At 38.9% G+C, this 115,343-nt stretch carries 111 protein-coding genes, 1 tRNA gene and 2 pseudogenes (1 of these 114 only partly in view); 61 read left to right on the top strand and 53 right to left on the bottom strand.

Going from position 1 to position 115,343, the window contains the following annotated elements; genetic code table 11:
* Window positions 1-36: 36 nt before the first annotated feature.
* From F3J02_RS03490 to F3J02_RS03475, 4 genes are all read right to left on the bottom strand, one after another.
* On the bottom strand, window positions 37-1,071 hold the full coding sequence (locus F3J02_RS03490; RefSeq protein WP_167247658.1) for a fimbrial protein: 1,035 nt from the start codon (window positions 1,069-1,071) through the stop codon (window positions 37-39).
* Window positions 1,068-3,641, bottom strand: a complete 2,574-nt coding sequence (locus F3J02_RS03485) for a fimbria/pilus outer membrane usher protein (protein ID WP_171525993.1) — start codon at window positions 3,639-3,641, stop codon at window positions 1,068-1,070. The genes F3J02_RS03490 and F3J02_RS03485 overlap by 4 nt, the downstream gene beginning before the upstream one ends.
* 66 nt (window positions 3,642-3,707) lie before the next feature.
* Complete coding sequence (locus F3J02_RS03480) at window positions 3,708-4,439, bottom strand: molecular chaperone (RefSeq protein WP_167247656.1); 732 nt, start codon at window positions 4,437-4,439, stop codon at window positions 3,708-3,710.
* Window positions 4,440-4,519: 80 nt separating this feature from the next.
* Window positions 4,520-5,053: a fimbrial protein gene (locus tag F3J02_RS03475; protein WP_167247654.1), complete on the bottom strand. Its 534-nt coding sequence runs from the start codon at window positions 5,051-5,053 to the stop codon at window positions 4,520-4,522.
* Between the two features lie 489 nt (window positions 5,054-5,542).
* On the opposite strand from F3J02_RS03475, the gene F3J02_RS03470 reads away from it, so the two are divergent.
* The gene (locus tag F3J02_RS03470) at window positions 5,543-5,890 is read left to right on the top strand and encodes a hypothetical protein (protein ID WP_167247652.1); all 348 of its coding nucleotides are present in this window, start codon (window positions 5,543-5,545) and stop codon (window positions 5,888-5,890) included.
* A gap of 132 nt (window positions 5,891-6,022) precedes the next feature.
* Complete coding sequence (locus tag F3J02_RS03465; RefSeq protein ID WP_167247650.1) at window positions 6,023-6,235, top strand: hypothetical protein; 213 nt, start codon at window positions 6,023-6,025, stop codon at window positions 6,233-6,235.
* Window positions 6,236-6,279: 44 nt separating this feature from the next.
* Here F3J02_RS03465 and bioB read toward each other — a convergent pair whose 3' ends face one another.
* Together bioB and queG are read right to left on the bottom strand one after the other, a co-directional pair.
* Window positions 6,280-7,269: a biotin synthase BioB gene (gene bioB / locus F3J02_RS03460; RefSeq protein ID WP_167247648.1), complete on the bottom strand. Its 990-nt coding sequence runs from the start codon at window positions 7,267-7,269 to the stop codon at window positions 6,280-6,282.
* 91 nt (window positions 7,270-7,360) lie between these two features.
* Window positions 7,361-8,485, bottom strand: coding sequence for a tRNA epoxyqueuosine(34) reductase QueG (gene queG, locus F3J02_RS03455; protein ID WP_167247646.1), 1,125 nt, complete (start codon window positions 8,483-8,485; stop codon window positions 7,361-7,363).
* Window positions 8,486-8,509: 24 nt separating this feature from the next.
* Between queG and F3J02_RS03450 the strand changes: the two genes are divergently transcribed.
* Window positions 8,510-10,003, top strand: coding sequence for an NAD(P)H-hydrate dehydratase (locus F3J02_RS03450; protein WP_167247644.1), 1,494 nt, complete (start codon window positions 8,510-8,512; stop codon window positions 10,001-10,003).
* Here F3J02_RS03450 and ruvC read toward each other — a convergent pair.
* Complete coding sequence (ruvC, locus tag F3J02_RS03445; RefSeq protein WP_167247642.1) at window positions 10,000-10,545, bottom strand: crossover junction endodeoxyribonuclease RuvC; 546 nt, start codon at window positions 10,543-10,545, stop codon at window positions 10,000-10,002. The genes F3J02_RS03450 and ruvC overlap by 4 nt on opposite strands.
* Before the next feature lie 297 nt (window positions 10,546-10,842).
* Between ruvC and F3J02_RS03440 the strand changes: the two genes are divergently transcribed.
* The 9 genes from F3J02_RS03440 (at window position 10,843) to F3J02_RS03405 (ending at window position 16,025) form a co-directional block, all read left to right on the top strand.
* Window positions 10,843-10,919, top strand: a tRNA-Met gene (locus F3J02_RS03440).
* A gap of 181 nt (window positions 10,920-11,100) precedes the next feature.
* Window positions 11,101-11,334 carry a transposase gene (locus F3J02_RS03435; RefSeq protein ID WP_167247640.1) on the top strand — a complete coding sequence of 78 codons (234 nt, stop codon included), beginning with the start codon at window positions 11,101-11,103 and terminating at the stop codon, window positions 11,332-11,334.
* 110 nt (window positions 11,335-11,444) lie between these two features.
* Window positions 11,445-11,654: a cold-shock protein gene (locus F3J02_RS03430; RefSeq protein WP_004653101.1), complete on the top strand. Its 210-nt coding sequence runs from the start codon at window positions 11,445-11,447 to the stop codon at window positions 11,652-11,654.
* Window positions 11,655-12,113: 459 nt separating this feature from the next.
* A complete protein-coding gene (locus F3J02_RS03425; protein ID WP_004807774.1) occupies window positions 12,114-12,326 on the top strand; it encodes a cold-shock protein in 213 nt (70 codons plus the stop codon).
* Window positions 12,327-12,551: 225 nt separating this feature from the next.
* Window positions 12,552-12,683 (top strand): hypothetical protein, encoded by a 132-nt coding sequence (locus F3J02_RS18655; protein WP_266096155.1) that lies wholly within the window; start codon window positions 12,552-12,554, stop codon window positions 12,681-12,683.
* Between the two features lie 257 nt (window positions 12,684-12,940).
* On the top strand, window positions 12,941-14,359 hold the full coding sequence (locus F3J02_RS03420; protein WP_167247638.1) for an NAD(P)/FAD-dependent oxidoreductase: 1,419 nt from the start codon (window positions 12,941-12,943) through the stop codon (window positions 14,357-14,359).
* A gap of 165 nt (window positions 14,360-14,524) precedes the next feature.
* The gene (locus F3J02_RS03415; RefSeq protein ID WP_167247636.1) at window positions 14,525-14,686 is read left to right on the top strand and encodes a hypothetical protein; all 162 of its coding nucleotides are present in this window, start codon (window positions 14,525-14,527) and stop codon (window positions 14,684-14,686) included.
* A 156-nt stretch (window positions 14,687-14,842) separates the two neighbouring features.
* Window positions 14,843-15,277 carry an I78 family peptidase inhibitor gene (locus F3J02_RS03410; RefSeq protein ID WP_167247634.1) on the top strand — a complete coding sequence of 145 codons (435 nt, stop codon included), beginning with the start codon at window positions 14,843-14,845 and terminating at the stop codon, window positions 15,275-15,277.
* Between the two features lie 187 nt (window positions 15,278-15,464).
* A complete protein-coding gene (locus tag F3J02_RS03405; RefSeq protein ID WP_167247632.1) occupies window positions 15,465-16,025 on the top strand; it encodes an FxsA family protein in 561 nt (186 codons plus the stop codon).
* A 44-nt stretch (window positions 16,026-16,069) separates the two neighbouring features.
* On the opposite strand, the gene F3J02_RS03400 is transcribed toward F3J02_RS03405, so the two are convergent.
* On the bottom strand, window positions 16,070-16,252 hold the full coding sequence (locus tag F3J02_RS03400) for a hypothetical protein (protein WP_167247631.1): 183 nt from the start codon (window positions 16,250-16,252) through the stop codon (window positions 16,070-16,072).
* Between the two features lie 243 nt (window positions 16,253-16,495).
* Here F3J02_RS03400 and F3J02_RS03395 point away from each other — a divergent pair, with 243 nt between their 5' ends.
* Entirely contained in the window at window positions 16,496-16,753 is a 258-nt protein-coding gene (locus F3J02_RS03395) for a hypothetical protein (RefSeq protein ID WP_167247629.1), read from the top strand.
* A 58-nt stretch (window positions 16,754-16,811) separates the two neighbouring features.
* On the opposite strand, the gene metK is transcribed toward F3J02_RS03395, so the two are convergent.
* Entirely contained in the window at window positions 16,812-17,978 is a 1,167-nt protein-coding gene (gene metK / locus F3J02_RS03390; protein WP_005211901.1) for a methionine adenosyltransferase, read from the bottom strand.
* A gap of 384 nt (window positions 17,979-18,362) precedes the next feature.
* Between metK and tkt the strand changes: the two genes are divergently transcribed.
* Entirely contained in the window at window positions 18,363-20,351 is a 1,989-nt protein-coding gene (gene tkt / locus F3J02_RS03385; RefSeq protein WP_167247627.1) for a transketolase, read from the top strand.
* Window positions 20,352-20,491: 140 nt separating this feature from the next.
* Window positions 20,492-21,124 (top strand): hypothetical protein, encoded by a 633-nt coding sequence (locus tag F3J02_RS03380; RefSeq protein WP_167247625.1) that lies wholly within the window; start codon window positions 20,492-20,494, stop codon window positions 21,122-21,124.
* A 37-nt stretch (window positions 21,125-21,161) separates the two neighbouring features.
* On the opposite strand, the gene F3J02_RS03375 is transcribed toward F3J02_RS03380, so the two are convergent.
* The gene (locus F3J02_RS03375) at window positions 21,162-21,572 is read right to left on the bottom strand and encodes an OsmC family protein (protein ID WP_167247623.1); all 411 of its coding nucleotides are present in this window, start codon (window positions 21,570-21,572) and stop codon (window positions 21,162-21,164) included.
* A 227-nt stretch (window positions 21,573-21,799) separates the two neighbouring features.
* Here F3J02_RS03375 and F3J02_RS03370 point away from each other — a divergent pair, with 227 nt between their 5' ends.
* Complete coding sequence (locus tag F3J02_RS03370) at window positions 21,800-22,378, top strand: YceI family protein (protein WP_005189293.1); 579 nt, start codon at window positions 21,800-21,802, stop codon at window positions 22,376-22,378.
* Between the two features lie 124 nt (window positions 22,379-22,502).
* On the opposite strand, the gene F3J02_RS03365 is transcribed toward F3J02_RS03370, so the two are convergent.
* Window positions 22,503-23,180, bottom strand: coding sequence for a LexA family protein (locus F3J02_RS03365; RefSeq protein WP_167247621.1), 678 nt, complete (start codon window positions 23,178-23,180; stop codon window positions 22,503-22,505).
* Window positions 23,181-23,314: 134 nt separating this feature from the next.
* Here F3J02_RS03365 and F3J02_RS03360 point away from each other — a divergent pair, with 134 nt between their 5' ends.
* The 5 genes from F3J02_RS03360 to F3J02_RS03340 all read left to right on the top strand — a co-directional run bounded on the left by F3J02_RS03360 (window position 23,315) and on the right by F3J02_RS03340 (window position 26,967).
* Window positions 23,315-23,722: a hypothetical protein gene (locus F3J02_RS03360; protein WP_167247619.1), complete on the top strand. Its 408-nt coding sequence runs from the start codon at window positions 23,315-23,317 to the stop codon at window positions 23,720-23,722.
* A 60-nt stretch (window positions 23,723-23,782) separates the two neighbouring features.
* Entirely contained in the window at window positions 23,783-24,334 is a 552-nt protein-coding gene (locus F3J02_RS03355) for a hypothetical protein (protein WP_167247617.1), read from the top strand.
* Window positions 24,335-25,083: 749 nt separating this feature from the next.
* Window positions 25,084-25,824: a hypothetical protein gene (locus F3J02_RS03350; RefSeq protein WP_167247615.1), complete on the top strand. Its 741-nt coding sequence runs from the start codon at window positions 25,084-25,086 to the stop codon at window positions 25,822-25,824.
* Window positions 25,825-25,962: 138 nt separating this feature from the next.
* Complete coding sequence (locus F3J02_RS03345; RefSeq protein WP_167247613.1) at window positions 25,963-26,358, top strand: hypothetical protein; 396 nt, start codon at window positions 25,963-25,965, stop codon at window positions 26,356-26,358.
* A gap of 57 nt (window positions 26,359-26,415) precedes the next feature.
* Complete coding sequence (locus tag F3J02_RS03340; RefSeq protein ID WP_167247611.1) at window positions 26,416-26,967, top strand: hypothetical protein; 552 nt, start codon at window positions 26,416-26,418, stop codon at window positions 26,965-26,967.
* A gap of 63 nt (window positions 26,968-27,030) precedes the next feature.
* Here the strand turns inward: F3J02_RS03340 and F3J02_RS03335 are convergent, their stop codons facing one another.
* The 3 genes from F3J02_RS03335 to F3J02_RS03325 all read right to left on the bottom strand — a co-directional run bounded on the left by F3J02_RS03335 (window position 27,031) and on the right by F3J02_RS03325 (window position 29,232).
* A complete protein-coding gene (locus tag F3J02_RS03335; protein WP_167247609.1) occupies window positions 27,031-28,098 on the bottom strand; it encodes a bifunctional HD family hydrolase/N-acetyltransferase in 1,068 nt (355 codons plus the stop codon).
* A gap of 111 nt (window positions 28,099-28,209) precedes the next feature.
* Window positions 28,210-28,467 (bottom strand): YjhX family toxin, encoded by a 258-nt coding sequence (locus F3J02_RS03330; RefSeq protein WP_005189278.1) that lies wholly within the window; start codon window positions 28,465-28,467, stop codon window positions 28,210-28,212.
* Between the two features lie 231 nt (window positions 28,468-28,698).
* Window positions 28,699-29,232, bottom strand: a complete 534-nt coding sequence (locus F3J02_RS03325; protein ID WP_004807701.1) for a lecithin retinol acyltransferase family protein — start codon at window positions 29,230-29,232, stop codon at window positions 28,699-28,701.
* 166 nt (window positions 29,233-29,398) lie between these two features.
* Between F3J02_RS03325 and F3J02_RS03320 the strand changes: the two genes are divergently transcribed.
* Window positions 29,399-30,136 (top strand): phosphodiester glycosidase family protein, encoded by a 738-nt coding sequence (locus F3J02_RS03320; RefSeq protein WP_167247863.1) that lies wholly within the window; start codon window positions 29,399-29,401, stop codon window positions 30,134-30,136.
* Between the two features lie 50 nt (window positions 30,137-30,186).
* Here F3J02_RS03320 and F3J02_RS03315 read toward each other — a convergent pair whose 3' ends face one another.
* The 4 genes from F3J02_RS03315 to putA all read right to left on the bottom strand — a co-directional run bounded on the left by F3J02_RS03315 (window position 30,187) and on the right by putA (window position 36,199).
* On the bottom strand, window positions 30,187-30,414 hold the full coding sequence (locus F3J02_RS03315) for a hypothetical protein (RefSeq protein WP_004653128.1): 228 nt from the start codon (window positions 30,412-30,414) through the stop codon (window positions 30,187-30,189).
* A gap of 249 nt (window positions 30,415-30,663) precedes the next feature.
* The gene (gene trmA, locus F3J02_RS03310) at window positions 30,664-31,749 is read right to left on the bottom strand and encodes a tRNA (uridine(54)-C5)-methyltransferase TrmA (protein ID WP_167247607.1); all 1,086 of its coding nucleotides are present in this window, start codon (window positions 31,747-31,749) and stop codon (window positions 30,664-30,666) included.
* Window positions 31,750-31,830: 81 nt separating this feature from the next.
* Window positions 31,831-32,313: a GrpB family protein gene (locus tag F3J02_RS03305; RefSeq protein WP_167247605.1), complete on the bottom strand. Its 483-nt coding sequence runs from the start codon at window positions 32,311-32,313 to the stop codon at window positions 31,831-31,833.
* Between the two features lie 124 nt (window positions 32,314-32,437).
* Window positions 32,438-36,199 (bottom strand): trifunctional transcriptional regulator/proline dehydrogenase/L-glutamate gamma-semialdehyde dehydrogenase, encoded by a 3,762-nt coding sequence (gene putA, locus F3J02_RS03300; RefSeq protein WP_167247603.1) that lies wholly within the window; start codon window positions 36,197-36,199, stop codon window positions 32,438-32,440.
* 120 nt (window positions 36,200-36,319) lie between these two features.
* On the opposite strand from putA, the gene F3J02_RS03295 reads away from it, so the two are divergent.
* Window positions 36,320-36,811 carry an Lrp/AsnC ligand binding domain-containing protein gene (locus tag F3J02_RS03295; protein WP_167247601.1) on the top strand — a complete coding sequence of 164 codons (492 nt, stop codon included), beginning with the start codon at window positions 36,320-36,322 and terminating at the stop codon, window positions 36,809-36,811.
* A gap of 44 nt (window positions 36,812-36,855) precedes the next feature.
* On the opposite strand, the gene putP is transcribed toward F3J02_RS03295, so the two are convergent.
* On the bottom strand, window positions 36,856-38,352 hold the full coding sequence (putP, locus tag F3J02_RS03290; RefSeq protein WP_167247599.1) for a sodium/proline symporter PutP: 1,497 nt from the start codon (window positions 38,350-38,352) through the stop codon (window positions 36,856-36,858).
* Between the two features lie 480 nt (window positions 38,353-38,832).
* Between putP and aspA the strand changes: the two genes are divergently transcribed.
* The gene (gene aspA, locus F3J02_RS03285) at window positions 38,833-40,275 is read left to right on the top strand and encodes an aspartate ammonia-lyase (protein WP_167247598.1); all 1,443 of its coding nucleotides are present in this window, start codon (window positions 38,833-38,835) and stop codon (window positions 40,273-40,275) included.
* Between the two features lie 262 nt (window positions 40,276-40,537).
* A complete protein-coding gene (locus F3J02_RS03280) occupies window positions 40,538-41,695 on the top strand; it encodes a lytic polysaccharide monooxygenase (RefSeq protein WP_167247596.1) in 1,158 nt (385 codons plus the stop codon).
* An 89-nt stretch (window positions 41,696-41,784) separates the two neighbouring features.
* Here F3J02_RS03280 and gcvH read toward each other — a convergent pair whose 3' ends face one another.
* From gcvH to F3J02_RS03260, 4 genes are all read right to left on the bottom strand, one after another.
* Complete coding sequence (gene gcvH, locus F3J02_RS03275; RefSeq protein ID WP_005211933.1) at window positions 41,785-42,159, bottom strand: glycine cleavage system protein GcvH; 375 nt, start codon at window positions 42,157-42,159, stop codon at window positions 41,785-41,787.
* Window positions 42,160-42,239: 80 nt separating this feature from the next.
* Entirely contained in the window at window positions 42,240-43,265 is a 1,026-nt protein-coding gene (locus F3J02_RS03270; RefSeq protein ID WP_167247594.1) for an AraC family transcriptional regulator, read from the bottom strand.
* A gap of 128 nt (window positions 43,266-43,393) precedes the next feature.
* Window positions 43,394-43,834 (bottom strand): MaoC family dehydratase, encoded by a 441-nt coding sequence (locus tag F3J02_RS03265; protein WP_004807678.1) that lies wholly within the window; start codon window positions 43,832-43,834, stop codon window positions 43,394-43,396.
* Complete coding sequence (locus F3J02_RS03260; protein WP_167247592.1) at window positions 43,834-45,681, bottom strand: ABC transporter ATP-binding protein; 1,848 nt, start codon at window positions 45,679-45,681, stop codon at window positions 43,834-43,836. The genes F3J02_RS03265 and F3J02_RS03260 overlap by 1 nt, the downstream gene beginning before the upstream one ends.
* Before the next feature lie 279 nt (window positions 45,682-45,960).
* Here F3J02_RS03260 and F3J02_RS03255 point away from each other — a divergent pair, with 279 nt between their 5' ends.
* Together F3J02_RS03255 and F3J02_RS03250 are read left to right on the top strand one after the other, a co-directional pair.
* Entirely contained in the window at window positions 45,961-46,143 is a 183-nt protein-coding gene (locus F3J02_RS03255) for a hypothetical protein (protein ID WP_228284317.1), read from the top strand.
* 218 nt (window positions 46,144-46,361) lie between these two features.
* Window positions 46,362-46,724, top strand: coding sequence for a hypothetical protein (locus F3J02_RS03250; RefSeq protein WP_167247862.1), 363 nt, complete (start codon window positions 46,362-46,364; stop codon window positions 46,722-46,724).
* 125 nt (window positions 46,725-46,849) lie between these two features.
* Here F3J02_RS03250 and F3J02_RS03245 read toward each other — a convergent pair whose 3' ends face one another.
* Both F3J02_RS03245 and gltS read right to left on the bottom strand, forming a co-directional pair.
* Complete coding sequence (locus tag F3J02_RS03245; RefSeq protein WP_167247590.1) at window positions 46,850-47,797, bottom strand: metal-dependent hydrolase; 948 nt, start codon at window positions 47,795-47,797, stop codon at window positions 46,850-46,852.
* Window positions 47,798-48,030: 233 nt separating this feature from the next.
* Window positions 48,031-49,260, bottom strand: a complete 1,230-nt coding sequence (gltS, locus tag F3J02_RS03240; protein ID WP_167247588.1) for a sodium/glutamate symporter — start codon at window positions 49,258-49,260, stop codon at window positions 48,031-48,033.
* Window positions 49,261-49,786: 526 nt separating this feature from the next.
* On the opposite strand from gltS, the gene F3J02_RS03235 reads away from it, so the two are divergent.
* The 9 genes from F3J02_RS03235 (at window position 49,787) to F3J02_RS18550 (ending at window position 55,882) form a co-directional block, all read left to right on the top strand.
* A complete protein-coding gene (locus tag F3J02_RS03235; RefSeq protein ID WP_167247586.1) occupies window positions 49,787-50,104 on the top strand; it encodes a hypothetical protein in 318 nt (105 codons plus the stop codon).
* 154 nt (window positions 50,105-50,258) lie between these two features.
* Window positions 50,259-50,453: a hypothetical protein gene (locus tag F3J02_RS03230; protein WP_167247584.1), complete on the top strand. Its 195-nt coding sequence runs from the start codon at window positions 50,259-50,261 to the stop codon at window positions 50,451-50,453.
* 94 nt (window positions 50,454-50,547) lie between these two features.
* Window positions 50,548-50,853 (top strand): hypothetical protein, encoded by a 306-nt coding sequence (locus F3J02_RS03225; protein ID WP_167247583.1) that lies wholly within the window; start codon window positions 50,548-50,550, stop codon window positions 50,851-50,853.
* Between the two features lie 168 nt (window positions 50,854-51,021).
* Window positions 51,022-51,675 (top strand): hypothetical protein, encoded by a 654-nt coding sequence (locus F3J02_RS03220; RefSeq protein ID WP_167247581.1) that lies wholly within the window; start codon window positions 51,022-51,024, stop codon window positions 51,673-51,675.
* A 182-nt stretch (window positions 51,676-51,857) separates the two neighbouring features.
* Window positions 51,858-53,729: a phage capsid protein gene (locus F3J02_RS03215; RefSeq protein WP_216076263.1), complete on the top strand. Its 1,872-nt coding sequence runs from the start codon at window positions 51,858-51,860 to the stop codon at window positions 53,727-53,729.
* Window positions 53,730-53,979: 250 nt separating this feature from the next.
* Window positions 53,980-54,312 carry a hypothetical protein gene (locus F3J02_RS03210; RefSeq protein WP_167247579.1) on the top strand — a complete coding sequence of 111 codons (333 nt, stop codon included), beginning with the start codon at window positions 53,980-53,982 and terminating at the stop codon, window positions 54,310-54,312.
* Between the two features lie 168 nt (window positions 54,313-54,480).
* A complete protein-coding gene (gene lptA / locus F3J02_RS03205) occupies window positions 54,481-54,993 on the top strand; it encodes a lipopolysaccharide transport periplasmic protein LptA (RefSeq protein WP_167247577.1) in 513 nt (170 codons plus the stop codon).
* A 164-nt stretch (window positions 54,994-55,157) separates the two neighbouring features.
* On the top strand, window positions 55,158-55,439 hold the full coding sequence (locus F3J02_RS03200; protein WP_167247576.1) for a hypothetical protein: 282 nt from the start codon (window positions 55,158-55,160) through the stop codon (window positions 55,437-55,439).
* A gap of 188 nt (window positions 55,440-55,627) precedes the next feature.
* Window positions 55,628-55,882 carry a hypothetical protein gene (locus tag F3J02_RS18550; RefSeq protein WP_228284316.1) on the top strand — a complete coding sequence of 85 codons (255 nt, stop codon included), beginning with the start codon at window positions 55,628-55,630 and terminating at the stop codon, window positions 55,880-55,882.
* A gap of 37 nt (window positions 55,883-55,919) precedes the next feature.
* Here the strand turns inward: F3J02_RS18550 and F3J02_RS03195 are convergent, their stop codons facing one another.
* The 10 genes from F3J02_RS03195 to F3J02_RS03150 all read right to left on the bottom strand — a co-directional run bounded on the left by F3J02_RS03195 (window position 55,920) and on the right by F3J02_RS03150 (window position 66,587).
* Complete coding sequence (locus F3J02_RS03195) at window positions 55,920-57,161, bottom strand: mechanosensitive ion channel family protein (protein ID WP_167247575.1); 1,242 nt, start codon at window positions 57,159-57,161, stop codon at window positions 55,920-55,922.
* 120 nt (window positions 57,162-57,281) lie between these two features.
* The gene (locus F3J02_RS03190; RefSeq protein ID WP_167247574.1) at window positions 57,282-57,821 is read right to left on the bottom strand and encodes a DUF2058 domain-containing protein; all 540 of its coding nucleotides are present in this window, start codon (window positions 57,819-57,821) and stop codon (window positions 57,282-57,284) included.
* 3 nt (window positions 57,822-57,824) lie between these two features.
* Window positions 57,825-58,505, bottom strand: coding sequence for a YoaK family protein (locus tag F3J02_RS03185; RefSeq protein WP_167247573.1), 681 nt, complete (start codon window positions 58,503-58,505; stop codon window positions 57,825-57,827).
* 6 nt (window positions 58,506-58,511) lie between these two features.
* On the bottom strand, window positions 58,512-59,714 hold the full coding sequence (gene sstT, locus F3J02_RS03180) for a serine/threonine transporter SstT (RefSeq protein WP_167247572.1): 1,203 nt from the start codon (window positions 59,712-59,714) through the stop codon (window positions 58,512-58,514).
* 197 nt (window positions 59,715-59,911) lie between these two features.
* On the bottom strand, window positions 59,912-61,612 hold the full coding sequence (locus F3J02_RS03175; RefSeq protein ID WP_167247571.1) for a SulP family inorganic anion transporter: 1,701 nt from the start codon (window positions 61,610-61,612) through the stop codon (window positions 59,912-59,914).
* 81 nt (window positions 61,613-61,693) lie between these two features.
* On the bottom strand, window positions 61,694-62,005 hold the full coding sequence (locus F3J02_RS03170; protein WP_167247570.1) for an ArsR/SmtB family transcription factor: 312 nt from the start codon (window positions 62,003-62,005) through the stop codon (window positions 61,694-61,696).
* A 560-nt stretch (window positions 62,006-62,565) separates the two neighbouring features.
* A complete protein-coding gene (locus F3J02_RS03165) occupies window positions 62,566-63,132 on the bottom strand; it encodes a TetR/AcrR family transcriptional regulator (protein WP_167247569.1) in 567 nt (188 codons plus the stop codon).
* A gap of 485 nt (window positions 63,133-63,617) precedes the next feature.
* Entirely contained in the window at window positions 63,618-64,124 is a 507-nt protein-coding gene (locus tag F3J02_RS03160) for a hypothetical protein (protein WP_167247568.1), read from the bottom strand.
* A 36-nt stretch (window positions 64,125-64,160) separates the two neighbouring features.
* Window positions 64,161-65,216, bottom strand: coding sequence for a linear amide C-N hydrolase (locus F3J02_RS03155; protein WP_167247567.1), 1,056 nt, complete (start codon window positions 65,214-65,216; stop codon window positions 64,161-64,163).
* 210 nt (window positions 65,217-65,426) lie between these two features.
* Window positions 65,427-66,587, bottom strand: coding sequence for a cupin domain-containing protein (locus F3J02_RS03150; protein WP_167247566.1), 1,161 nt, complete (start codon window positions 66,585-66,587; stop codon window positions 65,427-65,429).
* Window positions 66,588-66,789: 202 nt separating this feature from the next.
* Here F3J02_RS03150 and dnaX point away from each other — a divergent pair, with 202 nt between their 5' ends.
* Window positions 66,790-68,769 carry a DNA polymerase III subunit gamma/tau gene (dnaX, locus tag F3J02_RS03145; protein ID WP_167247565.1) on the top strand — a complete coding sequence of 660 codons (1,980 nt, stop codon included), beginning with the start codon at window positions 66,790-66,792 and terminating at the stop codon, window positions 68,767-68,769.
* A gap of 41 nt (window positions 68,770-68,810) precedes the next feature.
* On the opposite strand, the gene F3J02_RS03140 is transcribed toward dnaX, so the two are convergent.
* Window positions 68,811-69,251: an acyl-CoA thioesterase gene (locus tag F3J02_RS03140; protein ID WP_167247564.1), complete on the bottom strand. Its 441-nt coding sequence runs from the start codon at window positions 69,249-69,251 to the stop codon at window positions 68,811-68,813.
* Complete coding sequence (locus F3J02_RS03135; protein ID WP_167247563.1) at window positions 69,248-70,408, bottom strand: iron-containing alcohol dehydrogenase; 1,161 nt, start codon at window positions 70,406-70,408, stop codon at window positions 69,248-69,250. Before F3J02_RS03135 ends, F3J02_RS03140 begins: the two co-directional genes overlap by 4 nt.
* A 652-nt stretch (window positions 70,409-71,060) precedes the next feature.
* Here F3J02_RS03135 and F3J02_RS03130 point away from each other — a divergent pair.
* The 4 genes and pseudogenes from F3J02_RS03130 to F3J02_RS03115 form a co-directional block, all read left to right on the top strand.
* Window positions 71,061-71,261, top strand: coding sequence for a hypothetical protein (locus tag F3J02_RS03130; protein WP_167247561.1), 201 nt, complete (start codon window positions 71,061-71,063; stop codon window positions 71,259-71,261).
* Window positions 71,262-71,491: 230 nt separating this feature from the next.
* Window positions 71,492-71,953, top strand: a complete 462-nt coding sequence (locus F3J02_RS03125; RefSeq protein ID WP_167247560.1) for a hypothetical protein — start codon at window positions 71,492-71,494, stop codon at window positions 71,951-71,953.
* Window positions 71,954-72,310: 357 nt separating this feature from the next.
* Window positions 72,311-73,168: a class A beta-lactamase gene (gene bla, locus F3J02_RS03120; RefSeq protein ID WP_167247860.1), complete on the top strand. Its 858-nt coding sequence runs from the start codon at window positions 72,311-72,313 to the stop codon at window positions 73,166-73,168.
* A gap of 137 nt (window positions 73,169-73,305) precedes the next feature.
* A pseudogene (locus tag F3J02_RS03115) lies at window positions 73,306-73,660 on the top strand (TonB-dependent siderophore receptor); the annotation flags it as partial.
* 53 nt (window positions 73,661-73,713) lie between these two features.
* Here F3J02_RS03115 and F3J02_RS03110 read toward each other — a convergent pair.
* Both F3J02_RS03110 and F3J02_RS03105 read right to left on the bottom strand, forming a co-directional pair.
* Window positions 73,714-75,120 (bottom strand): molybdenum cofactor biosysnthesis protein MoeA, encoded by a 1,407-nt coding sequence (locus F3J02_RS03110; RefSeq protein WP_167247558.1) that lies wholly within the window; start codon window positions 75,118-75,120, stop codon window positions 73,714-73,716.
* Window positions 75,121-75,344: 224 nt separating this feature from the next.
* Window positions 75,345-75,482 (bottom strand): annotated as a pseudogene (locus F3J02_RS03105) (deoxyribonuclease); the annotation flags it as partial.
* 673 nt (window positions 75,483-76,155) lie between these two features.
* Here F3J02_RS03105 and F3J02_RS03100 point away from each other — a divergent pair.
* The 8 genes from F3J02_RS03100 to F3J02_RS03065 all read left to right on the top strand — a co-directional run bounded on the left by F3J02_RS03100 (window position 76,156) and on the right by F3J02_RS03065 (window position 83,231).
* Window positions 76,156-77,103 (top strand): bifunctional helix-turn-helix transcriptional regulator/GNAT family N-acetyltransferase, encoded by a 948-nt coding sequence (locus F3J02_RS03100; RefSeq protein ID WP_167247556.1) that lies wholly within the window; start codon window positions 76,156-76,158, stop codon window positions 77,101-77,103.
* A 364-nt stretch (window positions 77,104-77,467) separates the two neighbouring features.
* Window positions 77,468-77,974, top strand: coding sequence for a low molecular weight protein-tyrosine-phosphatase (locus tag F3J02_RS03095; RefSeq protein WP_167247554.1), 507 nt, complete (start codon window positions 77,468-77,470; stop codon window positions 77,972-77,974).
* A 16-nt stretch (window positions 77,975-77,990) separates the two neighbouring features.
* Window positions 77,991-79,025, top strand: a complete 1,035-nt coding sequence (murB, locus tag F3J02_RS03090; RefSeq protein WP_167247552.1) for a UDP-N-acetylmuramate dehydrogenase — start codon at window positions 77,991-77,993, stop codon at window positions 79,023-79,025.
* An 8-nt stretch (window positions 79,026-79,033) separates the two neighbouring features.
* On the top strand, window positions 79,034-80,170 hold the full coding sequence (locus F3J02_RS03085; RefSeq protein ID WP_167247550.1) for a YdcF family protein: 1,137 nt from the start codon (window positions 79,034-79,036) through the stop codon (window positions 80,168-80,170).
* Complete coding sequence (locus F3J02_RS03080; protein ID WP_167247548.1) at window positions 80,170-81,198, top strand: alpha/beta hydrolase; 1,029 nt, start codon at window positions 80,170-80,172, stop codon at window positions 81,196-81,198. The genes F3J02_RS03085 and F3J02_RS03080 overlap by 1 nt, the downstream gene beginning before the upstream one ends.
* A gap of 84 nt (window positions 81,199-81,282) precedes the next feature.
* Window positions 81,283-81,801, top strand: a complete 519-nt coding sequence (locus F3J02_RS03075; protein ID WP_167247546.1) for a DUF4124 domain-containing protein — start codon at window positions 81,283-81,285, stop codon at window positions 81,799-81,801.
* A gap of 48 nt (window positions 81,802-81,849) precedes the next feature.
* Window positions 81,850-82,578, top strand: coding sequence for a hypothetical protein (locus F3J02_RS03070; protein ID WP_167247544.1), 729 nt, complete (start codon window positions 81,850-81,852; stop codon window positions 82,576-82,578).
* A gap of 71 nt (window positions 82,579-82,649) precedes the next feature.
* Window positions 82,650-83,231: a hypothetical protein gene (locus F3J02_RS03065; protein WP_416224639.1), complete on the top strand. Its 582-nt coding sequence runs from the start codon at window positions 82,650-82,652 to the stop codon at window positions 83,229-83,231.
* Between the two features lie 51 nt (window positions 83,232-83,282).
* On the opposite strand, the gene F3J02_RS03060 is transcribed toward F3J02_RS03065, so the two are convergent.
* Together F3J02_RS03060 and F3J02_RS18495 are read right to left on the bottom strand one after the other, a co-directional pair.
* Window positions 83,283-84,953: an FMN-binding glutamate synthase family protein gene (locus tag F3J02_RS03060; RefSeq protein ID WP_167247540.1), complete on the bottom strand. Its 1,671-nt coding sequence runs from the start codon at window positions 84,951-84,953 to the stop codon at window positions 83,283-83,285.
* Between the two features lie 109 nt (window positions 84,954-85,062).
* Window positions 85,063-85,296: a hypothetical protein gene (locus F3J02_RS18495; protein ID WP_004653215.1), complete on the bottom strand. Its 234-nt coding sequence runs from the start codon at window positions 85,294-85,296 to the stop codon at window positions 85,063-85,065.
* A 467-nt stretch (window positions 85,297-85,763) separates the two neighbouring features.
* Here F3J02_RS18495 and hppD point away from each other — a divergent pair, with 467 nt between their 5' ends.
* Window positions 85,764-86,819 (top strand): 4-hydroxyphenylpyruvate dioxygenase, encoded by a 1,056-nt coding sequence (gene hppD, locus F3J02_RS03050; RefSeq protein ID WP_005189102.1) that lies wholly within the window; start codon window positions 85,764-85,766, stop codon window positions 86,817-86,819.
* Between the two features lie 68 nt (window positions 86,820-86,887).
* On the opposite strand, the gene F3J02_RS03045 is transcribed toward hppD, so the two are convergent.
* The 4 genes from F3J02_RS03045 to fahA all read right to left on the bottom strand — a co-directional run bounded on the left by F3J02_RS03045 (window position 86,888) and on the right by fahA (window position 90,441).
* Complete coding sequence (locus F3J02_RS03045; RefSeq protein ID WP_167247538.1) at window positions 86,888-87,667, bottom strand: IclR family transcriptional regulator; 780 nt, start codon at window positions 87,665-87,667, stop codon at window positions 86,888-86,890.
* Between the two features lie 282 nt (window positions 87,668-87,949).
* The gene (locus F3J02_RS03040) at window positions 87,950-88,498 is read right to left on the bottom strand and encodes a VOC family protein (protein ID WP_167247536.1); all 549 of its coding nucleotides are present in this window, start codon (window positions 88,496-88,498) and stop codon (window positions 87,950-87,952) included.
* A 19-nt stretch (window positions 88,499-88,517) separates the two neighbouring features.
* Entirely contained in the window at window positions 88,518-89,150 is a 633-nt protein-coding gene (maiA, locus tag F3J02_RS03035; protein WP_151716421.1) for a maleylacetoacetate isomerase, read from the bottom strand.
* Window positions 89,137-90,441 (bottom strand): fumarylacetoacetase, encoded by a 1,305-nt coding sequence (fahA, locus tag F3J02_RS03030; RefSeq protein WP_167247534.1) that lies wholly within the window; start codon window positions 90,439-90,441, stop codon window positions 89,137-89,139. The genes maiA and fahA overlap by 14 nt, the downstream gene beginning before the upstream one ends.
* Window positions 90,442-90,797: 356 nt before the next feature.
* Between fahA and F3J02_RS03025 the strand changes: the two genes are divergently transcribed.
* The gene (locus F3J02_RS03025; protein WP_167247532.1) at window positions 90,798-92,186 is read left to right on the top strand and encodes an amino acid permease; all 1,389 of its coding nucleotides are present in this window, start codon (window positions 90,798-90,800) and stop codon (window positions 92,184-92,186) included.
* A 171-nt stretch (window positions 92,187-92,357) separates the two neighbouring features.
* Window positions 92,358-93,530 (top strand): MFS transporter, encoded by a 1,173-nt coding sequence (locus F3J02_RS03020; protein ID WP_216076262.1) that lies wholly within the window; start codon window positions 92,358-92,360, stop codon window positions 93,528-93,530.
* A 1-nt stretch (window position 93,531) separates the two neighbouring features.
* Here F3J02_RS03020 and F3J02_RS03015 read toward each other — a convergent pair whose 3' ends face one another.
* On the bottom strand, window positions 93,532-95,022 hold the full coding sequence (locus F3J02_RS03015) for an amidase (RefSeq protein ID WP_167247531.1): 1,491 nt from the start codon (window positions 95,020-95,022) through the stop codon (window positions 93,532-93,534).
* Window positions 95,023-95,226: 204 nt separating this feature from the next.
* Here F3J02_RS03015 and F3J02_RS03010 point away from each other — a divergent pair, with 204 nt between their 5' ends.
* Window positions 95,227-95,706, top strand: a complete 480-nt coding sequence (locus F3J02_RS03010; protein WP_167247529.1) for a hypothetical protein — start codon at window positions 95,227-95,229, stop codon at window positions 95,704-95,706.
* Between the two features lie 52 nt (window positions 95,707-95,758).
* Here F3J02_RS03010 and accC read toward each other — a convergent pair whose 3' ends face one another.
* From accC to F3J02_RS02985, 5 genes are all read right to left on the bottom strand, one after another.
* Window positions 95,759-97,123, bottom strand: coding sequence for an acetyl-CoA carboxylase biotin carboxylase subunit (gene accC, locus F3J02_RS03005; protein WP_167247527.1), 1,365 nt, complete (start codon window positions 97,121-97,123; stop codon window positions 95,759-95,761).
* 17 nt (window positions 97,124-97,140) lie between these two features.
* A complete protein-coding gene (gene accB, locus F3J02_RS03000) occupies window positions 97,141-97,560 on the bottom strand; it encodes an acetyl-CoA carboxylase biotin carboxyl carrier protein (protein WP_167247525.1) in 420 nt (139 codons plus the stop codon).
* Window positions 97,561-97,586: 26 nt separating this feature from the next.
* Window positions 97,587-98,036 carry a type II 3-dehydroquinate dehydratase gene (aroQ, locus tag F3J02_RS02995; protein WP_167247523.1) on the bottom strand — a complete coding sequence of 150 codons (450 nt, stop codon included), beginning with the start codon at window positions 98,034-98,036 and terminating at the stop codon, window positions 97,587-97,589.
* A 724-nt stretch (window positions 98,037-98,760) separates the two neighbouring features.
* Window positions 98,761-99,795 (bottom strand): ABC transporter substrate-binding protein, encoded by a 1,035-nt coding sequence (locus F3J02_RS02990; RefSeq protein ID WP_167247521.1) that lies wholly within the window; start codon window positions 99,793-99,795, stop codon window positions 98,761-98,763.
* Complete coding sequence (locus F3J02_RS02985; protein ID WP_004807526.1) at window positions 99,796-100,386, bottom strand: ANTAR domain-containing response regulator; 591 nt, start codon at window positions 100,384-100,386, stop codon at window positions 99,796-99,798.
* 532 nt (window positions 100,387-100,918) lie between these two features.
* Here F3J02_RS02985 and F3J02_RS02980 point away from each other — a divergent pair.
* The 5 genes from F3J02_RS02980 to mobA all read left to right on the top strand — a co-directional run bounded on the left by F3J02_RS02980 (window position 100,919) and on the right by mobA (window position 110,065).
* A complete protein-coding gene (locus F3J02_RS02980) occupies window positions 100,919-102,271 on the top strand; it encodes an MFS transporter (protein ID WP_416224635.1) in 1,353 nt (450 codons plus the stop codon).
* A gap of 28 nt (window positions 102,272-102,299) precedes the next feature.
* Window positions 102,300-104,846, top strand: coding sequence for a nitrite reductase large subunit NirB (nirB, locus tag F3J02_RS02975; protein ID WP_167247517.1), 2,547 nt, complete (start codon window positions 102,300-102,302; stop codon window positions 104,844-104,846).
* 11 nt (window positions 104,847-104,857) lie between these two features.
* A complete protein-coding gene (gene nirD / locus F3J02_RS02970; RefSeq protein ID WP_167247515.1) occupies window positions 104,858-106,477 on the top strand; it encodes a nitrite reductase small subunit NirD in 1,620 nt (539 codons plus the stop codon).
* Between the two features lie 184 nt (window positions 106,478-106,661).
* Window positions 106,662-109,442 carry a nitrate reductase gene (locus tag F3J02_RS02965; RefSeq protein ID WP_167247513.1) on the top strand — a complete coding sequence of 927 codons (2,781 nt, stop codon included), beginning with the start codon at window positions 106,662-106,664 and terminating at the stop codon, window positions 109,440-109,442.
* Window positions 109,439-110,065 carry a molybdenum cofactor guanylyltransferase gene (mobA, locus tag F3J02_RS02960; protein ID WP_167247512.1) on the top strand — a complete coding sequence of 209 codons (627 nt, stop codon included), beginning with the start codon at window positions 109,439-109,441 and terminating at the stop codon, window positions 110,063-110,065. Before F3J02_RS02965 ends, mobA begins: the two co-directional genes overlap by 4 nt.
* On the opposite strand, the gene F3J02_RS02955 is transcribed toward mobA, so the two are convergent.
* On the bottom strand, window positions 110,062-111,219 hold the full coding sequence (locus tag F3J02_RS02955; protein ID WP_167247510.1) for a YbfB/YjiJ family MFS transporter: 1,158 nt from the start codon (window positions 111,217-111,219) through the stop codon (window positions 110,062-110,064). The genes mobA and F3J02_RS02955 overlap by 4 nt on opposite strands.
* A gap of 247 nt (window positions 111,220-111,466) precedes the next feature.
* Here F3J02_RS02955 and F3J02_RS02950 point away from each other — a divergent pair, with 247 nt between their 5' ends.
* Window positions 111,467-112,345, top strand: a complete 879-nt coding sequence (locus F3J02_RS02950; RefSeq protein WP_167247858.1) for a LysR family transcriptional regulator — start codon at window positions 111,467-111,469, stop codon at window positions 112,343-112,345.
* Window positions 112,346-112,418: 73 nt separating this feature from the next.
* Here F3J02_RS02950 and dsdA read toward each other — a convergent pair whose 3' ends face one another.
* Window positions 112,419-113,744 (bottom strand): D-serine ammonia-lyase, encoded by a 1,326-nt coding sequence (dsdA, locus tag F3J02_RS02945; RefSeq protein ID WP_167247508.1) that lies wholly within the window; start codon window positions 113,742-113,744, stop codon window positions 112,419-112,421.
* A gap of 326 nt (window positions 113,745-114,070) precedes the next feature.
* On the opposite strand from dsdA, the gene F3J02_RS02940 reads away from it, so the two are divergent.
* Together F3J02_RS02940 and F3J02_RS02935 are read left to right on the top strand one after the other, a co-directional pair.
* The gene (locus F3J02_RS02940; protein ID WP_167247506.1) at window positions 114,071-114,949 is read left to right on the top strand and encodes a MaoC family dehydratase; all 879 of its coding nucleotides are present in this window, start codon (window positions 114,071-114,073) and stop codon (window positions 114,947-114,949) included.
* Between the two features lie 18 nt (window positions 114,950-114,967).
* Window positions 114,968-115,343, top strand: the 5' end (the start) of a protein-coding gene (locus F3J02_RS02935; RefSeq protein WP_167247504.1) for a molybdopterin-dependent oxidoreductase. The gene runs 1,904 nt beyond the window's last position; 376 of the gene's 2,280 nt are visible here — the first part of the coding sequence; it begins with the start codon at window positions 114,968-114,970; its stop codon lies beyond the right edge, outside the window.

Genomic DNA, 115,343 nt, shown 5'->3' with positions numbered 1-115,343 from the left:
AAGACCTCTCGTTTGGGAAGAGGTCCTATAAAAAGTTTAATCGTATTGAATGGTCACGGTTGCCATTGCACGAACAGTACCTGCCGTTACATTGGTTGCTGTTTGATAATAACGAGCAGACAACGGAATATTATATTGTACTGTTTGATTTGAGTTCACTGTACCCACTTGTAACTTGTCTCCTTTGCGAATAGGTTTATTCTGACTTTGATACTTCCAGAATAATTGAACACCTACACCATTGGCTCTAGTTGAACTTGGTGCTGTATTGGCCATAACTTCGCTATTGTTACCATCTTGAGGGAAGTCAAAATCTAAACTAATTAAGTTTTTTTCTTCATAACCTGTTGGATTGATTCCACCATTGCATAAGATGTTTAAATCAAAGCTTTGTTCACCTTGGGTTGAACCAACACCAGTAAAACCCGATTTCATTACTGTTGGAAGTTGCACAACTTTATTGATATTGCCTTGTAACTCGCAAGATGAAGAGGCAATGGTAATTGCATTTGCTAGTACATGACTCGTTAGAATGGGGCGAGATGGGTAATTTGTTAAATAATAACTGCTGTATTGACCTGGAACTAAGGCACCAGAACCAGTTTGCTCTGCTGTTTTTACAATTTCGACAACAAAATAACCTGAATCGAGTGAGTAATTAGTACCATTCCAGTAAGGTCCACCAGTAATATTTCTTGAATATGGATAATATCCTGAAAAATTTGAATTATTCTGTGCTTCACGATATAAACGGATGCCGATACCGGGAATATTAGTTGAATAAATATTATTACCCAGTGAGCTTACTGGATAACTCTGGATTAAATCTGCTTTTACGGTCCCAGAAGAGTTCCGACTACAGTTAATTGTTGAATTATTGGGATCAATTGCGAAGGTCGCTTTACGTAAAACCTTCCCAACTTCATCTGAGGGTCTAACTACAACACGCCCTACAGCCATACTAATCACTTTTGTTGTAAAACCTGCTGTAGGGGCACAAGCTGCATTGGCTTCACTATAAACACCGAGACCCGCGGTAAGCAAAACACTGTTTAAGAGTAATTTTTTCATTTGCATACTGCCTCAGACATGATCATGCTTTGCTGGTCGTTAGAAATTTGTGCTGTAACATCATAACTGAAGTGGCACTGTTCATTGGCTTCATCTCCCCATTTTACATACAAATCACCTTTTGGCTCTTGAGTACGTAAATACACCATGCTGCCTTGCGCCACGATACCAACTGATTCATCCTTAGTATTAAAGACTTGTGCAGCAAATGGTAAGCTTTCACCTGTTGCTGTTTTGGTGTTGATGTAGATGGCATAACCTTTCTTGGTCGAGAAATCAACTTTTGCAATCGCACCAGCAAAAGGCGCAATACGTTGGCTGGTTTCTTCCAATTCAACATTGGTCGACATTTCTTGCGGGTCAAGTGTGATGTCATTTAAACGGTATGGTGTTACATAAGGAATCACAGCATAGCCAGACTTATTCACACTGAGGCCAACGGTGTTGTTGACTTTGGCACCTGCCGCATCTGGTGCATACACCAGTACCATAGTTTGCCCTTGTTCTGGGCCAAACAAAATGCCTTCTGAATGAGCAACAACGCTACCGCTGACACTAAGCATCGCTTGTTGATAGGAATCAGCGATACTATAAGAACCACCAACTGTGGCAAAGTTTGTACGATAACGGCTGTTAACGTTAAAGCTTGGGTTCTGTCTATCTTGATGAGATACCGAAGCACCGTAGTTGAAACGATCACCTACCATACCACTCATACCAACGGTGCGACTGTTTTCAGAAGCGGTAGCATTAACATTGACAGAGCTCTTTCTGAAATTCATTGGGAAAGAAAGTGTCATCAAATATTCAGTATCGCGTGTCTGATTGCTTGAACCGTATTCGATCTGACGATTGGTTGCAGAAAGACCATAGGTTAAGCCATGATAGTTATTGCTATAACCCACTTGGTATTGACGACTCGTCTCATTACGATTCCAGTAATCATTCCAAGAACCCACCATATAAATATTACCCCAACCTTCAGGTAAACCTTGGTTCAAGGTAATTTGGAATTCACTACGTTGCTTGCCTACAGCAAAGGTATTTACACCTTTATCTTCAAGATCACGAATGAGCAGGGCATCACGTAATCTATAATAATTTTCAGTCGAATAACGGTATGCTGCTAAAGTTAAGTTGGTATTAGTCGGTGAAATCAGTTTGCTATAACTTAGACGGAAACTTTGCCCAGACTGTGAACCTTGCTTATCAAAGTCAGTATTTGATTGGGTAATATCGAATGATACGGCACCAATAGGTGTTGCAACAGCAGCACCTAGTAACAAGGCACTGTAGTCTTCAGACAATTGAAAACCTGTATAACCCGTCAAATAGTTATTCAGACCGCGTTGGTATTTACCTTGCGTTACCCAAGGTGTTAAATCAATATCACGGTCGCGGAATTCACCCGCTGTGACTGAGTAACGGCTGAGTCCAGGACGTAGCATTTGCACAACAGATGCATAAGGAACAGCAAGCTTCTGAATTTCACCATTTGATTCAATAATCGAAACTTCAAGCTCTCCACCAAAACCTGTAGGGTAGAGATCATTAATTTCAAAGCTACCTGGTGCAACTGTAGTTTGATAAATCAACTGACCTTGTTGACGAACTTCTACTTTAGCATTGGTTTTTGCATTACCGCGAATACGTGGTGCATAGCCGAGCATACTATTTGGTAGCATGCGATCATCGCTAGAAAAATCTAAACCACGGTAACCGAATGAGTCAAATAACTCACCGTTGGTAAAGCTATCACCTAAGGTCAAAACTCCGCGATACTGAGGAAAAGCACGCTGTAAGTAAGTACTTGTAGACTCGTAGCTCGATTTCTTTTTGTTATTCGGGTTTAGCTCGCTTTGAGCACCATCTTGCCATTGCCACTGACCGTTGTGACGCAGTTGCCAACCTGCAATGTTTGCACCAGCAGTAATTGCCATAAAGGCATTGGTAGTTTCTTTATTGTCATTTAAGCTGTTAAAGGTTTTATAGGCACTACCGCTATATGATAAAAATCCAGCATTGACACCACGATCCCAAATACTTGGATCAACATAGCCTTGCGCATTTTTTTGTAATGCAATTTGTGGAATCGAAATATCGACACGCAGGCGTGAGGTATCAAAATCATAAAATGCATTTTCGATCCATTCTTCGATTTTGTAACAACTATTCGGTGCGGCAGATTCTGTGCGATTAATTAGAACTTCTTGTTTTACGCCATATTCAAGTAATGAGCTTGAGGTGAAACAGGTAAAGGCATTTTGGTTCTGTTCTGCTGAACGAAACATCATTCTTCTTTTGCCAAACCAGTTGCCATTGATATAAACGTCAACGTTATATTCCCCAGGCAAAACGGGGTTCCCATATTTAAAACGAGAGATATCTACTTTTTGTGCGTCACCGATTAAAAAAACAGAGTCGAATTCTGCTTCCATAGGTGCAGCTTTTTCTGCTGTCTGTTCTACTGCGTAAACAGCCATAGGCATCGTGATTGTTACTACCCCAGATGTAAGGTAATAACAGATACGACGCTTCAAGAATTTAGCTGTTGCATTTTTCTTTGACATAATCGGTTCGCCTATTCAATGATAGGTACAAAATCATTTATTGATTGGAAATAAATTTGTTTGTTATTAAAGCTTGATCTGATGTTCGATACGACCACCGTAATCGTTTATGCTCACATAGCTAAGCTTTTCAGTACCCCCAGTTTTCAATTGGATTTTGTCCTCTGAAAAAGGTGAGAGCATTAGACCTTTCGATAGAAGGTCAACTGGCTTTCCTGCATTTTGTTGGTACACCGCAGTCATAGTGACGTAAAATGGCGTAGGATTTTTTACAATTAGAGTTTGTCCGCTTTTTGCCCATTGTAATTTTTCACCAGCGAGATTCGCATCAGCTTTAATGCTGGCTGGACGATAGAAAAACTTAATACGTGAACGGATTGCAAGTTGTAAAAAATTATCAGGAATAGCATCTTTACTGTTTGCAGTTGGTCTTGGCGGAATATCCAAAACATTCAACCAAAAAACAGTTTCTTGTTTTTGATTTAATTGAGCCGCATTGGGTAATGCAGTAATACGGAGAGATTGGCTCTTCGTTGGGTCAACACGCGAAATAGGTGGCGTAATCATAAATGGAACTTTAGACTGGTCGGGTGTACTTTTAGCATCACCTTCATCAATCCACGCTTGAACAAGCGAAGGCTTAGAACCATTGTTACTGACTTGCAAAGTCACTTCACGAGCATCAGATGGATAAATAACGCGAGTACCATGCAAAATAATTTCTGCATGAGTATGACTTGCGATTAAAGCCGACGACATCGTTAAACCAAGCAAAAAATTGTAACCGTTCAGTGCCATTTAAATTTTCTCTATGATTGCGTGAAGTGTACAACTGCGAATTTCTAGAAGCCTAGAAATTCGCATAGTTTATCAATGGATTATTGATAAATAATAGTGTACTGAATAGAAGTGTTTACTTCACCAGCAGTAGATGCGCCAGTTGCGTAGTATTCAGCATAGTAGTTAAGGTCAGCAGTACCGCCATCTACAACGTCTACCCATTGAGAGTTAGGTTGAGCACCGTTGCTACCTGCTGAACGTACTGGAATAAATTGGTTGTTGCTACCTAACAATTGAACATCAACGTTTTTAGCACCACCAGCGTTTTGATTAAGTAAACGGCCAGTATTGAAATCAACAGTAGCACCTGGTTCGAAGTAAGTTGCAACTTTACCTTCTGAACAGTTTGCTAGTTTGATTTGGAATGGAGTACGACCAGCAACATCACCTGCGTTAGCAAGAGTTTGTTTAGAAACAGTTGGAAGTGTTACTGTAAAGTCTTTACCAGCTGGAGTCACGATGTCACAAGTTTTGTCTGTTACTAGACCATTAATTGTAATCGTTCCGTCAGCAGCTTGAGCATTAGCAATACCTACAACTGAAAGAGCAGCGATCAAAGCAAGTTTTTTCATAATAATTTCTCGAACACATCGGCTAAAAGTTTGAATTAAAATTACTTCTCAGTTGGATTTTTGCGCTGAACAAGTAATGTGCGAAATATATATCACTAGGTTTTTGAAATGCAAACTGCATCACATTTTTGTGGTGTGCTATGATCTAAAATTCCGATCATAAATAAGTTGTTGATATAAGGTATTTTTATTTTTAGTAAAAACAGCTTTTTTAGCTTGTTTGTTTAATATTGCTTAAGACTGATTGTTTTTTCCTTTCATAAAAAAGGTCTATTTGATCATTTTTTGATCAAAAAATGAAGGAATCTAGATTTTTTTGTGATCTGTATTGCAAAATTAAAAAAATAATTTAGATGAATAATCAAGTTTTTAGAGTGATTATTAAGTTTATTAACAAAAAGCTCAAAGTTCTTTTAAGAATCTTTTAAGGTTTAATCCTTAGTTTTTTAGTCATGATTAGATGAAAAAAACACCGTAAAGGAGCTTTCAATGAACATGCTTTATACCCACAAACCAAACTACTATTTCTTCGCTCACAAGTTTGTTTTATTCCTAGAAAGTTATTTAAAAAGCCATGCTACGGAACAGCAAACAAGCTTTAATCTGCAGACGATCTATGATTTATTCAGCCATGATCGTGCCTCTAGTACAACCAATTTAGAAGGTATTTTAAATATTGCAGATGAATATGTGCTTGAAACAGATGAGGGGCAGCAGTCATTGATTCAGTCTTATCATGTCCATCTAGATAACCATGTATTGACTTTAGAATTTAATGCCAAAGCTGTAGCAAGCTTAAAGGCAGGTCAAAGTATTTTGAGTCCACAAGCGGCTTAAGTAATTAAAAACGTATTTCAAGTTAATACACTTAGTGAGTAATGTCCTTTACTAAGTGTTTTTTTAACAAGCTGCACGAACCTGATCTATCCGCTATGATTGAAAGATCAAGTGAAGATATAACATAGTGCTATGAATAAGGACTTTAAATCAGAAACATATACTGTTGATGAGCGTATTGCTGATACGATTGCATGGTTAATGCAACATCAAGATATTTTTGATTCATTTCATTTTGATGTGCATAGTCAAGAATTGTCAGTCACGCATGCAGCAGGTGTTGACATCATCCGTGTTGGAATGTTTTTAAATGCTAAATATGGCATTTTGGTGACATCAATTTAATCATATCTAAAAAAAGCCTTGTCAAATGACAAGGCTTTTTTTGTTTATGCACTCATGGCATCTACTGATAGTTCGGCAATGCTTGGCTTAGGTTTTTCTGCGGTTAAACCTAATTTAGCAAATAGAACTTGATCTTTACCTTCACCCGCATTCGGTGTTGTAAGTAGTTTTTCCCCAGAGAAGAGTGAGTTTGCACCGGCCATAAATGCAAGCGCTTGGTCAGAATCACTTAATGATTCACGACCAGCCGAAAGGCGAATATAACTATGCGGCATGATGATACGTGCTACAGCAATGGTACGGATCCACTCAGTAACATCAAGTTTTTCAACATCAGCCAAAGGTGTGCCTTCAATTGGAACCAGCATGTTAATTGGCACGGATTCTGGATGTACTGGCATGGTCGCAAGCTCATGTAATAGACCAATACGGTCATTACGGCTTTCACCTAAGCCAACAATACCGCCACTACAAACTTTCATACCTGCTTGACGAACATGATCGAGCGTATCCAGACGGTCGTCAAAAGTACGTGTACTAATGATATGCGAATAGTATTCACGTGAAGTGTCTAGGTTGTGGTTGTAATAGTCTAGACCTGCATCTTTTAAGCGTTCTGCTTGAGATTGGTTGAGCATACCCAAAGTCATACAAGTTTCTAAGCCTAGGGCTTTGACTTCACGAACCATTTCGAGGACATAAGGCATATCACGTTCATGTGGGTTACGCCAAGCAGCACCCATACAGAAACGTGAAGAACCAGATTCTTTTGCTGCAAGTGCTTCACGAATGACTTTATCAACGGCAATACGCTTTTCTGCTTCTAACTTAGAATCGTAACGAGCAGATTGTGAGCAATATTTACAGTCTTCTGGGCATTTACCTGTTTTAATTGAAAGTAGGGTACTCACCTGAATGCTATTTGCTTGGAAATGCTGACGATGAACGCCTTGTGCTTCAAATACTAAGTCTAAAAAAGGTTGGTCATATAAAGCTTGGATTTCATCACGAGTCCAGTCATTACGTAAAGTCATTGTTATATCCATGATGATTGATTACAGACATTGAGATTCATCATACAGAAATCGTGCCAAAGCCAAAGGGCAAAAAACATCATTTTTCTATTTAGTGTACGTTTATTTGCAGCAATTGCTGTTGAATTGCCCAATCAATATGTACATTGACGACCTCATCGTGCGCAGTTTTTGCATCTTGCAATTGCGTCACGATCTCAGCCGAGTATGGAGCATTTCCCAGACCGATTGCAATATTGCGTTTAAATGATTGATAGCCTGTACGGCGGATTGGGCTGCCTTCGGTATTTGCTAAGAAAGTTGCTTCATCCCATTGCCAAATCTCTAACAAGCTGATGTCATCTAAGCTATGTCTTGGGTCAAAGTCTGGAATAGACGCTTTTTTAGCAAAGCTATTCCAAGGGCAAATCAACTGGCAGTCATCACAGCCAAAAATTCGGTTGCCGATACCCGAGCGTAATTCTTCAGGAATGATCCCTTTATATTCAATAGTTAAATACGCAATACACTTTCTGGCATCCAGCATATAAGGTTCAACAATCGCTTGTGTTGGACAAATGTCGATACAAGCTGTACATGAGCCGCAATGTGCGCTGGCAGGCTGATCAAAGGGGAGTTCAAGTGACGTAAACAGTTCACCCAAAACAAAAAAAGAACCCGATTTTTTGTGAATAAGTAAAGTATGTTTACCTGTCCATCCCATACCAGCACTTTCTGCCAGCGATTTTTCAAAAATTGGGGCAGAGTCGGCAAAGGGACGTGATTCAAAATCACCAACTTTTTCTTTAATACGAGTCGCTAACGTTTTTAGACGCCCACGCATGACTTTATGGTAGTCACGGCCTCGGGCATAGCGCGCAATAATGGCAGAATTTGGTTCAAATGGTACATAACGGGGCTTGGGTGATGCCACAAGATAGTTCATACGCACACATATAATGCTTTTTGTACCTGGAACGAGCAATGTTGGATCAGCACGCTTTTCAAGGTTTTCTTCTAAATAGTGCATATCTGCATGATAACCGCGTTCTAAATATTCCTTAAAACGTGGCATTTGATCTTGAGCATCTGGTTTGGCAATGACACAATCAGCAAAGCCTAAGTCTAAAGCCTGTGCTTTGATCCAGTCTTTCAGTGCTTGCGGATCAAGCTGTTGTAGCTCGATTTTATCAGGCATTTTCTGCGACTGTATTTGAGATAATGTGCTTGAAGCCATAAACCAATAATAAAGGGGAAAATCATGCAAGCTGTAGTTTACCATAGCCAGAGTATACAAGCATGGGAGCAACGTTGGTTTGCTCAGCAAAATTCATCTTTAGGGCTTATGCAGCAAGCCGCTTGGACAATCACACAACAGTTACATCAACAATTTCAGCAAAATAAAATTCAAAAGATCGCAGTTTGGTGCGGGCAAGGTAATAACGCTGGGGATGGATACTATGTTGCTGCTTTTTTAAAGCAACAAGGATTTGGCATCACTGTATTTGCGACAGAGCTTGGTCAATCACCCGACTTACAACAAGCATTTGATTATGCACAGTCCCATCAAGTCGATATTCAAACGATTGATTATTTATTGTCAGAAAAGGCAGTTCACCAAGAAATTCCAACTTTCGACTGTCATATTGATGCCTTATTTGGTATTGGCTTAAACCGAGCGCTAGACTCAAAATGGCAGGAAATTATTCAGCTTTATAATCTACAAACGGGCTTAAAAGTAGCAATCGATATCCCCAGTGGATTACAGGCCAATACAGGACAAACTTTGCCCTGTGCAGTACAAGCTGATCTGACCTTTACGATTTTAGGCTATAAAGCAGGTTTATTTACAGGTCAAGGCAAGGAATATGTGGGGAAGCTACATTTAGTTAGCCTGATCCCGACTGATGCAGAATTAAAACCACTTGCATATTTGTCACCTGAAAAAATTGTATTACCAAAACGGCAAGCATTTGGACATAAGGGTAGCTATGGGCATGTATTAGTCGTTGGTGGCCATGCAGATATGGGAGGCGCAGTGATCATGTCTGCTGAAGCGGCATTTCATGCAGGTGCTGGAAAAGTCAGTGTGGTCTGTCATGGTAAACATCATCAAGCCATTTTGGCGCGTGCACCTAATATTATGGTGCGTGATATTAATAGCTTAGACCAAGAAGCGATTCAACAGCTATTAGCACAAGTGGATACAGTTTGTATTGGGATGGGTCTAGGGCGAGATGAATGGGCGGAACATATTTATCAGCAATGGTTCAATTTACTCAACCAAAACTCGCATTTAGACGTTGTACTTGATGCAGATGCACTTTGGTTTCTGGCTAAATATCCGCAACAATTAAACCAACATCTCTACGCAACACCTCATCCAGGCGAGGCAGCAACATTGTTAGGGTGCACTGCCGCGGATATTGAACAAGACCGAATTGCTGCCATTCAACAGTTACAACAAAAATATGCAGGGCAATGGGTATTAAAAGGTGCAGGTAGTTTAATTTTAGAAACACAATTATTTATCTGTACGCAGGGTAATGCTGGAATGGGCACAGGCGGTATGGGGGATGTATTGGCAGGTATGATTGCCAGTCTAAAAGCTCAATTTCATCAACAGATTGCTTTGCATGAGATTGTCAGCCTACATGCTCAGGCGGGTGATTTGCTTGCTGAAAAAGGGACTAGAGGTTTACAGGCCTATGAAATGGGGAAAATGATTTATACCGTAGTAAATCACTCAACCTAACGGCGTCTGGTGCTTGAACGACTACGCCCACGTGCCATACCACCTAAAGCATTTAAGACAGCCATTTTGCTCATACTACCTGAAGCATGGGCATGACAAATTGCAGCTGCAAGCGCATCAGCAGCATCGGCTTGTGGCTTAATAGTCAAATTGAGTAAACGCATCACCATCATTTGAACTTGTTCTTTATCTGCAGCGCCATAACCAACGACAGACTGTTTAATCTGACGGGCAGTATATTCAGCGACTTGTAAATCCTGATTCACCAATGCTGCAATCGCTGCACCACGAGCTTGGCCAAGTTTTAATGCAGAGTCAGGGTTTTGCGCCATAAATACTTGTTCCACAGCTGCTTCGGTTGGGCCATGAAATTTAACAATACGTTCGACACCAGCAAAAATTCGCTTTAAGCGTTCAGGCATGCCTTGTGTTTCAGTACGAATTGTCCCCGCATCAACAAAACGCAATTTGTTGCCATCTTTTTCGATAATTCCGTAACCTGTTAAGCGTGAGCCAGGATCAATACCAATAATTAATGACATGAAGCACTATAAAAATAAAAGACAGTCAATATTGTTACATATCAGGATTTTTACTGCATAATTTTTTTGTAGTATTTTGAATTATAAGAAAATAGTTGTTTTATTGAACAATCAGGGACATTGCTTTTAAATATTTAAAAGTTTTAAACAGATTAGGAGCCGTCTGTTGATAGCGAGTGGATAGCTGAAAAAAAGATCATTTTGTACTTAATTTAGGCATTGGTAAGCAAAATCAGGGTTTTTTCTAAAAAACATTTGCATTGTTGGGGAGATGGGCGTATAAAGTCACTCCATTGATGCGGGGTGGAGCAGTCTGGTAGCTCGTCGGGCTCATAACCCGAAGGTCGTTGGTTCAAATCCAGCCCCCGCTACCAATCAAATTTAATTATGCTCTGTGATGTATTTAAGATTGTTGCTTAGAAAGAATAAGTAACAATTCAGTTAGCTGAAATAACCCAAAGTAAAGCTAAAAATTATTAGATTCTAGAAATGTAGCTATCCTCTCTCATCTGTCTAGTGTTATAGTAAATCAAAATCGATCACTTGAGCTCAGAAATGAGTGATTTTGTGTTGAAAATTATTAATGAATGGCGTGTAGCCAAAGCCAGCAATGGCAATGAAATTTGTGTGAGAATCATCCCTTTAAAGCGTCAGCAAAATACGCTGAATGGCTTTAAGTGGGTAGAAGTAGGAAAGAGGATCCTGTTGGAATCAGGTCAAGAAATTGACTTTAATTTGGACGGGAAAAGCTTTTATACAGATGTTAATCAACTTTATCGATTGACATAAATGGTTCACATACTTGTAGTATCTATTCAATAAGGATAGATTGTATTAAATCACGATGTAAAAATTTTGATTTAATTCATAAATGAACAAAGTTTAAAAGGTTTAAAGGTATGTCTGATACAGTTACTGGTACTGTTAAGTGGTTCAACGAAACTAAAGGTTTTGGTTTCATTCAAGCTGACTCTGGCGAAGATGTTTTTGCTCATTTCAGCGAAATCCAAAGCAAGGGCTTCAAAGTATTGAATGAAGGCCAACGCGTTTCGTTTGTTCTTGGTCAAGGTAAAAAAGGACCACAAGCAACTCTAATTACTGTTATCTAATTACTTTAGACCAGTGAAAAAAAAGCTCACAACAGTGGGCTTTTTTTGTGACTAATAATAATCGGAACTTAGAGGGATGGCGAATATTTGTGAGCAAAAGGAAATGAAATAATATGTTAAAAATTTATATAAAAATCATAATTTAGAATTTAGATGAGAATATTTAATTTTAAGTATTTGAAAATAATTAAAACTTTTTATTTTCTATTTGTTCTTGATCAAAAATAATGTGCTGAAAAAAGAAGTAGGCAGTCGGATCGATAGATAGAGATTGCGTGAAAAATGTAAAGTCGTGTATAGTGAAAGCTAACTAGAAGAATAACGCTGTTGATTCAGAAAATCTTGCATCTCATATAGTTGTTGATAAACCTTTTGTTTTATCAGATTTCCTCTCAGAGTTTATGATTCCAAGTTGCTCGCTGTTAAGCGCCCCAAATTTTTTAAAATAGGTTTAAATATATGTCTAATACTGTGACTGGTACAGTTAAGTGGTTCAACGAAACTAAGGGTTTTGGCTTTATTCATGCAGACTCTGGACAAGACGTTTTTGCTCATTTCAGCGAAATCCAAAGCAGTGGTTTCAAAGTGCTACATGAAGGTCAACGCGTATCTTTTACCATTACTGAAGGTAAAAAAGGCCCTCAAGCAAGTGGTATTACTGTCGTTGCTTAAAACTCAGCACGATATTTAAAAAAAGCTCACTTTGGTGGGCTTTTTTTGTCTCAAAATTTTATTTTCTTTAAAGCAGACTATTTTTTTTTAATTATCCTACATTAAGTGTCATTTTTTGTCATAAATTCACCATTTGGTTGAAAAATTGCACTAGCAAGATATACGACTTTTTGCTAATTTATTTCTATTGATTTGTTAGGCAAATTAATAAGTGTAGTACATTTAATGAGCGTTAAAGTTATGGAAAACTTGGAGCCGTATGCTCAAGGGTTTGAGCAAGAAGTTCATGTACATTGCAAGAGATCTTTAGGTACGTTGTTATTTAGCTTTGTAGTATTGCTTGCAACCAGCCTATAAGAGAAAGAAAGCACCTTCGGGTGCTTTTTTAATTTTCAAATCTTTATTTTTATTCTGCGCCCTCATTTTTATCGTTGATGCTTTAAGATATCTGCATATCAAACTTTATTGATTTCATCATTTTGAGTATGTTAACGGACTGTATAGCTACTTATTTACCTATCAAAATTATTGAAAGATTCTGGTTTTGTTGCTCAGTTTTTCTGCGATAAGCTATTTGTATTAATCAGTAAAAGATTGTGTTAGGTGAATTTAAAATGTTTGGTGATATAAAGAAACCAACGCATTTCGATGATGTTGTTTTTAAAGAAAGTAAAGCATATAAAAATTCTAATGAATGGAACTGGGTCAACCCAAAACATGGGCAGTTTGTTCATCCCGCAAATTATTATGAAAGTTCCTTAGAGGACTGGCATTGTTTTGATACTTTAACAGCAGATCAAGAATGTGATGTAGTGGTTATTGGTGGAGGATTATTAGGTTCTTCCACAGCATTGCATTTATCTGAGCAAGGTGTTGATACTATTTTAGTAGAAAAGAATCGTATTGGCTCCGCAGCATCAGGTAGAAATGGAGGTCAGCTTACTCCAGGTCTAGCGCGTTGGGAAGCTGAAGAAATGATTAAACGTTTTAGTTATGAAGATGCTAAAAAACTTTGGCATTTTACATCTACCGAAGCAATGTCTTTAATTGATCAAATTGCAGAAGAATATACTGTAAATTTGGCGCGTAAACGCGGACATATTACAGCGGCTGTGCATGAAGGGCATTTAATTGCTTTAACTCAAGGTGCTGAAGCCAGAAAATATTTAGGCGAAGATCATACCAAAGTGGTGGGTGAATATGAACTTAAGGATTTAATTAAAACTGATCTTTATAAAGGTGGTTTGGTTGATAATTTAGGGGGGCATATTCATCCATTAGCACTCAACCGTGCTTTGGTGCATGGCTTTTGTAAAAACGGTGGGCAAGTTTTTGAACAAACTGAAGTATTGTCGATTTCTGAACAGATCGATGGTGTCTATGTGCAGACAGCTTCTGGTGTGATTAAAGCACGTAAAAGTGTCGTAATCGCAGTGCATCATAATGCATTTAAGTTACTGCCTGAAAAGAAGCAGACAGCCATTCCATTCCATACTTATGTTGCAGTCACTGCACCACTGGAACGACCTTTAACTGAGTTGTTGCCACAAGACCATCCTGTCTACGATACGCAGTTACAGATTGATTATTATCGTGGAGTCTCTCAGAACCGTTTGCTGTTCGGTGGTCAAGGCACGGGAACAAGTTGGGCTGCGGGCAGAATGAATCAATATTTATTAGGCCGAATTAATAAAGTTTTTCCACAGCTTGAAAATGTCGAAATGGACTTCTGTTGGAGTGGTGTCAGTGATTTGACTATGAATGGTGCCACTGATAACCGAAAATTTGGTCAGAAATTTCCTATTTATGCAGTACATGGTTGGAGTGGGCATGGTGTGGCACAAACCGTGCGTATCGGTAAAGCCATTGCAGATGATTTTCTAGCTAAGAATACCGATTACGCAATGCTCACCAAAATTCAACATAGTGACATTTTGTTTGGACGCTTATTGGCACCTTTGGCGATCCCAATGTCAAAAGGTTGGTATGGCGTTACTGGAATGTTAAATCCAGGAAAAATGGTATCGTTTTAAGACTCACTTAGCTTTATTTCTATAAAAAATGTCTCCACACGGTGAGACATTTTTTATGTTTCTTCAAGTTGAAAAATGTGAGGTATGGAAGTGACTTATTCGGCATCAATTTGTTCTATATGAATAAATATAATATGTTAGGCTAAATAAAAAAGGATGAAGTCCATGGATATTATACAAGTTAAAGATTTTTCAGCGGTAACGGGGTATACACAAGCGATTATGGCAATGGATGAGTGGGTGGATACACGACCTTACTTTTATATCATCAAAGAGCATTACTTGATTGATGGGGCTATCCGGTTGGAATACATCATTATTCAATAAACCTATCTCTATTTGTTATTTGATAAGCTTGAAAGAAGGATGGGCTACATCGTTATGAAGTCCATTTCATCGTCTAGGTTCTTGTTTCAAATCATAGACATAATAATCTATATAATTTTGTTATCTTTGCTTTTTACTTTATCAGAATTCAAATTTATGAAAAAGATCTTACTTTTAGGTGCAGTTCTTACTTCACTTGCAGCGTGTTCAGCAGCACCAAATAAAGATATGACTCCACCAAAAATTGGTATGGCTAATCCAGCAAGTAAATATTGTGTAGAGCAAGGTGGTCAGTTAGAAATTAAAAATGAAACCAATGGTCAGGTTGGATACTGTAAGTTGCCAAATGGTCAGGTGGTGGAGGAATGGGAGCTATTCCGTGCGAGCCAACCGAAGTGTGTGGCTGATGAAGCAACGAAGTTAATCGGTCAATCTGGTCTCAGCGAAGAGCAAATCAAACAAAAAACCAAGTCTGAAATTGTTCGCAGTGTTGGACCAAACCAGCCTGTTACAATGGATTATCGAGAAAATCGTGTAACTGTAACGGTTGATCCTCAGTCTAAAAAGATTACTCAAGCAACTTGTGGTTAATCGTTAAAGATGGTCTTGGCTCTCAATTAGATCAGATTTAATTGGGGGCTTTTTTATACAAGTAGGTGTATTGCACTTGATAAATTGAGAAATGTACCCATCAATTAGTTTATCGAGTTTATTTTATTTGTTGTGTCAGGATTGATTCTTCAAGATTGCACAAGGTTTTAATTTTTAGAGATTTGACATGAATCTACTTCTTATCGTGGTATTTGGCACAATTGCCGAGGTTTTGGTCTGGATTGGCGTGGGTGACCTCGTTGGAAGTATGTGGTATGTCTTTTTCTGGTTTATCATCGCATTTTTTATTGGTTTGAACTTGGTTCGCTCAAGTACATCAAGCATTATGCCACAGTTGCAGCAAATGCAGATGACAGGTCAATTGGGTGGTGATCCTGCGGTTACCAAGAAACTTGCACTAGCAATGGCTGGCTTTTTGTTGATGGTTCCTGGTTTAATTTCAGATGTGTTGGCGGTGCTGGTATTAATTCCACCTATTCAAACAGCATTCCGTAATGCTTTGATGAAAACAATGGCAAAGCGTCAGCAGGCTATGATGGATAAAATGATGGGGGGTATGGGCGGAGGTGCTACGGGTCAGAATCCATTTGCTGATCTGATGCGTCAAATGCAGGATATGCAGAATCAACAGGGTGGTGGTCAATATCATGATTCAACCATTATTGATGGTGAAGCCCGTGAAGTAAAACCAGATCAAAAGAAAATTGAGTTTAAAGACGTAAACTAATTTCAATGAATTGAAAAAAAGCACACTAAATAGAGTGTGCTTTTTTATGTCTTGTCACTTTGCTCTTTGGGATGCTGAGTTGATAAGGTAGCAGGTAAATCAACTTCTTTGTTTGGTGGTTGATATTGGCTTGGTTGAAGGGTTGTTATCTCATTTTCAGATTGTTTGTATTTTCGGCTACGGTTCGCTCGTTCGCGAAATCCACCTTTATTAATTAATTGAGTCATGAGGTAATCTGTAACTTGCAAAAATTTATTTTATCAAATTATGTGAAAGATCAAAATAATATTTAAAACTTAAAGATTTGTTTAAAATCGAGATTCTAATAAAATTGTCATAAAAAATTGTTAATTTGAATGGATAGGTTAGAAAACGAGATTGAATTCTCGGTTTTTTTTTCATAGGATAAAAGTATGACGTTTGAAATTGTTGTAAAAAGAAAATAAAAAAATAAGTGGTAGGAGGAATTCATGATGTTATATCAATATCATTGTGCATGTTGTGACAAGGTTGTTGCATCAACTGATAAAGAGTGCCCGTACTGTGGTTCTCATCATATTCGTAGTCCATATGGTTTATGGATGTTCTGTGTAGCGGCATGTCTTGCGGTTGTTGTGGTCATTAAGCTTGCACATTTGTATACTCAACATCATCAAGAAGATCAGCCAGCTCAAAGCAATTCGCTATTTGAGATGTTTAAGCAAGATAATGCAGATTCGGCTAAATAATTTCGGGGTAAATAAAAAAGCTCGCAAATGCGAGCTTTTTTTGAAAGAGCAGTGTGGATTACAATCCAGCTGCATCTTTAAGGATTTCAACTTTATCGGTTTTTTCCCATGTAAATGCAGAATCAGAACCTTCACGGCCAAAGTGACCATAAGCAGCAGTTTGCTTATACATAGGTTGAATGAGGTTCAACATACGTGTGATGCCATAAGGGCGTAAATCAAAATGTTCACGTACAAGTTGAATAATCAACTCGTCTGATACTTTACCAGTATTGAACGTATTAATAGAGATCGACGTTGGTTCTGCTACACCAATTGCATAACTCACTTGGATTTCGCATTTATCTGCTAAACCAGCCGCAACAATATTTTTTGCCACATAACGACCAGCATAAGCAGCAGAGCGGTCTACTTTCGATGGATCTTTACCAGAGAAAGCACCGCCACCATGACGTGCCATACCGCCATAAGTATCTACAATAATTTTACGGCCTGTTAAACCACAGTCCCCTACAGGACCTCCAATCACAAACATACCAGTTGGGTTGATGTGGAATTTGGTGCCAGCATGGAACATTTCAGCAGGAATGATTGGCTTAACAATCTCTTCAATAATTGCTTCTTTAAGCTGAATCTGAGAGATTTCAGGATCGTGCTGTGTTGATAATACAACTGCATCTAAACGGACAGGTTTGCCATTTTCATATGCAAAAGTGACTTGGCTTTTTGCATCTGGGCGTAGCCAAGGCAGAGCACCTGAACGGCGTAATTCTGCTTGACGCTCCATTAAACGGTGCGCATAAGAGATTGGAGCAGGCATGAGTACATCAGTCTCACGGCTTGCATAACCAAACATAAGACCTTGGTCACCAGCACCTTGATCTTCTGGTTTTTGGCGGTCAACACCTTGTGCAATCTCAGGAGATTGTTTGCCGATCATGTTGATGACGGCACAGGTCGAGCCATCAAAACCTAAATCAGAATGGTGGTAACCAATTCCATTTACGGTTTGACGTACAATCGCTTCAAAGTCCACATTTGCTGTTGTTGTGATTTCACCAGCAAGAACAACCGCACCTGTTTTTACTAATGTTTCACAAGCGACACGCGCATACGGGTCTTCTTTTAGGATTGCATCTAAAATTGCATCGCTAATTTGGTCAGCCATTTTGTCTGGATGACCTTCGCTTACAGATTCTGAAGTAAAAACAGCATACTCGCGCATGAACGTCCTATCATTGGTATTTTCAAAAAGACAGAGTATGTTACATCGACTTGGCGGATAGGACTAGCATAAGCTGACTAAAAAGCATGAATTTATTTCATTTTCATTATGTTTTTATTGATATGTGTATCAGTGAAACTGATATTAATGTCCTTTTATATGAATAAATCTGTAATTTAGTATCCAATATCCTTAATCTCAAATTTACATTCTGTCTATCACATGAGCATTTAGGCATAGAATGACAGCTGAATCAGCGAAAAATAAGAAATATCGTGTATTGCACTTTACCCACTGGCGTTTTTTTAAGACAATAGTCGCATCTTTTGAAAGATGATTTCTCATCTTCTTCTCATCTTATTTGATTTAATCGGATTCTGACTTATGACAACCCCTTTAAATGAACGTCGTATTGCAAATGCAATTCGTGTCTTGGCAATGGATGCTGTGCAACAAGCAAACTCAGGGCATCCAGGTGCACCAATGGGGATGGCAGATATCGCTGATGTTGTTTGGCGTGAATTTTTAAATCATAACCCGACCAACCCACAATGGGCGAACCGCGACCGTTTTGTATTGTCGAATGGTCATGGTTCAATGTTGCAATATGCATTGTTGCATTTGACTGGTTATGATTTATCTATTGAAGATTTAAAACAATTCCGTCAATTACATTCTAAAACACCAGGTCACCCAGAATATGGCTATGCGCCTGGTATTGAAACAACAACTGGTCCATTAGGTCAGGGCATTGCAAATGCAGTTGGTTTTGCATTAGCTGAAAAAACTTTGGCAGCTCAGTTCAACAAAGACGGTTTAAATGTTGTTGATCACTTCACTTACTGCTTCTTAGGTGATGGCTGCTTGATGGAAGGTATTTCTCACGAAGTATGTTCACTTGCAGGTACCTTGGGTCTTGGTAAACTTGTTGCGTACTATGACGACAATGGTATTTCGATTGATGGTGAAGTTGAAGGTTGGTTCAGCGATGATACTGAACAACGTTTCAAGGCGTATGGTTGGCAAGTCCTTCGTGTAGATGGTCATGATGCTGATGCAATTCGTCAAGCGACTGTAGAAGCGAAAGCTGAAACCAATAAACCAACGATCATCATCTGTAAAACGATTATTGGTTTAGGTTCACCAAATAAACAAGGTAAAGAAGATTGCCACGGTGCACCATTGGGTAAAGACGAAATCGTTTTAACTCGTGAAGCATTAGGCTGGAAAGAAGATTCATTTGTTATCCCTGAAGATGTGTATGCAGCTTGGGATGCAAAAGCAAAAGGTCAAACCTCTGAAGCAGCTTGGAATGAATTGTTTGCTCAATACCAAGCAAAATATCCAACTGAAGCAGCTGAATTATTACGTCGTATCAATGGCGATTTACCTGCTGAATTTGCAGCGCAAGCAGATGCTTTCATTGCTGAAACAAATGCAAAAGCAGAAACCATTGCAACACGTAAAGCAAGCCAAAATACTTTACAGGCATTCGGTCCATTGCTTCCTGAATTATTAGGCGGTTCTGCTGACTTGGCTGGTTCTAACTTAACACTTTGGAAAGGTTGCCAAGGCGTACAAGAAAACCCAGCGGGCAACTACGTGTATTATGGCGTTCGTGAATTCGGTATGACTGCAATTGCGAACGGTGTGGCTTTACACGGTGGTTTCGTTCCTTATGTTGCAACTTTCTTGATGTTTATGGAATATGCACGTAATGCAGTGCGTATGTCTGCATTGATGAAGCAACGTGTGATTCATGTTTATACGCATGACTCAATCGGTTTGGGTGAAGATGGTCCTACGCACCAACCAATCGAACAAATTGCATCATTGCGCGGTACACCAAACTTAAATACATGGCGTCCTTGTGACACAGTTGAAGCAGCTGTTTCTTGGAAATCTGCTCTTCAACGTAAAGATGGTCCATCAGCGCTCATTTTCTCTCGTCAAAACTTGCCATTCCAAGCACGTAATGAAGCTCAAATTCAAAACGTTGCAAAAGGTGGTTATGTGCTTGCTGAAGAAAAAGGCGAGTTAAAAGCAATTATCATTGCAACAGGTTCAGAGGTTTCATTGGCAATGGAAGCATATGCACAACTTGAAGGTGTACGTGTAGTGTCTATGCCATGTGCTGAAGAGTTTATGAAGCAAGATGTTGCGTATCGTGAAGCGGTATTGCCTGCGCATATCCGTGCACGTGTAGCGGTTGAAGCGGCTCATGTAGATTACTGGTGGAAGTTTGTTGGTTTAGACGGCAAAGTGATCGGTATGACCACTTATGGCGAATCTGCTCCAGCAAAAGACTTATTCCAATTCTTCGGTATCACCACTGAAGCAGTTGTTGCTGCGGTTAAAGAATTGACTGCTTAATCAAATTAAGTGGTATAAAAAAGCGCTCTGATTAAGGGCGCTTTTTTACATATGTGAATTGAGCTTCTTAAAAAAATAGTGATAAAAAGTTAAAGAAATTATGAAATACTCTTTGGTTTTATAGGTGAATAAAAATTATTATGAACTACATACACCCATATTTATTTTCAATAATTTGTAGAATTGCTGCTAACCGGACTTATTATTTTGAGTGTGATGACTGGCGTTTAAAACTTAGAGAAGCTTTATTTGAACAAAGTACTATGGCTGATCTCGATATGGGTTTTGATAAAGACATTCTTAGCACAGAAGATCCAAAACAAAATCTATGTAAATATCGATTATTTAAATATACAGACTGTTTAATTCAGAGTTTGAACGAAATCGAAAATTTATCCACTTGGCGGGTCTTTGGAGTCAATTGTATTGATATGTATGAAACACATCTTTTGAAGATGGCAAGCTTAGATATGGTTCATAATTTTGAAAAACCAGAGTTTTTCCCGCAGTATAAGACCAAAATTATAGAACTGGTTAACATGCTTTTAACCAATAAGTACGGTTATGAGTTAAGAAGTGTCGATAAAAAATATATTAAATTGGACCAGAAACAGGGGCTTTTCTACTGTCCTGATGACAAAAGTAAAGTGAATTGGTATGACTTAATTTATATGATTGTAAGCCCAGAAGCAAAACAGATCATTCCACAGCATATGTTGGACGAATTTGATTGTCAGGAACTGAATTATCAGTTCAAGATTAATTTTTTATAAAATATGGTCTTTGACTTAAAGACCATATTTATATCTCTTACCCAATACTCAATTCACTCTGAATCGAAATATTTGACGTTAACAATTTATGAATCGGGCAACTTTCCGCGACTTTTAATAAACGTTTATGCTGATCTTCGGTAAATTCACCTTTTAAGATGATTTTACGTTCAATATTATTCTGCCCTGATTCTGGTTCACCATTGGGATTTAAGGCTAAATCGACCTGAACATGATCAAGCTTAATCCCTTTGTGATTGGCATACATTTCTAAAGTAATGGTCGTACAGGCACCTAAAGCTGAAAGTACCAGCTGAACAGGGTTGGGTGCAGTATCTTGACCACCTTTATCTGCAGGCTCATCTGCATACCAAGTATGACCAGCAGGATCTGTTAACGTAACGCGATAAGGTGTAGATGTACTAAGTGCTTGTGCTGTATGTGTCATGTTTTACCTTGTTGTTTATCGTGAAGTATCTAAATCAAAATATACCCATTGATCATGTGATCTTGCTGATCAATTGTCCAGTATCGAATGGTCTTATGATATTGATTTTTGATAAGCGCTGTAACGCTTTTATTGTTGCACTGGTGAAACATATCGTTTTATAAAGACTAGTGAATAAAAATACTTGATCTATACACTAATCAATATATCAAACAAGGATACGAAAAATGCAATTTAAAACATTAAGCCTCGGTTTAGCAGTCGCTTTAGCTAGTTCTGTAACTTTGGCTGCACCAGTCGACTATAAAATTGACCCAACGCATACTGCGACCGTATTCAGCTGGAATCACTTTGGTTTCTCTACACCAAGTGCAAATTTCACTGACATCCAAGGCACAATTAAAGTTGATACTGCAAAACCTGCAAATTCATCTGTAGAAGTAACTATTCCTTTAAGCAGTGTAAATACCAATGTTGCTGCTTTGGATAAAGAGTTCCAAGAAGAAGCTTGGTTTAATGCTGCGAAATATCCAAACATTACCTTCAAAAGTACTAAAGTAGAAACCAAAGACAAAAAACACTTCAAAATTACAGGTGATTTAACGGTTAAAGGTGTGACTAAACCTGTGGTATTAGATGCTGTACTGAATAAACAAGGCGAGCATCCAATGGCGAAAGTACCTGCAATTGGTTTTAATGCAACAACAAGCTTTAACCGTTCTGCATTTGGTATTGGGAATTACGTGCCTAATGTAGGGGATAAGATCACGGTTAATATTACAACTGAAGCAACTGCTGCAAAGTAATATGACATCGAATAAAAAAGCCTAGATCATCATCTAGGCTTTTTTATATGCGTTTGATGGTATAGATGATTAAGAGACTAATATTAAATTAAAATAAGAATACTAATAAGCAGCTCTTTATCCATTAGCTATGTTTTATCTTCGATCGACGTTTGGATTGGTAAATATAACGAATGGAGTCGACCACTTCACCGACAAAAATACATTCTTCATCCAGTGGAATGATGTTGGGTTTGAATTCGGGATTCAATGCTTGCAGATATCTTGAATTATCAGTTTCGACCACTAGGCGCTTAAATGTTGCATCTTCATGCTTTCTCACCACAATCATGTCACCTGACTGCATATCGCTATATTGCACAGTTGGATCAACCAAGATGTAATCACCCTCATGAAAGACAGGATAATTACTGAGACCTTGTACTTTTAAGTAGAAGCAGTCATCACAATCGTCTGGCAATGGCAGCCATTCCTCAACTTGTGTGATATCAACCGATTCAACATTAGTAAAAACACCCGCTTGTACCCAAGAGAGCACTGGAGCCATATTGGCTTTTACAGGGGAGATATTTGAAGCATCTTCATGGCCAGATTCTTTCAGTGCGGCATGTCCTTGACCTGTTTGTAACCAATAAGCATCTACACCTAGAAAATTAGCAATCGAAGGTAAATGTGATGAGGAGCTTACTAGTCCTGTTTCAAGCTGGCTGAGTGCGGATTGGGTAATGCCAACAGCAGCAACCACATCTTTCTGCGACTTCTTGGCTTTTTTTCTTGCTTCTTTGAGCCGATCTTTAAGCATTTTAATGCACCTTAAATCAATAAATTAAGAATATTAGTAAGCTAATGTGAAGTCAAATTAGTATTCTTATTGAATTAATATTAGTTTACTAATATAATTGTCTTATTCATTAGGTTAAATGCTGGAGGTGCGGCATGAACAAGGCAATCAATCCAAACATGCATATTAAGCAAAATCTTGATGCGGAAATCGAAGCATGGTTGGCTCAAGGTAATGTAATTACAAAGATCCAAAATACATATGAGCAACGCTTGAAAGCAAGACCAAGTCATATTGTTAAGTTTGTATCACCAGAAAAAACAGAAAAAGAGTTAAAGAAAAGTATAAGAATCGCCAATCAGGCAACAGATGCCCAAATTCAGATGTTTAGCCAGTGGTTAGATGCACACAAGGGACGGGCAAAAGCATTGGTAGGTATTTTAGGCTGTGCACATAGTTATATTTCTCAGATCAAAAGTGCAACTCGGCCATGTACAAAAGCTAGATTTGAAGAAATTCAACAGGCTATGAATATTGTAGAAGCGAGAGAAAAGTATCACTAAACGCAACAAATACAATGATCGCTAAATCACAAAATATATAAATCAGTAAGAGGTGAAGTAATGAATGCAAATGTAGCAAAGTTTGAAAAATTTGAATGGTTAATGCAAGGGCTAAGCTTGTGTTCGCCAAATTTAGAGCCTTTTGTGCGTGGAACAGGTGAGAGAACATTGAGTTATGAAGATCGTTTAGGTGTGATTGCCTCAATGCAAAACCAATTGGCAAAGTCGGTCACGGCATTGATTGTGTTCGAACATAAAGGCAAGCAAGACTATGACGATGTCTGTCAGCATTTGGCTAAAGTATTTATTGAACAAGCCCTACGAGATAAAAAACGAGAGCCAGAACGTATTGCGATGCACCATTTGGCAGGATTGATAGCACGGATGGTATTGGATTTTGTATTAGAACCTGATTTAGAGGAAAACTATACTGCAAAAGGGCGTCTGGCTTATGCTGGGATTAGCCGCCATCAAATGAGTGTTGATTGTTATAGAAAGACATGGAAATGCTACGAGATTAAACTCATAAATGTGCTTGAAACTGCAATTCAAGAAGCAGAAATAGCAATAGAAAAATATAGAAGAGATACTTATAATATAATGAAAGCATGATATTTTATTGATATAATTATCAACTTTATACTTGCATTTATTCTAATTTTATTATTTAAGTATTCTTTATTAAAAAGCTCATTTTAATGTGGGCTTTTAATATGTGTGGAATATAAATATATCTAATAACAAGGAGACTATTAATGTTAAAAAAACATTCATCTATTTTGACTTTAATCGTTATTGTCTGTGGCGGAATTTTCTATTCAATGTATAGCTCGAATTCGTTGTTTCCGAGGAAGCCTGTTCGATTAGACTCTAGATGCTATGGTGTTGATGTGCCTAAATCAATAAAATACAATCAGATGGAAAATTTTTGCTCATGTGTCCATGTTGGTGGGCATGTAAGTAAAGAGGAAAACTACAAATATTGTGTAAACCTTTTTAATTCTAAATAAGAAAGATATCAAAAGCGTATATAAAGGATTTAATGATTGAACTTCGATTAGGTTGATTGATTTTAGAATTTATACATGGGTTAAAAAATAAGGAAAGAAATATTTACAAAGCGCCAATGATTTAATGATTCCATTTTTGAGGAAACTAAGCTATAGTTTTATTATACTGGTCGTAATATAAAATTTTCGATCATAATAAAAAAGCTCATTTGATAGATGGGCTTTTTTATTGCCTAAAAACTCGGGATCCGTCAGGAGCCGAGTTTTTTTATATCTGAAGATAAGCAATCGTCCATTTTCATTTTATAAGTGGATGCTTTAAAAGCCGCTCAATAACGCAAGGTGATTAAAATGAATTGTGTCAATAAGATGATGTTGGGTTCTTTTTCAATTAAACACTTAGATATTCTTTCTTATGCTGAGATTGTGCCTGCAATTATGCAAACAACACCTGATCTCACAGCGATTGCATATATCGAAGGGAATGCTCAATTAGGTTCTGTCAAAGTGAAGGATGCACACCAACTACCTTTATCTGCTTATTTCCAAGCACAGAGAGGTCAATTTTCTTTTAGCAGTGCAAATACAGCGCAACGGTCAATCGTTATTTTAGGTGTGGATCATCAACCTGAACATCAGGTGAGGTTAAGCCAAATTGAGCGTGGATTTGTCATTCATAGCTATTTTTTGGATGATAAATTTGTGGTGACTCTGGGAGAATATAATAGTCTGAATAACGTCACTTTTATTGAAGCTAACCCATCAGAAAACCCAATTGTGACCTTTGAGATTGCTAGTTCTCAATCGATGAAGGTCTATGTTGACTATGAATTTGTTGGAGAGTGGCATTCAACCAACTCCCTAAAATTGCCGAAGTATTATCACATTGTGGCACAAGAGGATTTAAAGCAGTTGGATTTTGATCTGCGAGAGGCCTATGTCAGCCTGGATTATAAAATGCCATCTGCGCTTGAAGACAATATCTATTATCACTTAACCAGTAAAGGTGAAATCTTGGGCTTACAAGTGAATGCAGGTGATTTTGTACAGTTTCACCACCAACAAAGAGAGATGACGCATTATCCGCAATAGTATGAATTTAAAGTAAATAATTAAGCAATGGTGATCAAAATAAATTGAGAGTAGTCCGCTATGTGGCTTTGCTTAAAATGTCAGCCTAGGTCTTAACTTTACATAAGTTAAGGCCTTTCTATTTATGGAGGAGAAATAATGACAGAGTTTGTTTCAACGGGTGCAGGGATTGTAGCCGTAATTAAATCTTATGGAGTATTTTTTATTGTTGTCATGGCACTCACTTTTATGTTTTTGGCATGGATGGTGGTGATTATGACACGGTTACCCAAGTCTCGACGTGAATGGGTGGTTTCACTTATTTCAACAGCCGTTGGCAGTATTGCAGGAGGTGCTTTTGTGATTCAGCATTTTGGCTTGCAAGAATGGAGTCAAAACCCGTATGGCGCATTTGCCTTAGGAGGTTTGTACTTCCTTTGTGGTTTGCCGGTATGGGCGATTATTCGTTGGACCTTTAATTATATTAATGCACGAGAAGATTCAACCATCTTGGATGTAGCAAAAGAGGTGAAAGACTTTAAAGACAAATTCTAAAGAAAAACAATCCAATGCCGCCTTCGGGCGGTTTTTTATTATAAAGAGGAAAATGACATGAAAATAACACAACACGGTTTTGATATTTTGCGCCACACATTTGGAAAATTAACTCAGCTTCAAGTCGATGGAATCAATTTTCTGGTTTCAGTACTGGATGAAGATGGGACGATTACATCTGCCCAAGCGGCTTATATATTGGCAACGGCTTGGCACGAAACGGCTAAAACGATGCAACCTGTAATTGAGTATGGTTCAGAAAAGTATCTAAAATCTAAGCAATATTATCCCTATATCGGCTATGGCTATGTGCAACTAACATGGTTGGCAAACTATAAGCGAATGGGGGATTATTTAAAAATTGATTTAGTGAAAAATCCAAAACTTGCTTTACAAGCAGATATTGCAGCCCGTGTCATGATTGTTGGAATGAAAAAGGGTATGTTTACGGGTAAAAAACTATCTGATTATATCAAGCTGAATCATAAAGACTATATAGGTGCTAGGCGAATCATTAATGGGACGGATAAGGCCGAGTTGATCGCAGGATATGCAGAGACATTTGAGGCGGTCTTGCAAGCTTCTGAAGTTACGCTTTTGTCCTGTTGAGAGAATAGAAGTTCATACCGATTTGATACGAACTTCTATTTTAATGTGATTTAGTCTGTGAGCTTATGCTGTGGCATTAAATGCATCACTATAAACCACTTCACCTGTCGGTACATGTTCTGTAAAAGGCAAGACTTGGAAATATTCGGCAGGGACATCAGCTAATATCAGTCTTGAGTCTGCTTTAAAACCGAATCGGCCGTAATACTGTGGGTCACCAAGTAGAACGCAACCAACAGCATCTAAATCTTTGAGTGCTTCCAAGCCAGCGTGCATAAGTTGAGAACCGATTCCTTGACCCTGATATTCTGGGAGTACTGAGATCGGACCAAGCCCATACCAACCTGTTGTGCCATCAGAAATCTGCACGGGTGAAAAGGCAATATGACCAATAATCTTATTACTACATTCCGCGACTAGGGAAAGCGTGAGCTGATTGGAATCACGTAGTGCATTCACAATGAATTGTTCAGTATGGCTTGAATGTACTTCTGTTGCAAAAGCAGCTTGGGTTAAATCAAAAATGCTCTGAATGTCAGATGGGTTTTCATCACGAATATGTATATTCATCTTAATTTTCTCTTGTGTTTCCTCATCTAAAATTGCTCGAATTTGTTTGAGTATCGGAGAGTCATTTGTATATTTCTCTCCATAACTTAAGTTAAATTCATAATCAAAATCAGGTGAGTTGATTCCTTGATTGTGTTGAAGGATGGTTTCTAACTTATCTAATGCCTTGACGATTTTTGCTTCGGGTGTTGTTGCATCTTCATATTCTTGCCAAAGTGATCGAATTAACATTTGAGGTTGATCATCTAAACATTCAGTTAATTGGTAAAGATCCTGTTTTTCCTGCTGATTCTTCGTTGGAAATTGATCTTTCAGAATGGCTGGAATATCACCATGAATCGCTTCACCAAGGTCATGAATTAAACACATTTTTAATAACTTCTCAAAATCAATGTCTTTAAATTGATCTGCAAAAACCACTGCCATTAAGCATAATCGCCAGCTGTGTTCTGCGGTGCTTTCCTGACGGCCATTCGATGTATGTGAAAAGCGAATCACGTTTTTTAATTTTTCCGCTTCACGTAAAAATGTTAAGCGATTTTGAATTACGTTTAGTTCCATTTTCTTTCTCAAAAATAAACCATATCTAATTTGGATAGACCCGATTGACCCAACAGTAGGATAGACATATCTAAGACCAATCATGGGTTTATCCAAACCTATGATTGTTTGTTAACGATTGTCTAACTGAGGACGTACAGATCTAAGCCCATGTAGGTTAATTTGATAGGGCTGCCCATTACAGGATTTGATCAGTCTTTTCTTTCTTAGCTTATTAAAAACTTCGAGGTTGCAATCGGACAGCAAGAAACCTTCTCGGCTATAGCATTCTACAGCGATGGTTTGACCAGCGTCATTGCGAAGTTTTACGATTTTTCCGCCTTTAGCCAAGACGTGAAGTGTCCGTTGTTCGGACTTAGATAAGTTCATGTTGTTATCCAGATATAAGTAATCAGAAGCAAAGTTAGGCTTGAAGCCAAAAAATTCGCGAAGATAACCAATTTCAATATTTGATTGAAATGTAGTTACCAGATTACTGCTATCTCCAACATAAAACCCTCGATATGGATGCGATACGATATGTATCGCTAGAAATAGTAATGCAAGATAAATTAAAAAGCAATAATTGTGTGAAAAATAACATATCTAAGTATGAGAATCTTATTTTTTGGGTCGTTTTTCTTTGAGTCGCAAGTAAGCTGGTACAGATTTCTTTGCTTGCCGACGTAGCATAACTTTAATATATAACACGATGGCAAAACATGCGGTGGCAACGGTGAGCATCAGACTATTCATATAACTCATTACAGAGCTAACGTAACCAATGGTTGCTAAACGACGCTGCATCCGCTCAACTTGAGTACTGGATTCAATACCTGTGATTGCCCATGTACATAAATGCTCACAGTTATTAATAATGAGGTGATAATGGTTTTCATGCATGCGTGAGCGCATACGCCGTACAACAGCTTTGGCTTTGTAGCGTGGGGATTGGTAATGTCTCGTATAAATTGGCTTACCACGGGCAAAACGCTGGATAGAGGTCATTTCAATCGGATGCTTTTTAAAAATATGAGCAAACCCAGAATAATGAATAACCCGTCCACGACCTGCATAGATACCATGATGGCTATAGCCAAAGTGTTTTACGATGAGGTGAGCGCCAATCGAATAGCGCGGGTGTTTTTGCTGCATGTCGATACTATGATGTTTACACTTATTATTTTAGTGAAAAATTGTGAATCAATCGAGTGTATTTGCAATATCAAGTTCATGATTATGTGTGGCGTTTGTATCTGCTATTTTGCGGTATGCCTTGCTATGGGACAATGAGGCAAATCAATGTTTAAACTTCGTATTTATGATGAAAAAATGGTTTTTCCTAATATCTGCATTTTTAGCGTGTTCGACTGTACATGCGATGCAGCATGAAACTTTGCAATTGGATCAACAAAAATATGATGTGATTAAAGTTGAGGACCTAAATCAGCTGCAATTATTTTTAAAGCAACCCCAGAGCGATCTTTATTATCAGAAGTTTGCAGCAATTCAGAAAGCACTACCTGCTTGTGAGAAACTCAATTTTGCAATGAATGCTGGAATGTATCATGCAGATTTTCAACCCGTGGGTTTGTATATTGAAAATGGGAGGGAGTTGGCTAAGCTCAATGTCGCGAAGGGCTTTGGTAATTTTTTTATGCAGCCGAATGGTGTGGTTGCTTGGAATGATCATCATGCTGTAATTAAAAGCACCGCTGATTATAAGCATGATCGATTTAAAGCTAAATTTGCAACACAGTCAGGGCCGATGTTGATCTATCAGGGGAAAATCAACAGCCAGTTTATTGCTGACTCGAATTCATTAAAAATTAGAAATGGGGTTGGTGTTAAAGGTAATCAGTTGTATTTTGTGATTTCACAGCAACGTGTCAGTTTTTACCAATTTGCTCAGTTTTTTAAGCAGCAATTGAAAATAGACAATGCATTGTATTTAGATGGCTCGATTTCCAGTGTGTATTCAGCACAAACCAAACGCCACGATAAGCGTTTTAATTTAGGGCCAATTGTTGCAGAAGTGAATAGAGAGAAGTGTATGTAATGCTGATGACCCTAATCTCTTGATAGAAAGAGATCAGGGTGGGCTTATTTTTATTGGATCGGCGGCTTGATCATCGCAAGTAATTCTTTGCGGCTGTAGCCTCGAGAAATCAGTACTTTCTTGATGCCTTTAATGACATCTTCATCTGTTGCTTTAACTAAAGCATCCAACAGTTGTTCATTGGTTTTGCATGAACAATCATTTTCAACGCAAGAAGTTTGGTTCTTGTGTTCGTTATATTGTTCATCTGCATTGAACAGTTTTTGCCAAAAACTCATAGAGCCTTCATATACAACCTAACATAGGTCGAAATATAGCCGCTTTAAAATAAAATACAAGTCAGCTTAAGTGATAAAAGCAGCAGTTAAACTTCAATTTTTTCGATGAGTCTTTTAAAGTTTAACGAAATTATGACATTTGAATGACTTGACCTTTGAAAAATATCATTTTTTTATAAATATACTTTGAATAAAAATAAAGGGTTACTCGAACCCTTTATAAATTACTGTTACGTTGAAATAATTTGTTTAAATCTTTTCAAGCAAAACACCTGATTCCACATGATGAGTAAAAGGGAATTGATCGAACATGGCGAACTTCACAATTCGATGGGTTTGGCTAAGTGTTTTTAAGTTGTCATGCAAGGTATCTGGGTTACATGAAATATAGAGAATACGTTCAAAACCTTGTAATAGCTTGAGCGTTTCATCATCGATGCCTGCACGCGGTGGATCAACAAAAACCGTGTCAAAATCGTAGCTTTGAATGTCGATTTCAGCTTCTTGTAGACGTCTAAATTCGCGTTCGCCTTGATATGCCTGAGTAAACTCTTCGGCAGATAAACGCGCCACTTGAATATTCTCAATCTGGTTTTGCTCAATATTCCATTGCGCTGCGTAGACTGAAGATTTAGCAAGTTCAGTTGCGAGAACACGCTTAAATTTCAAAGACAGTGGCAAAGTAAAGTTACCGTTACCACAATACAATTCTAAAAGGTCTTTTTCGGACTTCTGTGCAGCATCACAAGCCCACTCCAACATATGTTGACACACTTGCGCATTAGGCTGGGTAAAGCTGCTTTCAATTTGTTTGTATTTAAAGGTACGACCGTGAACATTAAGTTGTTCAACTACATAGTCTTCACCAATAATCACTTTTTGGCCACGGCTACGACCCATGATTTTAATATTCAGTTTTTCAGCTAGTGCTTTAGCCGCAGTTTCCCATTCAGCATCTAATTTACGATGGTAAATCAGCGTGACCAACATCTCTCCACTTAGGGTTGAGAGAAAGTCTGCTTCAAAAACACGTTGCGATAAAATAGGAACTGCTTTTAATTCATCTAATAAACGTGGCATCAAATCATTGATGCTTTGATCTGCAATCGGAAACTCATCCACGCGGATAACTTCTTTTTGTTTTCCATCTTCAGCACGTTCAAACATGGCATAGAACAAATCATCTTCGGTATGCCAGATACGAAATTCTGCGCGCATACGGAAATGTTGGTTAGGCGATTGAAACACTTCTAAAGCTGGTGGATTGAACGATGCAAACTGTGTGGTAATACGTTCAACTTTCTCTTGAAGTTGCTGTTGGTAAGATATGGTCATAAAAAAGAAAACTACAGGTGAAATCTAAATGGGAATGGTATCAAAAAAGCACGCTAAGGTGCAGGAAATTATGACATTCACTTATTTAGATGCTGCATCTGTAGAGAGTACAGATTGGATAAAATCTGCTTTAATTTTCCGATATTGGTCTTGAGATAAGCCAACACACCTTTGTTTGAGCTGATTATATTGTTGGGTCAAGCTGGGTGAGTTTCTTAATAGATCCCGAAAGGTGATGAAATTGCAAAATTCTGAACCTGTTACCACAACTTGTAAGGCTACATCATGTTCTAAAGATTCCAGCATACACAGTTCGTGGGTACGCAATGTATCAAATTTTTCTTTAAAATTAAGCTGTTGTAATTTTTCAATTGAATCTAAAAATTGATGGGTGGGTACTTCAATATAAATATCGAGATCACCTTTTGAAATTGTATTGGGAATGGCGGATGAACCAATATGTTCAACAATTGCAAAAGGAATAAGCTGCTGGATTTTATTTTTATAATCCTCAAAAAGCTGAGCGCAGTTGGGTTGATATTCAGGAGCTGAGAAAAAATGCATCTAAATGGTCTCATTTTATTATTGCTATTTTAAAGGTAACGTTAAAATAATAAAAAACCCGAACCATGTAAACATGATTCGGGCTAGGATGAGGAACGTTTGAAGTTCCGCAAGAGACTGAAAATTAGTCTTCAGATAAAGTCATTAAACTCGCATTACCACCTGCTGCTGCTGTGTTTACGCTAATTGCTCGTTCAATGACTAGGCGTTCTAAAGGAATTTGTTCATTTGCTTGTAACTGGGTAATCCCGACAATCGCACCTGAACGATTCGCAACTTTAGTTTGCAAGTCTTGCAACTGTTCAACAGAACCATGATGAAGCACGGCATCAAACGCATCTTTTTCAACACTTGAAATCACAGTGATTGCATCTAAGACATCTTTTGGTAAAGACGCTTTGTGTTTTACTAAGAATGCATTGTCTTTCAACACAGCCGCAGTACTGCTGACAGAGAAAATCGCAAGTAATTGTTGAAGCTGGCTTGCTTCATCATTCGCAATCGAAAGTACACGATGACGAGGCAAGATAATGTATTGGTTGCTTTCACCAGTAGGACCTTGCAACTCGTAGAACTTACCTACACCAAATGCTGGAATCGTTGGAATTGCTTGAGGCATGTTTTGGTTTGCCCAAGCCAATAAGCTTTGATAAGCAACATTTGAGACTGCATCAAAGTTAGAGATTTCAGCTTTCACCGCAAATGGTGTTGCTAAAACTTTCTCTGAGCAATGTTCCATCAAACGGTACATATAAAGCGGACCACCAGCTTTAGGACCAGTACCCGATAAACCTTCACCACCAAATGGTTGAACGCCTACAACTGCACCCACGATGTTGCGGTTGATATATAAGTTACCCACCTCAGCACGTTGGATCACAGTATTGATAGTTTCATCAATACGTGTATGGAGACCCATGGTTAAGCCATAGCCTTTAGCATTGATACGGTCGATCAATTGCTCAAGCTCACCATATTTATAAGTGATGATGTGCAATACCGGACCAAACACTTCGCGTTCTAGATCGTCAAGGTTTGGTAATTCAATCGCTGTTGGCGGAACAAATGTGCCTTGTGCAAGCGCTTGTTGGCTTACCGAATCATTAAACATCAATTGATGAACAGGGTAGCCCTTAGATTTCATCTTTTGAATATGCGTATCGATGGTTTGTTTTGCTTCAGTATCAATTACAGGACCAATGTCAGTTTTTAGGATCGCAGGGTTGCCAACGATCAACTGTTGCATTGCACCTTTTAACATTTTGATAACTGTTGCAGCGCTGTCTTCTTGCACACATAAGATACGAAGTGCAGAACAACGTTGACCCGCACTGTCAAATGCAGAACTGACAACATCGAGAACCACTTGTTCAGTCAACGCAGATGAATCAACGATCATCGCATTTTGACCACCGGTTTCCGCGATTAACGGAATTGGTTGATCGTTTGGAGACAAGCGTTTTGCGACAGTCTTTTGCAAAATTTTTGCAACTTCAGTCGAACCTGTGAACATGATGCCTTGAACACGATCATCTTGGCTTAATTGCGCACCAACGGTTTCACCGCGACCTGGAAGAAGTTGAACAACGCCGTGTGGCACGCCAGCTTCCCAAAGCATTTGAACTGCTTGTGCTGCAATCAATGGTGTTTGTTCAGCAGGTTTGGCAATAACACAGTTACCACTGACCAATGCAGCTGCAATCTGACCAGAGAAAATCGCAAGAGGGAAGTTCCATGGGCTAATACACAATACGGTACCCAGTGGTTTTACTTGTGCATTTACAGGTAATGCTTCGATTTGAGTTGCGTAATAACGCAAGAAATCTACTGCTTCACGTACTTCAGCAATCGCATTGGCATAGGTTTTACCACTTTCACGGCAAAGCAATACCATCAACTCTTGAATGCGAGCTTCCATCAAATCTGCAGCGCGTTTTAAGCAAGCAGCACGTTCTACTTTATCTGTTGCAGCCCAGCTTTGTTGTGCTTGTACTGCTGCTTCAAGTGCAAGCTGTACATCTGCACTGGTTGCTTCATTTACATAGCCTACAACTTCACTATTCTGTGCAGGGTTTGTAATTGCAAGTGCATTACTTTCATCATGAACTGTCGATTCAAAACCAAGCAATGGTGCACTTTTCCAAACGTGGCTACGAAGTTTCTGTGCAGTTGCATCTAAATCTGTTAAAGGTTGATCATTATTCAGATCAAAACCATTTGAGTTAGGGCGTAATGGGTACAGATCATGCGGAAGTGGAATTGCAGGATGTTTTAATCCCAACTGACCTTCGTCTTTCGCAGAAGTTTGAATATCTTTGATCGGAGATTGAATCAAATCTTCAACTTTTAAAGTCTTATCAGCAATACGGTTTACGAATGATGTATTTGCACCATTTTCAAGTAAACGACGTACCAAGTAAGCGAGTAAAGTTTCATGGTTACCAACAGGTGCATAAACACGACATGGAACACCTAACTTACCATCTTCTTTAGACCCAACCACTTGTTCGTACAATGGCTCACCCATACCGTGTAAGCATTGGAACTCGTATTGACCTGGGTAATATTTGCTTGGATCGGCCAAGGTATAGATCGTTGCAAGTGATTGCGCATTGTGTGTTGCAAACTGTGGATACACTTGATCAGGTGCAGCAAGAAGTTTTTTCGCACAAGCGATGTATGACAAGTCAGTGTGAACTTTACGGGTAAACACAGGGTAGTCAGTCATACCATCAATTTGTGCTTTTTTGATTTCGCTGTCCCAATATGCACCTTTCACCAAACGGATCATCAGGCGTTTGTTGCTGCGTTTTGCAAGATCAACGATATAATCAACAACGTAGAAGCAACGCTTCTGGTAGGCTTGAATTACGAAGCCAATACCTTTCCAATCTGCAAGTTTTGGCTCGAAGCATAAACGCTCAAGTAACTCGAGTGAAATTTCTAAACGCTCAGATTCTTCAGCATCGATGTTTAAGCCGATGTCATATTGTTTTGCCAAGCAAGCAAGTTCGAAAACTTTGTTATAAAGTTCGTGATGAACGCGGTCGATTTGCGCACGTTGGTAACGTGGGTGCAAAGCAGATAGCTTGATTGAAATACCAGGGCCATCATAAACACCGCGACCATTTGATGCTTTACCAATGGCATGAATTGCTTGGGTGTAGTCGTTGTAATAACGATCTGCATCATGTTCAGTTAGCGCTGCTTCACCTAACATGTCGTATGAATAGCGGAAACCTTTGTGTTCAAATGGTTTTGCATGCTCAAGTGCTTCTTGGATTGTCTCACCCGTAACGAATTGCTCACCCATCATACGCATTGCAACGTCAACGGCTTTACGGATAATACCGCGACCACTACGTGCTAAAAGACCTGTTAGTACGCTTGATAAGCTGGTTTGCTTTGGTGTTTCCATTAACTTACCAGTTAACATTAAACCCCATGCAGCAGCATTTACGAACATCAAGTTACTTTGACCGACGTGATCTTTCCAGTTACCTTGGTTGATTTTGTCACGAATCAATAAATCACGAGTTGCTGTATCTGGAATACGAAGCAAAGCTTCTGCCAAACACATCAACGCTACACCTTCCTGTGAAGAAAGTGAGAATTCTTGTAGAAGACCTTGAACAATACCTGCTTTACCAGCCGAGCTTTTACGTTCACGCAAATTATGCGCTAGGCTAAATGCAAGTTCATAAATTTTGTGGTCAAGATCAGGGGAAATATCTGCTGCTTCAGCAAGTACAGCGACTGCTTCAGGCTCAGCACGTCGCCAAGCTGTATTAATGCGTTGCTCAAACTCACTTTTTTCTTTAAATTCGGTAATATAACCGTCGATGTGAGCTGTTTCCATTTGTGCGGGAGTATCCAATGTATTCATACTAAATTCCAATAACAATCTCTAGAACATATTGAGTAGAGAGGTTTAGATAATTTATGATTACAGAATGAATCCCGAGTAACTCACTATAATTTACTTATTTTTTAGAGGAAAATTCAGTTGAATGGCCCTATTTATGCGTTAGATCGTACTGATCTGAAAATTCTGGATATTCTTCAAGCAGATGGGAGAATTTCTAATAGTAAATTAGCAGAATTAGTGAACTTATCACCGACTGCGGTAATGGCGCGCGTGCAGAAGCTGACCAAGGATGAATTTATCTTGGGATATGAGGCAAAACTCAATCCAAATAAGCTTAATGCGAACTTTTTAGTGTTCGTGGAAGTGTTGCTTGATAAGACCACACCACATGTATTGGATGATTTTATTGATGCAGTGACTCAATATCCTGAGATTGTGGAATGCCATATGGTCAGTGGTGGATTTGATTTCTTGATCAAACTGCGGAGTGCAGGCATGGAGGAATTTCGTCGGATTGCAGGGCAGATCTTATGGCAGTTGCCTGGTGTGAAGGAAACACGAAGCTACCCAGTCATGCAGGTGGTGAAAGACAGCTCTAAAATAAAAATTAAATCAAAATCAAAATTTTAAGCAAAAGAAAAGGGGCTCGAAAGCCCCTTAAATTTCTATCAGAATTATTTCATTTCACGCGCATAAATTTCATCAGCTTGTTCGAAGCGACTTGTTACCGCTGCATTTGGTGCTTTACCAAGTAAGCTCACTACAACGATACTGATCAAGGCAAAAACGAAGCCTGGAATAATTTCATAGATGCCTGTGTAACCGAAGAAGTTTTTCCATAGGATTACCGTCACAGCACCAACAACCATACCTGCCAATGCACCGTTCAAGGTCATACGTTTCCAGAACAATGAAAGAATAATCAATGGACCAAATGCTGCACCAAAACCAGCCCAAGCATAAGCAACTAGGCCAAGAACCTTACTGTCCGGGTTTTGTGCAAGTGCAAGCGCAAGCATTGCAACTGCAATTACCATTCCACGACCAATCCAAACCAACTCTTTTTGAGATGCATTTTTACGGATAAAGCCTTTGTACAAGTCTTCTGTCAAAGCACTAGAACATACCAGAAGCTGACAGCTTAACGTACTCATGATTGCAGAGAGAATTGCAGCAAGGATCACACCAACAACCCAAGGGTTGAATAAGATTTTGGTGAGTTCCATAAATACGGTTTCAGGGTTAGCTGTAACTGCTGCTGCAAATTCAGGATGCATTTGGAAATAAGCAATACCGATAAAGCCTGAACCAACTGCGCCAGCAAGACATAGAATCATCCATGTCATACCGATACGGCGAGCTGCTGGAATTGATTTTACCGAGTCCGCAGCCATGAAGCGCACAAGGATATGCGGTTGACCAAAATAGCCTAGACCCCAAGCTGCAGCAGAAAGAATCGCAACAACGCTTAAGTTTGTCGCAAAATCAAATGCATGCGGACGTACACTTTCAACAACTGCAGTAAACTCTTCCATCCCAATGCCTAGAGACATGTAGGTCACGATTGGAAGGAGTAATAATGCAAAAATCATTAAGCCTGCTTGGAAAGTATCAGTCCAGCTGATTGCAAGGAAACCACCAATACACACATAACCAATGGTTGCAAATGCACCTAACCATAAGGCTGTGCTATATGGCAAGTGGAACAATGTTTCGAATAATCGTGCACCAGCGACCATGCCAGAAGCACAATAAATCGCAAAGAATACAAGAATAATCAATGCAGATGTGACGCGTAGGATTTTCTTCTGATCATCAAAGCGACCAGTAAAATAATCAGGCAAGGTAAGGGCATTGTTTTGGACTTCGGTATGTACACGTAAGCGTCCAGCAACCAAATACCAGTTTAGCCATGCACCGATAATCAAACCGATGGCAATCCACGATTCAGATAAGCCAGTTAAGTAAATTGCGCCAGGTAAACCCATGAGTAACCAACCACTCATGTCTGATGCACCCGCAGATAATGCGGTCACAAAACTGCCTAGACTTCGGCCTCCAAGAATATAATCGTCAAGGTTTTTGGTAGAAAAATAGGCGTATAAACCGATGCCAAGCATGGCCAGGATATAGACCACGAATACAACAACTGTGGGATTAGAAAAATTCATAATGGATGCCTGTCCTTACATATCCATAATTTGCAATCACACCTGAATAGCTAAAAAAATGATTTACTATTCTTGGGATTGATAAGGTCACAGATTCAAGCACAAATGATTTTTAAAATACTGTTATGTTTGTGTATTTAATTTGTATATTTTATGTAATTTAAAATAAGTATATGAATCTTAATTTTTTAATTCAAAAAATAGGATTTTTTTTCATCAAAATATGAGTGGTCGGTGTGCAAAAAAAACTCAAAATGTATGCAAAAGTTACAATTTATAAAATGTACAGATGTAGATTAAATTAAATCAGTTAAAAACTAGGCAGAAGTTTTGACATATAATGTTACAACAGCAACAATTCAGAGAAATTTGAATATAAAAAAATATAATGTTAAGCGCTTTTGCTAATGAAAAATTGCGTGGAATCTCTCATATTATTTCATTGCACCATTAGGGTGCATTGTCTGAGAGAAATGGAAAGTGGAAACGGTTCAAACGGCAACGATAAGAATAGAGCATGATTTGCTCGGCGCGAAAGAAATTCCAGCCGATAGTTATTATGGAATTCATACACTACGCGCAATTGAAAATTTTAAAATCTCTTCGCAACAAGTTGGACAAAATGGCTACTTTATTCGCGCATTGGCGCAAGTAAAAAAAGCTTCGGCTCAAGCGAATTTAAGCTTTGGCAAACTTACTGAAACTCAAAGTTTAGCAATTCAGCATGCCTGTGATGCTTTAATCACTGACACAGAAAAATGGCAAGATTCCTTCCCAATTGATATTTATCAAGGTGGGGCAGGTACATCAATTAATATGAATACGAATGAAGTGATTGCCAATATTGCGCTTGAATCATTAGGTCATCAAAAGGGTCAATATGATGTGATTCATCCAAATGATCATGTCAATAAATCACAGTCTACCAATGACGTATATCCAACAGCGCTTCGTCTATCAACTTATTGTTCTTTAGATGCCTTATTCATACAAATGGACAAGTTAATTACGTCATTTGAAAATAAAGCAATTGAATTCCGCTATGTGTTAAAGATGGGGCGTACCCAATTGCAAGATGCGGTTCCAATGACATTGGGGCAAGAGTTCCGTGCTTTTGCGACCTTATTAAAAGAAGATGTACGTTTAATCAAACGGACTCGTGAATTATTGCTTGAAGTGAATTTGGGTGCGACTGCAATTGGCACAGGTGTAAATACACCAAAGGGTTATGCCATCAAAGCAGTTTCCTGTTTAAAAGACATTACAGGTTTGAATCTGGTGGGTGCAGAAGATTATGTTGAAGCAACCAGTGACTGCGGTGTATTCATTATTTTATCGAGTGCTTTGAAGCGTCTAGCATGTAAGCTTTCAAAGATCAGTAATGATTTACGTTTACTTAGTTCTGGACCGCGTACAGGTTTAGGCGAAATTCAGTTACCTGAATTACAGGCTGGTTCTTCGATCATGCCTGCAAAAGTAAATCCTGTGATTCCTGAAGTGGTGAATCAAATTGCATTTAAAGTAATTGGAAATGATCTCACTATTACTTTTGCAGCGGAAGCAGGGCAATTACAACTCAATGTGATGGAACCTGTGATTGCGATTTCATTGAATGAATCCATCGAGCTGCTTACACATGCAATTCAAAGCTTGGATGAGAAGTGTGTGCGTGGTATCAAGGCAAATGAACAAGCCTGCCATGATGCAGTGATGCGTAGTGTGGGTATTATTACGCTGCTTGATCCATTATTAGGTCATGCACTGTGCGATGAAATCGGTAAACAATGTATTGCTGAGAATAAAACCATTCAAGAGGTGGTTCTAGAGCGTGGTCTACTAACTCAAACTCAACTGGATGAAATTTTCTCTTTTGAGAATCTGGTATCTGAAGTTGATGGCATTCAAGTCGATTATGTTGCTTAGAACCTGAAAATTAAGTTGTGAAAAAAGCCCAGTTCAAATCGAATTGGGCTTTTTTGATTGCACTGAAAAATACTGGATTTGTGAAATAATTTGATCGGGTCAACACAACTGTTTATTCCTGTGATCAAGTCAACTGGCATATTACAGATCATTACAGAGTAGGTGGTTGTCTTGTCTAAGCGGCTCACCTATGGTCTAAGAGGTGTCTTAAGAACACCAATGCTTAACAACAATAAATAAGTGAAATAACGAAGGTAGAATAATGATGATGCATCACTTTATTAAACGTAGTTTAATCTCGATGGGAATATTGGTACTACCCGTAGTACCTTCATTGGTTTTTGCTCATGGTTATGTGCTTAAACCAGAATCTCGAGCTTATGCCTGTAAGTTAAATAAGAATACTCAATGTGGCAGCATTGTGTGGGAGCCGCAAAGTTTAGAAGCTCCGAAAGGTTTTCCGCAGTCTGGACCACCAGATGGACAGATTGCCAATGCAAATTTGAGTCAATTTTCAGAATTGAATGCCCAATCACCGACACGATGGGTAAAAACAAATTTGCCCACAGGTGCAAATGACTTTACTTGGCAATTTACCGCACAGCATGTCACTCAAGGCTGGCGTTATTTCATCACTAAACAAGGGTGGAACTCTTCAGCACCTTTAGCACGTAGTTCTTTTGATCTAAATCCTTTTTGTACTGTAGATGGTAAGTACCAAAAACCTGCCGGTGTGGAAACACATCGATGTAATGTACCTGCTGACCGAAGTGGTTATCATGTCATTCTTGCGGTTTGGGATATCGGCGATACCAGTAATGCCTTTTATAATGTCATTGATGTAAATGTCGGTTCAGGTAGTCCAACAACACCAGTCGATCCGCAGCCACCGAAACCAGTTCAAAGCTGGAACGATATTGGTGATATTAATCCACTTGATGACCTATCGGTAAATGATCGTGTATCCACACGAGTTTTTGATACCAATGGTGAAAATCCAAATTTAAGAACAGAATTACGGATTACCAGTACTGCCAATGGCAATCGAAATGTTTGGCCACGCTTATTGGCAGAAGTCATCAATCGAGAACACAGTGCCTTACGCGCAGGCGTTAAAAATGCAAATGGTGAGATTGTGCCTGTAAGTGGGAAAAATGATGTTTATAGTAGTTTAAATAGTGGTATCCAACGTGTCGAAATCCAAATTGAGCGTGCCCCGATCAGTGGCGGTGGTTCTTATGATTTTATTTATCCGAAGAGTATTGCTACTTATAAAGCAGGGACCAAGGTATTAGGTAGCGATGGACATATTTATCAGTGCAAACCTTTTCCTAATAGTGGTTGGTGTACCATTCAAGCGCATCAATATGTACCTGCTACAGGCTCGAACTGGCAGGATGCTTGGCTTTTAGTTAAATAATCAATGTTTTCGGAAATAAAAAACCGAGTTAAGGCCTAACTCGGTTTTTCAATAGACCAATCCAAATAGATCGGTCTGATTTATAAAAATTATAAACCTGATTCGTATTCGCTATTCGAAAGCAATTTTTCAACATCAGCCATATTGTCTGGCTTAATCTTATAGATCCAACCCTTACCATAAGGCTCGTCATTGACAAAGTCAGGATCATCTTCAAGGTCAGTATTCACTTCAACCACGGTTCCAGAAACAGGTGCGTGAATATCAGAGGCCGTTTTCACAGATTCAACAATGCCGGCTTGTTCAGTTGCGGTGACATGGCTACCCACTTCAGGCGTTTCCACATAGACTAAATCACCCAACTCATCTTGTGCATGGTCAGTAATCCCTGTAACAACGAGGTCGCCCTCAATTCTTACCCACTCATGCGTACGTGCATATTTCAATTCTGCTGGATGATTCATGACAACTCCTTAACAATCTGTCGTATCATTTTTATTTGGTTTATACATGCTTTTCAATAAAAACAAAAGCTTTCGTGAACTTATAAATAAGGGTCTTTACGCCAGTTACTTGGGCTACGACCACTCCAACGCTTAAAGGCTCGACTGAAATTCGCGACATCGGAATAACCGAGTTCATCTGCAATTTGTTCCAAACTATAATCGGTTCGAGACAGCAAAGAGGTTGCATGACGGTAACGCACTTCATCCACGAGCGTTGAGAAGGATGTACCTTCCGCAGCAAGTTGGCGTTTCAAGGTGCGATCCGACATATGTAAACGCTCAGCCACGCTTTCAATGCTCAGATAATGCTGCTCTGAATTGGTTAAAATATCACGCACACGCATTGCTAAACGACGACGCTCGCCCAGTGCAGAAAGTTCAGTTTCACATTGGTTAATGGCAATTTGGCTGGCAATGGGATCAGCATTGACCATTTTTAAGCCGAGATATTTTTTATCGAAGCTCGAAATCAGATGGGGTTGATTAAAACGTACCGTACTGGTTAATCGATCTTTATATTTTTCAAAGCCAGCAGGTTCAGCAAAGTCCAGATCAACCTCACCGCTAAGGTCATCAATTCCGGTTAAGGCTTTGGCCATGGTCATAATACCAATGGTTAAGCCTAAAATGATTTCAGTACGCAATGGCTCAACTTCAATATCACATTGTAATTGTAAAGTTGCTTTAGGACCAAAGGTTGAGAAATAGAGCTGTAAAAAGGGAAGGCGTAACTGAATGAAACGGCTTGCCAGTGCAATAGCATCGGTAATGTCATGTGCCGTCATAATGGCATAGCCAATAAAGCCATGAATGGAAATACGCATCTGCGTACCTAGATGAAAGCCCAGTGTACTTTCACCTGTAAGGCGCAAAGAGTGTTTCACCAATTCATTCGCAATCGGTGTTGGAATTCGATAGTTCGGATCAGCCAGTTGTTCGCTGGTTAAGTGAAACGGTGCAAACAATGTTTCATCGCTATATCCCCAGCGAGAAACGACATCTAACAGCAATAAGCCATAGACGCCTGGTATTCCTTGATCTTGACGAGTTGAGGTTGTTTTCATGTGCTTTCCGTGGCGCTCATCAATTTTGCCAATATCTTTTAAACATTTAAGTCTTAAACATCTTTACATGAAAAAAAATAATCAATCATAAAAATTGTTGGACAAAACAGTCACCGAATATTCAAGAATCAAGTTGGTTTTCTAAAGACCATAATTTTGGTTGTTGATATTAATAGCACATCACCATATTGGTTCAAAGCTTGTGTTACGTAGCTGACGATACCACGATCATTTTTAGTTTTAGATGGCACAATTGCAGTAATTTCAATTTCTACATGAATTTTATCGCCAACACGGGTTGGGCGAGGCCAACGTAAGCTTGATTCAGTGCCTAACAGACCACCTGCAACGGGAAAACATTCCGTCCATAAACGCATGGTCACCGCAGAAGTATGCCAACCGCTCGCGGCTAATCCTTGAAAGATAGGATGTTCTGCTGCTGCCTGTTCATCTAAATGAAACGGCTGAGGATCGTATTGACCTGCAAATTGTTTCACTTCTTCAAGTGTCATTTCATATTCGCGGCTGCTAAAACGATCACCAATATTTAAGTCTTCTAAATACAACATTATTCTGTGTCCTGAGTCACTCGCTGTTCAACTAAAAAACCACCTGTTTGGCGTTTCCATAATTGTGCATACAAGCCATCATTAGCAATCAATTCCTCATGTGTTCCTTGTTCAGCAATTCGACCTTGATCAAGGACAATAAGGCGATCCATTTGAGCAATAGTAGATAAACGGTGCGCAATTGCAATGACTGTTTTACCAACCATCAAGTCATTTAAACTACTTTGAATCGCTGCTTCGACTTCTGAATCAAGCGCACTGGTTGCTTCATCGAGGATGAGAATCGGTGCATCTTTGAGGAAAACACGCGATATCGCAATACGTTGACGCTGTCCACCAGAAAGCTTCACACCACGTTCACCAACGTAGGCATCAAATCCAACACGACCTTTTTGATCTGTCAGTTGTGGAATGAACTCTTCTGCTCTGGCTTTTTTCACCGCGAGCTCGACTTCAGCTTCAGTCGCATTTGGACGACCGTATTTAATATTTTCAGCTACAGTACGGTGTAGTAACGAAGTATCTTGCGTGACTAATGCAATATTGGCGCGTAAGCTGTCTTGAGTAACATCATGAATATTTTGACCATCAATCAAAATACGACCTTGGTTGATATTGTAAAAATGTAGTAGTAATTGGATCAGCGTTGATTTACCAGCACCAGAACGCCCGACTACGCCAATTTTTTCACCAGGTTTGATGGTCAGATTAAAATGCTCAATGACATTTTTTTGGTTATAAGCAAAGCTAACGTCTTCAAATCGGATTTCACCACGCTGAACTTTTAATTCAGTCGCATCTTTCTTGTCTTGAATCTGGATCTGTTTACCTAGAGTTGTCATACCATCCTGAATGGTACCGACATTTTCAAACAACATGGTGACATGCCACATTAAAAACTCAGCCATACTGTCTAGCTTCAGTACCATTGCTGTAGTGGCTGCAATTACCCCAATCGCTGCTTGCCCTTGCGTCCATAACCAAACTGAAGTGCCAATGACTCCAATGTATAGAAATGCACTGAGTAACCGAATGCTGATTTCGTATTTAACCCCTAAACGCATTTGCCTATAAACCGTAACCATAAACTCTTGCATGGATTCTTTGGCATATTGGCTTTCACGGCCTGCATGCGCAAAAAGTTTTACAGTTTGGATATTGGTATAAGCGTCAGTGATACGTCCTGTCATAACAGCACGTGAATCCGCTTGTTTTTTGGAAATTTTACCTAAACGGGGGATAAAATAGCTGGCGATCACAATGAAAAAAACCAACCACAACATTAACGGAATTATAAGTACAGGAGAAATAGAGCCTAATACCACACTAATAGTAATGAAGTAGATCAGTACATATACCAGCATATCGCCCAAAATCATCCAGAATTCGCGTACAGCCAAAGCTGTTTGCATCACTTTGGCTGAAAGGCGACCTGCGAAGTCAGTATGGAAAAAGTCTAGGCTTTGTTGTAATAACAAGTTATGGAAGCGCCAACGCATGCGCATTGGGAAATTACTAAACAAAACTTGATGTTTGACCACAGATTGCAGACTGACAAAGAAGATATTTGCAAAAAGGATGCTAATTAGGATGGTGAGGTTCTGTTGGTTGTTTTCTAGGAATGTGCTGGGTTGGCTTTGCGCCAGCCAATCGACCAATTTTCCAATATAAGAAAAAAATAGTGCTTCAAAACTGGCCGCAGCTGCGGTACACGCAATCAAAATAAATAGATAAGGGCGGATACCTTTGGTTGATTGCCAAACGAAAGCAAAGAAAGTAGTTGGTAATGGTTTGTTTAAGTCTTTCGTAGGATAGGGATCAACTAATTTTTCAAACCATTGCAGCATGCCGCTTTTCCTCTCGTTATACAATACGATTCAGCTTACCTTGGTAGGATATCAGAAAACCTGACAGAAGATGGCAAAAGAAAATAAATGATAAGAAATGAAAAGTAGCAAATGATTAAACTTCTATTTTAAGCGAAGAAGAGCTATTAGATGAATAGACGATGGCAATAGTAAGTCTTGGGTTTATAAAACTAGTGAAATTATTTTAATCATGCTCAATAATTATTTTTATAGTAGGGTGCTCGTTGTTAAATGCAATGATCAATAATAGAGGTAGAAATGAATCACCAAGAAAATAAAATGGATGAACTAGCACAATCAGAAAATGAAGACCAACAGCCACAGAATTCTGCTGCACATTCAATTGATGTCAATTCTATAGATTTAGTTGAAATTGTTATTGAAATGGGAAATGGGAAATGGTGTAGTGGATGTAGCTTCAGCAATTGTAGAGAATATTGATATCAATTTTTGATTGAAAAGTTTATCTTAAAACAAATTTTATTATTTTAAAAAATACATTCTAATTATTTTATTTAGTTATTTTTAATATTTAATTTCGTTTTTCTAAAATCATATAAGCCTGTTTTAAGGCGATTTTTTGATCTTTATTGTGGTATAATGGATGAAAATTAATATATATAGAAACGGTGATGAAAATAATATCCATAGTTATACTTATGTTTTTATTCAGTATATCTTGTGTCACGAATGCTAAATCTTTTAAAGATGATTACATTAATTTATCTGATGTTTATTTCAAATCTATAGATGAGCAAATTCAATTTGAATATGGATTAAGAGGAAAAGTAAAGTCGAAAAACGAGCAGTTAGAAGCAAAACAAAAAGAATGTTTGGTTGAAAAGAGTAAAGTGAATCTACATAAATTGATTATTGAGCATTATTTAGAGTATCAGGGCTATATGCAAGATGCAGCTGTCAGTGTCATGGAAAAAAATGAATTTAATTTTACTCAAAATGAAGCACAGAAAAATTATGCAGCACTTAAAAATGAGTTAAAACAAACGAGGTTTCCTTGTTAAGTAACTGTTATTCATTACTTATTTGGTTTATGTTTAATTTGATTCTTGACGGAAAACACCCTTAAATAAGTTAAGGGTGTAATGTCTAAAAGTACGATATTGATCAGACGGAAATTGTAAAGAATTTAACTTGCTACAGGCGCCTTGCCTGAGTTTTGTGTCATTTGCTCAAAATACTGTACTGCTGGTGAGCGGGCCATATAAGCCAACGCCTGTGCAGTATCTCCTTCATGGACTGGGTTAAATTTTGGAGATGTCCAACGTAATGTTGCTTTCCATAAATATTTAATGGTTGGCAGATTGTCAGTTTGGGTTGCTGTTTTTTCAAATTCGCGGATAAAGCTAAAGAATCCACGGCGCATTAGTTTTTGAATATCTTGATGTTCTAAATCTTGTTGACCAAGGCTGCGTGCAAAATCTGCGAGGAAGAAGATGAACAGTGGGAACACGCCCATCATGATCACTTGCCTAGAGATATAAAAGCCGAACTTGTTGGTGAGTAAATGTTCAAAAAGGTCATATGCGACACAGCGATGTTCAACTTCTTCGGCTAGATGCCAACGAAACAAATCGGTCATTGCAGGGTCTGCTGTATCCCATGATTTACTATCAAGTGTCCACTGACCAATTGTTCCAGTGAAGTGCTCAATCGCGGCGATCACACCAACGCGGAATAACAACCAGTACTCATCTAGCTTTTCACCTTTTAGATAAGGAATACCTAAAGGCTTGTCTCCTAGAAGAATATTAAAAATAAAGTGAGCTCGATTTAACGGGTCTTGGATGTCATAGCCATTTTCTCTCAAGAAATCTTGTGCTTTTTCATGTGCACGCGCATGCGCCGCTTCTTGGCGAACAAATCCAATCACTTCTTGTTTTAGATTTTCATCAGTAACGTAGGGTACTGCCTTATTAAAAACACGGCAGAACCAAAATTCACCAGCGGGTAACAACATATTGATGCCATTGGCAATGTGAGAGCATAAAGGATCGTTTGGCATCCAACAAACGGAAGACTCTGAAAAATCAAAATGTACTTTTCTAGCTTTAAGCTGATGATTCTCTGTGATCATACCTGTCACCCAATATTAAATTACGAATCAATTTGAATAAGTAATTTTTAGCATTGAGTAAAATTGTTCACCATGTGCATATAGGACAAAAATAAGGTTTTAATCGATTTTAAGGATAAAATATGAAGTTTTTTGCTTAATAATGTTTTAAAAAACAGACATAAAAAAGCCATATCTATTGGAGATATGGCTTAAATAGACCCAATCAAGCAGCCATTTCTATGGCTTGGTGATTAGCCAAAGATTTGTAAAATACTTTGAATGACAACAACGTTGACAAGGTCAATAAAGAATGCACCGACAAGTGGAACAATTAAAAAGGCTTTGTGAGATGGACCATACATATTGGTAATGGCTTGCATATTCGCAATCGCATTTGGTGTTGCTCCCATACCAAAACCACACAGGCCAGAGGCCAGTACTGCTGAATCGTAGTTTTTCCCCATCACACGGAATGAGATATAAACTGCAAAGACCCACATCGCGATAGACTGAGCAATCAATAAGATGATCATTGGAATCGCAAGATCTGCCAACTGCCATAATTTCAATGAAACCAGAGCCATGGCCAAGAATAATGCGAGCGCAGTATTACCAAATACGTCTATCGAACGATCAAAGATTTCTTGCTTCAAGCCTGTTTCTAAGACATTACGCAAAAGAATACCGCCACCCAATGCCCATACAAAGGTAGGCAATTCAATTGCAGTACCAATCGTCAGGTTTTTCATGGTTTCAGCAAAAGCCAAAGCAAAGGCAAACATACCTAAAGTGACAATGGCATTATCCGCTGTGATCAAACGAACTTTTTGTGGTGCTTCAAATGTGTACTCGCTATCAGTAAGTGGAGCATCCTTATTTTCTTCGCGTATTTCAGCGTTTAAAGGCGACGCCAGATTATGCTTACGAATAAGATAACGCGCTAATGGACCGCCCATTAGACCACCTACAACCATACCAAAGGTTGCACTTGCAATTCCCATTGGTAATGCACCTTCAACCGCATATTTAGTCTCAAAAATTGGGCCCCAAGCACCTGCAGTACCTAATCCACCGACTAAGGCAATAGAACCTGCGACAACACCCATTAATGGATCAAGACCCACGAGAGAGGCAATTGTCATGCCGACGCCATTTTGAATAATGACAAAGAAAGAAATCGCAATTAAGAAGATAATTAAGGGCTTGCCACCTTCCTTAAGTTTGGCAAAATTAGCACTCAAGCCAATCGATGCGAAGAACATGAGCATGAAAGTATCTTGCATTGGCTTATTAACAGAGATGGTATAACCCGCAAATTGATGAATTAAATAGAAAATAATTGCACCGACCAAACCGCCTGCGACGGGTTCTGGGATATTGTATTTGGTTAAAAAGGGGATGTGCTTATTTAAAATGCGTCCTACATAGAGGACCAACACCGCTAGCATGAGCGTATATGTTGGATTAAGTATGAAATCCATAGATATCCTTAAAATATGAACCGTCAAGAGAGTAAAAGGCTCTCTCAGATCGCTAGAGTAAATTAAAAAAAACAGCTTTAAAATATGTGATGTGGTTAACAATTAGACATTGCTATGTATGAACAGTAGCTGCAAAAGATTTGAATAAACAAAGAGTAAAATTCCAGTAAATTTAAGCATTTAATTTAATAGTTGTTTATTTCAGAACATGTCGACTTCTGCTAGAGATTTTAGTTGTAGAGACCAATTGACCTTTATTATAAGAAATGATTCGATAGGATGATTTCTATGCATTTAAGTCGGTATAAATTTATGCTTGAAGATGCGGATGGATATTAAATGAAGCATTTAGCAACGTTTCTTTAATCATTTGTTCTAGATGGATGAGCGAAATGGCCCAAAAATTACATTCTGTAGCCAAAATATTGCAAAGTACTCCAAGACGAGAACAGAAGGCGCATTGTTTTTATTAAAAAATACAATATATTTATGCACTTATTTTTATTTTTGTTGTAAAGGTTTATTAATGAATAAAAAGCATATTATTTTGTCTACGGTTATTGGTTTAGTTGTCGGTGGTTTAATTGGTTCTTTGGGCTATTCAAAAACAGCAGCTCGTTATGATGCAATGACAACAGCGTGTGTAATGATGAACCAAGCGGTAGAGAATGAGCTGTTAACTCCAGAACAGGTTAAACAGTTAGGCGTACTGACAGGTCAAAGCCTTAAGAAAGACTATCAATCTGTTGCTTCTAAATTCAATTTCTCTGAAAAACAGTTAGCAAATGCATCGGAAGGTTCAAATTGTAGCCAGTTTATCGTTGGTGTAAACGAAGCGAAATAATTTTTGTATTATAGGAAAGCCCACTTCATGTTGGGCTTTTTTTGATTTTAGAAATATATAACTTGGTTTTATAGTGCAATAGAAAATGAAAATACTGTAGCTTAGAAAGTAGGCGTATACTGTATACAAGTACTAGAATTACATAGGCTCAAAAATGCTTGTTAAATTTGCAATACGATTCATGGGTGTCCTATTGGGGGTATTGGCATTGGCTGCCATCATTATTCATTTCTTCTTTTCGAGTAAGTTAACGACAGATTTGTGGATTATTGTGGTTCCGATTATCCTTGGTGTGCCGATGCTCACTTCTGTGATCATTGCTAAAGATGAAGAGTTGAGTATTCACTAAAAATTACAGTTTTATTGGTATAAAAGCTCATCAATAGATGGGCTTTCTGTTTTTCTGTGCTATAAAAATATTTCTAATGTACAAGGAGATTAATGTGGTTATTTCACAGATGATTCAACGCTTAGATCGAGAATATGACTTATTCATACATTCGCAAAACTATCAAAATCATAAAAATAGTGAGATGCAAATCAAAGCGCTGTTTTTAGTGAATGCTTTAAAAGTAATAAAATATCCATACACAAATTTAGTTCCTTTAGGCGGTGGAATATATAAGCTACTGAATTTTGATCATTTTGAATTAGATATTAATTTGTTCAATACACCTTCATTTCAGAATAAAACTGCTTTTATCAGTTGGATCTCTCGCTGTTTGTATCAAGATATTGATAAGAAATAGCAGAGCAAAAAAATTTTAAATAGCAGTAATAAGTACTATTGTATAAAAACTTCATAAACCCGATTGATGAATTGACCAAATATCGGGTTTAAGTTTTTATTTCAGGTATTTAAATAAAAAATAAATTATTATCTAAGCGCTTAAATTCAAATAAAAATAGGTGTGAGGATGAAAAAAATAGTTGTTGGGGTGATTGGATTAGCAGCATGCTTAATGACAGTAAATGGATGGGCAGATGAACCGTTACAAGTCAATTATGGTACGCCTCAAGCGTTAGGACAACGTACTGTCCAGCCAATCGAACAATCTTATCGAAGTGAAACAAGTAGTGGGATCGAGAGGTCTATATTTGCAGAATATTATGGTTCAAGATTAAAGTCAGATGAGATTGATGGTCACGAAAAATTAAATGGAATTGGAACGGGGATTACCTTTACTGCTTTAGATACGTTGAATTCAACATTTGGTCTGAACTATCAGAAGAATGCGGATTGGAAAAGTACGGAAATTAGTGTGAAAGGGGGATACAAGTTCTACAACTATGACAATACCTATGCAAATGCAAGTATAGGTGCAGGCTATGCATGGCTCAAAGCTGATAATCATGATGTTAAGCTACGTTATGTCACATTACCGATTGAGTTTGAGCTTGGTCATTATATTCAATCAAATGTCGCTGGTTATGTTGGACTGGGCTATAAATGGCTATATATAGAGAACTTTGATGATGTTTGTAGTGGCTATTTTTGTGATGGTACTGCATCAGATATCTTAGATATGGACGGAATTACATACAAAGCAGGTATCCGCTATAATTTTTAAGTGAATAATTACTATTGATTATAAAGGCTTATTGATAGATAAGCCTTTTTTATGTCTAAGATACGGGGTTACATAAAGTCGTTAAAATTGATGATGTTTTGATCAATACTTACCCATGCAAACAGTTAAAAATTGACGATCGATTAAGATAAAAGCTCAATGATTAATTAGAGCATTTTCAAATGACACATAATTTTGAATATAAACAAAAAAATTTAAAAACATCTCCCGCTTTGAACGTTGGTACTTCGATTATTGATCGGTTTAGCCCGAAATACTGGCGTATTGATGGTCCACAGACGATGTCTTTTGCGATTACCAATTACGCAAATGGTTTTGAAGCGTCGTTTCGTTCACGAACGACATCAGATTTAGCTGGAGTTATTTGGGATTCTTACGATGCAAAAGATCATAAGCTCCTCGCATATGAAACCAAATATGATTACACCGGTGTGGTCTGGGATTTTGACATTGAATTATCTCCATCGATGCCCGTGTTAAACAATCCAACCTTAACACCAACACTCACAGTTCAATATAAAGCCAATGGTGTAGATCAAGTTGCGTATATTGTTTTATTCAATTATGCCAGCCAACCTGCTTCACGCTCAGCGCATATTCATATTAATTGGAATACTGTTAAAGCGGGCTTCTCGGCAACTGATACTATTCCTGTTACAAATATTCAGCGAATTTCATTCTCTGGATTTAGCTCAAGTTATAATGGAAATTCGACACAACCATTGGCACAGGCTGAAGATGGTTATATCCGTGTTACTAACTCAGTGACAACGGGTCCAAATGCCAAACTTACGTTGAAGCGTGTGTCTGTGCCACAGCATAATTATGGTATGTGTACCAGTTATGACGATCATTATGATCTCAATCCACAGCGCTTGGTCGATAATATGCAGGCATTGGGCTATCACGGCTTGATTAATCATTATTGTGGGATGTCTAAATATCCTGAGCTGTCATGGAAAAGTGATATCAACAAATGGCAAATTCCAGATACTCTATTGACCAATCAAGCTGTCGTGAATCCTTGTACACGTAAATGGCATGAGCGCTTTTCTCAGGCATTACAGAGTGCTGGTATGCAGCCTGTATTTGGTGTCAGTTTTGAAATGTACTCATTAGGCGCAAATGAGTTTTGGGCGCAACGAGACTGGAATAGTAATTTAGGTCGTACAGGTTATGAACCTCCGAGTTATTTCTTTAGCCCATGTGATCAGAATGCCTTGGCTTATCTGCACAAAGCATTTATTGAGTTTGCCGATACGATGGTGGTCGGTGGGTGTCCCGTGAATATGCAAATTGGTGAACCTTGGTGGTGGTATAACCAAGGCACAGACTTACCTTGTGTTTATGATTATCCGACTAAACTCGCGTTTAACGCAGATACTGGTTTGTATGCACCAGACTTGGGGACGATCTATGACGCAATGCATAAAACGGGGACGCCGTATGATCAGTTTAAAGCATGGTTAAGAAACAAGTTGGGACAAACTTGTCGAGATATTCGAACTGTGGTTAAAACTAAATATCCAAATGCAAAAGTGTGTCCATTAATTTTCTTTCCAACCATTCGGACTCCAATTGAAACTTTAGCAACGGATATTAATTTTCCTAGCGAGCACTACACATATCCAAATTTTGATTACATTATGACAGAAGCTTATGATTGGATTTTGGAAGCACGCTTAGATTTAGCCCATCAAGCTGTTGCTGAAATTCCAAGCCAAGATCTGAACTATCCTGCGGATAAAGTGGCTTATTTAGCCGGATTTGTTCCTGATTCTTCGATTGCACATCTGTATGGATTTGATAAAACAAAATCTTATCGAACACCAATTTGGCAGCGTGTTTTTGGGGATATGCAGAATAATAACTCATTAGGGCTGATGAAGCAGCTTATTTGGGCCTATCCTCAAGTCATGCAAGATTCTGTGACGATTGATATAGGTAAGGCACCGAATGGGTTCTTTGTAGAAAATACACTATATGCACCAGTGAACGATAATACACCATACCCACCAGAGATTTATCTATAAGTAATATCTAGATGTGAAGTGGTTTGCAATTAAAACAAACCACTTCAATTTTTATCATTGATGTAGTTTTTAGGAAATTATCGACAATGAGTACTAGTCTTGTACTTATAGTATTTTAGCTTGCTCATACATCGCTAAATTTTCTTACCTAACAGGCACAAAAGATATCTATGGTGCTGATCTTTGATGGTAGATTAAGAGAGCAATCCACCTTTGTGGACTTTGATCAACTTTGGCGCACAGTATTTTTATGAAAACCAAAATTCTATTCCTAAGCCTCATCTCAATTTTATTTGTTGGTTGTAATAAGCAGCCTGAAGTGAAAAATGAGCAGGCGCAAGAGAGCTTTGAAGTCGTAGATAACAAAATTTCCGAATATATGGATATTTTAGATAACCCTGATACACCTAAAGACGTGCAGACGCGTGTTTTATGTAAAGACTATCCAAAGCTATACGAATCAAAATATATTCCTGCTCTGCTAAAACTTGCACCCAAAGACTATACACAAGAAAAATTGATATCAGATCTTAAAGTATCCACTGATTATTATGCAGAAAAGCTTGATATCACATGTAAGTAAAGACTTGTAGAGAGAGGATTTTCCTCTCTTATTCTCTAATGAGTGATATTTTCAGAAATTTCTTGTTTATGATTATAGAAAATAAGAATTAATCTCATCTTTTCTAAGCAGATTTGATAAATATGTTAATATTCTCTGCTTCTAAATTTACCGACTTAAAATAACATTATGATAAAGAAATGTTTTCCGATTATCTCGATTTTGATGTGCAGTACACCAGTTTTCGCAATGGAATCTGACTTCCAACAATCCATTTATATAGAAGCTGAAAATACGCACTATAGCCCAAACCAGAGTACTTTTACTGCTTCTAATATCCAAATCAAACAAGGTACGATCGATATTCAAGCTGCGAAAGCGATCGGAACATTACGAAATGGGCAGCCTTATCAACTTACGCTTACAGGAAGTCCAGTCAAGTTTCAGCAGAAAGTAAGCGAAGCAAAAGGCATGGCCTATGGTAAAGCCAATCGTGTCGAGTACACCACCACAGCAACAGAGATCGTATTAAAAGGCAATGCATCGATGATCTTGGATGGTTCAAGTATCTCAGGTGACACCTTGAGATATAATTTGACAATAGGTGATATTGAAGCTCAAGGTACATCTAACAAACGTGTTCAAATTATTATTCCACCTCAGAAGAAGGTTGAAATGAAACCATTAACGAGAAGTCGGTAGCATAAGTCAGCAGAAACGCTTGCGATTACTTATTTAGAGCATGAAATACTCATTCTTGTGGCTGTGCGCCAAAATCTGTCGTTTAGTTAGGTGTATGGACTTGAAAAACTGGAAATAGAACATATTATAATTTTTTCTTATTCTGATATCACAGGCGGAATACGGTGAACGAAGAAATTTTGTTACCTGCTTCACGAGCGACTGCAATTTCAAATGCAAATGTTAAAAAGTTAACTGTAGATAAAATTCTCTCAAAGATTTCCAGTACGATTAAATTAAGAGCCAGTGATGGTGATCGAGATGCGCTACAACAATTCTCAAAACACGAAGTGAGTAGTGAAGATGCGGATATCGTTGTAGATGAGTTGAAGACAGCAGGTTATCGAGTTTTTCTAAATCCTAATTTTACCAATACCAATATCCAGTTTCAGCTAGAGTGGGACTGAGTTTTCAAGACTGTAAAAAGCCCTGATTTTATTGGGGCTTTTTATTTCGTACCCGAAGATGTTTACTCTGTGATTGTACTGATATAACAAGCTTCAGTTATTGGTTTTACTCGTTATAGATATTTAATCTTTCCTTAAATGTTTAATAAAATTGTTTATAATGTATAAAACATTCAGTAGAACGAATAATGAACTTAAAAGGGCTATTCCTTACTTTATTAGGACTGGTATTGGCCTTAGTGGGCTACCTATATTGGGACTACAGGCAGACAGGGGGCTATAAAAAAAATAGTGATGGTTACTATGGCTATTCTTTCCCCATAGATAATGAATTGAACAATGTTGCAGATTGTGAATTGGCGAATACAGAGAATCCAAATGAGGCATCTGTATCAGCGGAGTGGATGCAAGGGTGTCGGAAGTACTTCGAGATTAATCATTAAAAAAAGCACCATCTGGTGCTTTTTTTAATTGTTTAGATTAGGCTTTATTGGTTTGTTCAGCAGTGAGTGCTTGAAAATCATGACCTGATGGCGCCTGATAAATTCTTAAGCCGAATTCAGGAATAATGGCAATCAAATGATCGAAAATATCAGATTGAATAGCCTCATATGAAGCCCACGCAATGGTATTGGTAAAGGCATAGATCTCTAAAGGTAAGCCTTCGCTAGTGGGTTGCATTTGACGTACCAAGATTGTTTGGTTTTGGGCAATTCCTTGATGCTGACGTAAATAGAACTCAACATAAGCCCGGAATGTCCCAAGATTGGTTAAACGACGTTGATTATATTGAGACTGGTTACTCAAGTGATTATTGAACTCTTCAATTTCTGATTTTTTAGCATCGAGGTATTGATCTAATAGCAAGAAGTCTTTTAACTTTTGCTGTTCTTCATCACTCATGAAGTGAACACTGCTTTGATCGAGGAACAGGGAACGTTTAATGCGACGGCAGCCAGATTGGCTCATACCACGCCAGTTTCTAAAGGTATCAGTGACCAGCTTGTTGGTTGGGATTGTGGTAAAAGTCTTATCAAAATTCTGTACAGTCACGGTATGTAATGACATATCAATGACATCGCCATCCGCATTTAACGAGGGCATTTCGATCCAATCACCAATACGAACCATGTCATAAGAAGCAATTTGCACACTGGCAACTAAAGAAAGAATCGTGTTTTGGAATACCAACATCAATACTGCAGCCATAGCACCGAAGCCTGCAAGTAAAGTAAACACATCTTTTTTCAGAAAAGTACCTAGAATCATCAAGCCGCAGACGACAAATAAGATCAGTTTAACAAGCTGTAAATAGCCTTTAATTGGCTTGTTTCTTGATTTGGGGTTGCGCTGATAGATTAAGTTAAAAATATTCAGTGCTTCGCTCACAGTGAGTGCAAGCGTCAGGAATATGAATGCCTGAGCACCCATTTGTACAAAGCTAATGAATTTCTCTGGTAAATGTGGAATCGTACTAATACCATTCATGATCACAATTGCAGGAACGATATTTGCAAAACGCCGTGTCACACTATGCTGTGCGAAAATTGATTGATTTGGGGATTTAAATTTTGTAATTAAATGGCGAATACCACGAACAATAATTCTTTTCGCAATAAAGTTTGCAAGCACTGCAAACAAAATCAAAATTGTTAATGCAACCGCTGTTTCTAGCCATGGGTAATGGCTTAACTCGCTACGCATATACTTTAAATAATCCAAACCCAAAACACCTTATAAATTCTTTGAGCGGAAATTGTAAGGCGTAATGGTGTTTTATATTAACTTGATCACAGTTTATATACGATTTGTAAAGGCGTTTTTACATAACGATGAAGAGGATTACCACATGAGATCATCAGGAATCACATATGCTGCATATGGATCTTCCTCATCAGTGGTTTGATCATTTCTCTCGGTATTGTTATTCACCAAGATAAAACCTTGCATTTTCTGATCAATTTTTTCTGCAAGTGCTTTAGGTAAGTAAGCATAGTTGTCTTGGTCTTTGGCAATCACAAGTGAACCAGAAACAAGTGCATTATAAACTTGTTGTGAAAGATAGACTTTTTTGATTTTACCTTCATCAATAAATTGATAGGTTACATCGCCATCTATATCTTTAACTTTGTGATGCTTGATCATTTGTATGATAGATGCTTTTAAGGCTTTTTCTTCTAATACGTTCTGCTTTTCTAAATTTAATGCTTGGTCTTTGGCTAACTTTTCTCGCTTGGCGCGATCAATTTCAGCTTTCAATGCGACATCATCATTTTGTCCAGTACGTTGCTCATGTTGTGCTTGCTTGGTTAATTTCTTTGCTTTTTTATTATCGACCAAACCCGCTTTTAGTAGTTGAGCTTGCAATGCATTTTTAACCATAATTCAATCCAAATTTGAGTTTGATAAAGAGCGAAAATAGAAAACCCAGTAGGCGATACTCATCGAGAGACTAAGCCCAGCAGGGACGAGAAAGGTTTGTAAGTTTAAATAAGGATAAAGCACACTCGCAATCAGTCCACCACATAAAAAACCAATAAAGATTAATAGATGCAGAAAAATACGGCGTTTTTCTACTTTTAAGCCGCGTGCTTTATAGCCTAATGCTAAACCAATATCAGTAAGTACACCAGATAAGTGCGTTGTGCGAATAATTGCACCTTTATAATGGCTCACCATGGCATTTTGTACACCCATTGCAACACAAGCCCATAATAAGCCATAGCGTGGAAAATACGGAAGCAATAACCAAGTGAGGAATAGAAAGATAGCAACTAAACTGAGGGGAAGACCATAGCGCCGTCCGAATGCGACGTTACCATTACCAAGAATCAGACCACTGTAAAAAGAGCCGATGACAAAGCAAATGACCACAAGGCTGAGGTAGACAAAATGTTCAGGCTGCCAGTCGAGCAAACTCATTGCTAACATACTGACATTGCCTGTCATGTGTGACACGGATTGATGTAGGACTGTAAATAAGCCCAGAACGTTTACCATCCCTGCATTCAGTGCCAGTAAGAAAGCACCGAGTTGAATCCAGTTGGGTAAACGTTGAAGTGGCATATCAACCTATGATCTTGGATGGTCTCTAAAATCTACTGCAGCGGTAAACAATACATCAGTTGATGAGTTTAATGCTGTTTCCGTTGAATCTTGCAATACACTGATAATCATACCAATCGCAACAATTTGCATTGCAATCTCAGATGATATACCAAACAAGCTACAAGCAACAGGGATTAACAGTAAAGACCCACCAGCAACACCTGAAGCACCACAAGCTGAAACTGTTGCAACCACAGATAAAATAATCATTGTGCTCAAGTCAACTGGGATACCGAGTGTATGTACAGCAGCTAGGGTAAGCACAGTAATGGTCACTGCGGCACCTGCCATGTTGATAGTCGCGCCCAATGGAATAGATACACTTGCTGTTGCTTCATTGACTCCTAAACGCTGTGCTAAGTCTAAGTTCACAGGAATGTTAGCTGCTGAGCTACGGGTAAAGAAGGCGGTGATACCACTTTCTTTTAAGCAGGTAAATACTAAAGGATATGGGTTGGCTTTCATGGTGATTGCAACCAAGATTGGATTAATCACAAGCGCAACGAAGAGCATCGTACCAACTAATACTGCCAACAAATGTGCATAACTGGTCAGTGTTGCAAGTCCTGCATCTGCAAATGTCACGGCAACTAAACCAAAAATACCGACTGGAGCAAAACCAATCACGGTATGAATGATTTTATTGACGGCACCTGCCACATCTGTCAAAACTTGCTTGGTTGTATCTGAGCTATGACGTAAAGCTAGTCCTAGACCAATGGCCCAAGCCAAAATACCAATAAAGTTAGCTTCGCCAATTGCTTGTACAGGGTTCGCAATAAAACTTAAAAGTAAATTCTTTAAGATTTCAGCCAAGCTGCCTGGTGCTTGAAGTCCTGTTTCTGCAGGTAAGTGTAAAAACAATTGGCTTGGAAACAAGACACTAGCAGTTACTGCACTAAATGCAGCAAGCAACATGCCTACAACGTACAAAACAAGCACGGGTCTAATATTTGAATTTTGACCAACCTGAAAATTTGCAATTGAAGATAGAACCAGAACAAAAACTAAAATCGGTGCAACAGACTTTAATGCTTTAATGAATAATTCACCCAATAAGCTTAAGTAAGGCGTAAAGTTAGGAAACAGCAGAGCGACGCCAATCCCTAGAAAAATAGCGATAATAATTTTGCTAACTAAGCTCAAGCGAGACAGTACATTAAACATATAAAGGCCTTATAAACCTATGCACGGTTTAAGGTTAAACAAGCGCGGTATTCTATACCTAAGAACCGTGAATAATAAAATTTTTTTTGCAATTCAATTACTTTAAAAATACCGAAAAAATTAACACAATGTTTTTAAAAAAAAATTATGAAAACATGACACATCCTTTTGTTTAAAAAAAATCCAATAAAAGCCGCTCATTCTACAAGCATTTCAGGCGAAAGTGTTTGTATTGCTTGATAATGTGATAAAAATATTTGGCCAGACAGATCATTTTTAAGCTGTGATTTACACAACCGATCCATGACTGGGCTTTTTACTTCAGATAAGTGCATTTGAATATGAAGTTGGGCTAATTCATGATTAAGGTCTTCTAACATCTCCAGTGCACTAAGATCAATATTACTAATACTGGAACAATTGATCACAACATGTTGTAGCAGAGGATTTTGACTGACCTCAGTAATCACATGGCCTTTGAGTACATGTGCATTTAGAAAACTCAGATTCTCATCTACACGAAAAGAGACCACTGCTGGTGTTGTAATTACATTGTAGTTTGATATGTTTCTAAAGTGTTGAGTTCCTTCAATTAATCCGATCACGGCAATATGTGGGCGACTAATTCGCCAAAGCAGAAGAATAAATGTGAGTACAATACCAATAATTAGCCCAGTCGAAATATCTATACAGGTCACACCGAAAAAGGTAACCCACATTGCAATTCCATCGGCTTTTGAATATTTCCACGTATCAATAAATGGAGTTAGGCTGACCAGTTTCCAGATAGACACAAAAATTGTTGCGGCTAATACCGCCAACGGTAAGTTTTGGAAAAATCCTGTGAAATAGAGGCTAACAGCAATCATGAGTAATGATGAAATTACACCTGATATTGGTGTTTTTGCACCCGCATCTGCATTTACCACCGTGCGAGATAGGCTACCAGAGACGGCAAAGCCTGAATTGAGGCCAGCAGCAATGTTGGCAAAGCCTAAAGCGATGAGCTCTTGATTACTGTCCAAGTTATCGCGTTTTTGTAAAGCAGTGGCTTGTGCAATTGCAAGTGACTCCACAAAGCTAATCATTGCAATCATAAATGCGCTCGGCAGCAGTTGCAATATCAGCTCAATGTCCCAGCTCGGGAAATGAAAATTGGGTAAACCTGTTGGAATGAAGCCGACTGTTTTGATTGATTGATCATCGTTTCCGATAAAGCTAATAATTGCTATAGAGAATAAAACTACGAATAAAGGCAATGTTTTATTGAGGAAATCTGAACGAATAAATTTTGGAAAAACAAAGAGCAATAGGACACAAATAAGCCCAAAGCTAATACCTGACAAGGTGATTTTATGGAAGCTCTCAGATAAGCTCAATACAAATTCAGGGATATTCCCAGCTTGTAATGGGAGATCAAGCAAAAATTTAAACTGTCCCAAGGCAATCAGCAGGGCAGATGCGATGATAAAGCTTTGAATAACAGGATGACTAATCAGCTGAATGAGAAAACCAAAGCGTAGTAAACCTAAAATAAGAGAAATAATTCCAACCAGTAAAGCCAGTAAGTACGCAGCTTCTATGTAGGCAGTTGATCCAGTTGCAAATAGAGGGTCCAATGTTGCGAAGACCATCATCGAAATAATAGCGACAGGACCAATTGAAAGGGTCGTACTACTGCCTGTAAAGGCATATACAATCATGGGTAATATACTGGCATATATCCCCATGATTGGAGGTAGCCCTGCTAACATTGCATAGGCCATACCTTGAGGTACCAACATGGCCAATACAATGCAGGCTGCTATAAGATCAGACTTAAAACTTGAAAATCGATAATGACTTAACCATTTTCTCGCAGGAAATAGTTTAGATAACTCTAGCTTCAACAATTTCATGCCTAATAGTCTAAATCATAAATTTGTATATATTATGCAGAAAAAATGCTAAAGAAGGTATAGGTAAATTTTTCCTAAGAATTATACGTGGGGGCAATAATTCTCATATAAGGTATTCAAAACGATTTTCAATTTTGGATCTAAAATCGAGTAGAAAATTTGTTTACCATCACGACGTGTCGATACCACATTACTCTTTCTTAACATCATGAGTTGCTGGGAAAGGGTGGGTTGAAAGATTTGGGTCAATTCTTCAATTTGTGAAACATTAAGTTCTTGCTTAGCTAAATGACACAAAATAATTAACCGATCCGTATTAGCCAGAGATTTTAGTACATTAACAATTGTACCAGCTGACTCTCTCATTGCCTCGATCTCGAAATCCTTTTGCATGCATATACTCTCTAGGTTACAGCCGTGGCTAGTATAAAGTCAGCCAAAGGAAAAATTGTAGTAAAACTGAATAATTGCAATGGTTTTTAATGAAAATGGATATTAGTAAAAGTGATAAATAAGTTGGATACTGTATAATATTTCATTAATAGTTAATTATTTGTGATTTAATTCACATTATTGTGGTTTTTATAGATTTTTATCCTGTTATAAGATATGGCCTGATATATCGAATTATCCGATTCATTAAAAATACTAAACAATAAAATTAAGTGGTTAATATAATTAATAAATATAAAAAAATTTAAAAAAAGATTGTGCTTTAGATAAAAACATATATAATGAGAAACAAGACAGAACGATCTGTCTGCATAAGAAGGATCCGAAGCGCGAAAGTGCAACGGCCAGAGGGTAATAATATTTATTATTCTTTTACACTCAGACGCAAGCGTGAGCCACAATAATAATTATAAATCACGCTTTATTTTTTTTATTCAAGTATATCTTATTTTTCAACTTTTTAAAAAATATCCCTTTATTTTTAAAGGGATATCGTAGATTTAGGCCAGCGCTTTTTCAAAATTGATCAAATGTTCAACACGTTTCCAGTATTCATCCATTTCAACAGAGTGCTTGTTGACATGGGCTTGAATCGTCATACCATCTAAAATACTGACAATCAGTGTCGCAAGATGGGTAGGGTTGCGGATATCTTGATTCTTAAGTAAATTTTCGACTAAAGCTGTTAGCCAAATTTTGTATTGAGTGGCGGGCTGTAATGTTGAAGGGTAGATCTTAATCACTTCTTCTAATGCTTTCTGAAACATACAGCCGTTAAAATCTTCACTATTAAACCAAGCAGCATACCATCCAAAGATAGCTTTAAGTTGACCAAGATAATCGTCTTGTTCACATTCTGCCAAAGTAGCATTTAATGAAGTTTGGAGATTGATGTTACGTTGCACCAAACACTCTTCAATTAACTTTTCTTTTGAAGGGAAGTATTTGTAGAAAGTCATTTTTGCAACGCCTGATTCACTAATGATTCGATCTACTCCGATCGAGTTATAGCTATGCGAATTAAAAAGTCTTAATGCTGTGCTAATAATATCTTCTTTTTTTGACATACAACGCCTCGAGTTCGCCCATCGCCAAGAGCATCATGTTGCATTTCATCATGCAATTTTGGCAGGGATTTTACATGGTATTTTGAAAATATCATAGGGAAAAATAAGATTATTTATTTAAATGATTCCTCGGCTTATATTTTCAAGTCTAGAGACTAAAAATAATATTGTATATCTATAGAAAATAACTATTAATAAAATCTTAAAACACAATAAAAGATGAGAAATATTTAAATTTATTTTATTGGTGATTATTCATCTAATTGTTTTCAAAGGATAACTACTTTTCTACTTATTTTGATTTTAGAGTAACAGTTATATTGAGACTTATTCTTGTTTGTAGGCTATGTATATTAAAGAAACGAATCTGTTTTGATAATTTCGCCTTGGGCTTATTTTTGTTCTATTTCTTATGCTTAAAAAGTCAGTTACTTATAGTTAAAATAAATAACTGACTTTAATCGCATAATTTTCTATTTCAGGTTTTATTTTTGTTGAGTAGGCAGCGTGCTAATCAGTTTTACAAAGTTATGATAAAGCATCGATTGCTGGCTTGGGGTGTAGACTGAGCGTTTAATTTTCCCCTTATCTGTTTCAATAACTAGCTCAACATTTTGTGCTTTGTTTAACTCGTACAAGAATGTGCTTGGAAGAATGAAGCTATTTGATGAGCGTCTTGGAATCAGTCGGTTGATATTTTTTTGCTGTGTTGGTCCTACAGCTGTGTAAGCAAAATTTTTACCATCGATAAAGAAAGTGATCCCTTTGATATCGTAGTAGTCATAACTACTGTTTAGAACGGTTTCGACTCTTAATTGCTCTTTATGTTGTTTGTCCCATTCAACAAAAACATTAGGACAAAGTTCGTTTGTTTTACAGGTTAAAGAACCTGCTGTTGCTAGATTGTCTGTTGAAGGTACAGAAGAGTCTGGTAAGGTTGAGCAACCACTCATAACAATACAAAGGCTAAGTAAACATAAAGTTTTATTCATCTTTCAACTCTCTAGGGCGTACTAAATATTTCAGTATTAATGATGTAATTGTGGGCCAAGAAATTCAAATGGTTTTGATACCTTAAATTGATCGGTTGCATCGCCCGCAAACGTATTTTGTTGATCTTTGCCAAGGTCAAGTTTACGCGTTAAACCATCTTTAAAGTTAATTTTCTTCAAATCTACCCAAAATACATTAGGCGAAACAGCTGATTCAAAGAAATAAAGCTGTTGTTTGTGATCTGCAACCGTTCTCCAGCGCGTAGACGAGATATTTGGTTCTTCTGCTGTATTTAAGCCATATGGCACAGATGCATTACGAATCACACTAAAAACAGAAGCTAAAGCATCTTTAGGGTTATCATTTTTGGGTATCGCATTGATATAAAAGGATGCACGAGCAAATCGGTCTGCAGCTCGGTTGGTACCTGGTAGCATAACTGTCCCACCAATTTGTTGCCAATAGGTATTCAGTGCAAGTTGTTGGTCAAAGATAGGTGAGTTGGTCATAACTTGGTATTTCTTATTATGATGAATGACTTGCTTACCCCCAATATATTCAATAATCGCACTATCACCTGTTTTGTCTGATATGGATAAATGTAGGGTTGCAAGGCGTTGTTCACCTGGAACACTGTCGGTAATCAGATCAAAAGGCTCTTTTTCTAACGCATTCACCGCTTCAGAAACACTGGCAAAATTGTCCAATACGTATTGTGCCCAAGCTGAAATACTCAGTTGAGGTTTTTGAGATTTTTTAGTATCTGGGTATTGTGATTCGACTAGCCATAATACATTTGCGACTAGGCCTTTTTCATTCATGCCATCAGTTGTTGAAATATCATAGCCTGTGGCAATCACACTGCCGTATTTTGCTTTCCACTTTAAAGATTTTGGACCTGCATTGCTGTCTCGAAGTACATCACTTGGTAAAATCCATAGATTGGTTCCCACGTCGACTTTCCAGTCCATGGAGCGTGCGGTGATGATGTGGTCATTATTGCCTAAGTAGACCGCTCGGGTGCAGGCATGGCTTGTTTGTAAAGCTAAAGATGTTGTTAGAAAGGAAATGCATAGTATTTTTTTGAACATAAGTGCTACTCTTTACTGTTATATAAGAAGATGATTTCTATCAAATGTTTTTATAATCGGTTTAATCCAGTCTATAAATTTTTTATTCTTATTCAAGCTTTAAAATGTAATCATTATAAAAAGTAGGGGTTTTATTTATCTTGCACAAAAAAGTGAATAGAGTTGTTCAATAAGATACAACTCTATTCTAAATGGGAATTATAGAGTTTTTTAGTTTGGAGGTAATAACATCACAATTGCTGAGTTCATTAATTGTGCGATATCTTCGAGCATTTCAGCTTCATTAAAACGTTCATCTAAGATTAGGCTTTCACCATCAGCAATTTGTTTTAAGTATGGCGTGAATGCTTCAGAAACACAGACAGTATCTCCATTTGCCCAAAACTCAAAAGACTCAGCTTGTTTTCTGTAAAGTACTCTTGAAGCGGGTTCGAGAATGAGTTGGTAATCTGCATTGATAATTTCAGTTAAATCATCTGCTTCAATTTCTTCTGGTTCTGGAATATTGTTTGGATAGCTCGCTTCACTCATATAGGCCATGATGGCTGCATCAAATTCAGGTGCTTGAGTGAGATAATCGAGTAATCGAGTTTTTAAATATGAAAACTCGGTGTTGTTGATTTCACCTAAATGGGCAGTTTGTTGACGTGCAATATCAATCAATGGATTTTTAAGCGAAGTATTTTCTGCAAATTTATCGCTGACCTGATCAATCATTTCTGACAGATTTGGCATGCGGAAGCCAAAAGAGAAGGTTAAACAATCATCTTCAGCTACACCGTAATGTGCAAGGCCTGGTGGTACATATAGTAAATCGCCTGGTGCAAGGACTTCATCAAAATGAATGTCTAAATCTGCTAATAGTTTTAGGGGCTGATCTGGCAAAAATTCAGTTGATTCATCGCACATTTGCCCGAGTTGCCAGCGACGGTGACCATGACCTTGTACCAAGAACACATCATAAAAATCGAAATGCTTACCTACCGAACCACCTTTAGGTGCATAAGACACCATAATATCGTCGCGACGCCATTGCGGAATAAAAGGAAACTTTTTCCAAAGTTCTGAAATATCAAATGAATAATGATCAACTGCTTGTACTAAAAGTGTCCAAAGATTCGGTAGCTTTTGGAAATCGCCTTTGGTAAGTGGTGATGATTTCACATGCCATTCATTTGGATTTTTATTTTTCTGACGAATGAGGCGAGCCGTGACATGTTCTTCTAAAGCAAGTTCCTGCACGTCTTCAGGTTCAAGTAAACCAATAATTTCAGGCATTGCATTTCGAACCAATAATGGTTTTTTTTGCCAATATTCAGATAAAAATTGTTCTGCGGTAATGCCGCCGAGTACCGCTAAAGATTGAGACATGGGAAAGAAACCAACAACGTATAAAATAGTGTGTATTGTCCCTTGTGTTGCAAATCGGTGCAAGTCTTGCTTAAAACACAGATTATTGTAGAAAAGCGACATATAAAGTCGCGTAATGTATTTAATCTTGATCAATTAGATGCCGATTCATTCACAGTCTTTCAAAAAAGCAGTATCCTTAACATGCGAAAAGGGAGCATACATGTATCAAGTACTGGCAAGAAAATACCGACCACGTAATTTCAATGAGTTAGTGGGGCAAAACCATGTTTCTCGTGCTTTAACTAGCGCTTTAGAACGTGGGCGTTTGCATCATGCTTATTTGTTTACAGGGACACGTGGTGTTGGTAAAACAACGATTGCCCGTATTTTGGCCAAATGTTTGAACTGTGAAACTGGAGTTACTTCGACCCCATGTGAAGTATGTGCAACCTGTAAAGCGGTAAATGAAGGGCGTTTTATTGATTTAATCGAAATCGATGCGGCATCACGAACCAAAGTTGAAGATACACGTGAGCTTTTAGACAATGTCCCATATGCACCGACACAAGGTCGTTTTAAAGTTTATCTGATCGATGAAGTGCACATGCTTTCAACGCATTCGTTTAATGCGTTGTTAAAGACACTGGAAGAACCACCTGAACATGTCAAATTCCTGTTCGCAACAACAGATCCACAAAAACTTCCAATTACCGTGATCTCACGTTGTTTGCAATTTACTTTAAGACCTTTAGCGGTTGATGAGATTACAGAACATCTCTCCGCGATTTTAAGTAAAGAACATATCGAAGCAGATCAGGATGCGATTTGGCAAATTGCTGAATCTGCCCAAGGCTCGTTGCGTGATGCTTTGTCTTTAACTGATCAAGCAATTGCCTATGGTCAAGGTGCAGTTCATCACCAAGATGTTAAAGACATGTTGGGGTTGATTGATCGAACAATTATTTATGATTTAATTCTAGCGATTCATCAAAATCAACAGGCGCGTGTAAGTCAGTTGTTGCTGCAATTTAGGCAGCAGGCCTTAGATGTTTCCTTGGTGTTGGATCAATTGGTTTCAACCTTGCATGAACTAGCAATGTTGCAATATTTACCAGATCTGGCATTGAAGTATAGTGAAGAAATTAACCAGAAAATTTTGCAACTATCTAAACTGATTTCTGCCCAAGATTTACAGCTTTATTATCAAATTGCATGTAAAGGGCGCACTGAGTTGCAACTTGCGGTGACGCAAGAACAAGGTTTTGAAATGACAGTATTACGCTTACTGGCATTCAGACCAATGACTGTGCATGAAATGACGGTAAGTGCGACACCCGTTACCCAGATTGAAGTACATGAGGTTCAGCAAGCGTCACAAAATTTAAGTGCAGACATTCCGCTTGCAGTTCATCAGCAAGTGGCTCATGTTGAACCTGAACCTGAACCTGAACCTGAACCTGAACCTGAACCTGAAGTCCAAAATCCTAACATCATGGTTTTTGATGCAGAAGAAGGTCAATTGCTTGGGTTGGATGTTTCAGCAGAACCAGAAAAAATTCAGTCTAGTATTCTAGAATCTGATGATGTTCTTATTTTTCCTGTTGAGCAGCATGAAGTTCAAACTCAGATAGAGCAACCTGAAATTGAACAAAGCACAGTATTAGAGCAAGAACAGTTTACTCCAGTCGTTTCAGAAGTTACTCAAAATGTCGACGTCGAATATGTTGAAACTTCGGCTACAACTCTGATTTCATCTGTTGAGACTGAACAAAGTGATTTAATGCCGCAAGACATTCTGAAACTACGTGAGCAAGTTTTAGAAGGTGAGTGGAATCTAGAAAAATGGGAATATTGGTTTAGAACCAGCCAACTCTCTCCAGCTGTTCAAGAGTTAGCGCAGCATGGCGTCATGCAAGGTCAGATTGATGGTGCTTCTATTTTTCATATTCCACAAGAATATGAAGGAATGCTATCGCAATTACAGCATGGCTTAGAAGAGGCACTCAAAACACAATGGTCTAACACGCAATTTACAGTGCAGTATGGCGCGGTTACTTCGAATACACCGTTGTTAATGCAACATGCGCGTAAAGAAAAAGCTTTTCATCGTGCTTTTGAGCTATTAAAACAGGAACCGACCATTAAAACTTTGGTTGAAACCTTTGATGCTGAATTGCAGAATATTCAGTTAAAACCATAATTTGTATAAGAAAGGCAAAGTTTTATCTTTGCCTTTCTTCTTTAATCTATAAGTAAATATTGGTGCAGTACATCTCGCATCGCTTGGGGAATAGCGGTACTTTTTCGTTTTTCTCTATCAACAAACACATGCACAAAATACCCCTGTGCAGCAGCATGTTGCTGACCTTGTTTAAAAATAGCCAGCTCATATCTGAGTGATGAATTACCAATTTTTCCAATTGCAACACCGACCTCAATCATTTCCGGGAATGAAAGTTCCTGTAGGAAGCTACAAGCTGAATCGACCACTAAGCCAATGATTTCACTGTTGTGAATATCAAAGCCTGTTTTTTGAATCAATAATGAATTGGCCGCCGTATCAAAATAACTATAGTAGGTCACGTTATTGACATGACCATAAATATCGTTATCTGCCCAACGGGTTTGAATGGGTAAAAAAAAGCTAAATTGTTCTCGTTGTTTTAAAGTTGGTTTGCTCATGCATAAATCGCCTGATAGATCTGTAAAGCGTCTTGTTCGGTCATTTCTCTAGGATTATTTTGCAACAATCGGGTTTGCAACATGGCATCTTTGGCGAGTTGCGGTAATTTTGACTCTGGGATATCTAAGTCTTTTAATTTCAAGGTCAGTCCACTTTGGTCTAAATGATTTTGCATATGATCTATGAATAGATCACATAGGCCATCGGTACAACCTGTGCTACGAGGATCTAATAGTTGCATTAATTCTGCATAGTATTGTTTGGCTTGAGGTGCATTAAATTTTAAAACTTCGACTAGCACCAGAGCATTGGTATGACCATGGGAAAGGTGAAAATGTCCGCCAAGAGGATAGGCGAGTGCATGCACAGCCGCTACAGGAGCATTGGCAAATGCTTGACCTGCAAGCATTGAACCAACCAACATATTTTGGCGAGCTTCTAGATCAGCGCCATTTTTCAAGACTTTGGCTAAGTTATGATTTAATAATTTCAGCGCATTTTTGGCTAACATATCCGCATAAAAGTTCTTTTTAATGCTTGAAGTATAGGCTTCAATGGCATGTACCATAGCATCGATACCTGTTGCAGCAGTGATGTGTGCAGGTAGGCCCTGAGTGAATGTCGCATCTAAAATGGCAACGTCGGCATATAAAAGGGGTGAAACAATCCCCATTTTTGTGGTTGCACCTGTGGTGACAATCGATATAGGTGTAACCTCAGAACCTGTCCCTGCTGTTGTGGGGATGAGAATCAAGGGTAAACGTGGTGCTCTGGCTTGATTTACGCCATAGATTTCACTTAAGTTTTGTTGCTGTTCTGGATGAGCGAGTAGCGCGATAATTTTTGCCACATCCATTGAACTGCCACCACCAAACCCGATAATCACATCAATCCGTTCTTGTTTAGCAAAATCAACAGCCTCAAGCACAATATGCTCTGGTGGGTCAGCTTGAATGTCTGAATAAATAATATGCTCAAGCTCAATCTGAGCTAAAATTTCTAAGATAGGTAGATGTAGTTGATGCTGGATCATACCCGCATCTGTTACCAGCAAGGCTTTATGGTACTTTTGTTGGGTTAAAACATTTTTAAGTTCTTGTATCGAACCGAGTCCCGCAATGATGTTGGGAACAGTTTGAAATTGAAACGGGTTCATACATACATCCTTATTTTTCACAATAAATACAATATTTTTATATCAAGTAACTATGGGTTTTACTGTCTCAGTAAATTAGCATAAGACACGGTTAAAAAGTGTAGCTTTGAAGTGATTATGCCGTCCCAAATGCCCGATAAGATATCAGGTCTTTTCGTCTATTCATCCTATTGAAATTATAATATTTAATGGTGTTATTTCACCTAAAATTATCGCAAAAATAGTACTTTTAGAACATAACGAAAACAATAGCTGAAGCTATAGTTTTGCAGCCAATTTTTATCTCACCTCTGGAAAAAGTAGTGTAATAGCAACAATCGACATTGTTCCAGATGATTCCATCCTCGATTTATGCTTTTCTCCAAGGGCGTAAGATTTGCAGAAGGCTCAATCTCATAGATAAATAAAAAGTAGCTGATAAGGCTATTGGTGATTGGATGGTTATTAATTCGGGTGATCCTTTAGATAGGCGCTAAGTAAATCAATTTCTCCATGCAGTTTATGAAGTTGTGAGGGAAAGTCAGGCATTTATAGCGTTGATATCTAGAACAAAGAAGAGAATTTGAAACTCATCGTAAGATGAGCTTTCTGTTGTCTTGTTATTTTCACAATATTTTGCTTTTATGGTTATTCAATTTCTTAGGAACTCATCATGAAAGAAGCAATAGAACAATATCGCGAAGAACGAGCAACATTAGAAAATGAGATTTCGGATTTCCTTGAGAAGAAATTTGCAGCGTTCAAAGAAAAGACAGGCGCTGAAGTGATTCACCTTGAAGTAGAGTTTGATTCAACTGATGATGAAGATGCGGAATTCTTTATTTCTAGCGTGTTTATAGGTACGGATCTTTAATCAAATCAAGAAATTAGAACCTCCTTCGGGAGGTTTTTGTTATTGGGTATTTACTTTATTTATGAAGTAAAAAAACTCTACAATAGTCATATCATCAATAGTCGATAAGAGGGGTTATGATTTTATTGAATAATTATAAGTTTTTGTTTTTAATATTTAATTTGAAATAATTGTGAAGAAATAATAAAATATACACTTGTCTTTATTTTGTTTTATGTTGAGTGTTTTTGGTGAAAAAAATAGTAATTCTTCTTATAAGTACGGTAGTTTGTGGTTCGGTGTATAGTGCAGATGATATCTTCAACAAAGATAAATCACTTTTAATTCTAAATAATGAAGGGCCTCAGAAAGAGATCAAAAGTAGTGAGCAATTTGATTTCTTTGAGTCGATGAAGCAACAAGAACAAGATCGTATCGATCAACGCAATTATGAATTAGAGCAAGCGCATGTAGCACAACAACATACATCCAATATGAGTCCACATGATAGGTCTCAATATTATTTGGAACATAGACATTTCGATGCTTTGAATGCACAAGGGCATGAGCAACAGTTCAACTCAATTTTAAAGGCAAAAAATAGAGGTTTAATGTCTGAAAAAGACTACCAGCAAAGAATTGCCAAGCATAATCCGGTACCATTGGATCAGAGAAACAATCAACTTAAATTTTCAATCCCAATTGGGGAATAATAATATAATTAAATATAAAAGCTCATCGAAAGATGGGCTTTTATATTTAATGGCAAAAAAATCTCCATTATTGGTGCTGCTGATCAATTTTCACGTTGAAATAAAGGTGGCAGTCAAGTGCTAGGTGGACTTGCTATCCTCCGTATTTTGTTCTTTTTTCCTAATCGTATGGCACATACGATGAACAACAATATTCATGTTGGTAAATGTGTAAAAGCCCTTTAATTGTGGCGTTATTCTTGAATGCATTTAAGTATTTTATTGGTTGCTAAAATGTTTGATTTAATTAGTAATTTTATTTTTAGATATATACTTGGCTGCGCTTATTTTTTTAAATTTTTAATATATGGATGCAATATGAAATCGTTATTGAAATCTGCCATGGCTGTGGTTTTGTTTAGTTCTTCGGTGTCAGCTACCATGGCTGCTACTCTAGAAGATCAGATCAAAACACTATCTGATAAGGGGTGGCAGATTGGTGTATCTATATTGGATATGGATGATAAGTTGATTTCGATCAATGGAGATAAACGCTTTCCATTAGATAGCACGGTAAAAGCGCTTGCTTGTGCAAATGTTTTAGCAAAGGTTGATGCTAAAAAACTTAGCTTAGATCATTCAAAAACGATTCAGCAAAAAGACCTCGTTACTTATTCGCCAGTTGTCAAAGAGTATGTAAATAAAAAACTGACGATCAAACAAGCATGCGAAATTACAACTGCATATAGTGATAATACAGCAGCAAATTTTGCTATAGAGGCAGGTGGAGGACCTGTAGGTCTCACCTCATTTATGCGTTCAATTGGTGATAAAGTTACAAGATCTGATAGATATGAACCTGATCTAGTCATTAATCCCGAAGGTGATATCCGAGATACAACTAGTCCCAATGCTATGAATACCAGTATGAAGAAATTATTGGTGGGCAATGTGCTATCTACAAGCTCAAAAGAACAATTAAAAGAATGGATGATAGGGAACAAAGTTGCAGATAATATGTTAAGAGCTGCGTTACCTAAAGGATGGAAAATTGCAGATCGTACAGGTGCCAGTGATTATGGCATTAGAGGTTTAACATCAATGGTATGGTCGGAAAGTCATGCGCCTGTATTTATTAGTATTTATGTGAGAAAGAGTGAAACTTCTCTAGATGAACGTTCAGAGGTAATTAAGCTTTTAAGTGATCATATTGTAAAAGAACATTTGATTAAATAAAGACGGTTATTCATTAGATCAGATAGATAGCCCTCATTAGCGGGCTATCTATTGCGATAATAAAAACATTGAAAACTTGAAAGATGCTTAAATATCCAAATTCGATTTTTCTTATTTATTATATAAGTTAAAAAATAATGATTCTTCATTACTTATTAATAAAGATAGTTATTCATGTTGGCTTTTGTTCAGAAGTTTTGCTGCCGTGTAACAAAGAATTAAAGCAGCAGAAAAATCCAGCTGTAACAGTATGCTCAGAAAGCTATGCAGTAAAAAGCACCAATACATCAACAAAACTAAATTTATCGCTTCGTGATACTCCTCAATCGGTCAAGGTTTTTACTCGAGAGGATCTGGAAGGTCGAAATATCGTTTCATTTCAAGATTTAACCAATAATATTACAGAGGTTTCAAGCTCGCGTACCGATGAGCGCCAATTGGGGTATAGGAGATATTGATTTAGATATCTATGATCATATTGAAGTTGTTAAAAGATTAGCCCACGATTTGTGGGCTTCTTTTTAGCTGATTCCTGAACTTAAAAGTTAGTCAATCTTCATGAAATAAATCTCGTCATTTGATTGAATTGGTTGCTCAGCAAATGGGACAATCACAATACAATTAGCCTTGAGAAAAGGCTCTACCTGATATGTGTGCTGTTGTTCAACGATCTCTAATGAATATTGACCATCATCTTGCAATTGATATATGCCCCATAACAATTTTCTTTTATTTTGATCAGTCTCAATTTTTTGTTTAGTACGACCTTTTATAAATATTTTGTTGAGAAAATCGGGATCATGTTTATTTAAAATATATTTCACCATGAAATGCATGAGTAGGGAAATATCTTGTATATCACCAGGTAAATTAATGATCGTTGTCTTATCTTCTGTTGTGATGACTTTTGAGCCTTTATGGTTACCTTGATCATCGTACAATTGAACCGTTTCACGCATCGGGAGTGTTCTAGGCATACTTCTAATGATGCTCAGTTCATTCGCTGGGATAGAGCGTGTTTGGAAATTTGAGGTCATACTGCCAGGATCAAAGGCGGTAAGTCTACCAATTGAAAATAATGAACCACCAATGTCTTTATGAGAACATAGAATCATCACATCAAAATTAGGAATATGATCTTCAAAAAATTGATTATAATCCTCCCAGTTTGTTGTTAATTTATCATCTAAAGCAGGATCTTTTTCCTTCTTAAGACTATTAAATGCAGAATCATAACGCTGCGGCTTAAGCAGTTTTATCTCGATATGCTTATAGCCCCATGATTTCAATAAGTCTTTAACATACAAACTTTCTTCACAAAACGTATGCTCACTATCAAAGGTATGCATACTCACAACAAGAATTCGTGGATCTCTATAAATTGTTAGCTCTTTAATTCCAGCCCGTCTTAGAGCAATCAATTTCTCTGGTGAGATTTTCTCATTTTTAGCTAGAATCAGATTACCTTGTTTAATTACACTTCCTTTCTGGATAACGCCTTGCATTGCAGATATTGGCGCTGTAATTTTTTTATTATCGTAATCAGAAATATCTAAACGCTTATCGTCTTCTGGAATAATGGCATCAATAGATTCAGGTAATTTTGTATATTGTGGAATTCTAAGTAGATTTTTACCGCTCAGATCTAGTTTATAAGGGTTTAATGAACGATAGAGTTGTTGTCCCCAGCAGTATAGGGAATTGATGAATACAGGTCGCTGTTTACTTGCATTTTGAGTTGACTCTGAATTAATAGCCCAACCTATATAAGCTGATAGATTATTGGTTGGATAGTCCTGTAAGGCGTGAACATCACGAGCATTCACTTGATTCAGCGCTGCTTCTAAATCTACAGTATCCTTTAACTCACCTAGAGGAAGCTGCATAAAAAGGCGATAGTAAATTGTAGTCAGATCATATGGAAGATCTTCAGGGACAGGAAGTTTATGCATAAGTATAAGTCCAAGAGGTAACTCTGATTGGAGTTACCTTTTTTAATTAATAATCAATCAACTTTTAAAAAGAATTCATCATCATCTAGCACTCTTTCCTCATTAAAAAAAAGCACCTAAACAAGCACCAGCTCTCCGATTATCAGAGGCATCAATCTTTTTCGCAGAAGCATTTACGCCACAGTTAGAGCAATTTCACGTTGATCTGACACTAGACAGTGTTAACCTCTGCTTATAAAGCTATCAAGATCTTTACCGACTGTTTTACGAATTGGTGATATATCTAAAGCACTGGCTGCATAACTATCTATTACTGTAAATACAGTAGCTAAAGCCATTATATATTTTGTTATATTTAACATGAAATTTCCGATATTTTAATTAAAAATAAATTCCAAAAATAAGTTGTTAAAGTTACCTTGGAATCGAAAAGAATGATAAACAAAAAATATTAAATGTAAAATAAATTATTTAAATTAAACACTTAATTTTATTGTTTGTTTTATTTTTAATCTTGATTTTGTTTTTGAAATATTAAAACTATATTATATTTCATGTATTTATTTGACATTTTATTGGTTTATATTTAGTTAATTTAATCTATGTAATAGTTGATTATTATTTTAAATAACTTAACAAAAATATTTTTTATGCGCTCAACTATTCGTTAGTAGAAAACTTATTTCAGGTTGAGATTAAGCAACTGGTACTTAATAGGAACTGTTAATTTAAAAATATGTATAAGTCATAACTTATCCATACTTAGTAAATTGTGATCGGAATTTGTGCATGGCGAATTTGGTTACTGCTTGAAATGGATAATTCTTCCAACCATATAAAGAGCAATGATCAAAATCGAATTTTGTTGTTTTGCCGTTAGCTAAATACACCGAGTAAGATCATTCAAATGCTCGGATATTTTGTTAATTTGATGAATCATCTAACAGATAGAATTTAAATGTAAAACTAAAAATACTTGACTGCTTTTTTGAAAACATGGTTGTATTGTGCAACTATATTTTGAGGTGTATTCTCGTGTTAGACCAAAAAATAATTGATGAAATTCGTTGCTCTTCAAGAATCATGGTGCGGGAGCTCGGTTTCCTGAATACAACTCTTGCTGCAACAGATTATTCTCCATCAGCAGTCCATACACTTCTTGAGCTTGAAAATAGAAATTTTATAACAGCTGTTCAGTTGGGGGAAATTCTTGGGCTTGAAAAGTCTAGTATTAGCAGAATGCTAGTTAAGTTAATTAAGAACGGTGAAATTGTTGAAGAGCAAGACGTGACAGATGCTCGATCTAAGACTTTAAGACTGACTTTAAAGGGAAGAGATACTGTTAAGAAAATTAATCAGTACGGGGAGTTGAGAGTTGTTCAGGCTATTGAAAAGATAAATAAATATAAACAGAAAGAGATCGCTCAAGGTTTGGCAGCGTATGCTCAATCTTTAATTAATTGTCGAAATAATAAAAATGATGTGATTCATAGTGATATTGAAATAGTAAGTGGCTATCGCGCAGGAATGATTGGTCGAATTGCCGAAATGCACAGTACCTATTATTCTGAAAATTTTGATTTTGGATACTTTTTTGAAGCAAGAGTAGCAAAGGATTTGGCTGAATTTTCAGTCCGTATGTCTAACCCATCTAATCATATATGGTTAGCAATTCGAAACAATAAAATAGTCGGATCTGTTGCGATTGATGGCGAAGACCTAGGAAATAATGAAGCTCATCTTAGATGGTTTATTTTAAGTGATGAATGCAGAGGTCAAGGAGTTGGAAAAAGACTTTTAGATCAAGCAATTGGATTCTGTGATGAAAAATCTTTTTCTGCTGTTCAGCTATGGACTTTTAGTGGTCTTAACGCAGCAAGAAATTTATATGAAACTTTTGGGTTTACATTGGCTCATGAATGGGAAGGGAACCAATGGGGTAAAAAAATGTTGGAGCAGAAATTCACCCGAATCAAGAGTTAAATGTAAAAGCCTTGATCAAAGAAAAGCTTCATTGGTCAAGAACTTCATATGTAAGAACCGTTTATTTAAGCGGTTTTTTACATTTGAGCCTTATACAATTGATCTTTAAAAATTAAGTTTCTTTATCAGCTTGTATGTAGGTGGCACATATTGTTAATTCCAAAAAAGTACATATTCATACAGAATATTCAAAAGAGACAAACACTATTTCCTTTCAAATCAAAGCAATTTTTGACAAAATAGCAGATATCAGAAAGGTCAATTCAGGCATAATGACATTTAATCGTTTTGCGTTTATTTTGCAGGAATTTTGCATGCAATATTTTAATTTACTTATAAAACAAAATGTTGGAATGTTCTCCTGATGACAACACAATATAAGGTGTTATGTGTCTGTTTAGGGAATATTTGCCGCTCTCCAACAGCAGAAGCGATTCTCAGGCATTATTGTGACGTACATGGCCTAAATATTATGGTCGACTCTGCTGGTACCAGCAATTACCATCCCAATAAAGCACCTGATCAACGTAGCCAAAAACATGCTGGACAGCGTGGATATGATTTATCTGATTTACGTGCCAGACAGATTATTTTAGAAGATTTCATCAAGTTTGATCTCATTTTAGCGATGGATCACGAGAATTTTGATGATATCCGGATACTCATGTTACAGGCGGTGCAACAGTTTGGTACACATCAAATTCGCGCCAAGTTGGCATTGATGAGTGAGCATGATCATCTGTTTAAACAGCAAGCCGTACCAGATCCATACTATGGTGGTGCAGATGGTTTTGATCGAGTACTCGATCAGTGTGAATCCAGCAGCCAAGCATGGGTCGATATTTTTAAAAAGCAAATGAAAGCAGGGTAATAGGATTTAATTTAATATGCAGCTACAAGCGCAGGTTCAGCTTAAAAACTTAAATACATTAAATTTGAATGCGATTGCTTCACATTATGTGCAAATCAATCATCCAGATGACGTCATTACGGCATTAGCATTAGCGGAACAGCAGCATTTAAACGTTTTAGTACTCTCTGGTGGCAGTAATGTTTTATTGCCACAGCAAATACAAGCTTTGGTGATGCATTTAAATATTCAGGGCATTGAAATACTTTCTGAAGATGAAAATACTATTACCGTTAAAGTAGGTGCTGGGCAAGTATGGCATGATTTTGTTTTATATAGCACTCAACAGCAATGGTTCGGATTGCAAAATCTTGCCTTAATTCCTGGTTTGGTGGGCGCTTCGCCTGTACAGAATATTGGCGCTTATGGTGTTGAAGCCGGTGAGTTTATTGAATCTGTGCAAGTTTACGATCGTGAACTTAAACAGTTTACTTCGATTGCAGCACAAGATTGCCATTTTGCGTATCGTCACAGTATTTTTAAAGATCAGCCTAATCGTTACATTATTACCAGTGTGACTTTTAAGCTTCTCAAACAAGCTGATTTGAAACTGAATTATGGTGATCTTAAGCAAGCAGTAGGTGATGAACTGACCGCAGAAAACTTACAAAATCAGGTGATTCATATTCGCCAGAGTAAATTACCAAATCCCAAAGAGTTTCCAAATGTTGGTAGTTTTTTTAAGAATCCAATTTTGACACAAACAGAGTTTGACAAAATTACTCAACAATTTCCAAACATTCCACATTATCCGCAGACAAATAGCAGTGTTAAAGTGGCTGCAGGTTGGTTAATCGATCAGGCAGGTTGGAAAGGTAAACAGTTGGGTTCAGTTGGCATGTTCCATAAACAGGCTTTGGTATTGGTTAATTATGCTGATGCAACACTAACGGATGTACGAAATACCTATCAAGCCGTACAAAGTGATGTAAAACAAAAGTTTAGTATTCAATTGGAACCTGAACCTGTGTTATATAGTGAGCAAGGGTTAATTCAAGCTCATCTTGGATGAAGAAATCTATGGCGACAGTGCATTGGATGGTCAGTTTAGTAAGGATAATTACTATATTATTCGTACTACTGGGCTGCTTTATGCTTTTTTTATATTCGCCTTTTTATTCACAACTGGTTGTAAAAGGATTGAATCGTTTTGTCCCTGTTGATGTCAATGAAGTTGCTGCACAAAGTCAACGACCTGCTGCATTGAGTGAACATGAGACCTTAGAACCAGGTTCGAACTTGTGGATTGCTCGACAAGCTTATCTTAAGCTCATGGAAAAAACCTTCCAATCTGAAAAACCAGAAGATTTAAGGTTAATTCAAGCGCGTTATAAGCTACTTCAAGAGCTGATTGCCGAAGAGCAGGAAAAAGAAAACCAAGATGAAAAAAAGCAACCTAGTATTCCATTAATGAGTGAACAACAACCGGAACAAGATCAAGAAAGTTCAGCTGTTGTAATGAATACACCTTTAGATTTTCTGCGATGGAATACACCCGATAATCAGGCACTGATGGGGAAATATATTGCGTTCTTAGAAACTTATCCAATCGCGTTACCCGTGAATGAGGATGACAAGGATCAGACAGACAAAGATTTGATCGAGTTAAAAAAGAACAAAGATAATGTGGTTGAGCAGCAAAGTATTTCCCAACCCAATGCAATTGTTGTATTGGGTGGTGGATTAACGTTGGGTGCCAATGGCAAAGATATTGTCGTGAATAATTACACTCGCTTGCGTTTAGAAAAGACATTACAAGTTGAGAAGAAATATGCATTACCTATCGTACTGAGTGGTGTTGAAGCGCCTTATATGCAAGCATGGTTAAAAGAGCGCGGTGTTGAAGCGAAACTACTTGAGAATCGCAGCATGAATACTTGTGAAAACTCTCGATTCAGTTCTTTATTACTACAAAAGAAAGGTGGAGCTCCAACAGTGATCCTCATTACTGATGAATACCACATGCCTCGGACACGACGTTTGTTTGCTTTAAATGGAATTGAAACGATTCCTGTGGTTGCGCCGATGCCAACAAAGTTAACCGAATGGCGTCCAAGTGAACAAAACTATGATCATAGCCGTCGTGCGAACTACGAAATGTTGGCAACGATACGTGATATGTTATTTGGCTCAAGTGATTGTCGAGAGATACCATAATGTCCGATCTTCCATTTTTAAATCCGACAATTTTAAAACAACTGGATTTACCTGTACCAAATCGAGAGACAACACCACAGGTGCTTGAACCTTTGGATTTATCTGGCGTCACTGAGCTATCCAAGCCATTGCAAGCCTATCGTAAGTTATATGGCTTACATTTATTGGACTGTGAACATTGGCAGGGTTATGTCGAAATGCCATTGTTCCGCGTACATGTACAAGTATTTCAACCCAAACAACAAAAAGTCCAAGGTACAGTGTGTTTGCTACATGGCTATTTGGAACATAGTGGTATTTATCAGCCCATTATTAAAGAAATTCTAGATCAAGGCTTTAGTATCGTCACTTACGATCTGCCTGGACATGGTTTAAGCAATGGCTCACCAGCCAGTATTCAGAATTTTGATCATTATCAGCAAGTGTTACATTCCGTTTATGATGCCGTGCGCGGTGCGAAACAATTACCGAAGCCGTGGTTAGGCATTGGGCAAAGTACAGGTGGTGCAATTTGGATGCATCATTTACTTGAATTTGCAGAACGTAGAGAAGATCCTATTGTTGACCGTGTATTGCTGTTGTCTCCATTGATCCGACCCGCAAAAACGGCATGGTGGCATAACTCGGTTGGTCTGGGCATAATCCGTCGGATCAAGAGCCAAGTGCCACGACATTTCCGCCGTAATAACCATAATCCAGAGTTTCTTCGGTTTGTTCGTTTAAAAGATCCTTTGCAACCCCGTATGATGGGTATGGACTGGATTCTGGCCATGTCAAAATGGATGCTAGAAATGGAACAACGACCTGCATGTCGTATTCCTGTGTGGCTCGCACAAGGTGCTTTAGATCAAACCGTAGATTGGCGTTATAATATTGAGTATATTCGCCGTAAGTTTAGATTGCAGACTTTGTTAATGCTGGAGGAAGGCTCGCATCAATTGATTAATGAACGAGCAGATATTCGTGCTGCATTGACGGGGTTAATTCCAGCTTTCCTGCATGCTAAACCAAATCATCATTACTATTAATTTTACTTTTTTCCTTACTATTTAAATGATAGAATTTTTCAGATCTTAAAAAAAATATCAATAAATTAGATGTTTGGGGTAAAAATGAAAGAAGGTACATTAAGGGGTTTTTGTGTCTTTATATTGTTATGTTTTTCTTTTCCTGTTTTCGCACAAGAGTTATATAAGTGCGTAACCAATCAAGGAACAACATATCAAAGCAGACCATGCGCAACCAAGACGGCACAAAGGACAGCATGTACAGGCTCAGTTGCTGATGGCTTTTCGGGTGATTGTCGTTCTATGGAACAGCAAAGGCAGCAAGGGATGTCTTATGAAAAAAACGCTTATACACAGGACTTAGCAAATAATAAAACCCGAACAGAAACGAGACAATCGGAGTTTCAAAGAACAATTGTTGAATTTCATGAATGTAAACAACGTATTATGGCTTTGCAGAGATTTGCTCGTTATTCTGATCGTCGGTCTCAGCTAGTGGAAAATAACAGTCGATTTTATGCGGCAAGAGTTTGTACAGACGACGGCAGTGTATATGTGAGTTGTAATGCAGCCACCAATACATTGTTGACCCAGACCAGCCCGACTTGTCCATTCAAAAGGTAGATGTTTTTAAGACATTGATTGATAAATATTAAAAAATGGTAATCAGTAGTGAAAGCAGCATTTATTGTAATTGGGGTCATTTTTGCAACTTTTTTCTTGTTAAATCGTTGTTCTCATCGCGATGTAACAGCAGATCAGTCCAATAATCATAATCCAATTGAACAACGACAACAGGCTTTAAATCAAATTGCTTTATTGCAACCCTTAAAGCAACACTTGCCCAAGGATTATGAAACTCTACAGCAAACTGCAAATGCGTCAGTGCAGCCTGAAGAAATGCTTGCTGCCGTAAGTAGCACATTGTGGTGGAAACTGCGTGATATTGTGGAAAAACAGGCAGATGATGAGGGGCAAAAATTATGGACAAAGGCATATTTACAACAGTTGTATGATGCTAAGCGTAAAGGGAATTGTTTTCAGATTGCTTTCCCGTTATATGGTAAAACAAATATGGATGAGCGAAGGGCACTACTGAGTTCAGCTACACAGCAGCAAACTGTAGCTGCATTAACATATATTCTAACCCATCAAGGAACTCATTCTTCCATCGATCGTATGCAAACTCCACAAGCATGGGTGCAGATTGCAGACAAATTACGACAAGATTATGGTCAGGATGCAGACTTACTCAATGCTGGAGAAACTGCGCAAGACAAAAATAAACAGTGTGAAGTAGTCATACGAACTTTCGAATATATTTTGTCTCTACCTTTAGATCAACAAGCGCCAGTGATTCGTTGGATGTTAAATAGACATATTTCGGTGAGTGTTTTTTAAATGAAGGTTTTGATCGAAAAATGTATATAAATTTAAGAAACCAATTGGTTAAATCCACATTTCTATTCTTCATGACGCTTAGTTTAGCTGCGTGTGGAAAAGTTGCCCACGAGCCTAAAGTTGGTGAATACGGGGAAAGCTTAGTTAATTCAGTTCTTTTAACCTCGAGTGAAATTGATGCATTGAATAAAGCTGTTATTGAAAAACCAAAGGATACTTTTAAAAGACCAAATATAGGCATTAGTTTTCAAGCTGATCCCAGCAAAAATCCATATCGTTTTGTTATTGTCGCGAAAGGAACTGCGCAGCAACAGGGCAAAGTCGAGTTAAAATGGATTGGAGGTGTGCAGAGTGAATCCTCTAATGGCTATCATCCTGAGGTTTTTCAAAGTGATGATAAACATTCCTATGATTTAAATGCGCCTTTATTACTGGTCATTAGTTCGGATCCATTCTCGGTCAGTGAGCAAAATAACGGTATGAACTATGGCATTCATGCTGAATTGACGGAAGCTACAAATATTCAATTTCAGTCTGTTGAGGTACAGGTCTGGCAGGGTAAAGGTTCGCAATATAATTGGACCTCTTATCTTAAATTTCTAGTGATTTTAATGGTTGCTATTTTTGGTATTTATCGATTGGTTAGCCGCTAACTTTTAGATATTTGGCCAAAGAAAAGCCACCTTGCGGTGGCTTTTTAGTCATTAAAATTGATTGGCGTCCGCCATTTTCCACATGCGATAATAGAAATTCTCATCATCATTTAAATCGCTGTGCAGCAATTCATTTTCTTTTAAAAAGAAGTGGATCTGTGCATAGTTTTTGATTTCACGATCATTCATACGCTGTGCTAAATGATGTGCTTTAATATCAGATGGATGATGCAAACCCGCTGCTGCAATCATTTCAGATAAGGCGTGCAAGGTGTTTTTGTGGAAATTAAACACACGCTCAGCCTTACTTGGCACATCGATGGCTTTTTGGCGATCTTTATCCTGTGTCGCAACACCAACAGGACACTGGTTGGTATGACAGCTTTGCGCTTGGATACATCCTACTGCAAACATAAAGCCGCGTGCAGAGTTAACCCAGTCTGCGCCTAAGGCAAAGGTGCTAGCAATATCAAAGGCACTGATCATTTTACCACTGGCACCAATTTTGACTTGATTGCGAAGTCCTGCACCAACAAGCGTATTGTGCACAAAGCGCAATCCCTCTCTGAGTGGTGTGCCAATATAGTCGCTAAACTCGATCGGTGCTGCGCCAGTTCCGCCTTCAGAGCCATCCACCACCACAAAGTCAGGCACAATTCTCGTTTCTAGCATGGCTTTGACAATGCTCATAAATTGCCATGGCTGACCAATACAGAGTTTAAATCCGACAGGTTTACCACCTGAAAGTTCTCTCAGCTTTTGGATAAAATGCATCATTTCAATTGGTGTGTTAAAACTTGGGTGCTTGGATGGGGAAACACAGTCATGATCTCTTGAGATCCCGCGAATACGAGCAATTTCTTCAGTGATTTTATGCTTGGGTAAAATACCGCCGTGACCTGGTTTTGCCCCTTGTGAGAGCTTGACCTCAATCATTTTAATATTCGGATTTTTGGCTTGCTGTGCAAACTTATCTGGATCGAATAAGCCTTCGGCTGTGCGGCAACCAAAATAACCACTGGCAATTTGCCAGACAATATCGCCACCATGTTCTAAATGGTAGGGGCTTAGACTGCCTTCGCCTGTATCGTGGTAGAAGTTACCTAAATGCGCACCTTTGTTCAATGCACGAATTGCATTTGCACTTAGACTACCAAAACTCATTGCAGAGATATTCATGATCGATGCACTATAGGGCTGGCTACATTGCGCATTACCAATCAGAACACGGAAAGATTCTGGATTAGCAGGAGGGCATGGGGCAATGGAATGCACAATGAAGCGATAGTTTGGATCATAGACATCTATGATTGAACCAAAGGGCTTATCTGCATTTTCATTTTTTGCACGTTGATAAACCAAACTACGTTGCATACGCGAAAAAGGCAGTGCATCCTGATCTGATTCTATGAAATATTGACGAATTTCAGGGCGAACATCTTCGAAAAGAAAACGGAAATGTCCCAAAATTGGATAGTTTCTTAATATGGCATGTTTCTTTTGCAACAGATCGCGTAGGCCAACAATACTGAGTAATCCTGTAACTAACCAAAGACCGTTTAAAAGCGTATCGGATATAAAATAATAAATTGTATGTGGGGTATAGGTAAATTTAAACCAAGTAATTGTTAAAGCAGTAAAAATACAAAGAAACCAAACAGAATGTCTTGAAAAGAAGGTGTTAAGTAATTTATGTCTTATAGCTTGCGCTGGACTAGCCATCGGCAGGAGATTCCCATAATGAAGCAACTGACAAACGATGCCAAGAAGCGAACACAAGCTCAAGTAATGAATTGTTAGATATGAGAATTATTCTCTTTCGTGAGAGATACTATTCTAGTTCAAGCTGATAGTCATCTTTGGTGACTTTGATCTTAATCTTTTTATACTTTCTTTTATTGGGATTCAAAGCCGAGTCAGTGACCTCAGTAGCAAAACTCGAATTTCCCATCAAGTCATAATAGGCTTTATAACCAATCAAAATCTTTTGTGGTCTACCACTATGCTCATGACTATAGCTTTCAATGAGTTGAGTTAACTGTTCTAAAATCGAAGTTTGTGTCATGTCTATCTCATTCGCCTGCGTAGCTCATAGGCTTAAGCTAATCGAACTTTGTTAAGGTAATAAGACAGGCAGTCTACTCAAATACATTTATTCATATCAGCTTGAGACCATGGTCTGATTTAGAGATATCGCCAATTATTCTTTAATAGCGACCTTTATTAGCAGAGCCAAACAATAATAAAATTACACATAACATAATTGAATTATGTATTGCATAAATTTAGACTTTCTTGTAGCATGAATTTATAGCTGAGAGCCAAGATCAAGAATCATGATTTCTTCATTTGGCTGACTTATGGACGGAAAGGGCTTTAACACGGATGCTTTTACATACTTATAAAAACACCTGTCGCCTTTTCTGATAACGCATGTATAGGTTGATGCTTTTAGATAGCGATTAAGCAATTGAAGAATAAGACCTATACAGAGCATTAAACGGATGAATTTATCTAAATAAGGGAAACTAGATGGACATTTTAGATAACCCATTAGAACTATGTGGTTTTGCTTTTATTGAATTTGTTTCGACGGAAAACGGATTAGATCAGATCTTTGAGACCATCGGTTTTTCTAAAGTCGCAAAGCATAAGTCTAAAAAAGTTTATTTATGGCGTCAGGGTAATATCAACATTATCTTGAACTACCAGCCTGAATCTTATGCTTCATTCTTCTTTAAAGAACATGGTCCTTCAGCCTGTGCAATGGGTTTTAGAACCCGCGATGCAGCCAAAGCATTTAGCAAAGCCGTGGAGCTTGGTGCAGAGCCAATGTATTCACAAGCTGGGCCAATGGAACTAAATATCCCTGCGATTAAAGGGATTGGTGGTATGCCAATTTTCCTTGTGGACCGTGATATCTATGAAAATGACTTCGTTTTCTTTGATGATGCAGACAGAAATCCAAAAGGTGCAGGCCTGAACGAAATCGACCATTTAACTCATAACGTCTATAAAGGACGTATGGAGTATTGGGCGAACTTCTACGAAAAAATCTTTAACTTCCAGGAAATCCGCTACTTTGACATCAAAGGCGAATATACAGGTTTAACTTCTAAAGCCTTGACTGCACCAGATGGCATGATTCGTATTCCATTGAATGAAGACTCAGACAAGGGTAACGGTCAAATTGCAGAGTTTTTGGCAGATTTCAATGGTGAAGGTATTCAGCATATTGCCTTTATTACTGATGACTTGCTTTCAACATGGGACAAGTTAAAAGGGATCGGCATGCAGTTTATGACAGCACCACCTGAAACTTATTATGAAATGTTGAAAGAGCGTTTGCCTAATCATGGTGAGCCAACGGAAGAATTGCAAAAACGCGGTATCTTGTTGGATGGCAATACCAAAGATGGTCAGAAAAAGCTGTTATTACAGATTTTCTCGCAAAATATGCTTGGGCCTGTGTTCTTTGAATTTATTCAACGTAAAGATGACGATGGTTTTGGTGAAGGGAACTTTAAGGCATTGTTTGAATCAATCGAACGTGACCAGATCCGCCGTGGTGTATTAGAAGCAAAATAATCCCACTCAAAGCTTGAAATAAAAAAGCCAAGAAGTTCGCTTCTTGGCTTTTTTGTATGGATCAATCATTAACGGGTTTGAATATATTGGTTGATTGCTGCAACTTCACGTTTAAATAGTTCTAAGTTATCGCTGCCTTCGTGCACCGAGAAAAACATTTCACTGTCCAATGCGACAATACAAAATTCCATTGAATGATGCGCATTAAAGATCGGTAGGCCAACCGCATTAATTCCGACCAGAAGATCACCTTGAGCTATCGACATACCATGTTGCAGAACATTTTCTTTGAGTAAGAGAAACTCATCCCAATCTGTCGGTTTAATCGGGTAGTGATTGTTCGCTGCTTTTTCCCATTCCGCTTGCATCAGCGGTTTAATCACGGCTTCAGGCATATAAGAGGCAAACACACGACCCGCTGCGGAATTGACCAACGGCATGATCGACCCAACCTTGGTCACAATCGAAATCGGATGGTTGGATTCAATCGATTGAACCACTAAAGGTCCTTTGGGTGACCATTTACTGATTTGAATGCCACAGCCAATCTTGTTTTGTAATTCATAAATCAGGTGCTGAACCAACTGTAATACATCTGTATGCTGGATACAGTTTAGCCCTAAACGCCATGCTTGATCGCCTAAGGCATACTGACCATCGGTAAGCTGCTTGGCATAATTCATACGAATCAGGCTAACCAGATAACGGTGTACCTTGGCAGGATGCATATCCAGTTTGCTGGATAGATCTTTTAAAATAATGGGCTTGTTGTGTTCTAAAAGGGCATTCAGTACGGCTAAACCGACCTCAAGTGATTGAACCCCACCAGATAACTTTTCTTCAATCATTCAATAACCCTTAAGCTGCGCGTTTTACGCAGTGTTTGTTGCTGTCAATCATGGACAATTTACATCCAGCACATAATGCCTGAGCAGTTGGCAAAATAGAAATCATCTTTTTAAATGAATTAAATCGGTGAATTGTATAAGCATACAATTGTTTTTAGAGAGATTGCACGCTATTTTGCAGAGCCTACTATGCCTTAAAAATATACAAAATGCTTTAAATTTAGACCATAAAAAAAGGCATTAACATTTTACAACGCTAATGCCAATTTCATGGAACTGGATTTATGCGCCGAGTTCATCTTCGTGTAAGAAATGAGTATGGTGTGGTGCACGTTTGGTACGACTCCATTCATCCAGCATTTCTAATTTCATTTCTTCGGTGATCCGTGCAATTTTGGCATCGGCATGGGCATCATTATAGGTCAATTCTAAACGATGACCATTTGGATCGAAGAAGTAAATCGAATGGAAGATACCATGGTTGGTGACACCTAAGACTTTGACGCCATTTTCTTCCAGATGTGCTTTTGCAGTCATTAGCGCATCTAAGTCTTCAACCTCAAAGGCAATGTGTTGTACCCATTGCGGTGTATTTTCATCACGGCCCATATCGGGTTGAGTCGGCAGTTCAAAAAATGCCAATACATTGCCTTGGCCCGCATCTAAAAACAAATGCATATACGGATCAAATGCTTTGGTAGATGGCACATGGTCTTCTGCAAATGCCAGAATGAAATCCATATGCAGCATTTTTTTGTACCATTCGACGGTTTCTTTAGCATCTTTACAGCGATAAGCCACATGGTGAATTTTTTTAATTGCAAAGCTCATGATAAAACTCCTTTTATCTCTATTCCCAATCTGGTTGTTGTTCTGGGGTCGCATTCAAGAATGCGGGCAGGGTTAAGCAATGTTGGTAGATCGACTCAATCTTGGGAAATGCACTTAAATCAATTTTAAAGCGCTTGGCGTTGTAGACTTGAGGAATCAAACAGCAGTCGGCAAAAGTCGGCTGTGAGCCAAAACAGAATTGCCCATTGGAATGCTGTAATTGCATTTCTAAGCTGTGAAAGCCTTCTAAAATCCAATGCCGGTACCACAGTGTTTTTTGCTCATTACTGATGGCAAGATCGTTTTGCAGGTACTTCAACACTCTCAGGTTATTGATTGGATGAATGTCACAGGCAATGCTTTGTGCGAAAGCACGGATTTTGGCACGTTCCACTAGATCTTTAGGTAGCAGTGCTTTGGCTGGATAACGTTCTTCCAGATATTCCAAAATGCTGAGCGACTGGGTAAAGGTCTGATCTTGGTCAAGTAGTGTCGGCACCAACTGACTTGGATTGAGGGCACGATAACTTGCCAGTTGCTGCTCATTTTTAACGAGATGCACGGCTTCAGTTTCATAAGGTAATGCTTTCAGGTTAAGTGCAATACGTACCCGATAGGCCGCAGAGCTACGAAAGTAACTATACAGTTTCATAACGCTCGTCCTTTTGTTCATTAAAACGAAAGTGACGTGCTGGTAAAATGGTATTGGCAACTTCGCCAAAGCCCACGCGAATTCCATCTTTTTCACAGTAGCCTTTCATCACAACGCGGTCACCATCTTCCAAGAAGCCACGCTTTTTGCCATTGGAAAGGTTGAGCGGTTTGGTGGTATTCCAAGTTAGTTCCAGTAAGCTGCCATAAGAATCTTCAGTTGGGCCTGAAATCGTGCCTGAACCCATTAAATCGCCGACTTGTACATTACAGCCTGCAATGGTGTGATGGGTTAGTTGCTGTGACATTGACCAATACATATATTTAAAGTTGGTTTGGCAAATCACATCGGCTTGTTTTGATTGAGGTGTTTGCACTTCAACACTGAGGTGGATGTCATAGCTATTTTCAGTGTTTTCTTGTAGATAGCTCAATGGTTTTGGCTGTTGCTCTGGACCTTTAACTTTAAATGGCTCAAGCGCTTCCATGGTTACCACCCAAGGTGAAATGGCACTGGCGAAAGTTTTGGCGTTAAAAGGACCTAAAGGGACATATTCCCATTGTTGAATATCACGCGCTGACCAGTCATTCAGCAACACCATACCGAAGATATGTTCCCATGCATTTTCAATGGCAATCGGCTCGCCCAATTCAGTTGCTTTACCCACGACAAAAGCAGTCTCGAGTTCAAAGTCGAGTTTACGTGTCGCTGAGAATACAGGGCGTTCTTCATTGGGTAATTTGATTTGGCCTGAAGGGCGCACAATGTCTTTACCGCTTACAATCACAGAACTGGCACGACCGTTATAGCCGACAGGCAATTCGCTCCAGTTCGGCAATAGCGCATTTTTAGGATCTCTAAACATAGTGCCGACATTGGTGGCATGTTCTTTCGATGAATAGAAGTCGGTATAGCCAGGAACATGAATCGGTAAATGTAAAACCACATCTTCTTGTTTAAACAGCACTTGCTGACGTAAATCGGCATCATCACGTAAGGTCGGATTTTCCGCAGACAGTAAGCTTTGTAAATTACTGCGAACCGTATGCCAATTGTGCTTGCCAGTTTCAATAAATTTATTCAGTGTTGGCTGATTAAAGCAGTTTGCTGTCGTGAGCTGTAATAAGCCTTTTTGCTCTAATGCAGCAAGGTCAAGCACCCATTCACCAATTGCAACGCCAACGCGTTTGTCAGCTTGTGCGGTCTCGCTAAAAATACCGTATGGCAAATTATGTATTGTGAAATCTGATTGGGCATCAATCTCAAGAAAAGAAGTTAAATGATGGGCCATGATTCGCTTTCCTTGTCTTTAATTCTGTTGGTCTAATCTGGTTGTTTAGGGAGTGCTTTGATTAAGTATTTGAAAGATAAAATGATATTTAGATTTTTATCTGCCAATTCTAGTTTACTTAGAGCAAAAATCCCTGCGTCTTAATTTCTATGATACTGAAAATAATTAATTACGCAATACATAATTTAATTACATTATTCATAATATTTGTTATTTATTGAATTTTCTGTTTATATGCGCGGTTATTCGAAAAGTGAATTAATTATTTTTCGGATTAGATATAGGCATTTATGATTAACTTATGATATACGTAATTTTAGACAGAAAAATTACGCGACACGGATGAGAATAATCATATGTCAAAACAGGAGCAAGGAAACCTGAACCCAGGTTTAAGCAATCGGCATATCCAGCTTATTGCGCTAGGTGGTGCGATTGGCACAGGTTTGTTTCTAGGTATCTCACAATCGATTAAGCTGGCTGGCCCTTCGGTCATCTTGGGTTATGCGATTGCAGGGCTTATTGCATTTTTAATGATGCGGCAGTTAGGTGAGATGGTGGTACAAGAGCCAGTCAGTGGTTCATTCAGCCATTTTGCTTATAAATACTGGGGTTCTTTCGCAGGCTTTATGTCTGGTTGGAACTACTGGGTACTCAATGTGCTGGTCTGTATGGCAGAGTTGAGTGCGATCGGCTTATATATACAATACTGGTGGCCAGAAATCCCGACGTGGGTTTCAGCATTGGCCTTTTTTATCTTAATTAACGGTATCAACCTTTTGCATGTCAAATTTTTTGGTGAAATGGAGTTTTGGTTCTCCATCATCAAAATTTTAGCAATCTTGGCCATGATTGGTTTTGGTTCATATTTACTTGCAACAGGAACAGCAGGGCCACAAGCGGGTATCAGTAACCTTTGGGCATTGGGTGGATTCTTTCCATTTGGTGTAGAAGGTCTGGTCATGGCAATGGCGGTGATCATCTTTGCTTTTGGTGGAATTGAGTTATTTGGTATCACAGCGGCTGAAGCACGCGATCCTGATAAAACCTTGCCGAAAGCAGTCAATCAAATTATCTATCGTATTTTGATTTTCTATATTGCAACGCTTTTCATCTTATTCGCGCTGTTCCCTTGGAACCAAATGGCACAAGGTGGTAGCCCATTCGTGATGGTCTTTGCCTCATTGGATAGCCAAGGCGTCGCAACAATGTTGAACTTTGTGATCTTGACTGCTGCTGTATCTGTTTATAACGGAACTAGCTATTGCAGTAGCCGTATGCTTTTAGGCTTGGCGCAACAAGGTAATGCACCTAAGTTCCTTAAGAAAATCAACAAACGTGGTATTCCGACCAATGCTGTTTATGTTTCGGCATTTGTTACGGTACTGTGTGTATTGTTAAACTATGCATTTCCTGAGAAAGCATTTGGTTTGTTGATGATGCTGGTGGTTGCAGCCATTGTGATTAACTGGGTGGTGATTTCATGGACGCATTTAAAGTTTCGTAAAGCCATGCAAGCACAAGGGCTAACAACTAAGTTCCCAAGTATTGCTTATCCATTCAGTAATTATCTTTGCATCATCTTTATGTTAGGTATTCTCGTGGTGATGTCATTGACTGCGGATATGCGTATCGCAGTCATGATGATTCCGGGTTGGATTCTCTGTTTGATGCTGGCGTATTATGTAAAGCAACGTAAGTTGAGAAATGCTCAACCGAGTGTAGCGTTGAATACAGATGCGTAAGTTGTAAAGTGATATTTTAAAAGGGCTGAAAATTCAGCCCTTTTTTTGTGGATAGGTGTTTTTATTATTTATGATGATACTAGGCGAATTGTTGGATGAAATAAGCTAAAATTCTTTTAGGTCAATCAATTCTCTATTGTTGTTATCTCACACCTGTAAAAGGCATTTGAATTGCTTCAATCATTAAGTATCCAAACACGATTGGGTGGTTTCTACTTCTTCTACTATGCCATAGTCGGTACATTCATGCCGTATTGGAACCTGTATCTACAAGATCAGGGGTTCAATTACCAAGAGATCGGCATTCTTTCTTCAATTGCCATTATCACGCGTTTTTTTGCACCATTAATTTGGGGCTGGATTGCCGATAAATCAGGTAAACGAATGCTTTTGGTTCGAATTGCGACATGGATGGAAGCCTGTATCTGGTTTGCCATCTTCGTAATCCCGAATAGCTTCCAATCAGTGGCTTTACTGATGTTGATTTTTAGCTTCTTTCAAAATGCTATCCTAGCGCAGTTTGAAGGCGTGACCTTATTCTGGTTGGGCGAAAAGCGTGCGGAACTCTATGGCAAAGTGCGTAAATGGGGATCTGTTGGTTTTATTGTTGGTGTATTTGTAATTGGGGCTTTGTTGGAGGTTATTCCAATTTCAATGCTGCCTATTTTACTGCTCTCTGTTTCATTTCTTGCTTTTCTCTGGTCATTTAGTATTAAAGAACCAAAACATGCACCAAGTTCACAGAAAACGCTTGAACCGCTGCTGCCGATTTTAAAACGACCCATCGTCGCGGCATTTTTCAGCATTGAATTTATTTTGCTATTTTCTCTGGCACCATTTTATAGTTTTTATAGTAACTTCCTCAAAGAGATTGGTTTTAGCACCACACAAATTGGCAGTTTATGGGCGATGGGGGTGATTGCTGAAATTGTGATGTTTGCTGTGGCACAAAAGCTGTTCTTTACTCGCTTTTCATGGCGGACACTGGTGGTGATTTGCTTAGTGTTGACCAGTTTACGTTGGTTCTTGGTTGGTATCTTAGAAACCAATTATATTGGACAGTTGCTTGCTCAATGCTTACATGCTTTTAGCTTTGGCCTATTCCATCTGATTGCCATGAAAGTGATTTTCCAAAACTTTACACCAGAGCAGCAAGGTCGAGGACAGGCTTTGTATAGCACCATGTGGGGCTTAGGGGTGGCATCTGGAAGTTTATTGGCAGGGCATTATTGGCAGATCTTTTCAGGTGCAACAATTTTCTTCTGCGCCAGTGTGGTGGTCTTGTTTGGTTTATTACTGGTGCTATGGCTGCCAAATCAAGTGGAAACAGCAGCCAAGGCTTAAGTTAAATTTGGATATGCTTATATTGTTGTAGCCACGGTTGTGTTTGTTCCAATTGAGCGGCCAGTTGCAATAATCGATCCTCACGTCCAAAAGGTGCAATAAATTGACTACCCAGTGGCATGCCGTGTTTATTCCAATACAATGGTACAGACATGGCAGGTAGGCCCGTTACATTGGCGAGCTGGGTAAATGGCACCCAGCTTAAATTGTCCTGTACCATTTTTTCAACCAGTTTGCCTTGAGCCAGATAATGCGCTTTTCCAACTTTTAACAAGCCTTTTAAAATTGGTTTCTGCCAGGCAGGTGTAGCGACTTCACCATTTTTTGGCGCGACTGAGGCCGTGGTTGGGGTAAGGTATAAGTCATATTTTTCAAAGAAAATATTCATTTGGGTGCTGTACAGTCCCCAATTATTGAGCGTGTGAATATATTCTGTCGCTGTCGTTTTCGCACCAAAGGCGGCCAAAGCAATCGAATCCAGTTCAAAATCATGATCTGTTGCGCCCGCCATTTGCTTGATTTGTGCCTGCATATAGGAGAACTGGCTAAACCAAGTGGTGACAAAATCTTTTGCCAGCGCTAAGCCATCTATTTTTGGGCGATCTTCAACCACAATATGTCCCAATGACTCCAAAAGTTTAGCGGTTTGTTGTACCGCTTGGATCGCGTCTTTAGAAATCTTGGTACCAATTGGCGATTGGGTATTAAAGGCGATTCTGAGTTTTTTGGGTGCTTGCTGAATAACATCCAAATAATTCTGTGCAGGGGCTTCAATACGAAATAATGAAGTTTGTTCAGGACCTTGTACTGCATCGAGCATAGCTGCACTATCCCGAACGGTTTTGCTGAGTACATGCTGCATGGCGGCGCCGTGCATAGCTTCGCTAAATTGTGGCCCCCATGGCGTACGTCCACGACTCGGTTTGAGTCCGAATAAACCGCAATAAGAAGCAGGGATGCGAATTGATCCACCGCCATCACCAGCACCTGCAATAGGGACTAATCCGCCTGCAACTGCCGAAGCAGCACCACCAGAAGACCCACCGCTGTTATGCTTTAAATTCCAAGGATTACGACAGGTCCCCCAAGCATCAGGCTCAGTAATCCCTTTAATGCCAAATTCAGGTGTGTTGGTTCGTCCAAAAGTGACAATACCAGTTTGTTCCCAGCGATTGACAATTTCAGCATTAAAATCTGGCGTGTAATTGATTTTCTTTAATGCTTGGCTACCATAAGAGGTAGGCACGCCTTGATATTCTTGAAATAAATCTTTGACGAGAAATGGAACACCTGCAAATGGACCTGATAGTGTTTGTTGAGCACGTTGTTTCGCTTGCTCATACATTGGAATAATGATGGCATTTAGCTTGGGATTAACCTGATTGCTCCGTTCTAATGCAATTTCAAGTAGCTCTGAAGGCTGAACCTCTTTGTTTTGGACTAACTTGGCTAACCCCAAACCATCGTACTGTACATATTCTGAAAATTTCATGGCTTTTATCCCTAAAGCAAAAATCTTTATAAAGTAAATAATTAAGCACAAATTGCAAAATAGCATACCTGAAAAAATGCCAGAACAAGCAATTAAATTACATGGTAAAAATATTGTGTTTATATGGTTATGAATGCATGTTTTTATCAAAAAATATGCTAATTTAAGCCTATGACCGTTTTAGATGACGACTTAATTAAATCTATGAAAAATATTTATATTATTGGATTATTATGGGCTTGCTCAACATGGACTATGGCAGAGACGGTCGTAAATGACAAAGCAAAGGTAACACCGCAACAAATAGCAAAAGCGAATGCAATTCGTGTGACCACAAGGCCTGAAATTATGGGGCTATGGGGAATGGAAATTCCCAATAATAAAAAATGTGTGGAGTATTATAATTTCCGTGGCTCTAGTGATGTGGTGATTAAAAGCGGGCAAGAGTGGTCGTATGGTTTATATGACTACCAACCTTCCGAAGATCATAAAGAGCGTTTACCAGCGCTGATTTTACAAATCAAATATGATAACAATGAAGCGGATTGTTCTGGCCAAAAGCAAGATCAAACGGGTGAAGTTTCTCAATATTTTGTGAAATGGGCGAATGATTCGACTATCGATTTTTGTGCCAGTGAGAAAGGTGATAAGTGTTTTGCGACCTTACGTCGTGTTTTACCTTGATATAAGATTGAGTTAGACATAAAAAAGCCTCTTGAGTAAGAGGCTTTTTTATTTAGGCTTTTTCAGCTTGTGGTTCAAGCTGTTTCAATAAATGTTTTTCCAGATAATGAATATCCATTGCTTGTCCACAGAACTTTTTATCCTGCAAAATGAGATCTTTATGCAAAGGAATATTGGTTTTAACACCAGTTAAAATCATTTCATCTAAAGCTTGGCGCATGCGCGCTAACGATGTTTCACGGTCTTTACCATGAGAAATCAATTTTGCAATCATTGAGTCATAGTAAGGCGGGATGTTATAGCCCTGATAGATGTGTGAATCCAAACGGATACCTGCACCACCTGGGGCATAGAAACTTTCAATTTTACCTGGAGATGGCAAGAAAGTAGTTGGATCTTCTGCATTGATACGGCATTCAATCGCATGGCCTTTAACTTCAATTTGCTCTTGTTCAAGCTCAAGACCTAAACCAGCCGCAATACGAAGTTGCTGTTCAATGATATCAACTCCAGTCACCATTTCAGTGACAGGATGCTCAACTTGCACACGCGTATTCATTTCAATGAAGAAGAATTCACCGTCTTCAAATAAGAATTCAAATGTCCCTGCACCACGATACTGCATTAACTTACATGCATTGACACATGCTTCTAGAATATCTGCACGTGCTTGTTCAGGTAGGTTTGGGGCAGGTGCTTCTTCTAATACCTTTTGATGACGACGTTGTAAAGAACAGTCACGATCATAGAGGTGAATTGCATGACCATTACCATCACCGAGCACCTGTACTTCAACATGGCGAGGCTTCTGTAAGAAACGTTCCATATAAACGGTATCGTCACCGAACCACATTTCAGCATCGCGTTGAGCTGCTTGAACAGATTCAAGTAGGGTGTCGACGCGTTCTACAATACGCATACCACGACCGCCACCACCAGAAGCAGCTTTGACAATCAATGGAAAGCCAATTTCTTTTGCTTCAGCAAGCGCGTTATTAATCGTTACGGCATGGTCACAGCCAGGTACTGTTGGTACACCTGATTTTTTCATGGCAATAATCGCTGATACTTTATTCCCCATAAGGCGAATATGTTCAGGGCGAGGGCCAATAAAAATAAAGCCAGAACTTTCTACGATTTCAGCAAATTCCGCATTCTCGGACAAGAAACCATAACCAGGATGGATTGCATCCGCACCTGTGATTTCTGCAGCAGTAATAATTGCAGGAATATTTAAATAGCTTTCACTACTTGCACCCGGTCCGATACACACTGCTTCATCAACGAAGCGTAAGTGCATTAAGTCTTTATCAGCATCTGAATAGATACCAACTGTTTTAATGCCAAGAGTTTTACAAGCCCGAGTAATTCGTAAAGCGATTTCGCCACGGTTTGCAATCAATACTTTTTGCAACATAGGAATCCCCAAACTGATTAAGCACGGTAGCGGAAAAGTGGTTGACCGAATTGGATCACTTCACCATTTTTCACTAGAATTTCTTCAATAACACCGCTCTTAGTTGCTTCAATCGGGTTCATGATTTTCATTGCTTCAATGATCCCTAGTGTTTCACCCGCAGAAACTGTTTGACCTACATTTACAAATGGTGCTTCACCAGGGCTTGGCGCTGCATAGAACACACCAACCATTGGTGATGATTCAACTGCACCACGTGGTGTTTTTGCTGCTGGTGCTGGAGCAGTAGCTGTTGGAGCAGCTGCTACAGCCGTTGCTGCATAAACAGGAGTAGGACGAGTTAATGAGATGGATTGGTCGCCTTCCTTAACTTCAATCGCTTGTAAGTCAGATTCAATCATCAAATCGATGAGTTTCTTGATTTTACGGATATCCATGAGTGAGCATTCCTAATGTGTTTAAATTAGTTAGAAGATTGAATTTTTTCGATAGCGTAATCGAGTGCGAAGGAATAACCCTTTGCACCTAAGCCACAAATTACGCCAATGGCTTTATCTGATAAATATGAGTGATGACGGAATGATTCACGAGTGTGAACATTTGACAAATGAACCTCAATAAATGGGATGGCAACACCCAATAAGGCATCGCGTAAAGCAACTGAAGTATGGGTCAAGGCAGCAGGGTTGATAATGATGAATTTCACACCCTCGTTTTGTGCTTGATGGATACGATCGACAATCGCACCTTCCCAGTTGCTCTGAAAAGAATCTAGTGTAAGAGATGCTTGTTTAGCTTGAGCAGTGAGTTGCTGGTTAATATCATCCAAAGTGAGATAACCATATACCTCTGGTTCGCGTTTTCCTAGCAAGTTCAAATTCGGTCCATGAATTACCAAAATGGTTGAGCTCATTCAGCCTGCTCCAATTCTAAATTTGCAAAAGTTTTTTGCAAGATGTCTGCAAAGTTTGCTTATTATGGCACAAAATTCTGCAATTTTTTTATAATTTGTTTTAATCGATGAAGAAATTTGCATACCAAGCATGGTGCATATAATGAAAACTTTGCAAGGAATTGGCAATGTTAAAATATGACAAAATTTAGCGTAATTTTATTTTTAAACATTCTAAACTGAATTACCCCATTTCGTTCATGGGATTTGTGTAACTCTACAGTCAATCTGCTTAGATTTTCGTATTTTAGAGTGACTTAAATCCTTAGAAAAGAACTAACGAATGTATATTTATATGAGATCTAACAGGATGTTAGTTTAATTCTAACATATTGTTTTTATGCGGTTAAATTATTATTTATGAAGATGTTAAACTCTCGGTTGCTAAAATATGAATATTGAATGTGTTGTGATGAAGCTTACTTATTTAGTGACATTGCGAAGCACTTGGTTATTACGATGCAAGATGATTATAGATTGAACATTGCTATTGCTTATTCAGTTGGCAGAAATGATAAAAAAGCGCATTCTAGATGGCAGTTAATGACATAAAAATGTCCGAAAAAGATATCTCTGCTTTCAATATGATAGTGACTACTTAAGGGGTTACTTTTGATTGGCGTAATCCCTTTTGGGTCTTTCAAAAGCTGTCTTGATATTTAAAGACAGCTTTTTTTTATCCTTTTTATAGTTTATTCGCAGCAGCTTTATGCACTTCAAGTAATAGGCAATGCTGTGCTTGAATCAGATAGGTGTCTTGTTCGAATTCTACAGTATTCCATTTATGCATTTGTTGAAATAGCCATTCAAAGTCTTGGGCTTTCGGTTCAGCACTGTTCTGTACAAAATTACGAATGATATTCTGGATGGTGTAGTACTTTTCAACATGAACATCTGGTGAACAATGGAATTGAATCACATCAAATTCAATCAGAAGTTGCCATACAGGCGCAAAGTTTTCGAGTTGACGTAATTCTTGTTGCGCTTTGAGAATGGCACTGGTTAAGGCAATCAAGCTGTGGGGATGTTGTTGCGCCCATTCCTGTGTAACGGCTAAGACTTTGTCGGCAACATTCGGGATAATGTGCTGACTTGAACAGACAATTTGGCTTAGGCCTTGTAACTCGGCTTGAGTATTCCAAGGTTCTCCGACACAAAACCCATCTATGAGATGGTTACTAATCGCTTCAACCATATAAGGTGGCGGTAGCGTTTTCATTTGAATAGTTTGCGCCAGTCTAGGGTCAGCCAAAGCGAGCCATTCTCTTAAGCAATAGTGATGAATTGAATGTTGAAACACATGCGCCAAAGAGACGTTTTGATGTTGGTGGATATAACCTGTCAGCTTCTGTGCTGAACTTTCTGCGCTGTCTTGTTTCTGAATATTCAGCGCATAACAGAGCTTTTGGCTTAAGCTAATAAAGGCTCGATTTTCACTCAGCACGAGCGGGGTTTGTAGTGGAATGCCAATTTGATCTGTGCCGACCGCTGCTGCTGGGAGCATCGCAGATAGGCAATGTGCTGCATCGAGTAAGCCAAAAGCTAAACGATCACGTAAACTGGCCCAAGAAGCTTCCTTGACTAAATTGACATTTAAACCGACTTCTTCAAAAAAACCACGCTGTTTTGCCCAGAGTAATGCAACACAATCAAGTAAAGGAATATAGCCAAGTTGTAATTCGGTTTTCTCTACTTTTGCTAATTCGACTAAATGGCTCATCTATTCATCCTTTAGCTGATTATTTAAAAGTTGTTGGGCATCGAGTAGGCGCCGTGCCATTTCTCCAATGGTCATGCGATGGCTCATGGCATTTTTTCTGAGTAATTGAAACGCGGTATCTTCGGTTAAGCCATGTAGTTGCATCAGCAACACTTTGGCTTTTTCGACGTCTTTACGATCTGCAAGTTTAGTCTTGGCATCTTTTAGGTCACATTCGAGTTTTTTATGCTTTTTATACTGCTCAATCGAAATATCTAAAATAGTGTGCAGGCGGCTTGGGTCTATACCATCCACGATATAGGCGGTAATCCCTGCATCAATCGCTTGTTTAATCATATCTTTATCGGTGTTCTTGGTAAAAAGTACCGTAGGTAGATCAAAGTTGCTGACACAACTTTCAATCACATCGCGATGTGGATGATCCATATCAAGCAGAATCACATCGGCTTGAAGATGTTCGAGTTTAAAAATATTGAGATGATCGAGGGTAAAACAAGCCACTACATCAAAGTCATGTTCAATTAAACAGGTTTTTATGTATTCAGCCCGAGCCTGGTCGTCATCAATAAGTGCGATCTTGAGTTTCGGCATAAGTATATAGGTCAAACGGTGGGGTTATGCACAGATATAAAGTGCTGTGCGTATTGTTTTTGAAGCAAAATTAGTGCCAGTGAAGCTATTTTGATTTCTTATTCGGTGCAATCGCTCCATAGGGCGTATTGTTTATGCGCTTTATTGTATCGCTGTGACCAAGTAGAAGAAATGAAAAATTTGAATTATATATTCTAGAGTGAAAAATGCACTTTTTGGGTGCGTAAAAAGAGTTGTTTTGAAGCAGTGCGAATTATGCTTTAAAACAGGTCGTTGTACTGAACTTGCTCTCTTCAATCGAATTGGTATTCATTAAAAACAAAGGATAATTTAATAAAATAAATATAAAACAATGACTAATGTTTTATTGGTGTGGTTGTGTTGGGAACTTGGCACAGCATTTGCTAACTATTCCTTGAGTCAAAGATGACTTGCAAAATTGTAAGACGGCCAACGATGTCCGATCTGATCGGTTTGTTGATACAGCGTGATGTGTCAACAACACAAGATACGTTCAGTATGGGAGATGGCAATGTCTTTAGATTTATCGGCGAAAAAAGCCACATCAATTAAGTTATTCAACTTTTCCGCACCAGCGATGCGGGCATTCCACATGAGCTGGCTTGCTTTCTTCGTTTGCTTCTTTGCTTGGTTTGCTTGTGCACCGTTAATGCCAGTGATCGCAGGCGAGTTCCATCTCACCAAAGATCAGATCGCCAATATCAATATTGCTGCAGTGGCAGTCACCATTTTGGTCCGATTAATCGTTGGTCCATTGTGCGACAAATACGGTCCACGTAAAACTTATACTGCATTGTTATTGCTGGGCAGCATTCCTGTATTTGGTGTTGCTGCTGCAAATAGTTATGAATCCTTCTTATTCTTCCGCTTATTGATTGGTGCAATTGGCGCCAGCTTTGTGATTACGCAATACCATACCAGCATTATGTTTGCGCCAAATGTTGTAGGCACCGCAAATGCCGCTTCAGCGGGTTGGGGGAATGCAGGTGGTGGTGCGACACAAGCCTTGATGCCTTTACTGTTGTCTGCCTTGGTGATGTTCGGTGTTGAACAAGCTATGGGGTGGAGAATTGCATTGCTTGTTCCTGGTGTGATGATGCTGATTGTTGGTGTGCTTTACTGGAAGTTGACTCAAGACTGCCCACAAGGTGATTTCAAAGAACTTCGTGCACAAGGCATCGTGGTTGGAAGTGATAAAAAGGGTGGCTTGGCAATCTTAATGCATGCAGCACGCAACTATCGTGTCTGGATTCTATTCTGCTCTTATGCGGCATGTTTCGGCATTGAAATCTTCATGCACAACATCATCGCGATGTACTACGTTGAGCACTTTAATTTTGGTTTAAAAGAAGCAGGACTGGCAGCTGGTGTTTTTGGTTTGCTGGCACTGTTTGCTCGTGCGCTTGGCGGTATTGTTTCAGACAAAGTCGCACTGAAAAAAGGTTTGGATGGTCGCACTAAAATCTTGTTTCTGCTGATCTTGGGTGAAGGTCTATTCCTGATGTTATTCGCGCATATGAACAGCGCGGTATTCGCAATCCTTAGTATGACCATCTTCGCACTGTTTACCCATATGGCATGTGGTGCGACTTATGCCTTGGTTCCTTTTATTGACCGTGAAGCGCTTGGTGGTGTGGCTGGCATTATTGGTGCAGGCGGCAATGTCGGTGCAGTCGCAGCAGGATTCTTGCTGAAAGGAATGGTCGATTTTCAAACTTGTTTAATGGTTTTAGGCGGCTTGGTGGTGATTGCTGCAAGCTCGGTGATGCTGATCCGATTCTCGGTAGAGCATAAACAAAAAGAACAACAGCTGTTTGAACAAGCCATGTTGGAACGTCGCTCAGAACAAAGCAGCGCAGCTTAATCAAAGATTCGATTTTAGGAGAAACACAATGAAATTAGTGATGATTGGTCACGGTATGGTGGGGCATAAATTCATCGAAGCCATCTTAGAGAAAGCTGATGATGAATTGGAAATTACCATTCTTGCAGAAGAACCACGTATTGCCTATGACCGCGTACATTTGACTGAGTACTTCTCTGGTAAAACAGCAAAAGACTTATCACTGGCTCGTTTTGATTTTGCAGACGCGCATGGTATAGATTTAAGACTCAACACCAAAGCGGTGGAGATTAATGCAGCTGAGCAAACGGTAACTACCAATTTTGGTGATGTCATTCATTATGACAAATTGGTCTTAGCAACAGGATCTTATGCTTTTGTTCCACCGATTTCAGGTAATGATCGTGAAAACTGTTTTGTCTATCGTACCATTGAAGATTTAGATGCCATTCGTGCTGCAAGCTTAAATGCCAAAACAGGTGTGGTGATTGGTGGTGGCCTATTGGGGCTGGAAGCTGCCAAAGCATTACGTGATTTAAACTTGGAAACCCATGTGGTGGAATTTGCTCCACGTTTGATGGCGGTACAGATTGATGATCTTGGTGGCAAGGTATTGCGCCGTAAAATTGAAAATCTTGGGGTAAAAGTCCATACCCAAAAAGCTACGCAATGTATTGAAGCCGGTGATAGCACAACGCACATTATGAAGTTTGCGGATGGTAGCGAGCTGGAAACAGATATCATTTTATTCTCTGCGGGGATTCGTCCACGTGATGAATTAGCACGTGTGAGTGGTTTAGCGTTGGGTGAGCGTGGCGGGATTAAAATCAATGATTATTGCCAAACCTCAGATGAGCATATCTATGCAATTGGTGAATGTGCGCTGTGGGACAATAAAATCTATGGTCTGGTCGCACCGGGCTATGACATGGCACGGATCGCTGCAAAACATATCTTAACTGAAGAAACGCATTGTTTTGCCGGTGCAGATATGAGCACCAAGTTGAAGTTGATGGGGGTTGATGTGGCATCTGTTGGTGATGCGCATGGCATGACACCAAACTCACTTAGCTATTTTTATGCTGATGAAGATAGCTTGGTTTATAAAAAGATCGTGGTCGATGCAGACAAAACCAAATTGCTTGGCGCTGTACTCGTGGGTGATGCCAAAGAATATAACGACCTACTACAAATGATGCTGAATGGGCTGGCACTACCAGAAACGCCTGAAAGCTTGATCATGCCGGGTTTTGCCGATTCAGGTGCGAAGGCAGGTGGGAGCGGTGTTGATTTATTGCCTGATAGCGCAACCATTTGTTCGTGTAATAACGTGTCCAAAGCCGATATTTGCCAAGCGATTTGTGATGGTTCAACTTCTTTGGGGGCTTTGAAGAAATGTACCAAAGCAGCGACAGCTTGTGGTGGTTGTGCACCATTAGTCACGCAAGTGTTGAAGTCTGAACTGCAACGCCAAGGCGTAACGGTGAATAACCATGTCTGTGAACACTTCCCATACTCACGCCAAGAGATTTATCACCTGGTTCGTGTCAATCAAATCAAAACTTTTGATGATTTGATTCATCAACACGGTCACGGTTTAGGCTGTGATATTTGTAAACCAATGGCAGCCAATATTTTGGCATCGTGTTGGAATGATTTCGTGCTTGAACCAAGCCATGCGGGTCTACAAGACAGTAACGATTACTACTTGGGCAACATTCAAAAAGATGGTTCTTACTCGGTTGTGCCGCGTATGGCAGGTGGTGAAGTCACACCAGATGGCTTAATTGCTGTTGGTCAAATTGCCAAAAAATATAACCTATATACCAAAATTACCGGTGGGCAACGTGTCGATTTATTTGGTGCGCAAATTCATCAGTTACCATTTATTTGGGAAGAACTCAACGCAGCAGGTTTTGAATCAGGTCATGCTTACGGTAAGTCATTACGTACCGTGAAATCATGTGTCGGTAGTACATGGTGCCGTTATGGCGTGGATGATTCTGTTGGTTTAGCGATTGAACTTGAGAATCGCTATAAAGGCTTACGTTCGCCACATAAATTGAAAATGGCAGTGTCGGGCTGTACCCGCGAATGTGCCGAAGCCCAAGGTAAAGATGTTGGGGTGATTGCAACTGAAAAAGGCTGGAACCTATATGTCTGTGGGAATGGTGGTATGAAACCACGCCATGCAGAATTATTGGCTTCTGACCTTGATACCGAAACACTGGTTCGTTATATCGACCGTTTCTTTATGTTCTATATCCAAACGGCAGATCGTTTACAACGTACCAGCGTATGGCGTGACAATATGGAAGGTGGTTTGGATTATCTCAAATCAGTCATTGTCGATGATTCCTTAGGACTGGCTGAAGAGCTTGAAAGCCGTATGAGTCATGTGATTGGTACTTATCAAGATGAATGGCGTACTGCGGTTGAAGACCCTGAGATTCGTAAGCGTTTCCAAACCTATATCAATGCCAGTGCAGAACAGCAAGCTGATCCGCATATTCAATTTACCCAAGTGCGTGATCAGATTCGCCCTTTGAATGACGCTGAACGTTCAGTCGATCGTATCCCAATGGTTGAAGCATAAGGAGAACTCAAATGACCAGTTTAAAGAACATCGATATGCTGCCAGAAAATCAATGGGTGGAAGTCTGCGCGCTGGATGACATCACACCAAATACGGGTGTGGGCGCACTGATCGAAGGTCAATCGGTTGCACTGTTTCGTGTCGGTCACGAAAAGCGCATTTATGCACTCAGCAATAAAGATCCGTTCAGCCAAGCCAATGTGATGTGTCGCGGCATCATTGGCGATTTACAAGGTGAGCGCGTGATTGCATCGCCGATTTATAAACAACATTTTAGTTTAGCGACGGGTCGTTGTTTGGAAGATAAAGATCAAAAGCTCTTGGTTTTTCCAACCAAAATTGAAAATGGTCGTGTTTGGGTCGGGTCTGTTCCGCAAAAAACCTATATTACCAACAATGGCGCTGCTCAAGAAAAGCTGAAACTGGTGCTGATTGGCAATGGGTTGGCGGGCATGCGTTGCCTAGAGGACCTACTGGATATGGCACCAGATCGCTATGACGTCACCGTGATTGGTGAGGAACCGTGGGGTAATTACAACCGTATTATGTTGTCGCCAGTACTTTCAGGTGAAAAAACCATTGATGACATCATGTTGCATCCACATGCATGGTATAGCGACAAAGGCATTCAATTTATTGCCGATGACCCTGCAATCAAGATTGATCGTACCCACAAAGTGGTACATACCGAGAAAGGTGAAAGCGTTGATTATGACCGTTTGATCATTGCCACAGGCTCATCACCATTTATTCCACCTGTACAAGGTGTGGATCTAAAAGGCGTGATTAGCTTCCGTGATATTTATGATGTCAACACCATGATCAAATATTGCGAAAGCAAGAAGAATGCGGTGGTGATTGGTGGCGGTTTATTGGGTCTGGAAGCGGCGTATGGCTTGAAACAACGTGGCATGAATGTGACGGTTCTACACCTGATGGATCGAATTATGGAACGTCAGTTGGATGGGCGTGCCAGCCGTATGTTGCGCCATAGTATTGAGCAAAAAGGGATCAATATCATTACCGAAGCCAATACCGAAGTATTGATTGGCGAAGACGGGCATGTCAGTCAAGTCCGCCTTAAAGATGGAACGGTCTTAGATGCAGATTTAGTGATTTTTGCTGTTGGGATTCGCCCGAATATTGCATTAGCTCAAAGTGCAGGACTACGTTGCAATCGAGGCATCTTGGTCAATGACACCATGCAAACCTTTGATCCAAGTATCTATGCGGTAGGTGAATGCATCGAACATCGTAATCAAACCTTTGGCTTGGTTGAGCCGTTATGGGGACAAGCTTTTATCTGTGCAACGCATTTGGCTGAGCATGGCAGCTTAATTTTTAAATCGCCAACCGTGCCAACACAGTTAAAAGTCAGCGGTGTGGATGTATTCTCTGCTGGTAACTTTGAACCGAAAGAAGATTATGAAGACATCATCCTCAATGATGATAAGCGTCAAATTTATAAACGTATCATTATCCAAAAAGACAAAGTGATTGGTGCGGTTCTGTTTGGCGATACCGAAGATGGGATGTGGTATGCCGAGTTGATTGCAGATCAAACACCTGTTTCTACCTTTAGAAACAAGCTGTTATTTGGTAAGGATTTTGCAATGAAAAAGGCAGGGTGATGAATCTCCCCCTAACCCCCTCTTTATGAAAGCGGGGGAATGCCACGAATTTAAGCAATGACGATGGTTCGTGGCTTCCTTCTCTAAATGAAAGAGGGACTGTTTTTCAATTATATTTAAGATATGAATTCGCGGTACTCCTCCCTTGATAAAGGGAGGCTTGGTGGGATTCAAAGGGGCAGTCATGAACAGTATTCAAAATTTAGAACACAGTCGCTCCGATCAAGCAGAAACAATCATTACAAAAACAACATGTCCTTATTGTGGCGTGGGTTGTGGCGTTGATGTTAGTGTCCAACATAAAGCGCATGGTACAACGGTACAAGTTGCAGGTGATCTGGATCATCCTTCAAACTTTGGACGACTCTGCATTAAAGGCAGTAATTTAGCCGATACTTTAGGCTTGGAAACTCGAGTCTTGCATCCGATGTTTGGCCGTAAAAACCATCGTCAAGTCACGACATGGGATCAGGCGATTGAGAAAATTGCAGACCAGTTCCAAGCCTGTATTGACCAATATGGCGCTGACAGCGTTGCATTTTATGTCTCAGGTCAATTGTTGACGGAAGACTACTATGTGGTGAATAAGTTTGTAAAAGGCTATTTAGGCACTGCCAATATTGATACCAATTCACGCCTATGTATGTCATCTGCGGTTGCTGCGCATAAACGTGCCTTCGGTGAAGATATTGTACCTGCCAGTTATGAAGACTTTGAACATACCGATATGGTGGTTCTGGTTGGTTCTAATACGGCATGGTGTCATCCTGTATTGTATCAACGTATCATGCAAGCCAAGAGCAAGAATCCAGATTTATTTGTAGTGGTGGTCGACCCTCGTTTTACCAGTACCTGCGAGCAAGCAGATTTACATTTGCCGATCTTACCCGGTCAGGATGTAGCTTTATTTAATGGTCTGTTTCAGCATCTCTACCATCATGATTATATCGACCATCATTTTGTGGAGACCTATACCGAAGGTTTAACAGCACTTCTAACAGCCAGTGAAAGCGAGCAAGATTTTAATGCTTTGGTGAAACGTACAGGAATTTCTGCAGAAAAATTACAACTGTTTTTTGATAAGTTTGCTCAAACAGAAAAAGTGATCACTTTGTTTTCGATGGGGGTCAATCAGTCTTCTCAAGGCGTGAATAAAGCCAATAGTATTATCAACTGTCATTTACTCACTGGAAAAATTGGCAAATTAGGTGCAGCGCCATTTTCAATGACGGGTCAACCCAATGCCATGGGCGGTCGTGAGGTAGGTGGATTGGCTAATATGTTGGCAGCGCATCTGGATTTGGACAATCCTTCGCATCAAAATTTAGTCCAAAGTTTTTGGAACAGTCCTATGATAGCCAAGCAAGCTGGTTTAAAAGCAGTAGATTTATTCCAAGCGGTAGAAAGCGGCAAAATCAAAGCGATCTGGATTATGGCAACTAACCCTGTGGTGAGCTTACCCGATGCAGATCAAGTCAAACGTGCCTTGGAAAAATGTGAATTTGTCGTGGTCTCCGATATTTGTGCGGATACTGATACCACAACCTATGCCGACGTATTGTTACCTGCATTGGGTTGGGGTGAAAAAGATGGAACAGTTACCAATTCTGAGCGCCGTATTTCACGTCAACGTGCATTTTTAACTCCACCAAAGCAAGCCAAAGCGGATTGGTGGGCGGTGGCCGAAGTTGCGAAAAAACTGGGTTTCCATGGTTTTGATTTTAGCAATACCTGTGACATTTTTAATGAACATGCGGCTTTATCGGCCTATCAAAATGCCAGTGTTGATCAACGTGATCAGGTCGAAAACTTCCGTTATTTCAATCTAAAAGGCTTAATGAATTTAAGTCTGGATGAATATAACCATTTACGCCCAACCCAATGGCCTGTGTGGGAGAAAGGACAAAGTATCGCTGTTGAACAGTTATTTGATCGTGGTAGTTTTAGCCATAAAAACAAGAAAGCCAAGTTGATTCCAACCGTCGCCATTGATCCTGTACATCAGATATCGGAAGACTATCCATTGGTGTTGAATACAGGGCGTATTCGCGATCAATGGCATACCATGACCCGTACCGGTTTATCAGCTAACCTCACCACACATCGAGCTGAGCCATTTTGCGAGATCCATCCGAATGATGCATTAAAATTTGGTATCCGTGATAAAGCTTTGGTGGAAGTTCGTTCACAATGGGGCCGTTGTGTGTTGCGGGTGACACTGGCGCAAGGTGTGCGCCGTGGCCAAATCTTCGCCCCGATTCATTGGACTGAACAAGTCGCATCTGATGCGCGAATAGGTAAAGTGGTCAATCCTGTGGTGGATGCGATCTCTGGTGAGCCTGAGTTTAAACATACCCCGGTTGCGATTCAGCCATTCCATACCACTTGGCAAGGCGTGCTCTATGTACGTGAAGGTTTTGAACATCATATCAAAACATCTTTACAAAGTTGTGCATGGTGGACCAAGATCAAAACCGCAAAAGCGATGCGTTATGAAATTGCCGATCGTCATAGTATTGATGAGACCCAAAAGAATCTGAAAAGCTTCCTGCCTTTTGTGGATGAAACCTATGAATGGTTAAGTCTTGAAGATATTTCATCACAGCTCAGCCATAGTGTGATTTTAAAAGACGGTATTCTGATTGCCAGTTTATATATTGCACCTGTCGATTTATTGCCAAATCGGGATTGGGTGGCGAGTCTGTTTAAACGTGAACGATTAAGTGCCTTACATCGTAAAGCTTTGTTGGCAGGGATGCCAATGTCAGCAGCAAATAACGATGGACCACTGGTCTGTAGTTGTTTTAAAGTGGGTAAAAATAAGATTATCGAAGCCATTAAAACGCAAAATATCACCCATGAAAAACAAGTCACGGCTTGTTTAAAAGCTGGTGGTAATTGTGGTTCTTGTTTACCTGAGATTCGTGGCTTGATTAAAACCTGTCAATTGGAGGCAGAAGCATGAATACACAATATCCCGCTACAGATCTGGTGATCTTGGCGGGAGGGCAAGCGCGTCGTATGAATGGTACCAACAAACTGTTGCAACAGTTTGATGATCAGATTCAATTATCAAAAATATGTGAAAGTTTTAAAACTCAGGTGCAACACATTTGGGTGAATAGTCACCGTGATAACTCGATATACAAACAGATTGAGCCTGATATCCAATGCTATGCAGATGATCAAAATGGTTTTTTAGGCCCCTTAATGGGGATGAAAAGTGCATGGTCGCATGTCCAAGCAGATTATGTATTATTCATTCCTTGCGATGTTACATATCTTCCTCATCATGTTTTAGTAAAACTACATCGAGCTTTACAAAAGCAACCACAGGCACAGGTTGCCTACGTGAATATCAATGGTGATGCCTTATATCCCTTTTGTTTACTTAAGCGAGAAAGTTTATTGGTGTTGGAGCAGGCGATCGTTGAGAACAAATTGAGTTTGCGCAATTGTTTTAAACAATTGGATGCACAGACGGTGACATTTCAAAAGCAAAGTCTGTTTTGTCATAGCATTAACTCATTAGATGAACTACAACAATACCAGCAGATGAAGGTTTTTAAGCAATCTATTTCTGGTTAATGGATCGACGCAGTTGATTTTAGGCTAATCACTGTTGCAATCAATAATGCCGTAGCTGCGGTAATCAGTGCGCTATTGAGCGTAAGATAGATCGTAAATAGGGCATTCGCTACGATTGGACCAATGATCTGACCCAAGCCATAGACCACAGTCATGATGGCAATTAAATTATTTTGTGCTTGGCGAGCGATACGCTGTGCTACTGGCATAGCAATGGTCACAGTTCCCATAAAGGTTCCACCCACCAGTAATGCACTCAATAGATAACCCAAAGCGGTTGGCAGAAGGATCGGCAATACAACACCAAAAGCCTGTAATCCTAAATTAGAAGATAAAGCGATTTGTGTACCCAAGTTTTGGTGGATACGATGCCAGAAAAAACAGGAAGGGATGGCACCTAGACCAAAGATTGCCCAAATCTGTGCAGCATCAATATTGGGCAGGGCGTTTTTGACTAATAATGGTAAATAGGTTGCAGTAATAATGTAGCCAAAACCCGCCAAGGCATAAATCAGAATCAGAGCGTAGGCATGAGGAGTCTTGCTATTTGTGCTCGATATCTTATGAGCTGAATCAGTATTCGGTTGAGCCTGTGATAAACCAAACATTGCAATACAGCCAAGGATCACACTGGATAGTCCGAGCAATAACCACAGTATTTTGCTGTGCCAACTCAGATGCGTGCCGAAAACCAAAAGCTCGGCAGAGAGGGAGATACCAAGACCAACCCCTGCATATAAAATGGGGGCTTGTTGCGGTTGTTTCTGTTGTTCGAGTAGCCATAACGAGGCGGACACCATGGCAAAAGCACTAAAAATCCCAGCTAAACCCCGAATCAAGATGATCAGGCCAATGCTATTAATACAACTGAGTAGAATCAGACAAAGTACGGTACCTACAGTGGCAACAATACTACCAAGATAACTTTGTTGGGATTTCATCTTGATCGTAAATAAAGCACCCAACAGATAGCCCGCATAGTTTGCAGAAGCAGCCAAACTGGCATGCTGTAGATTGATGATGCCTTCATCAATCATATGTGGGTAGACCGCAGTAAACGCAAAGCGCCCGAAACCCATGCCAATTGCCATAATCAAGGCTGCACTGATTGCTGATTGTAGGACGCTGTTACTGTTTTTTGCTGACTCAGTCATGACCTGTTCGCTCCAACAATTAATCGCTATGACTCATGTGTGCGAGAGGCTGTGCTTTGGCAAGAAATTTGTAATCAAATACATAGAGCGCATAGCTGATGATACTTAAAATACTAATTAAAAATAACAGCTTAATACCAGACATTGTTTAAACCATATTTGGGTGGTGAGAAATGAATAGGTATTTAAACAAGCACTACTAATCATGTAAAATGATTTGAATTGATACTAACTATCTCTAATAGTGATAGCAATGCAGATTAAATCTTTAGAAATATTTATGATGGTGGTGAAGTTAGGCAGTTTTTCCGAGGCGGCAAAAGCACTCTATACTGTACAATCCAATGTCACCAGCCATATCAAAAAACTGGAAACAGAACTGAATGCTGAATTACTACATCGGCAGAATCCAATTCAACCTACCAGGGCTGGGGTGCAACTGTATGGTTATGCTGAAAAAATGTTGCATCTACAAAAAGAGTTGTTAGATACATTTTCCCATAGTCAACTTACAGCCAATTTCCCTTTAGAGATCGGGAGTATGGAAACCACGGCTGCGGTACGACTACCATCGTTGTTCCGCGATTTACAAAAGCACAGCCCAGATTTTTCTTTTGCTTTATCGACAGCACCCACACGTGATTTGATTGATTTAGTCCATGCATCTAAGCTGGATTGTGCATTTGTAGCACATCATGCACCGATTGACGGGATGTTTAATTTACATGTCTGGACTGAGCAATTGGTACTTATTTCTTCACAGCATGTGCCTGAACGACTTACAAATGACGATCTGATTCAAAAGAAATTTATTGCTTTTAAGCAAGGCTGTAGTTACCGCAAAGCCATTGATCAGTTCTTATCTGCCCATCATTTACCCGCAGCCAATGTGATTGAAATGGGCAGTCTAGATGGCATTATCAGTTGTGTCAGTCTGGATGTTGGCCTTGCTATTTTGCCGATCAGCTATGTACAGCAGTCCCATTTTTCCCAAAGTGTGAAGATTCATCCCATCAACTCAGCTACAGCGCAAATCAATACTTATCTGATCGCACATCGTGATATGAGCACATGGGCTACCAACATGCATCATTTTGTTGAGCTTGTGAAAAGTATGATTCGGTAGGTTGAGCAAACAGAGGAAATACTGGTTTAGCAACAGAGAAGACAGAACTTCTCTGTTGCTAACGAAAGCATACTCATGCTTTTGCCAGATAATTCTGCATTTCGTCTGCGGGAACCATCCCACCACCTGTTGCCCACACAATATGATTGGCATGCTGTAACTGCTGTTCAGTGAATTGATGTAAATCTATATAAGCTTGATCTTTGCTGATTAAAATTGGCCCTAACATACCTGCGAGCGCAGAAGGTTCAAGTTTCAGGTTTTCAGATTGGTTGAGCATTCCGAGCAAGCGATACATGGTTGCGTCATCCAATGTATAAAAACCATCTAATAATCGTTGCATGGCACGACCAACAAAGCCCGAAGCACGTCCCACTGCGAGACCATCTGCCGCAGTAATATTATCAATGCCAATGTCCTGAACTGAAATTTCATCATGTAGGCCAGTAGCTACACCCAGTAACATACATGGGGAATGAGTGGGCTCGGCAAAGATACAATGTACATGATCGCCAAATGCCATTTTTAGGCCAAATGCAACGCCACCAGGACCGCCACCGACACCACAAGGCAAATACACAAATAAAGGATGTGCTTGATCCACAACAATACGCTGTTGATCCAATTGTTTCTTTAAACGTTCACCCGCAACCGCATAGCCTAAGAACAGGGTTTTAGAATTTTCATCATCAATAAAAAAACAATTTGGATTCTCTGATGCTGCTTTTCGACCAGCTTCTACTGCAACACCATAGTCTTGTTCGTACTCAATCACGGTTACGCCATGAGCACGTAACTTATCTTTCTTCCATTGCCGTGCATCGGCTGACATATGCACGGTCACATCAAAGCCCAACTTTGCACTCATGATGCCAATGGAGAGTCCAAGATTACCCGTTGAGCCGACCGCAATGCTGTATTGCCTAAAAAATTCTCTAAATTCTGGACTGTTCAGTTTGGCATAATCGTCGTGGAAATTGAGCAGATTGGCTTGTAGTGCAAGTTGTTCAGCTCGGTAAAGGACCTCATAGATACCACCACGCGCCTTAATTGAACCCGAAATAGGGAGATGGCTGTCTTTTTTAAGCCATAACTTTCCAGCAATTTTTTGATTATAGTGAGTCTCCAGACGTTGCTGCATATTCGGAATATCAACCAGCTCTGATTCGATAATGCCATTGCTCGCAACCGTTTCTGGAAAAACAGCCATAAGATAGGGGGCAAAACGCTGTAAACGGTCCCGAGCATCATCAATATCGGCTTGTGTCAGCCCAACATAGGGCAAACCTTGCTCAAGTGTAGTGAATGATGGGTTAAACCAGATCGTCTCTTTAAGTTCAATCAAGTCTTTAACAATGGGATAGTGTGTGACAAGATTTTGAATTTGATTCGAATCCATTCGGTTTCTCATGAAATTTTAAATGCACCAATAACAGCGAATTGTCCAAAGCGTTTTATGCATTTGGATAAGTCTTCCAGTAAGCTTGAGATTAAACCAAGAACAATGATTTTTCACGTTTTTAATGCAGACTTTTAGTGAATGATATTATTTGACTGGAGATTAACTTTTGTTAATTTCTGACCAGTACACTTGACCTTTATTAAAATGAGTTCTATTTTGGAACTTATTTGATTTTTGACCATATCAGGCTTGTCTGATCAGGACTAGAATTAACCCAACTATGGTTTGAAAACTGAGAAAAATAAAAGAAACAGGAGTTTCATATGTTTGCGATACGTTATCAGCAGATTCCATTGCAATTTTTATTTGAACATCAGGCCACTTTAACAGGGCTTGGGAAAATTGGTTTGCGTAGTCTCAAAAAGCATAAGCGCACGCAACAGGTCGATTGGCAGTCGTTAGCACCGATTAATGAAGTGATTGACCCACCAAGCCTTGAATTGATAGACCACTATGTACGTTGGAGTGGTGCAGAAGCAAGTAAATATCAAAATTCAATTCCACCGCATATGGTGTCGCAATGGGGGCTGTCATTTGCAACACGTTTGCTGTTACAAACCAACTATCCATTGAGTCAAGTCATCAATCAAGGCATAAGTCTCAAGGTTCATGGCAAGCTTCCACGAGAACAAAAGCTGCTCATCCAAGCCAAGATCGCCAATGTAGATGAACGTAATGGATTAGCGCGTGTTTCTGTGCAAATTACTACGGGTACCATTACACAACCTGAATTAGTCGAAACAGTGCTGCATATGGCATTTATTCTGCCGCATTTTGAAAAAACTAAACGTACAGAAACCGTAGACCAAAAAACTTGGCAGCATTTAGGTGAATGGTCTGCGACAGCAGATGATGGTTTGAAATTTGCCTTATTAACAGGCGACTTTAATCCGATTCATTGGATTACACCATTAGCCAAACTATCAAACTTTGGTCAAAAAGTGCTGCATGGCTTTGGTGTGTTTGCACGTAGCTTTGAATTGTTGCCTGAAACAATACAGCAAATCGATATTCGATTCCTAAAACCAGTCAAACTTCCTTCAGAACATAATCGAGTGGAAACCTGTACTGAGCAGATGCAAAAGTATGTCCGTGTTGTTGGTTCGGCAGGGCAAATCTGTTTAATGGGCCAATATTCATAAAATAAAAAGGTGAGAAAAATGACGACTGCCACAGCAATCAAACAGGATGTAACTGCTTGTATTCTATGCTCACGTAATTGTGGACTCAGTGTAGAAATTGAAGATAATCAGTTCAAGAAAATTAAAGGCGATGATGATCATCCTTTCTCGCAAGGTTATATCTGTCAAAAAGCCGCACGTTTACAGCATTACCAACAACATGCAGATCGTTTAACTTCACCGTTAAAACGTCAGTCAGATGGTTCCTATCAAGAGATTAGTTGGGATCAAGCCATTCAGGAAATTGCTGAGCAGCTTGTACAGATTCGAAATACCCATGGTGGAACAGCATTTGCATCGGTTGGTGGTGGTGGACAGGGCAATCACTTGGGTGCAGCCTATGGCCGTCAGTTGC

The organism is Acinetobacter sp. Tr-809 (assembly GCF_011753255.1).
Taxonomy (GTDB): Bacteria; Pseudomonadota; Gammaproteobacteria; order Pseudomonadales; family Moraxellaceae; genus Acinetobacter.
This window is presented reverse-complemented; position numbering and strand designations above follow the sequence as displayed.

Coding starts and splice junctions, on each gene's coding strand:
- F3J02_RS03025 (WP_167247532.1), top strand. CDS start 90,798: ATGTCAAAACAGGAGCAAGGAAACCTGAACCCAGGTTTAAGCAATCGG.
- nirB (WP_167247517.1), top strand. CDS start 102,300: ATGAAATTAGTGATGATTGGTCACGGTATGGTGGGGCATAAATTCATC.
- F3J02_RS18655 (WP_266096155.1), top strand. CDS start 12,552: ATGAGCGTTAAAGTTATGGAAAACTTGGAGCCGTATGCTCAAGGGTTT.
- fahA (WP_167247534.1), bottom strand. CDS start 90,441: ATGGCCCATCATTTAACTTCTTTTCTTGAGATTGATGCCCAATCAGAT.
- F3J02_RS03135 (WP_167247563.1), bottom strand. CDS start 70,408: ATGAACCCGTTTCAATTTCAAACTGTTCCCAACATCATTGCGGGACTC.
- bioB (WP_167247648.1), bottom strand. CDS start 7,269: ATGACTTTACGTAATGACTGGACTCGTGATGAAATCCAAGCTTTATAT.
- putA (WP_167247603.1), bottom strand. CDS start 36,199: ATGAATACATTGGATACTCCCGCACAAATGGAAACAGCTCACATCGAC.
- metK (WP_005211901.1), bottom strand. CDS start 17,978: ATGCGCGAGTATGCTGTTTTTACTTCAGAATCTGTAAGCGAAGGTCAT.
- F3J02_RS03365 (WP_167247621.1), bottom strand. CDS start 23,180: ATGCTTAAAGATCGGCTCAAAGAAGCAAGAAAAAAAGCCAAGAAGTCG.
- F3J02_RS03430 (WP_004653101.1), top strand. CDS start 11,445: ATGTCTGATACAGTTACTGGTACTGTTAAGTGGTTCAACGAAACTAAA.
- gcvH (WP_005211933.1), bottom strand. CDS start 42,159: ATGAATCATCCAGCAGAATTGAAATATGCACGTACGCATGAGTGGGTA.
- F3J02_RS03485 (WP_171525993.1), bottom strand. CDS start 3,641: ATGTCAAAGAAAAATGCAACAGCTAAATTCTTGAAGCGTCGTATCTGT.
- F3J02_RS03465 (WP_167247650.1), top strand. CDS start 6,023: ATGAATAAGGACTTTAAATCAGAAACATATACTGTTGATGAGCGTATT.
- F3J02_RS03045 (WP_167247538.1), bottom strand. CDS start 87,667: ATGATTGAAGAAAAGTTATCTGGTGGGGTTCAATCACTTGAGGTCGGT.
- F3J02_RS03435 (WP_167247640.1), top strand. CDS start 11,101: ATGAGTGATTTTGTGTTGAAAATTATTAATGAATGGCGTGTAGCCAAA.
- F3J02_RS18495 (WP_004653215.1), bottom strand. CDS start 85,296: ATGACACAAACTTCGATTTTAGAACAGTTAACTCAACTCATTGAAAGC.
- murB (WP_167247552.1), top strand. CDS start 77,991: ATGCAGCTACAAGCGCAGGTTCAGCTTAAAAACTTAAATACATTAAAT.
- F3J02_RS03490 (WP_167247658.1), bottom strand. CDS start 1,071: ATGAAAAAATTACTCTTAAACAGTGTTTTGCTTACCGCGGGTCTCGGT.
- F3J02_RS03315 (WP_004653128.1), bottom strand. CDS start 30,414: ATGAGTTTTTGGCAAAAACTGTTCAATGCAGATGAACAATATAACGAA.
- F3J02_RS02990 (WP_167247521.1), bottom strand. CDS start 99,795: ATGAGCCATTTAGTCGAATTAGCAAAAGTAGAGAAAACCGAATTACAA.
- F3J02_RS02980 (WP_416224635.1), top strand. CDS start 100,919: ATGTCTTTAGATTTATCGGCGAAAAAAGCCACATCAATTAAGTTATTC.
- F3J02_RS03450 (WP_167247644.1), top strand. CDS start 8,510: ATGCAAGCTGTAGTTTACCATAGCCAGAGTATACAAGCATGGGAGCAA.
- F3J02_RS03305 (WP_167247605.1), bottom strand. CDS start 32,313: ATGCATTTTTTCTCAGCTCCTGAATATCAACCCAACTGCGCTCAGCTT.
- F3J02_RS03040 (WP_167247536.1), bottom strand. CDS start 88,498: ATGAGCTTTGCAATTAAAAAAATTCACCATGTGGCTTATCGCTGTAAA.
- F3J02_RS03255 (WP_228284317.1), top strand. CDS start 45,961: ATGAATCACCAAGAAAATAAAATGGATGAACTAGCACAATCAGAAAAT.
- lptA (WP_167247577.1), top strand. CDS start 54,481: ATGATAAAGAAATGTTTTCCGATTATCTCGATTTTGATGTGCAGTACA.
- F3J02_RS03185 (WP_167247573.1), bottom strand. CDS start 58,505: ATGCCACTTCAACGTTTACCCAACTGGATTCAACTCGGTGCTTTCTTA.
- F3J02_RS03400 (WP_167247631.1), bottom strand. CDS start 16,252: ATGACTCAATTAATTAATAAAGGTGGATTTCGCGAACGAGCGAACCGT.
- F3J02_RS03395 (WP_167247629.1), top strand. CDS start 16,496: ATGATGTTATATCAATATCATTGTGCATGTTGTGACAAGGTTGTTGCA.
- aroQ (WP_167247523.1), bottom strand. CDS start 98,036: ATGAGCTCAACCATTTTGGTAATTCATGGACCGAATTTGAACTTGCTA.
- F3J02_RS03350 (WP_167247615.1), top strand. CDS start 25,084: ATGAATTGTGTCAATAAGATGATGTTGGGTTCTTTTTCAATTAAACAC.
- F3J02_RS03065 (WP_416224639.1), top strand. CDS start 82,650: ATGACGCTTAGTTTAGCTGCGTGTGGAAAAGTTGCCCACGAGCCTAAA.
- F3J02_RS03415 (WP_167247636.1), top strand. CDS start 14,525: ATGGATATTATACAAGTTAAAGATTTTTCAGCGGTAACGGGGTATACA.
- F3J02_RS03010 (WP_167247529.1), top strand. CDS start 95,227: ATGAAAAATATTTATATTATTGGATTATTATGGGCTTGCTCAACATGG.
- F3J02_RS02940 (WP_167247506.1), top strand. CDS start 114,071: ATGTTTGCGATACGTTATCAGCAGATTCCATTGCAATTTTTATTTGAA.
- F3J02_RS03475 (WP_167247654.1), bottom strand. CDS start 5,053: ATGAAAAAACTTGCTTTGATCGCTGCTCTTTCAGTTGTAGGTATTGCT.
- F3J02_RS03110 (WP_167247558.1), bottom strand. CDS start 75,120: ATGCATAAACTTCCTGTCCCTGAAGATCTTCCATATGATCTGACTACA.
- F3J02_RS03340 (WP_167247611.1), top strand. CDS start 26,416: ATGAAAATAACACAACACGGTTTTGATATTTTGCGCCACACATTTGGA.
- F3J02_RS03080 (WP_167247548.1), top strand. CDS start 80,170: ATGTCCGATCTTCCATTTTTAAATCCGACAATTTTAAAACAACTGGAT.
- F3J02_RS03335 (WP_167247609.1), bottom strand. CDS start 28,098: ATGGAACTAAACGTAATTCAAAATCGCTTAACATTTTTACGTGAAGCG.
- accB (WP_167247525.1), bottom strand. CDS start 97,560: ATGGATATCCGTAAAATCAAGAAACTCATCGATTTGATGATTGAATCT.
- trmA (WP_167247607.1), bottom strand. CDS start 31,749: ATGACCATATCTTACCAACAGCAACTTCAAGAGAAAGTTGAACGTATT.
- F3J02_RS03425 (WP_004807774.1), top strand. CDS start 12,114: ATGTCTAATACTGTGACTGGTACAGTTAAGTGGTTCAACGAAACTAAG.
- F3J02_RS03060 (WP_167247540.1), bottom strand. CDS start 84,953: ATGGCTAGTCCAGCGCAAGCTATAAGACATAAATTACTTAACACCTTC.
- F3J02_RS03420 (WP_167247638.1), top strand. CDS start 12,941: ATGTTTGGTGATATAAAGAAACCAACGCATTTCGATGATGTTGTTTTT.
- F3J02_RS03175 (WP_167247571.1), bottom strand. CDS start 61,612: ATGAAATTGTTGAAGCTAGAGTTATCTAAACTATTTCCTGCGAGAAAA.
- F3J02_RS03150 (WP_167247566.1), bottom strand. CDS start 66,587: ATGTCTCAATCTTTAGCGGTACTCGGCGGCATTACCGCAGAACAATTT.
- F3J02_RS03250 (WP_167247862.1), top strand. CDS start 46,362: ATGTTTTTATTCAGTATATCTTGTGTCACGAATGCTAAATCTTTTAAA.
- F3J02_RS18550 (WP_228284316.1), top strand. CDS start 55,628: ATGAACTTAAAAGGGCTATTCCTTACTTTATTAGGACTGGTATTGGCC.
- F3J02_RS03190 (WP_167247574.1), bottom strand. CDS start 57,821: ATGGTTAAAAATGCATTGCAAGCTCAACTACTAAAAGCGGGTTTGGTC.
- F3J02_RS03270 (WP_167247594.1), bottom strand. CDS start 43,265: ATGAAAACAACCTCAACTCGTCAAGATCAAGGAATACCAGGCGTCTAT.
- dsdA (WP_167247508.1), bottom strand. CDS start 113,744: ATGGATTCGAATCAAATTCAAAATCTTGTCACACACTATCCCATTGTT.
- F3J02_RS03360 (WP_167247619.1), top strand. CDS start 23,315: ATGAACAAGGCAATCAATCCAAACATGCATATTAAGCAAAATCTTGAT.
- F3J02_RS03380 (WP_167247625.1), top strand. CDS start 20,492: ATGAACTACATACACCCATATTTATTTTCAATAATTTGTAGAATTGCT.
- F3J02_RS03325 (WP_004807701.1), bottom strand. CDS start 29,232: ATGCAGCAAAAACACCCGCGCTATTCGATTGGCGCTCACCTCATCGTA.
- sstT (WP_167247572.1), bottom strand. CDS start 59,714: ATGTTTAATGTACTGTCTCGCTTGAGCTTAGTTAGCAAAATTATTATC.
- F3J02_RS03075 (WP_167247546.1), top strand. CDS start 81,283: ATGAAAGAAGGTACATTAAGGGGTTTTTGTGTCTTTATATTGTTATGT.
- maiA (WP_151716421.1), bottom strand. CDS start 89,150: ATGAAACTGTATAGTTACTTTCGTAGCTCTGCGGCCTATCGGGTACGT.
- F3J02_RS03140 (WP_167247564.1), bottom strand. CDS start 69,251: ATGAGCAAACCAACTTTAAAACAACGAGAACAATTTAGCTTTTTTTTA.
- F3J02_RS03215 (WP_216076263.1), top strand. CDS start 51,858: ATGACACATAATTTTGAATATAAACAAAAAAATTTAAAAACATCTCCC.
- F3J02_RS03245 (WP_167247590.1), bottom strand. CDS start 47,797: ATGATCACAGAGAATCATCAGCTTAAAGCTAGAAAAGTACATTTTGAT.
- F3J02_RS03330 (WP_005189278.1), bottom strand. CDS start 28,467: ATGAACTTATCTAAGTCCGAACAACGGACACTTCACGTCTTGGCTAAA.
- F3J02_RS03085 (WP_167247550.1), top strand. CDS start 79,034: ATGGCGACAGTGCATTGGATGGTCAGTTTAGTAAGGATAATTACTATA.
- F3J02_RS02985 (WP_004807526.1), bottom strand. CDS start 100,386: ATGCCGAAACTCAAGATCGCACTTATTGATGACGACCAGGCTCGGGCT.
- nirD (WP_167247515.1), top strand. CDS start 104,858: ATGACCAGTTTAAAGAACATCGATATGCTGCCAGAAAATCAATGGGTG.
- F3J02_RS03405 (WP_167247632.1), top strand. CDS start 15,465: ATGAATCTACTTCTTATCGTGGTATTTGGCACAATTGCCGAGGTTTTG.
- F3J02_RS03480 (WP_167247656.1), bottom strand. CDS start 4,439: ATGGCACTGAACGGTTACAATTTTTTGCTTGGTTTAACGATGTCGTCG.
- F3J02_RS03235 (WP_167247586.1), top strand. CDS start 49,787: ATGAATAAAAAGCATATTATTTTGTCTACGGTTATTGGTTTAGTTGTC.
- F3J02_RS03160 (WP_167247568.1), bottom strand. CDS start 64,124: ATGAATAAAACTTTATGTTTACTTAGCCTTTGTATTGTTATGAGTGGT.
- F3J02_RS03470 (WP_167247652.1), top strand. CDS start 5,543: ATGAACATGCTTTATACCCACAAACCAAACTACTATTTCTTCGCTCAC.
- F3J02_RS03210 (WP_167247579.1), top strand. CDS start 53,980: ATGAAAACCAAAATTCTATTCCTAAGCCTCATCTCAATTTTATTTGTT.
- F3J02_RS03155 (WP_167247567.1), bottom strand. CDS start 65,216: ATGTTCAAAAAAATACTATGCATTTCCTTTCTAACAACATCTTTAGCT.
- F3J02_RS03095 (WP_167247554.1), top strand. CDS start 77,468: ATGACAACACAATATAAGGTGTTATGTGTCTGTTTAGGGAATATTTGC.
- F3J02_RS03280 (WP_167247596.1), top strand. CDS start 40,538: ATGATGATGCATCACTTTATTAAACGTAGTTTAATCTCGATGGGAATA.
- F3J02_RS03130 (WP_167247561.1), top strand. CDS start 71,061: ATGAAAGAAGCAATAGAACAATATCGCGAAGAACGAGCAACATTAGAA.
- gltS (WP_167247588.1), bottom strand. CDS start 49,260: ATGGATTTCATACTTAATCCAACATATACGCTCATGCTAGCGGTGTTG.
- mobA (WP_167247512.1), top strand. CDS start 109,439: ATGAATACACAATATCCCGCTACAGATCTGGTGATCTTGGCGGGAGGG.
- dnaX (WP_167247565.1), top strand. CDS start 66,790: ATGTATCAAGTACTGGCAAGAAAATACCGACCACGTAATTTCAATGAG.
- putP (WP_167247599.1), bottom strand. CDS start 38,352: ATGAATTTTTCTAATCCCACAGTTGTTGTATTCGTGGTCTATATCCTG.
- F3J02_RS02955 (WP_167247510.1), bottom strand. CDS start 111,219: ATGACTGAGTCAGCAAAAAACAGTAACAGCGTCCTACAATCAGCAATC.
- F3J02_RS03230 (WP_167247584.1), top strand. CDS start 50,259: ATGCTTGTTAAATTTGCAATACGATTCATGGGTGTCCTATTGGGGGTA.
- F3J02_RS02965 (WP_167247513.1), top strand. CDS start 106,662: ATGAACAGTATTCAAAATTTAGAACACAGTCGCTCCGATCAAGCAGAA.
- F3J02_RS03410 (WP_167247634.1), top strand. CDS start 14,843: ATGAAAAAGATCTTACTTTTAGGTGCAGTTCTTACTTCACTTGCAGCG.
- F3J02_RS03370 (WP_005189293.1), top strand. CDS start 21,800: ATGCAATTTAAAACATTAAGCCTCGGTTTAGCAGTCGCTTTAGCTAGT.
- F3J02_RS03015 (WP_167247531.1), bottom strand. CDS start 95,022: ATGAAATTTTCAGAATATGTACAGTACGATGGTTTGGGGTTAGCCAAG.
- F3J02_RS03375 (WP_167247623.1), bottom strand. CDS start 21,572: ATGACACATACAGCACAAGCACTTAGTACATCTACACCTTATCGCGTT.
- F3J02_RS03320 (WP_167247863.1), top strand. CDS start 29,399: ATGATGAAAAAATGGTTTTTCCTAATATCTGCATTTTTAGCGTGTTCG.
- hppD (WP_005189102.1), top strand. CDS start 85,764: ATGGACATTTTAGATAACCCATTAGAACTATGTGGTTTTGCTTTTATT.
- F3J02_RS03355 (WP_167247617.1), top strand. CDS start 23,783: ATGAATGCAAATGTAGCAAAGTTTGAAAAATTTGAATGGTTAATGCAA.
- queG (WP_167247646.1), bottom strand. CDS start 8,485: ATGGCTTCAAGCACATTATCTCAAATACAGTCGCAGAAAATGCCTGAT.
- F3J02_RS03260 (WP_167247592.1), bottom strand. CDS start 45,681: ATGCTGCAATGGTTTGAAAAATTAGTTGATCCCTATCCTACGAAAGAC.
- F3J02_RS03345 (WP_167247613.1), top strand. CDS start 25,963: ATGACAGAGTTTGTTTCAACGGGTGCAGGGATTGTAGCCGTAATTAAA.
- tkt (WP_167247627.1), top strand. CDS start 18,363: ATGACAACCCCTTTAAATGAACGTCGTATTGCAAATGCAATTCGTGTC.
- F3J02_RS03220 (WP_167247581.1), top strand. CDS start 51,022: ATGAAAAAAATAGTTGTTGGGGTGATTGGATTAGCAGCATGCTTAATG.
- bla (WP_167247860.1), top strand. CDS start 72,311: ATGAAATCGTTATTGAAATCTGCCATGGCTGTGGTTTTGTTTAGTTCT.
- F3J02_RS03265 (WP_004807678.1), bottom strand. CDS start 43,834: ATGTTGTATTTAGAAGACTTAAATATTGGTGATCGTTTTAGCAGCCGC.
- F3J02_RS03165 (WP_167247569.1), bottom strand. CDS start 63,132: ATGTCAAAAAAAGAAGATATTATTAGCACAGCATTAAGACTTTTTAAT.
- F3J02_RS03170 (WP_167247570.1), bottom strand. CDS start 62,005: ATGCAAAAGGATTTCGAGATCGAGGCAATGAGAGAGTCAGCTGGTACA.
- ruvC (WP_167247642.1), bottom strand. CDS start 10,545: ATGTCATTAATTATTGGTATTGATCCTGGCTCACGCTTAACAGGTTAC.
- accC (WP_167247527.1), bottom strand. CDS start 97,123: ATGTTGCAAAAAGTATTGATTGCAAACCGTGGCGAAATCGCTTTACGA.